At 54.6% G+C, this 115,343-nt stretch carries 104 protein-coding genes (2 of these 104 only partly in view); 66 read left to right on the top strand and 38 right to left on the bottom strand.

All coding sequences use genetic code 11. From position 1 onward, the window contains the following. A protein-coding gene (locus YERSI8AC_RS22340) for a DUF4347 domain-containing protein (protein WP_201524294.1) crosses the window boundary here: on the top strand, positions 1 to 2,704 show its 3' portion. 3,869 nt of this gene lie to the left of the window's left edge; only the last 2,704 of its 6,573 coding nucleotides appear in the window; the start codon falls outside the window, past its left edge; its stop codon occupies positions 2,702 to 2,704. A 306-nt stretch (positions 2,705 to 3,010) separates the two neighbouring features. On the opposite strand, the gene YERSI8AC_RS22335 is transcribed toward YERSI8AC_RS22340, so the two are convergent. Then, positions 3,011 to 3,865, bottom strand: coding sequence for a sensor domain-containing diguanylate cyclase (locus YERSI8AC_RS22335; RefSeq protein ID WP_039857504.1), 855 nt, complete (start codon positions 3,863 to 3,865; stop codon positions 3,011 to 3,013). A 240-nt stretch (positions 3,866 to 4,105) separates the two neighbouring features. Between YERSI8AC_RS22335 and YERSI8AC_RS22330 the strand changes: the two genes are divergently transcribed. From YERSI8AC_RS22330 to YERSI8AC_RS22290, 9 genes are all read left to right on the top strand, one after another. Next, the gene (locus YERSI8AC_RS22330) at positions 4,106 to 5,020 is read left to right on the top strand and encodes a cation diffusion facilitator family transporter (RefSeq protein ID WP_159177613.1); all 915 of its coding nucleotides are present in this window, start codon (positions 4,106 to 4,108) and stop codon (positions 5,018 to 5,020) included. A 101-nt stretch (positions 5,021 to 5,121) separates the two neighbouring features. Next, positions 5,122 to 5,799: a DsbA family protein gene (locus YERSI8AC_RS22325; RefSeq protein ID WP_159177612.1), complete on the top strand. Its 678-nt coding sequence runs from the start codon at positions 5,122 to 5,124 to the stop codon at positions 5,797 to 5,799. Positions 5,800 to 6,119: 320 nt separating this feature from the next. Further along, entirely contained in the window at positions 6,120 to 6,287 is a 168-nt protein-coding gene (locus tag YERSI8AC_RS22320; RefSeq protein ID WP_201304258.1) for a hypothetical protein, read from the top strand. 170 nt (positions 6,288 to 6,457) lie between these two features. Beyond that, on the top strand, positions 6,458 to 7,414 hold the full coding sequence (locus YERSI8AC_RS22315) for a SctD/MshK family protein (RefSeq protein ID WP_159177611.1): 957 nt from the start codon (positions 6,458 to 6,460) through the stop codon (positions 7,412 to 7,414). A 16-nt stretch (positions 7,415 to 7,430) separates the two neighbouring features. After that, positions 7,431 to 7,844 carry a hypothetical protein gene (locus YERSI8AC_RS22310; protein ID WP_159177610.1) on the top strand — a complete coding sequence of 138 codons (414 nt, stop codon included), beginning with the start codon at positions 7,431 to 7,433 and terminating at the stop codon, positions 7,842 to 7,844. After that, on the top strand, positions 7,841 to 8,203 hold the full coding sequence (locus tag YERSI8AC_RS22305) for a tetratricopeptide repeat protein (RefSeq protein ID WP_159177609.1): 363 nt from the start codon (positions 7,841 to 7,843) through the stop codon (positions 8,201 to 8,203). Before YERSI8AC_RS22310 ends, YERSI8AC_RS22305 begins: the two co-directional genes overlap by 4 nt. Beyond that, the gene (gene sctV / locus YERSI8AC_RS22300; protein WP_159177608.1) at positions 8,200 to 10,365 is read left to right on the top strand and encodes a type III secretion system export apparatus subunit SctV; all 2,166 of its coding nucleotides are present in this window, start codon (positions 8,200 to 8,202) and stop codon (positions 10,363 to 10,365) included. Before YERSI8AC_RS22305 ends, sctV begins: the two co-directional genes overlap by 4 nt. Before the next feature lie 79 nt (positions 10,366 to 10,444). Further along, positions 10,445 to 11,740 carry a type II and III secretion system protein family protein gene (locus YERSI8AC_RS22295; protein ID WP_159177607.1) on the top strand — a complete coding sequence of 432 codons (1,296 nt, stop codon included), beginning with the start codon at positions 10,445 to 10,447 and terminating at the stop codon, positions 11,738 to 11,740. A gap of 17 nt (positions 11,741 to 11,757) precedes the next feature. Further along, the gene (locus YERSI8AC_RS22290) at positions 11,758 to 12,198 is read left to right on the top strand and encodes a hypothetical protein (protein WP_051051799.1); all 441 of its coding nucleotides are present in this window, start codon (positions 11,758 to 11,760) and stop codon (positions 12,196 to 12,198) included. 5 nt (positions 12,199 to 12,203) lie between these two features. Here YERSI8AC_RS22290 and YERSI8AC_RS22285 read toward each other — a convergent pair whose 3' ends face one another. Then, positions 12,204 to 13,019 carry a tetratricopeptide repeat protein gene (locus YERSI8AC_RS22285; protein WP_159177606.1) on the bottom strand — a complete coding sequence of 272 codons (816 nt, stop codon included), beginning with the start codon at positions 13,017 to 13,019 and terminating at the stop codon, positions 12,204 to 12,206. 166 nt (positions 13,020 to 13,185) lie between these two features. On the opposite strand from YERSI8AC_RS22285, the gene YERSI8AC_RS22280 reads away from it, so the two are divergent. The 19 genes from YERSI8AC_RS22280 (at position 13,186) to YERSI8AC_RS22190 (ending at position 31,488) form a co-directional block, all read left to right on the top strand. Further along, positions 13,186 to 13,776 (top strand): type III secretion protein, encoded by a 591-nt coding sequence (locus YERSI8AC_RS22280; protein WP_159177605.1) that lies wholly within the window; start codon positions 13,186 to 13,188, stop codon positions 13,774 to 13,776. A gap of 34 nt (positions 13,777 to 13,810) precedes the next feature. Next, positions 13,811 to 14,002, top strand: coding sequence for a hypothetical protein (locus YERSI8AC_RS22275; RefSeq protein ID WP_035537911.1), 192 nt, complete (start codon positions 13,811 to 13,813; stop codon positions 14,000 to 14,002). Positions 14,003 to 14,079: 77 nt separating this feature from the next. Further along, complete coding sequence (locus tag YERSI8AC_RS22270) at positions 14,080 to 14,514, top strand: hypothetical protein (protein WP_035537909.1); 435 nt, start codon at positions 14,080 to 14,082, stop codon at positions 14,512 to 14,514. Between the two features lie 3 nt (positions 14,515 to 14,517). Then, positions 14,518 to 15,342, top strand: coding sequence for a type III secretion system inner membrane ring lipoprotein SctJ (gene sctJ, locus YERSI8AC_RS22265; RefSeq protein ID WP_081742567.1), 825 nt, complete (start codon positions 14,518 to 14,520; stop codon positions 15,340 to 15,342). A 9-nt stretch (positions 15,343 to 15,351) separates the two neighbouring features. Further along, positions 15,352 to 16,035, top strand: a complete 684-nt coding sequence (locus YERSI8AC_RS22260) for a hypothetical protein (RefSeq protein ID WP_159177604.1) — start codon at positions 15,352 to 15,354, stop codon at positions 16,033 to 16,035. Beyond that, a complete protein-coding gene (gene sctL, locus YERSI8AC_RS22255; RefSeq protein ID WP_138800714.1) occupies positions 16,032 to 16,619 on the top strand; it encodes a type III secretion system stator protein SctL in 588 nt (195 codons plus the stop codon). The genes YERSI8AC_RS22260 and sctL overlap by 4 nt, the downstream gene beginning before the upstream one ends. Beyond that, positions 16,616 to 17,953, top strand: coding sequence for a FliI/YscN family ATPase (locus YERSI8AC_RS22250; protein WP_159177603.1), 1,338 nt, complete (start codon positions 16,616 to 16,618; stop codon positions 17,951 to 17,953). Before sctL ends, YERSI8AC_RS22250 begins: the two co-directional genes overlap by 4 nt. Beyond that, a complete protein-coding gene (locus YERSI8AC_RS22245; protein ID WP_159177602.1) occupies positions 17,950 to 18,432 on the top strand; it encodes a hypothetical protein in 483 nt (160 codons plus the stop codon). The genes YERSI8AC_RS22250 and YERSI8AC_RS22245 overlap by 4 nt, the downstream gene beginning before the upstream one ends. Next, entirely contained in the window at positions 18,429 to 19,508 is a 1,080-nt protein-coding gene (gene sctQ / locus YERSI8AC_RS22240; RefSeq protein WP_027958375.1) for a type III secretion system cytoplasmic ring protein SctQ, read from the top strand. The genes YERSI8AC_RS22245 and sctQ overlap by 4 nt, the downstream gene beginning before the upstream one ends. Next, on the top strand, positions 19,501 to 20,160 hold the full coding sequence (gene sctR / locus YERSI8AC_RS22235; protein WP_041159087.1) for a type III secretion system export apparatus subunit SctR: 660 nt from the start codon (positions 19,501 to 19,503) through the stop codon (positions 20,158 to 20,160). Before sctQ ends, sctR begins: the two co-directional genes overlap by 8 nt. A 1-nt stretch (position 20,161) precedes the next feature. Beyond that, on the top strand, positions 20,162 to 20,431 hold the full coding sequence (locus YERSI8AC_RS22230; protein ID WP_027958373.1) for an EscS/YscS/HrcS family type III secretion system export apparatus protein: 270 nt from the start codon (positions 20,162 to 20,164) through the stop codon (positions 20,429 to 20,431). An 18-nt stretch (positions 20,432 to 20,449) separates the two neighbouring features. Next, a complete protein-coding gene (gene sctT / locus YERSI8AC_RS22225; protein WP_159177601.1) occupies positions 20,450 to 21,277 on the top strand; it encodes a type III secretion system export apparatus subunit SctT in 828 nt (275 codons plus the stop codon). 162 nt (positions 21,278 to 21,439) lie between these two features. Next, positions 21,440 to 25,009: a hypothetical protein gene (locus YERSI8AC_RS22220; protein WP_159177600.1), complete on the top strand. Its 3,570-nt coding sequence runs from the start codon at positions 21,440 to 21,442 to the stop codon at positions 25,007 to 25,009. Positions 25,010 to 25,024: 15 nt separating this feature from the next. Beyond that, the gene (locus tag YERSI8AC_RS22215) at positions 25,025 to 26,074 is read left to right on the top strand and encodes an EscU/YscU/HrcU family type III secretion system export apparatus switch protein (RefSeq protein ID WP_159177599.1); all 1,050 of its coding nucleotides are present in this window, start codon (positions 25,025 to 25,027) and stop codon (positions 26,072 to 26,074) included. A 137-nt stretch (positions 26,075 to 26,211) separates the two neighbouring features. Further along, the gene (locus YERSI8AC_RS22210; protein ID WP_159177598.1) at positions 26,212 to 26,676 is read left to right on the top strand and encodes a hypothetical protein; all 465 of its coding nucleotides are present in this window, start codon (positions 26,212 to 26,214) and stop codon (positions 26,674 to 26,676) included. A gap of 194 nt (positions 26,677 to 26,870) precedes the next feature. Continuing rightward, positions 26,871 to 27,782 carry a LysR family transcriptional regulator gene (locus YERSI8AC_RS22205; protein WP_159177597.1) on the top strand — a complete coding sequence of 304 codons (912 nt, stop codon included), beginning with the start codon at positions 26,871 to 26,873 and terminating at the stop codon, positions 27,780 to 27,782. A 2-nt stretch (positions 27,783 to 27,784) separates the two neighbouring features. Continuing rightward, the gene (locus tag YERSI8AC_RS22200) at positions 27,785 to 28,693 is read left to right on the top strand and encodes a LysR family transcriptional regulator (protein ID WP_159177596.1); all 909 of its coding nucleotides are present in this window, start codon (positions 27,785 to 27,787) and stop codon (positions 28,691 to 28,693) included. 134 nt (positions 28,694 to 28,827) lie between these two features. Further along, positions 28,828 to 29,451, top strand: a complete 624-nt coding sequence (locus YERSI8AC_RS22195) for a glutathione S-transferase family protein (RefSeq protein ID WP_022521395.1) — start codon at positions 28,828 to 28,830, stop codon at positions 29,449 to 29,451. A 57-nt stretch (positions 29,452 to 29,508) separates the two neighbouring features. Then, complete coding sequence (locus YERSI8AC_RS22190) at positions 29,509 to 31,488, top strand: 2Fe-2S iron-sulfur cluster-binding protein (RefSeq protein WP_159177595.1); 1,980 nt, start codon at positions 29,509 to 29,511, stop codon at positions 31,486 to 31,488. Positions 31,489 to 31,503: 15 nt separating this feature from the next. Here YERSI8AC_RS22190 and YERSI8AC_RS22185 read toward each other — a convergent pair whose 3' ends face one another. The 6 genes from YERSI8AC_RS22185 to YERSI8AC_RS22160 form a co-directional block, all read right to left on the bottom strand. Further along, a complete protein-coding gene (locus YERSI8AC_RS22185) occupies positions 31,504 to 32,292 on the bottom strand; it encodes an SDR family oxidoreductase (protein ID WP_159177594.1) in 789 nt (262 codons plus the stop codon). Between the two features lie 32 nt (positions 32,293 to 32,324). After that, positions 32,325 to 33,023 (bottom strand): SDR family NAD(P)-dependent oxidoreductase, encoded by a 699-nt coding sequence (locus YERSI8AC_RS22180; RefSeq protein WP_138800701.1) that lies wholly within the window; start codon positions 33,021 to 33,023, stop codon positions 32,325 to 32,327. Positions 33,024 to 33,074: 51 nt separating this feature from the next. Further along, positions 33,075 to 34,580 carry a tripartite tricarboxylate transporter permease gene (locus tag YERSI8AC_RS22175; RefSeq protein ID WP_138800700.1) on the bottom strand — a complete coding sequence of 502 codons (1,506 nt, stop codon included), beginning with the start codon at positions 34,578 to 34,580 and terminating at the stop codon, positions 33,075 to 33,077. Beyond that, complete coding sequence (locus tag YERSI8AC_RS22170; protein ID WP_022521400.1) at positions 34,580 to 35,050, bottom strand: tripartite tricarboxylate transporter TctB family protein; 471 nt, start codon at positions 35,048 to 35,050, stop codon at positions 34,580 to 34,582. Before YERSI8AC_RS22170 ends, YERSI8AC_RS22175 begins: the two co-directional genes overlap by 1 nt. A 4-nt stretch (positions 35,051 to 35,054) precedes the next feature. Continuing rightward, entirely contained in the window at positions 35,055 to 36,029 is a 975-nt protein-coding gene (locus tag YERSI8AC_RS22165; RefSeq protein WP_022521401.1) for a Bug family tripartite tricarboxylate transporter substrate binding protein, read from the bottom strand. A 79-nt stretch (positions 36,030 to 36,108) separates the two neighbouring features. Then, a complete protein-coding gene (locus YERSI8AC_RS22160; protein WP_138800699.1) occupies positions 36,109 to 36,633 on the bottom strand; it encodes a 2,4'-dihydroxyacetophenone dioxygenase family protein in 525 nt (174 codons plus the stop codon). Positions 36,634 to 36,770: 137 nt separating this feature from the next. Here YERSI8AC_RS22160 and YERSI8AC_RS22155 point away from each other — a divergent pair, with 137 nt between their 5' ends. Continuing rightward, positions 36,771 to 37,553 (top strand): IclR family transcriptional regulator, encoded by a 783-nt coding sequence (locus tag YERSI8AC_RS22155; protein ID WP_022521403.1) that lies wholly within the window; start codon positions 36,771 to 36,773, stop codon positions 37,551 to 37,553. A gap of 260 nt (positions 37,554 to 37,813) precedes the next feature. Continuing rightward, a complete protein-coding gene (locus YERSI8AC_RS22150) occupies positions 37,814 to 38,710 on the top strand; it encodes a LysR family transcriptional regulator (RefSeq protein WP_138800698.1) in 897 nt (298 codons plus the stop codon). A gap of 12 nt (positions 38,711 to 38,722) precedes the next feature. On the opposite strand, the gene YERSI8AC_RS22145 is transcribed toward YERSI8AC_RS22150, so the two are convergent. Both YERSI8AC_RS22145 and YERSI8AC_RS22140 read right to left on the bottom strand, forming a co-directional pair. Further along, positions 38,723 to 40,231 (bottom strand): AbgT family transporter, encoded by a 1,509-nt coding sequence (locus YERSI8AC_RS22145; RefSeq protein WP_236557396.1) that lies wholly within the window; start codon positions 40,229 to 40,231, stop codon positions 38,723 to 38,725. A gap of 70 nt (positions 40,232 to 40,301) precedes the next feature. After that, positions 40,302 to 41,471, bottom strand: a complete 1,170-nt coding sequence (locus tag YERSI8AC_RS22140) for a M20 metallopeptidase family protein (protein WP_159177593.1) — start codon at positions 41,469 to 41,471, stop codon at positions 40,302 to 40,304. A gap of 793 nt (positions 41,472 to 42,264) precedes the next feature. Here YERSI8AC_RS22140 and YERSI8AC_RS22135 point away from each other — a divergent pair. From YERSI8AC_RS22135 to YERSI8AC_RS22100, 8 genes are all read left to right on the top strand, one after another. Further along, positions 42,265 to 42,819, top strand: coding sequence for a TRAP transporter small permease (locus YERSI8AC_RS22135; RefSeq protein ID WP_082116840.1), 555 nt, complete (start codon positions 42,265 to 42,267; stop codon positions 42,817 to 42,819). Further along, complete coding sequence (locus YERSI8AC_RS22130; RefSeq protein ID WP_041159080.1) at positions 42,819 to 44,105, top strand: TRAP transporter large permease; 1,287 nt, start codon at positions 42,819 to 42,821, stop codon at positions 44,103 to 44,105. Before YERSI8AC_RS22135 ends, YERSI8AC_RS22130 begins: the two co-directional genes overlap by 1 nt. A gap of 219 nt (positions 44,106 to 44,324) precedes the next feature. Beyond that, positions 44,325 to 45,341 (top strand): TRAP transporter substrate-binding protein DctP, encoded by a 1,017-nt coding sequence (gene dctP, locus YERSI8AC_RS22125; protein ID WP_022521409.1) that lies wholly within the window; start codon positions 44,325 to 44,327, stop codon positions 45,339 to 45,341. 90 nt (positions 45,342 to 45,431) lie between these two features. Further along, complete coding sequence (locus YERSI8AC_RS22120) at positions 45,432 to 46,361, top strand: SMP-30/gluconolactonase/LRE family protein (protein ID WP_159177592.1); 930 nt, start codon at positions 45,432 to 45,434, stop codon at positions 46,359 to 46,361. A 459-nt stretch (positions 46,362 to 46,820) separates the two neighbouring features. Further along, positions 46,821 to 47,699 carry an NAD(P)-dependent oxidoreductase gene (locus YERSI8AC_RS22115; protein WP_201304256.1) on the top strand — a complete coding sequence of 293 codons (879 nt, stop codon included), beginning with the start codon at positions 46,821 to 46,823 and terminating at the stop codon, positions 47,697 to 47,699. A 50-nt stretch (positions 47,700 to 47,749) separates the two neighbouring features. Beyond that, positions 47,750 to 48,718 (top strand): TAXI family TRAP transporter solute-binding subunit, encoded by a 969-nt coding sequence (locus YERSI8AC_RS22110; RefSeq protein WP_051430490.1) that lies wholly within the window; start codon positions 47,750 to 47,752, stop codon positions 48,716 to 48,718. A gap of 160 nt (positions 48,719 to 48,878) precedes the next feature. Next, the gene (locus YERSI8AC_RS22105) at positions 48,879 to 50,744 is read left to right on the top strand and encodes a TRAP transporter permease (RefSeq protein ID WP_159177591.1); all 1,866 of its coding nucleotides are present in this window, start codon (positions 48,879 to 48,881) and stop codon (positions 50,742 to 50,744) included. Positions 50,745 to 50,774: 30 nt separating this feature from the next. Further along, positions 50,775 to 52,259: an aldehyde dehydrogenase gene (locus tag YERSI8AC_RS22100; RefSeq protein ID WP_201304255.1), complete on the top strand. Its 1,485-nt coding sequence runs from the start codon at positions 50,775 to 50,777 to the stop codon at positions 52,257 to 52,259. 1 nt (position 52,260) lies between these two features. Here YERSI8AC_RS22100 and YERSI8AC_RS22095 read toward each other — a convergent pair whose 3' ends face one another. Then, positions 52,261 to 53,016, bottom strand: coding sequence for a GntR family transcriptional regulator (locus YERSI8AC_RS22095; RefSeq protein ID WP_201304254.1), 756 nt, complete (start codon positions 53,014 to 53,016; stop codon positions 52,261 to 52,263). Between the two features lie 95 nt (positions 53,017 to 53,111). Here YERSI8AC_RS22095 and tcuA point away from each other — a divergent pair, with 95 nt between their 5' ends. Together tcuA and tcuB are read left to right on the top strand one after the other, a co-directional pair. Continuing rightward, positions 53,112 to 54,536 (top strand): FAD-dependent tricarballylate dehydrogenase TcuA, encoded by a 1,425-nt coding sequence (gene tcuA, locus YERSI8AC_RS22090; protein ID WP_159177590.1) that lies wholly within the window; start codon positions 53,112 to 53,114, stop codon positions 54,534 to 54,536. Beyond that, complete coding sequence (gene tcuB, locus YERSI8AC_RS22085) at positions 54,523 to 55,632, top strand: tricarballylate utilization 4Fe-4S protein TcuB (protein ID WP_027958358.1); 1,110 nt, start codon at positions 54,523 to 54,525, stop codon at positions 55,630 to 55,632. The genes tcuA and tcuB overlap by 14 nt, the downstream gene beginning before the upstream one ends. A gap of 342 nt (positions 55,633 to 55,974) precedes the next feature. On the opposite strand, the gene YERSI8AC_RS22080 is transcribed toward tcuB, so the two are convergent. Then, positions 55,975 to 56,655 (bottom strand): IclR family transcriptional regulator, encoded by a 681-nt coding sequence (locus tag YERSI8AC_RS22080; protein WP_159177589.1) that lies wholly within the window; start codon positions 56,653 to 56,655, stop codon positions 55,975 to 55,977. 201 nt (positions 56,656 to 56,856) lie between these two features. Between YERSI8AC_RS22080 and YERSI8AC_RS22075 the strand changes: the two genes are divergently transcribed. Continuing rightward, positions 56,857 to 59,208 (top strand): cytochrome P450/oxidoreductase, encoded by a 2,352-nt coding sequence (locus YERSI8AC_RS22075; protein ID WP_201304253.1) that lies wholly within the window; start codon positions 56,857 to 56,859, stop codon positions 59,206 to 59,208. A 77-nt stretch (positions 59,209 to 59,285) separates the two neighbouring features. After that, positions 59,286 to 60,353, top strand: coding sequence for a TRAP transporter substrate-binding protein (locus YERSI8AC_RS22070; protein ID WP_159177588.1), 1,068 nt, complete (start codon positions 59,286 to 59,288; stop codon positions 60,351 to 60,353). 282 nt (positions 60,354 to 60,635) lie between these two features. Here the strand turns inward: YERSI8AC_RS22070 and YERSI8AC_RS22065 are convergent, their stop codons facing one another. Both YERSI8AC_RS22065 and hppD read right to left on the bottom strand, forming a co-directional pair. Then, the gene (locus tag YERSI8AC_RS22065) at positions 60,636 to 61,013 is read right to left on the bottom strand and encodes a Rieske (2Fe-2S) protein (protein ID WP_138800689.1); all 378 of its coding nucleotides are present in this window, start codon (positions 61,011 to 61,013) and stop codon (positions 60,636 to 60,638) included. A gap of 14 nt (positions 61,014 to 61,027) precedes the next feature. Beyond that, complete coding sequence (gene hppD, locus YERSI8AC_RS22060) at positions 61,028 to 62,134, bottom strand: 4-hydroxyphenylpyruvate dioxygenase (RefSeq protein ID WP_022521422.1); 1,107 nt, start codon at positions 62,132 to 62,134, stop codon at positions 61,028 to 61,030. 128 nt (positions 62,135 to 62,262) lie between these two features. On the opposite strand from hppD, the gene YERSI8AC_RS22055 reads away from it, so the two are divergent. From YERSI8AC_RS22055 to YERSI8AC_RS22045, 3 genes are all read left to right on the top strand, one after another. Next, on the top strand, positions 62,263 to 62,739 hold the full coding sequence (locus YERSI8AC_RS22055; protein ID WP_022521423.1) for an Lrp/AsnC family transcriptional regulator: 477 nt from the start codon (positions 62,263 to 62,265) through the stop codon (positions 62,737 to 62,739). A gap of 33 nt (positions 62,740 to 62,772) precedes the next feature. Then, on the top strand, positions 62,773 to 64,335 hold the full coding sequence (locus tag YERSI8AC_RS22050; protein WP_159177587.1) for a sigma-54-dependent transcriptional regulator: 1,563 nt from the start codon (positions 62,773 to 62,775) through the stop codon (positions 64,333 to 64,335). A gap of 331 nt (positions 64,336 to 64,666) precedes the next feature. Continuing rightward, complete coding sequence (locus YERSI8AC_RS22045) at positions 64,667 to 66,127, top strand: sodium-dependent transporter (protein ID WP_141440464.1); 1,461 nt, start codon at positions 64,667 to 64,669, stop codon at positions 66,125 to 66,127. 184 nt (positions 66,128 to 66,311) lie between these two features. Here the strand turns inward: YERSI8AC_RS22045 and YERSI8AC_RS22040 are convergent, their stop codons facing one another. After that, positions 66,312 to 66,794: an Lrp/AsnC family transcriptional regulator gene (locus YERSI8AC_RS22040; RefSeq protein WP_022521426.1), complete on the bottom strand. Its 483-nt coding sequence runs from the start codon at positions 66,792 to 66,794 to the stop codon at positions 66,312 to 66,314. Positions 66,795 to 66,971: 177 nt separating this feature from the next. Between YERSI8AC_RS22040 and YERSI8AC_RS22035 the strand changes: the two genes are divergently transcribed. Further along, positions 66,972 to 70,502: an indolepyruvate ferredoxin oxidoreductase family protein gene (locus YERSI8AC_RS22035; RefSeq protein WP_159177586.1), complete on the top strand. Its 3,531-nt coding sequence runs from the start codon at positions 66,972 to 66,974 to the stop codon at positions 70,500 to 70,502. A 69-nt stretch (positions 70,503 to 70,571) separates the two neighbouring features. On the opposite strand, the gene YERSI8AC_RS22030 is transcribed toward YERSI8AC_RS22035, so the two are convergent. The 7 genes from YERSI8AC_RS22030 to YERSI8AC_RS22000 all read right to left on the bottom strand — a co-directional run bounded on the left by YERSI8AC_RS22030 (position 70,572) and on the right by YERSI8AC_RS22000 (position 77,933). Next, entirely contained in the window at positions 70,572 to 71,762 is a 1,191-nt protein-coding gene (locus YERSI8AC_RS22030; RefSeq protein WP_022521428.1) for a multidrug effflux MFS transporter, read from the bottom strand. A gap of 106 nt (positions 71,763 to 71,868) precedes the next feature. Then, positions 71,869 to 72,513: a maleylacetoacetate isomerase gene (maiA, locus tag YERSI8AC_RS22025; RefSeq protein ID WP_159177585.1), complete on the bottom strand. Its 645-nt coding sequence runs from the start codon at positions 72,511 to 72,513 to the stop codon at positions 71,869 to 71,871. An 11-nt stretch (positions 72,514 to 72,524) separates the two neighbouring features. After that, positions 72,525 to 73,544, bottom strand: a complete 1,020-nt coding sequence (locus YERSI8AC_RS22020) for a fumarylacetoacetate hydrolase family protein (protein ID WP_159177584.1) — start codon at positions 73,542 to 73,544, stop codon at positions 72,525 to 72,527. A gap of 36 nt (positions 73,545 to 73,580) precedes the next feature. After that, positions 73,581 to 74,888, bottom strand: a complete 1,308-nt coding sequence (gene hmgA, locus YERSI8AC_RS22015) for a homogentisate 1,2-dioxygenase (RefSeq protein WP_159177583.1) — start codon at positions 74,886 to 74,888, stop codon at positions 73,581 to 73,583. A gap of 83 nt (positions 74,889 to 74,971) precedes the next feature. Next, on the bottom strand, positions 74,972 to 75,172 hold the full coding sequence (locus YERSI8AC_RS22010) for a DUF2783 domain-containing protein (RefSeq protein ID WP_159177582.1): 201 nt from the start codon (positions 75,170 to 75,172) through the stop codon (positions 74,972 to 74,974). Continuing rightward, positions 75,159 to 76,889 carry an FAD-dependent oxidoreductase gene (locus YERSI8AC_RS22005; RefSeq protein WP_159177581.1) on the bottom strand — a complete coding sequence of 577 codons (1,731 nt, stop codon included), beginning with the start codon at positions 76,887 to 76,889 and terminating at the stop codon, positions 75,159 to 75,161. Before YERSI8AC_RS22005 ends, YERSI8AC_RS22010 begins: the two co-directional genes overlap by 14 nt. Before the next feature lie 75 nt (positions 76,890 to 76,964). Further along, positions 76,965 to 77,933: an MBL fold metallo-hydrolase gene (locus tag YERSI8AC_RS22000; RefSeq protein WP_159177580.1), complete on the bottom strand. Its 969-nt coding sequence runs from the start codon at positions 77,931 to 77,933 to the stop codon at positions 76,965 to 76,967. Between the two features lie 333 nt (positions 77,934 to 78,266). On the opposite strand from YERSI8AC_RS22000, the gene YERSI8AC_RS21995 reads away from it, so the two are divergent. The 4 genes from YERSI8AC_RS21995 to YERSI8AC_RS21980 all read left to right on the top strand — a co-directional run bounded on the left by YERSI8AC_RS21995 (position 78,267) and on the right by YERSI8AC_RS21980 (position 82,093). Next, on the top strand, positions 78,267 to 78,755 hold the full coding sequence (locus tag YERSI8AC_RS21995) for a MarR family winged helix-turn-helix transcriptional regulator (RefSeq protein ID WP_022521435.1): 489 nt from the start codon (positions 78,267 to 78,269) through the stop codon (positions 78,753 to 78,755). 430 nt (positions 78,756 to 79,185) lie between these two features. Continuing rightward, positions 79,186 to 80,235: a TRAP transporter substrate-binding protein gene (locus YERSI8AC_RS21990; protein ID WP_159177579.1), complete on the top strand. Its 1,050-nt coding sequence runs from the start codon at positions 79,186 to 79,188 to the stop codon at positions 80,233 to 80,235. Between the two features lie 27 nt (positions 80,236 to 80,262). After that, positions 80,263 to 80,805, top strand: coding sequence for a TRAP transporter small permease (locus tag YERSI8AC_RS21985; protein ID WP_022521436.1), 543 nt, complete (start codon positions 80,263 to 80,265; stop codon positions 80,803 to 80,805). Then, positions 80,798 to 82,093 carry a TRAP transporter large permease gene (locus YERSI8AC_RS21980; protein WP_022521437.1) on the top strand — a complete coding sequence of 432 codons (1,296 nt, stop codon included), beginning with the start codon at positions 80,798 to 80,800 and terminating at the stop codon, positions 82,091 to 82,093. The genes YERSI8AC_RS21985 and YERSI8AC_RS21980 overlap by 8 nt, the downstream gene beginning before the upstream one ends. A gap of 117 nt (positions 82,094 to 82,210) precedes the next feature. On the opposite strand, the gene paaZ is transcribed toward YERSI8AC_RS21980, so the two are convergent. The 6 genes from paaZ to paaA all read right to left on the bottom strand — a co-directional run bounded on the left by paaZ (position 82,211) and on the right by paaA (position 88,247). Next, positions 82,211 to 84,253 (bottom strand): phenylacetic acid degradation bifunctional protein PaaZ, encoded by a 2,043-nt coding sequence (gene paaZ / locus YERSI8AC_RS21975; protein ID WP_159177578.1) that lies wholly within the window; start codon positions 84,251 to 84,253, stop codon positions 82,211 to 82,213. A gap of 69 nt (positions 84,254 to 84,322) precedes the next feature. Then, complete coding sequence (paaE, locus tag YERSI8AC_RS21970; protein ID WP_159177577.1) at positions 84,323 to 85,405, bottom strand: 1,2-phenylacetyl-CoA epoxidase subunit PaaE; 1,083 nt, start codon at positions 85,403 to 85,405, stop codon at positions 84,323 to 84,325. A 19-nt stretch (positions 85,406 to 85,424) separates the two neighbouring features. Then, the gene (gene paaD / locus YERSI8AC_RS21965; RefSeq protein WP_236557395.1) at positions 85,425 to 86,009 is read right to left on the bottom strand and encodes a 1,2-phenylacetyl-CoA epoxidase subunit PaaD; all 585 of its coding nucleotides are present in this window, start codon (positions 86,007 to 86,009) and stop codon (positions 85,425 to 85,427) included. Further along, the gene (gene paaC, locus YERSI8AC_RS21960; RefSeq protein ID WP_159177576.1) at positions 85,993 to 86,832 is read right to left on the bottom strand and encodes a 1,2-phenylacetyl-CoA epoxidase subunit PaaC; all 840 of its coding nucleotides are present in this window, start codon (positions 86,830 to 86,832) and stop codon (positions 85,993 to 85,995) included. Before paaC ends, paaD begins: the two co-directional genes overlap by 17 nt. 11 nt (positions 86,833 to 86,843) lie before the next feature. Next, positions 86,844 to 87,125, bottom strand: a complete 282-nt coding sequence (gene paaB, locus YERSI8AC_RS21955) for a 1,2-phenylacetyl-CoA epoxidase subunit PaaB (RefSeq protein WP_022521442.1) — start codon at positions 87,123 to 87,125, stop codon at positions 86,844 to 86,846. 135 nt (positions 87,126 to 87,260) lie between these two features. Further along, positions 87,261 to 88,247, bottom strand: coding sequence for a 1,2-phenylacetyl-CoA epoxidase subunit PaaA (gene paaA, locus YERSI8AC_RS21950; protein ID WP_159177575.1), 987 nt, complete (start codon positions 88,245 to 88,247; stop codon positions 87,261 to 87,263). A gap of 553 nt (positions 88,248 to 88,800) precedes the next feature. Between paaA and YERSI8AC_RS21945 the strand changes: the two genes are divergently transcribed. The 6 genes from YERSI8AC_RS21945 (at position 88,801) to YERSI8AC_RS21920 (ending at position 94,964) form a co-directional block, all read left to right on the top strand. Then, the gene (locus YERSI8AC_RS21945; RefSeq protein WP_022521444.1) at positions 88,801 to 89,757 is read left to right on the top strand and encodes a LysR family transcriptional regulator; all 957 of its coding nucleotides are present in this window, start codon (positions 88,801 to 88,803) and stop codon (positions 89,755 to 89,757) included. A 147-nt stretch (positions 89,758 to 89,904) separates the two neighbouring features. Next, complete coding sequence (locus YERSI8AC_RS21940) at positions 89,905 to 91,188, top strand: TRAP transporter large permease (RefSeq protein ID WP_159177574.1); 1,284 nt, start codon at positions 89,905 to 89,907, stop codon at positions 91,186 to 91,188. 49 nt (positions 91,189 to 91,237) lie between these two features. Next, positions 91,238 to 92,221: a TRAP transporter substrate-binding protein gene (locus YERSI8AC_RS21935; protein WP_159177573.1), complete on the top strand. Its 984-nt coding sequence runs from the start codon at positions 91,238 to 91,240 to the stop codon at positions 92,219 to 92,221. Between the two features lie 90 nt (positions 92,222 to 92,311). Further along, positions 92,312 to 92,839: a TRAP transporter small permease gene (locus tag YERSI8AC_RS21930; protein WP_022521447.1), complete on the top strand. Its 528-nt coding sequence runs from the start codon at positions 92,312 to 92,314 to the stop codon at positions 92,837 to 92,839. 248 nt (positions 92,840 to 93,087) lie between these two features. Then, a complete protein-coding gene (locus tag YERSI8AC_RS21925; RefSeq protein ID WP_159177572.1) occupies positions 93,088 to 94,578 on the top strand; it encodes an amidase in 1,491 nt (496 codons plus the stop codon). Positions 94,579 to 94,610: 32 nt separating this feature from the next. Continuing rightward, the gene (locus YERSI8AC_RS21920) at positions 94,611 to 94,964 is read left to right on the top strand and encodes a RidA family protein (RefSeq protein ID WP_022521449.1); all 354 of its coding nucleotides are present in this window, start codon (positions 94,611 to 94,613) and stop codon (positions 94,962 to 94,964) included. A 69-nt stretch (positions 94,965 to 95,033) separates the two neighbouring features. Here the strand turns inward: YERSI8AC_RS21920 and paaK are convergent, their stop codons facing one another. The 4 genes from paaK to paaG all read right to left on the bottom strand — a co-directional run bounded on the left by paaK (position 95,034) and on the right by paaG (position 97,878). Continuing rightward, positions 95,034 to 96,347, bottom strand: a complete 1,314-nt coding sequence (gene paaK / locus YERSI8AC_RS21915; protein ID WP_159177571.1) for a phenylacetate--CoA ligase PaaK — start codon at positions 96,345 to 96,347, stop codon at positions 95,034 to 95,036. A 110-nt stretch (positions 96,348 to 96,457) separates the two neighbouring features. After that, positions 96,458 to 96,925, bottom strand: a complete 468-nt coding sequence (gene paaI / locus YERSI8AC_RS21910) for a hydroxyphenylacetyl-CoA thioesterase PaaI (protein WP_138800668.1) — start codon at positions 96,923 to 96,925, stop codon at positions 96,458 to 96,460. Beyond that, positions 96,918 to 97,085 carry a 3-hydroxyacyl-CoA dehydrogenase NAD-binding domain-containing protein gene (locus tag YERSI8AC_RS21905; protein ID WP_230804431.1) on the bottom strand — a complete coding sequence of 56 codons (168 nt, stop codon included), beginning with the start codon at positions 97,083 to 97,085 and terminating at the stop codon, positions 96,918 to 96,920. The genes paaI and YERSI8AC_RS21905 overlap by 8 nt, the downstream gene beginning before the upstream one ends. 1 nt (position 97,086) lies before the next feature. After that, entirely contained in the window at positions 97,087 to 97,878 is a 792-nt protein-coding gene (gene paaG / locus YERSI8AC_RS21900) for a 2-(1,2-epoxy-1,2-dihydrophenyl)acetyl-CoA isomerase PaaG (protein ID WP_138800667.1), read from the bottom strand. Between the two features lie 586 nt (positions 97,879 to 98,464). On the opposite strand from paaG, the gene paaY reads away from it, so the two are divergent. Continuing rightward, positions 98,465 to 99,079 carry a phenylacetic acid degradation protein PaaY gene (gene paaY, locus YERSI8AC_RS21895; RefSeq protein ID WP_022521454.1) on the top strand — a complete coding sequence of 205 codons (615 nt, stop codon included), beginning with the start codon at positions 98,465 to 98,467 and terminating at the stop codon, positions 99,077 to 99,079. Between the two features lie 49 nt (positions 99,080 to 99,128). On the opposite strand, the gene paaX is transcribed toward paaY, so the two are convergent. The 4 genes from paaX to YERSI8AC_RS21875 form a co-directional block, all read right to left on the bottom strand. Next, positions 99,129 to 100,055, bottom strand: a complete 927-nt coding sequence (gene paaX / locus YERSI8AC_RS21890) for a phenylacetic acid degradation operon negative regulatory protein PaaX (RefSeq protein WP_022521455.1) — start codon at positions 100,053 to 100,055, stop codon at positions 99,129 to 99,131. A gap of 435 nt (positions 100,056 to 100,490) precedes the next feature. Beyond that, entirely contained in the window at positions 100,491 to 100,904 is a 414-nt protein-coding gene (gene rnk / locus YERSI8AC_RS21885; RefSeq protein ID WP_022521456.1) for a nucleoside diphosphate kinase regulator, read from the bottom strand. Positions 100,905 to 101,016: 112 nt separating this feature from the next. Beyond that, entirely contained in the window at positions 101,017 to 102,369 is a 1,353-nt protein-coding gene (gene gdhA, locus YERSI8AC_RS21880; protein ID WP_022521457.1) for an NADP-specific glutamate dehydrogenase, read from the bottom strand. Between the two features lie 334 nt (positions 102,370 to 102,703). Continuing rightward, positions 102,704 to 103,180, bottom strand: coding sequence for a LabA-like NYN domain-containing protein (locus YERSI8AC_RS21875; RefSeq protein WP_138800665.1), 477 nt, complete (start codon positions 103,178 to 103,180; stop codon positions 102,704 to 102,706). Positions 103,181 to 103,469: 289 nt separating this feature from the next. Between YERSI8AC_RS21875 and YERSI8AC_RS21870 the strand changes: the two genes are divergently transcribed. From YERSI8AC_RS21870 to YERSI8AC_RS21860, 3 genes are read left to right on the top strand one after another with little or no spacing between them, the layout of a single operon-like run. Beyond that, complete coding sequence (locus tag YERSI8AC_RS21870) at positions 103,470 to 104,267, top strand: IclR family transcriptional regulator (protein ID WP_022521459.1); 798 nt, start codon at positions 103,470 to 103,472, stop codon at positions 104,265 to 104,267. 6 nt (positions 104,268 to 104,273) lie between these two features. Continuing rightward, positions 104,274 to 105,563, top strand: coding sequence for an NAD(P)/FAD-dependent oxidoreductase (locus YERSI8AC_RS21865; protein ID WP_138800664.1), 1,290 nt, complete (start codon positions 104,274 to 104,276; stop codon positions 105,561 to 105,563). A 34-nt stretch (positions 105,564 to 105,597) separates the two neighbouring features. Continuing rightward, positions 105,598 to 107,004, top strand: coding sequence for a Na+/H+ antiporter NhaC family protein (locus YERSI8AC_RS21860; protein ID WP_022521461.1), 1,407 nt, complete (start codon positions 105,598 to 105,600; stop codon positions 107,002 to 107,004). Between the two features lie 258 nt (positions 107,005 to 107,262). Here the strand turns inward: YERSI8AC_RS21860 and YERSI8AC_RS21855 are convergent, their stop codons facing one another. Together YERSI8AC_RS21855 and YERSI8AC_RS21850 are read right to left on the bottom strand one after the other, a co-directional pair. Next, positions 107,263 to 107,826 carry a flavin reductase family protein gene (locus YERSI8AC_RS21855; RefSeq protein ID WP_138800663.1) on the bottom strand — a complete coding sequence of 188 codons (564 nt, stop codon included), beginning with the start codon at positions 107,824 to 107,826 and terminating at the stop codon, positions 107,263 to 107,265. A 22-nt stretch (positions 107,827 to 107,848) separates the two neighbouring features. Next, complete coding sequence (locus tag YERSI8AC_RS21850) at positions 107,849 to 108,469, bottom strand: LysE family translocator (RefSeq protein WP_022521463.1); 621 nt, start codon at positions 108,467 to 108,469, stop codon at positions 107,849 to 107,851. A gap of 330 nt (positions 108,470 to 108,799) precedes the next feature. On the opposite strand from YERSI8AC_RS21850, the gene YERSI8AC_RS21845 reads away from it, so the two are divergent. The 5 genes from YERSI8AC_RS21845 to dgcA form a co-directional block, all read left to right on the top strand. After that, complete coding sequence (locus tag YERSI8AC_RS21845; RefSeq protein ID WP_138800661.1) at positions 108,800 to 110,083, top strand: MFS transporter; 1,284 nt, start codon at positions 108,800 to 108,802, stop codon at positions 110,081 to 110,083. Positions 110,084 to 110,379: 296 nt separating this feature from the next. Next, positions 110,380 to 111,525 (top strand): GlxA family transcriptional regulator, encoded by a 1,146-nt coding sequence (locus YERSI8AC_RS21840; protein ID WP_022521465.1) that lies wholly within the window; start codon positions 110,380 to 110,382, stop codon positions 111,523 to 111,525. Between the two features lie 248 nt (positions 111,526 to 111,773). Continuing rightward, entirely contained in the window at positions 111,774 to 112,751 is a 978-nt protein-coding gene (locus tag YERSI8AC_RS21835; protein ID WP_009286052.1) for a dipeptidase, read from the top strand. A 179-nt stretch (positions 112,752 to 112,930) separates the two neighbouring features. Then, entirely contained in the window at positions 112,931 to 113,476 is a 546-nt protein-coding gene (locus tag YERSI8AC_RS21830; RefSeq protein ID WP_159177570.1) for a DUF5943 domain-containing protein, read from the top strand. Between the two features lie 24 nt (positions 113,477 to 113,500). Further along, on the top strand, positions 113,501 to 115,343 hold the 5' portion of the coding sequence (gene dgcA / locus YERSI8AC_RS21825) for a dimethylglycine demethylation protein DgcA (RefSeq protein WP_159177569.1). It continues 230 nt past the right edge of the window; only the first 1,843 of its 2,073 coding nucleotides appear in the window; it begins with the start codon at positions 113,501 to 113,503; its stop codon lies beyond the right edge, outside the window.

Raw genomic sequence — 115,343 nt, 5'->3', positions numbered from 1 at the left:
GGTCAACGACGCGCCGGTATTGGATGCCAGCAAAGCACCTGAACTAGTGAGTGTGCTGCAAAACCAGGGCGCGCCGGAGGCGGGTTCCTTGGATGGCTCAACGTTGCTCAGCAATATTATTAATTCAACCGGTATCGGCAACTACAGCGATGCTGAAGGTGATGCACCCGGCCTGGCCATTACCGGCGTTAATGAAAACGGGGCGCTTTATTACACGACTGACGGTGGGCAAACGTGGGCTGAACTCACCGGAGCGGTTTCTGACGCTTCCGCACTGCTCTTGGCTGCTAACGACGATACTCGCCTGTATTTCAAACCCGATGCCAGTTACAGCGGTACGCTTAATGGTGCTATCAGCTTTAGAGCCTGGGATGGAACCGGGGGGCACAGCAATGGTGATGCTGGCGTGGCCACCATCGATGCCGGAAATGTGGAGGCTGCCTTTTCCACCGCTAGTGATAGCGTAAGCATCACGATAACAGAACCCAATAAAGCGCCTACCGGCAGTGTCACTATCAGTGGCTCCGCCGAGGAAGGTCAAACACTTACCGCGAGCAGTACCCTGGCCGATCAAGATGGTTTGGGCATTATCAGCTACCAATGGCTGCGTGATGGCAAGGCTATTGATGGTGTAACGGGGGAGACTTATACCCTGTCCCAGGAGGATGTGGGGGCGAAGGTCAGTGTGCAGGCGTCGTATACTGATCAGCGTGGGAAGGAGGAGTCAGTGACCTCTAGCGTCACAAATGTTGTGACGAATGTGAACGATGCACCTACCGGCAGCGTAATGATTGCTGGCACCGTCGAGGAAAACCAGACGTTGACTGCAAGTAGTACCCTAGCCGATGAAGATGGCCTGAGCACGATCAGCTACCAATGGCTACGTGATGGCAGTGTTATTGATAATGCTGTTAGCAACACCTACACCCTGACCCAAGCCGATGTAGGTAGCAAGATTAGCGTGCGGGCTAGCTATACCGATCAGCAGGGCACCGCAGAAGCGGTCGTCTCTTCAGCTACGGCGGCCGTGGCCAATGTCAACGGCGTTCCCACCGGCAGTGTCACCATCAGCGGCGATGCTGCTGAAGACCAGACCCTTACAGCCAGCCATACCTTGGCCGATGAAGATGGCCTGGGCGCGATCAGCTACCAGTGGCTGCGCGATGGCACTGAGATCCTCGGTGCTACTGACGAAACCTATACCCTTACCCAAGAGGATGTTGGTAGCGAAATCAGCGTGCGTGCCAGCTACACTGATCAGCAGGGCACCGAAGAGTTTATAGCGTCGGCAACGACTTCACCTATTAGCGCTAAACTCGAGCAAGATGAAGACGGTGTTCCAGATGCGGATGAAGCGCGCGTACCTTCGCTGGACGGCAATAGCACTGGTGATGGCAATGGCGATGGCATTCCTGATGTTGAGCAAAGCAACATTAGTTCTGTACCGTTTTTATCCACGTCTACGGCTGTTTCCAACCCTGGCGATGCAGCTGAGGCTTTTATTACGCTATCGTCAAATGGCAGCGGAACCTCTGGGAGCGGTGCCGGTACGCTAGCGCTGCGTAATGTTCGCCAGCTTGATGCGCCAGATGACCGACCGGACGACCTCAATATGCCGTTTGGTTTAATCGCGTTTGAATCCGATGTGGAAACGGTTGGCGGGTCGAGTGTGTTTTCCTTGTTTGTTGGTGGTGATCTCGATGTCAACGGCTATTGGAAGCAGGATGCCGATGGAGATTGGGTGAATCTGGCCAGCGCTGACTTTGGTGGTAGCCTGACAAGAGAAGGTAATAAAATACGCTTTGATTTTGTGATTGAAGATGGCGGCGAGTTTGATTCAGATGGTGTCGCTAACGGAATTATTGTTGACCCTGGTGCCATTGGCTTCCGCGCACCGGAAACCTCTGAGGAACCAGTGCCGACGCCCGAACCGCAGCCCGAGCCAACGCCCGATATCGATCCGGACGAATTGCCTGATGAGGAGTTGAACCGTGCACCTGTTGCGAATAACGACGAGTTCTCAGAGCGTTTCGGCTGGTTACTAAGTGGCAACCTGTTTGAGGATAACGGAAATGGTATCGATAAAGATGCTGACAACGACGTTATTTCAATTACGGGCATTGGCGGGCAGGCGGTTGTTTTCGATACTGCCATGGTGCTGACATCTGGCGCTACCGTGACCGTGCAGGAAAACGGTGATTTCCTTTATGATCAGCGAGCAGCATTTGAACCTTCTGACGATAAGGAGCGTTTCAGAGATATCTTTGAATACTCGATTGAAGATACCCATGGTGCCGCAAACACAGCGACAGTCTCTGTTGAGCTAGCCGAGATCCATGATACGGTTGAAATATCGATTCTTCATGCGTTGTATGAAGTGGCATTTGATCGAAAGGCAGATGCCTCAGGACTTGATTACTGGTTCGATGTACGCAAGGAAGGGGTGAGTGTGTTCGATATTGCCGAATTCTTCCTTGAGTCGGAAGAGTTTGTCAGCAACCACGGCAATAGCCTCAGTGATGACGATTACCTCACGATGCTATACGCGAATGCCTTTGATAGAGCCCCGGATGCCGATGGTTTTGAGTACTGGTCGGATATGCTTGAAGAATCAACGGTAGATCATGGCGATGTCATGACCCACTTTGCTTTCTCTGATGAAATGCAGATAAAACACTTGGCAGAAGGCTTTATTTTTGCCTGATATTTGAAAGATGATGGGCGGCCCCCTTTATCCTTGCGAAAGGGGGCCGTTTTTTTATGTCGGGATACATAAAGTACATGACTGAGTAGAAGAACGCGCTAGCGTGTTCGTCACCGTAAGGTGGCGCAGCAAGCCTTTGTAGGAAAGCGTGTCAGTATTCGGCTTTCCTGTTGGTTATTATTAAGTGTCAGTAAGAGATGCTACCGATACCAAGCAAAGCTTTGCTACAAGAACGATAAGATCACTGATTGGTTGATCAAGCTAACGCATACCAAAGAAACTGGACGGTCTGAGGCTCATCACCCGCTAACGGCTGCGCCTTTTGATCTGATACATATGGCTGTCAGCACGGCTCAGCAGGGTATCGGCGTCTTCCCCGTCGGCGGGGTAGCAGGCCACGCCGATGCTGCAGGATGGCATTCTGACCTCGCCGAATTCAGCGCCTAGTGGCTCGTTCATGACCGTGAGAATCTGTTCCACCTTTTCTGTCACAGCGTGCGCTGACTTGATGTCCGTTAACAGCACCGTGAATTCATCACCGCCCATGCGGGCCACCGTGTCCGTCTCGCGTACACAGCCTTCCAACCGTCTTGCTACCGTGCAGAGCACCCGGTCACCCGCCGCATGTCCATGAATATCGTTGATGCCTTTGAAGTCGTTAATATCCAGAAATAGCAATGCCAGGTTGTTCTGATAGCGATGGGCCGTGCTCAGGCCCAAGGTAAGGCGGTCATAGAAGAGCGCTCGGTTGGTCAACTTTGTCAGTGGATCATGGTGGGCAAGGTAGCGTAACTCTTCCTCGGCCTGCATAAGCGCTGTGACGTTGCGCGCGACACCGACCCGCACTTCCTCTGCTTCGTACCAGCGGGCAGACCACAGGATATGCACGATACCGCCGTCTTTGCGGATATAGCGGTTGCGGTAATCAATATGGGGCTTACCGCTCATCACACGAACAATGGAGTCCCGCGTTGCGGCTAAATCGTCAGGGTGCATGTAGTTCGTGATTAGAGTGCCGATCAACTCTTGAGGAAGGTAACCGAGCAGCGACTCACAGGCATCACTCACGAAGACGATCTGGTTGTCTTTATCGACCACGAAGACGGTGTCCAGCATCAGGTGAATCAGTTTGGGGTAAAGGGCTTGCAGGTCAACGGTCATAGACAAGGGATAATCCGGTTAGCGTTCCTCGACTATAGAGCAATCGCGAAGTGGACGATAAAGAATTCTGGAAATTTTGGGGGGAAGGTCACTCCCGTAATGACAAGCGCGTATCGGCCATCGCCAGGGTAGGCTTTGCCCTCCCGGGGCGAGTGCCAACGGACGACATTCAGGGGTTGAAGCTTTAGTTACTAGAGGTTTTATAGTACCGGGAATGAAAAAACTTAACGAGGTTTATATATGGGACATCATCATGATCATCCCCACATTGATCCTGCCTCTGGCGACCGACGTGTCAGTATTTCCATTTGGGCAAATGGCTTATTAACCATCGCCCAGATCGTCGGCGGTATTATGGCGGGCAGCCTCTCGCTGATCGCTGATGCGCTGCATAATTTTTCTGATATGGCGGCGCTTGTTATTGCCTTTGCTGCGCGCAAGATCGCAAGACGGCCCGCCGATGCGCAAATGACCTTCGGCTATGGCCGAATCGAGATAGTGGCAGCACTGATTAACTACACCACGCTCATTCTCGTTGGCCTCTATCTGATTTACGAAGGTGCCATGCGCATGGTTGAACCGCCAGAGATCCAGGGTTGGTTGGTCGTTATCATCGGTGGCGTCGCTCTTGTTGTCGATGCCCTCACCGCCATGCTTACTTGGTCAATGCAAAAAGGTAGCGTCAATATTCGCGCCCTTTTTCTGCATAACCTGTCTGATGCGTTCGCCTCCATCGCTGTGATTATCGGCGGTTCATTAATTCTGCTCTACGACATGCGCTGGGTAGACCCTGCGATTACGATAGGTATTGCGCTGTATATCCTTTACCTCGCCTTTTCGGAGATTGGGGGGCCTATCCGCACACTGATGCTGGGCTCTCCCCCAGATATTAACGGTCAACTCGTCATTGAAGCCGTGCGTGGTGTCGAAAGTGTCCACGATATTCATCATGTGCACCTATGGCAGATGCAGGAAAACATGGCCGCCCTTGACTGCCACGTGGTCATTACGGAAGCAGGCTGGCAGCAGCTTGAGGCAATTAAGACAGAGATCAAAGAGCAGTTAAAAACGCGCTTCAACATTGTCCATTCCAGCTTAGAGTTTGAGCATATTGATCACGCACATCAGGATGCCAACCTCTATGGGCATGAGTAATACACGCTCACGCTGGTATACATAGGCAGTCATTTAGCTTGGTTTGTGCAATCAAATCTTGGCCTAATTTGCCAAATAATCACTGAAATCGAGAGAGAAAAATGTTCAAAAAAGCGACTTTAATGCTTGCGGGTACGTTGATGCTGACAGCTGCCATCGTGGTGATATTGAAACCTGCACTATTGGACATGCAAGCTGAGGCGGCGAGTGAGGATGCTGGACAGGCCGAGAGCTCCTTGGTGCGTTCACACTCACCGATCCTGGGGCCGCAAGAGGCACCTATAACCATTGTGGAATTTTTCGATCCGGCCTGCGAAGCCTGCCGTGCTTTCTATCCTCTCACCAAAAGTATTCTGGAAACCTATCCTGAGCAAGTGCAGCTAATCGTGCGCTACACCCCTTTCCACGGTGAGGTTTCTGATACAGCCATTCGCGTGCTGGAAGTCGCTCGACACCAGGACGTATTCGAACCGGTACTCGAAGCTCTGCTCTCTCGTCAGGATCAATGGGCATCTCATGGCCGTTTCGATGAATCAGCTATCTTGGAGATTGCCAGCCACGCCGGTCTTGACCGAGTTGCCGCTGAGGAGCAACTCAACTCAGCTGAGGTGCAAGCGGTGATTGACCAAGACATGGCAGACGTCAAAACGAATCAGATTCGCCAGACGCCAACCTTTTTTGTCAACGGTGAGCTGCTAGAACCCTTTGGTATGCAGGAGCTGATTGATGTCGTAAAGAGTGAAGTCGAGGAGATATCTGAAGAGGAAAAATCCCAATGAATCAGCGCTGGCTGCTGATGGGGCTTATGAGTTTAAGCCCCGCGCTGGTCGAGGGCGGTTGGCGAGAGCACCTATTTTTGGGGTAAGCGCGGCCAAATTGACTGCCCAATCGGCGTTGTATTCGCCACAAGACAATAAGGCAAATCATTCAACTTTCATTTTACTGACATCGCCTCGTCACTTAATACCCGCAATCTGCTTAATGTTGGATCGTCTTCCTCCTTATGAAACAGCGTCGAAAGAACGATCGAACGGCTTGAGCCTCGGTGCCAAAGGCGCATCATTCAAACGACATTTCTCTAGGATTAAGGAGCAGTAAAATGGCCGATACTCCCCCAGTCGACAATTCTGGCGGCGGTGCTGATTCTGCAATCGCCGACATGAAAGCAGTGTTCGATCAGGCGATCGAGAAGTCCGCAGAAATCACCAAAGTCACGACAGAGAAGAAAACCGAGCTCGACGCTACCAAGCAGCGTCCGCAAAACTGATGCTCGGAAGTCGCGGGCGGCGTCAGTCGCTCGCGGCCTTGTTGTCGTTTCCTGTCCACGCATTCCTGGACGGTAGAGATTTCAAAACCTCGCCCGGATGAATGCCCCTGTATCGAGACATTCGACGGAAGAGCCCCTCCAAGCTTCGTACGACACGGCGAGTTAAGTATATGACTTTATTCACCTCAGCTTCAGCGTCGGTACGCGAAGCCGTTACGACGCTCAAGGTTATCGCAGGCTTGCATCGTGGTGCCTCCATTACGCTCACTGAGCCGGTCTGCTGTATCGGTAGCGACGATTCTACTGATGTCATGCTCGGCGATCCGGGCACTGCACCACACCATATTGTGTTGAGATTCTATGGTCGTTATATCGCTATCGAGGCGCTTGGTGGCGACATCACCATTAATGGCCGTAGTGTCAGCCAGGGCACTGGTTTGCGCTGTGAATTGCCAGCGAAGCTTCATTTCAACGACGTGGCACTTGAGCTTTCACGCCCCCCAACGCCTGCCATATTCCCTGGGCTGCCGACAGTTCCTGTGCGTTGGCGTAAGTGGCTAAATCGCAGTGCCACGCTTGCCGCACTGGTCGTAACGCTGGGAGTACTGGCTTTCTATGAGTTCATCGATGTCAATCAAGCCGACGCCAACATTGGCTATCATCCAGTCACGGCAACGCTTGATGAGCAGCCCCTGGTGAACACTGGCCAGAACGCATCCCAATTGATGGCCGATGCTCGCCCAGGCCCGGTTCAAGCACTGCGTCAGCAACTGGCGGATGCCGGGCTCGCATCGCTTGAGGTCACCGACAGTGGTGACTATATCAGCGTCTCCGGTCAATACGATCCCGACCAGGTGGGTGCTTGGAATGCCACACAGCGTTGGTTCGACCAACATTACGGCAGCCACAATGTGTTGCTGAATGAAGTCAAACAGCGCGAGGCCCCGGTTCGACCCGACCTGCAGTTGCAGGCCGTATGGTTAGGCAAGAACCCGTACGTGATCGACGCTCGTGGACAGCGCCTCTATCCAGGCGCGTCGCTGTCGTCTGGCTGGGTTATTTCCGCTATCGAAACGGATCGAGTGCTGTTGAGCCGTGGCGATGACCAGTTCGCCCTGACACTATAATCCGGCGTATATCGCTATGAAGATCACTGATCGTCTTGTTCCAAGGGATCGTTATCACGTCGCTGGCATTGATCCCGTCAAGCCTAGCGTCGTTGAGAAACCGCCGCAGCGGGACGATACGTTCACGCACGCTGCCAGCGAAGCCCGGCAACGTGGCTCAAACCGCCCGGCGTGGGCTGAGCGCCTCGAAGCACTCGCACGCCCGGAGGCCATTGATCCTGCCAGCTACGCTAACCTTCGCAGCATTGAGCTGCTCCAACACGTAGCTGACAACGTTCTACCTTCGCTGGACGCTGATGATGACATCATGGCGCTGGCGAAGGAGGTGATCGGTGAAGAGATTGATTGGCGCCAGGCATGGGAAGGGCGGATGAGTGAAGCAAGCGCGCTGCCGCTGGACAACATCGTTGATCAGGAGAGCGTGCCATGAGCGATACCGCTGATCGCGATGCCGTCGACCTACTACATTTGATGGGACACCTCTATCTCAAAAGTGGTCAGGTACAGCGCGGGTTGGTATTGCTGCTTATCGCGACACGCATGGCACCGAACCACACCGGCGTGCTGCAGGCGCTGTGCCAGGGGTTCCTTGCCAGCGGCAATGGTCAGCGTGCGCTCAATGTGCTCGACCGGCTCGAGGCCGCCGGTGAACAGGATGACACCATGCAACTCTTGCGTAGCCGCGCCCACTGGGTCAACGGCGAACGTGATACCGCTCGTCGCCTGTGGCGAGAACATCTTGAGCGGCGGCGTCACCCGGGATCCCGGCAGGGAGAGGCCGTAACATGAATAAGCTCCTCGGCCGTCTCAATACCCTGGCGCGTCAGGCGTCCCAGCGCAGTGACGTGATCATCGCCGTTTTCATGGTGCTTGCAGTAGTGATGATGATCATCCCGCTGCCGACGGCGATGGTCGACACGCTGATTGGTATCAATATCGGTTTCAGCCTGCTGATTCTAGTGGTGGCGTTCTATATCTCGCACCCGGTCGAATTCTCCTCACTGCCGCCAATCATTCTGCTTGCCACACTGTTCCGGTTGGCGCTGTCAATCTCCACTACTCGACTGATTCTGCTAGAGGGTGACGCCGGCCAGATCGTTTCCGCCTTCGGCAATTTCGTTATCGCCGGCGAAGTGGTCATCGGCATGGTGGTTTTCCTGATCATTACGGTGGCCCAGTTCCTGGTGATTACCAAGGGCTCGGAGCGCGTAGCGGAAGTGGCGGCGCGTTTTACACTCGATGCCATGCCCGGCAAGCAGATGAGCATCGACAACGACATGCGAAACGGCGACATCGAACCCGCTGAAGCCCGTCGCAGACGCTCGCTGCTGGAGAGCGAGAGCCAGCTCTACGGTGCCATGGATGGGGCGATGAAGTTTGTTAAGGGCGATGCCATTGCTGGCTTGGTGATTCTGTTCGTCAATCTTATCGGTGGGCTGTCGATCGGCATGCTAAAGCACGACATGCCCTTCGGCACGGCGGTGGAAACCTACTCGCTGTTGACCGTCGGCGACGGCCTGATCGCACTGATCCCTGCATTACTGATTTCGGTTGGCGCGGGTACCGTGGTGACCCGCGTTAGCTCCGATAACGCCAGCGATTTGGGCAGTGAGATTGTCGGCCAGCTTGGCAGCAATGCCAAGGCAATGGGTTTGACGTCGGCGGTGCTGTTCTGCGCGGCCTTCGTGCCGGGCTTCCCATCGACCGTCTTTCTGACGTTGTCAGCACTGCTGGGCTTAGCTGCCTTTTTCCTGCATCGCCGTCGCCAGACGGCCGATGCTGAGACGGAGCAAGCAGCGCAGTCCGAAGTCATCTCAGCGCCCCCAGCCGCGGAGATCAACGCCGTGAATGAGGCGATGAACGAAGCACCACCGCCCAATGCCGCCGACGATCCACGCCAGTACCGCGTGATGCTCTGCCTGGCTGCAGGGCTTGTCGATAAGTTATCACTCGACTTACTACGTGAAAGCGTTCAGGCCACCCGCGAAGGTGTTGAACGCGATCTGGGAATTGCCATTCCTCAGGTCGGACTACGCCTGGAACCCGCCCTCAGCGACCAGCGCTTCGCCATTGAGCTGGATGAAGTGCCGGTGCTCAACGGTGAACTACCAGACTCTTCAGTACTGCTCGACGACGATGCCGATGTTTTGGAATTGCTTGAGTTGACCGCCTTCACGCAACCAGCGCTCGTTGGCCGCGGCAGTTGGCAATGGCTTCCTGATGAGGCGACTTCAGAGCTGACGGAAGCCGGGATTCGCTATCGCACGCTGGATCAGGTGCTGGAGCGCTGTCTTGAGCGCACGCTAACGCGTTACGCCGGCGAGTTCGTTGGGATTCAAGAGGCGCGTGCCCTGCTTTACAAGCTGGAAACACACTATGCCGAGCTGGTGACCGAGGCCGTTCGCGTGGTATCGCTACAGAAAATTGCCGATATTTTACGTCGCCTGGTCAGTGAGGGCGTTCCGGTACGCGCAATGCGCACTATTCTCGAAGCCATAGTGACCTGGGGGCCGCAAGAGTCGAGCAGCGCTCGGCTGAGCGACCGGATACGCATTGCCATGGCGCGGCAGATCAGTCACCGCCATGCCCGCAGCGACCGGGTTCTGCCTGCCTGGATCGCGACCCGGCCATTGGAAGAGGCCCTGCGTACCGCCCAGCGAAATAGTGAGAACCAGCCCGTCCGTAGCGGCATGCCGGCACCGCTTTCGCGGGCCTTGAACGGCTGGTTCCAGCAGCAGCTTGAGGTGCTCGATAGCGACCTTCAGCCAGTGGTAGTAGCGGCAAGCGACGTGCGTGCCGCGCTGCAGCAGTGGCTAAAGCAGCACGATATCGATCTTCCGGTCATGGCCTGGCAGGAGATCGCACCGGAATTCAGCCTGCAAGCAATTGCTCAGATACGCCTGCCCAAACCGGTTCCACGCCGGGAAACGGAAACAACCGCCAAGTTGTAACACGCTTGCGAAACAATGGCGCCGTGCGTCGATGATTCAGCACCCATGCAAATCGCTACAACAGGGATGAAGAACAACCGTGATCAGCATAAAACCCGCCGATAGAAACCCTCCCCAGGCTGTCCGGAATTCGACGCTTTGGGTATGGGCGTTACTGCTGTGGTTCGCGGTAATTACTGCCAGCGCTGATGTTTCCGTGGACGCTTCCGGAGGTGCGATGACGCTGGAGACCGGGCAGGGGCGTATCCTGCGCTTCGACCAGGACGTTGCGTCGGTGTTCGTCGCTAACCCTGAAGTTGCCGATGTGCAGGTGGTTTCTTCCGGCGTCATCTATCTCTTCGGCAAACAGGCCGGTGACACCAACCTTATCGCGCTGGGGGCCGACGAGCAGAGCCAAGCCTCGTTGCGGCTGCAGATTCGCGACGATAGTGCGTTGGCTTCTCAGGCGCTACGGGATATCGACGGTGACAGCCAGATCCACTTGCGTATGGCGGGCAACCAACTGGTGGCCGAGGGCAGCAGCCCCACGGTCGAGAGCGCCATGGCCACGCAATCGACCCTTGATGCCCAGGCGCCGGCCGGCGGTAGCATCAATCGCTCGACTTACGACGGCGCCACTCAGATCAACATTCGGGTGCGCTTCGCCGAAGTCGCCCGGGATGAACTGCTCAGCTATGGAGTCAGTTGGAATACGCTGATCAACAACGGCTCGTTCTCTTTCGGTGTGCTCACCAGCAATATCGCCCCCAGTCCCATCGGTGGGGGTACCGATAGCATCGACGGTTTACTCCAGGCGCTACAGCAGAACAATCTGCTGCAGATCCTCGCCGAACCCAACATCACCACCGTCTCAGGGCAGACGGCGAGCTTCCTTGCTGGCGGCGAGATTCCTATACCGGTACCGGTTAACAGCGAACTGGTGGGTATCGAGTACAAACAGTTCGGTGTCTCGCTGCTGAGCACGCCAACGCTACTGCCTAACGGCCGCATCTCGATGGAAGTCCGCCCCGAAGTCAGCAGCATTGCCAGCGATAGTGTCCGTATTGGTGGCTATGACGTTCCGTCGCTTCAAGTTCGGCGCGCCGATACCGTAGTCGAGGTGGGTAGCGGGCAGACCTTTGCTATCGCCGGCCTGTTTCAACGCCAGGCGAGCAACCAGATCGAACGAATCCCGCTCCTCGGTGATATGCCGATTCTGGGCAATCTATTTCGATCACGACGTTTTCAGCGTAACGAGACCGAGCTGGTCATCCTGATCACCCCCTATCTGGTGGCGCCATCCTCCGCGCCGGTACCCAGAATGCCGCTGGATCGGGCACAGGTCAGCCGTAATCCCCAACTCGAAGATGACCCATTCGGATTCTATCTGCAATGAGTAGAGGCAACGTTTGCATGTCGCAGCTATTTACCTATTGGACGCGTACGGCTTCACGCCTTGGGCTCTGTTTGGTGGCGTTGCTGCTGGCCGGCTGCCAGTCCTCGATGGGGCCGATGGGCTGGGATACCGGGTACCGTCAAGTGACGACTGCCGCGGCGACTAACGCCCCCCATGAAGCAACGATCATGCCGCGTCTCTGCCAGGCTGGGCCTGACGATGCAGAGCGAGTCGGGCTGCCACCCGGCTGCGCCAACGACTTCAATCTGCAGCAGATGATCGTTGAGCCACAAGATTTGGTAAGGGGAAGAGCAATGGGGCCCGCCATGGGCGCGCCGGTAGCAGATGCCGCGAATGAGTATCTAAACGGCCGCGAACGTGCCAACCAGCGTCGTTCGCTATTGGAGCAGGAAGCGCGCAATGCCATGGGCACCAACGCCACTACCAGTGATCTGTGACGGTATTAGTTAGAGGCTGATGCCAACCCGAGTGCCCGGGCGCGAGCGGCGGCATCGGGCAGCGTTGCTATGTGCTCGGCACTGGCTATCAGGGAAAGTCGGTTGGCCGCTGATAGGTCGGGGATATCGACTTGCTGTGCCTCATCGCTACGCCCGGCCAGTACCAGCACAAGAATCAGGTTGCGGAAATGGCGTTCCTCTGCCAGCGGGGAGTCCGTAATGCGCTGCATGTTCGCGATGGCCTGGGTATTTTCGCCGGCTAACGCTTCAGCTAGCGCCAGGTTGGCCTGAGCGTCGAGATCACGCGGCTCGAGCGCTACGGCGTTAGCAAACGCACTGGCCGCTCGGGCGGGCTGACCGGCCAGCGCTTGGGCGGCGCCAAGACGGCTCCAGGCTGCCACGCTGTCCAATTCGGGCGCCGCCAGGGAAAGGTTGCGCAGGGCGCTTTCCGGTTGACCTAGGCGCAGTTGGGCCGTCCCGAGGCCGAGTAATGCTGGCGCGAAGTGGATGTCTTCGGCAAGCGCGGCACGAAACGCCTCAGCGGCTGCCTGGGGCTCGCCACTGGCAAGCAGTGCATTGCCCAGGCGAACCTGAATATCTGCGGAGGGGCCGTTCTGCTCCAGGGCGCGCTCGTACATCGCGGCGGCGGTCGCATGGTCGCCTTGCTGATCGACATCTTTGGCCAAGTTTAGCAGGCGACCTTCATCGATCTCGACAGGCGTCGCAGCGCAGGCTGACAGTAGCAGGCTCAGTATCAGGCTTGGCCCGGCGACGAACGCAGGTCGGCTCATGCTGGGCAAAAACGTACAAAATTCCTTCATCCGTGACTCAGTCCAGAGGGTTAGGAAATGAAAATCAGTGTACCGGAGAAACCAGGCTTGGGGCAGCAGGGATATGGATGAAGCGTGATGCGTGTTTACCCCAGAAGGGCAAAAACTCAAAAAGACAGATTGCCCGTCACTCAACTGTCATCGGGGGGTGGGTAGGATGATGGCAGATAGGTGGAAGCACCCCTGGCTGGGCCATCTTGTGATGCTGGTGCTCGGTTGTTGTTTGCCAGACAGCCCCACGCTGGCCGCCGAGGCGCCTTGGGCGGATCGTGAATATCGCTACATTGTGATTGAACAAAGCGTGCGTGATGTGTTGCAGGAGTTTGGTCGCAACCTGTCCCTGCCCGTTGAGGTCAGCGACGTAGTGGATGGTGAGGTGCGTGGTGATATTCGCGCCAGCACCGCTGGCGAGTTCCTCGCACAGGTTTGTGAATCCAACGGTCTGGGGTGGTTTTTCGATGGCTATGTGCTGCATGTCGCCGCCCGCCAGGAGCTGAGTCGTCGGACGTTTGATCTAACCGATGTCGATATACCCCGCCTGCGCGCAGAAATGACCCAGGCACAGATCGGCAATCCGTTGAGCGCACTGATTCGTGCAGAGCACGACAGTCTTGAAGTGATGGGCCCGCCCGCCTGGATAGCGGACATAGCCCAACGGGTCGAAGCGTTGCGCCAGCCGAGTGCGCCGTCGATCCCCGCTGAAGTTAAGGTCTTTCGAGGCAGTGTGGCCCAGCCGCCTGGCTCGTGAGTGAGCACGCGATGAAACCCACAGGAGGCAGTCCATGGCTATCGATCCCGTAAGCAGTAGTAACCCGGCAACAGAGTCGCTCCCCGATTCCCAGGCTTTCGACGACGCCGTCGATAACGCGAAGCTGCAGGAAACAATGGTAGAGGGAATGGTCAAGGTCGGTGGGCAGATGATTCTGATGCCGATGATGAACAATATTCTCAAGGAAGCACAGTCCGACGAGTAATGACGAGGGCGCGACCCCAACCGCGGTGTTCGCGCCTTTCTCATACTATGCGACGGGCTATTCCGACGAGGTGAATGATGACTCCCGTGACACCACCGGGCAGCGGTGCGCTAACTCCGACACCCATGCCAGAGGTTAGCGCCGATACGTTGGCATCACAGAATATTTTCGAACATATGACACAGCAAGCCGGTTCATCTTTATCGGGGGCCAGCCCCAGTGAGCTGGGGTCAAGTCTGCTCAACAACCTTGATGGCTTTATTGACCGAGTCAATAACTTCGCTCAGCAGGCTAAGACTCCCGATGTGCAAACACCTGATCGTTTAGCTCAGGTGATGCCCCAGAGCGTGCCCGACGCTGGCGACACGCCACCCGCCTTGGGGGATGACAAGCTGGCGCAAGTCGTCGAATCGCTGGGGCGTGTTTTTGATCACTCCATCGAAACCACCATGATCGTTCGCGGCGCCACTCAGGTTTCGGGGTCGGCGAATACCTTGCTAAAAGGCCAATGACACTTGCACTTTAATAAACAATTCGACGGCAAGCAGCAAGTGTCACAACGCAGGTGGCGTAACGCCCTGCGGGGCATGGTGTTTCTGGTAATGGCGCTGCTGCTTCAGGCCTGCGACACCGATCTCTACACTAACCTCGACGAGCGCGAGGCGAATATCATCGTGGCAACGCTGGCCCGCAACGGCATACCTGCCGCACGTCAGGCACAGGACGAAGGCCAAATGACCGTCACGGTCAGTGAGGAGCGCTTCGCCGAGGCGGTAGAGATACTCGATCGTGCTGGGCTGCCGGAACAGAAATTCGCCAACATGGGGGATATCTTTCAGGGCAATGGGCTGGTGTCGTCTCCCGTGCAGGAACGCGCTCAGATGATCTTTGCGTTGAGTCAGGAGCTCTCGCACACCGTGTCTCAGATCGACGGCGTACTCTCGGCGCGGGTTCATGTTGTGCTGCCGGACAATGATTTGCTACAGCAGAACAGTACGCCGTCTTCGGCTTCGGTCTTCGTTCGCTACATTCCATCGCTTGAGATCGCCCCACTGATTCCACAGATCAAGACGCTGGTAGCCAATGGTATTGCTGGCCTCTCCTACGACAAGGTCTCGGTGGTGCCTGTTGTCTCTGCTATTCCCGAGGAAATGGACACGCTGCCGCAGCCGATGATGGGCTCATTTCTGGGTGTCGCGATGCCAGCGTCCAGCGTTTCCCGTATCGGCTGGATCATCGGTCTGCTGAGCGTTGCGGTGATCGGGCTTGCCGGTGCGGTGTGTTGGTTGGTCTGGCGTCAGCGTCGCCAGCGTCCCTATTCATTGACGACAGCGCCATGAGACAGCGCCATGAATAGTGCCTCTAAACGCGCTAGCGAATCGACCGCACCGGTCTCTGGTATCGAGACGGATATCGAGCCTGCTATCGAACCACCGGTACGAGTTGCTCTCGACCACTGGGTTGACTGCCTGGACGGCATTGCCGCCGACGCGATGCTGCGCCGTTGGTGCACTCAGCCGCGCTTTCGCCAGCGCTTGCTTGCCCGCCTGCAGCGCCGTCATCAACTCACCTCTATCGCGGAACAGCCGCTAATGGATGCCGCCGACCAGGCGCTATGTCAGCTGGACAGCGATGATTTTACCGCCTGCGCCCGTGCCGCTGGAGTGATCATTCACGCCAATGCCTTTGTGCGCGAAATTCATGCGCCGCGAGTTGCGGCACTCAAACAGTGTTTCGGCTCTGAGCTCTATTCCCTGGCGCTTACCCATCGTGACCACGCCAGTACCGAAGCCTGCGCTGAGGATGATCTCGACGCGCTGGAGGCCGCTGTCGAGCACGATGGTCGACGCTGCTTGGAGCGATGGTGGCAAGCGCAAACGGTGGCGTTGCGTGCCTGGCTACGGCTGGGGTGGGCTGGCCAGTTTGAGGAGCCTGAAACGATCGCAGCAGATACCGCAGCTGTTGATATTGCCCGCTTGGCCGCTACACACGGCCTCTTCCAAGCCGACGATAAAGAGCGAGCAGGGATATGAATTCACTGCCACCACGCCCCGGGAAGATCATCCTGCGCGCAGAGGAGGCCAACGCTTGGGTCGATGGCTACGCTTTTCTCGAGCGGGCGCGTCAGCGAGCCGATGATAAAGAGGCCTTCATTCGTCGCGCCCGCGAAGAGGGCCATGCCGAAGGCTTTGAAGCCGGTCGCCGCGATGGTGAAGCCCGCGCCGCTGAGCTACTGGCCAGCACCCAGCGTGACGTCAAACGTTATCTCGACGGGCTCGGCCCCGAGCTGGCCGAACTGTCGCTGACTCTGATACGGCGTATTCTCGGCGAGTTCGACGATGTAGAACTCATCACTCGCTGCGTACGCCATGCCCTGAGCGAGTGGCGCCATGAACACCTTATCCGTATTCGTGTTGCACCGCCGCTAGAGGCGCGAGTCGCCGAGTCTCTCGCCGCGTATTCGCCTGCGACGGCCGACTATCAGGTCGAGGCCGACGCTCAATTGGCGCCAGGTCAGTGTTTGCTGGTGAGCCCCATCGCGGTTATGGACATCGGCCTGGAAGCGCAGCTCGAGGCACTGCGGCGTGCCTTGCGGGATGATTGGGAGGGTGCATGAGCGCGAATGCGTTCGGGGATCTGCTGCCGCGGCTCGGCGAACGTTTTGCCCTAGCCCAAACTCGCCCCGTCAATGGCCGGGTACGCCGCATTCGCGGTTTGTTGGTTTACGCTAGCCTCGAAGGTGCTGGCATTGGCGAGCTTTGCTACCTGCGCGATCCCGTCAGCGGTCGCCGTGTCGCCGCGGAGGTGATCGGCTTCGAAGAGGAGAACGTCGTGCTCTCGCCGATTGGCGAGCTCCAGGGACTGTCGACCCGCAGTGAAGTAATTGCCACTGGCGGTGCCCAGGGTGTGGCCGTGGGCGATGCTCTGCTCGGTCGCGTCATCAGCCCGCTCGGCGACTGGCTTGATGGTCGCACTGCACCAGCGCCCGGCTCGCTGCGCCATTACCCTGTTCATGCCGAGCCCCCCGCGCCGCTGTCCCGCCAGTTGATCGAGCAACCGCTGGCACTCGGGGTGCGTGCTATCGATGGCCTCAATACCGTTGCCCGCGGCCAGCGCGTCGGGTTATTTGGCGAAGCCGGCGTCGGTAAGTCATCGCTACTTTCGGCCATCGTCCGTGGCAGTAGTGCAGAGATCGTGGTACTGGGGCTGGTGGGCGAGCGCGGCCGGGAAGTCCGCGAGTTGCTTGATGTGCAGCTGGGTGCCGACGCGCGCCAGCGCACGGTATGCGTCGTGTCCACGTCTGATCGACCGGCGATCGAGCGCGCCCGTGCTGCCATGGTGGCGACCAGCGTGGCGGAGTATTTCCGTGATCAGGGGCGCGATGTGCTGTTGTTGGTCGACAGTCTTACCCGCTTCGCCCGCGCCCAGCGCGAGATCGGACTGGCTGCCGGTGAACCGCCGACGCGTCGTGGTTACCCGCCTTCACTGTTTGCGGCGCTGCCCCGTTTACTCGAACGCGCCGGGCCCGGTGGCGCGTCGGGAGGCACCATTACGGCAATCTATACGGTATTGACCGAGGGCGATGGCATGCTGGATCCGGTGGCCGAGGAGGCCCGGGCCATTCTTGACGGTCACATCGTTCTTAGCGCCGATCTCGCCCGCCGTGACCACTTTCCAGCCATTGATATCCTCGCCAGCCGCAGCCGCTTGATGGAAAACGTTGCCAATGCTGAGCATCGCCGTGATGCCGGCAAAATGCGTGAGTTGATGGCGCGTTATCGCGATGTCGAGCTGCTACTGCAAGTGGGCGAGTACCGGGAAGGTAGCGACGCCGCCACGGATGAGGCGATTCATAAACGTGCTGAGGTTGAGGCGTTCCTACGCCAATCCCGTGACGACCACAGCGCCTTTGAAGACACCTTGAAACAGTTAAGGGAGGTCGTCCAATGACGTCGCAACGTCAGCTTGACCGGCTGATGCAGCTTCGGCGCCAGCGTACGCGTCTCGCCGAGGAAGCCCTGGCGGCAGAGCAACGCAACTGTCGGGAGTTCGAGGCTCACTGCCAGACACTCGGGCAGGCCCTGGAGCACCACCAATACCAAGCAGTTCAGCGCGAGCAGGCGCTGTTCGAACAGGGTGAACAACGACCGCTGAACGCCGAGGATCTGGCCGGTTGGCAGCAAACACTTGTCGACGATGCCGCCCACCATGCGGTATTGCTTGAGCAGCATGAAAGCAGCACCCAGTCCCTTCGGGCCGCTGAGCGAGAGCGCGAATACCGTGCTACGGAATGGGCGCACCGGTTACGCGCCCAGCGTGCGCTGGAGCAACTCCAGACTTGTCAGGGGCAGGAGCGGGCGGTCAAGGCCGAGCATCTGGCCGAACTGGAGATGGAAGAGAGCCGGATCGGCCGGGCAGGTGAAGTATGACTGCCTTCAGCTCAACCGTTCGCGCGGAAGTGACGCCAGTGCCGCTAACCCTGACGCACTATGATGCCGAAACGCTAACCCTGCATAACGCGCTGCATCGTTCTCGACAGCCGCTGACTTTCGGTTGGCATGGGCGTTCTGCCAGCTTGTACCTGATGCCGGAAGCGGCGGAGGTCACCGCTGACATGACCGTCGCGGTATGCCTCGGCAACGAGCAACTGGCCTTGAGCGCCAGTTGGCGGACATTCGACCATCTCAGTGAGCACCCTGATCGCAGGCGCTCTATGGAGGACGTCGATGCGGAGCTGGCCGCGATGTGGCTGGAGGCGGTGTGGTTGGCGTGGCTTGAACCGCTGGAGGCGACACTGGGTGTCGATATCCGTGTGCAGCCCGCCGACCTGCATGGTCGAACGGCAAACCCGATCCACATCACTCTGGCCTTCGAGCTCGACGGCGATGTTCATCCGCTGCGTGTGGGGCTCTCGGCCGCTACTGCCAAACACTTGCTGCCCCTGTTTGATCGCTATTTCCCCACGCAGCCCGCGATGGCGAGCAGCGTAATGGTGATGTTGAGCCTAATGGCCGGAGCCCAGACATTGACCCTGGGGGAGTGGCGCAGCCTTCGCCCAGGCGATGTGGTTATGCTCGAGTCATTCGCCACTAGCGACGATCCCAATGGCGCAACGTTGAACGTTGGCGACCGGTTTAGCGTCGGCGTCAGCTTAAGCGCCGATAGCGTGTGCCTTAAAGGCCCGCTGACCTCTCTTACCTCTTCCCAAGCGTCGAACCCACCATTCGAGAACCTTATGAGCGAACCCCCCGTGGATAACCCAAACCTGGATGATCTGCCCGTCCGCCTGACTTGTGAAATGGGCAAACTGGAGATGTCGCTCGGCGAGCTGCGCGCGTTGGGCGAAGGCAGCGTACTGCCGATGCAGCGTCGACCTGAGCAGGCGGTTGACCTAATCGTCAACGGCCGCTGCATGGGGCATGGCCGCCTGGTGATGATCGGTGACAGCATCGGGGTGCAGATCGAGAGGCTCGCGCTCGATGAAGGGCACGCCGGGGATGAGTGAATTTCAGCCTAACTTGATCGCCATCATCATTGTCGTTGCGACCATCGGCCTGGTGCCATTGGCGGTGGTGACCATGACGGGCTTTCTCAAAATTGCCGTGGTGCTGTTCTTGATCCGTAACGCCCTCGGCGTGCAGCAGACGCCGCCTAACCTGGTGCTCTATGGCATTGCCTTGATTCTTACCGTCTACATCACCACGCCGCTGGTCGGCGATATGCTTCATCAGTTCGAGCAGCGACCCGCAGGGATGGGCAGTGTCGAGGAGATCAAACAAACCGGCGAGGCGCTGCGTGGGCCCTTGCAGGATTACCTTTCTCGCTATGCCAGCGAACGCGAGCGGGCTTTTTTCATTGATGCGACCCGTACGCTATGGTCGGAGGAAGCCCGCAGCGACCTTCAGGACGACGACTTAGTGGTGCTTATTCCTGCCTTCGTGAGCTCGGAGTTGACCCGTGCTTTCGAGATCGGTTTTTTGCTCTATATCCCGTTTCTGGTGATCGACTTGATCGTCTCCAATGTGCTGATGGCAATGGGCATGATGATGGTCTCACCCACGTTAATATCAACTCCTCTCAAGATATTTCTGTTCGTTGCCGTGGACGGCTGGTCACGGCTAATGCACGGCTTGATTCTTAGCTATGGTGGAGGCTGAGATGAACGACGATATCTTTCTCTCACTGATGCAGAACGCGCTGTGGACGGCGCTACTGGTGTCGGCGCCGGCGCTACTGGTGGCGATTATGGTCGGGTTCGGGGTCGGTCTACTGCAGGCGTTGACGCAGATTCAGGATCAGACGCTGCCGCAAGCCGTCAAGCTGGTTGCCGTACTGCTGGTGCTGATCATCGCCGGGCCGCTACTGGCCGGGCCCGTCGTCAACATCACCGATCAGGTGTTGAACAACTTTCCAGCCTGGTCTCGTTGAGCCGGGCCGGCGTCGCTTATGCATTACGACGACTTCGCCCGCTTCCTAACCGATTTCGCCTATCCAATGATCGCGGCGGCAGCGGTCGGCGTGGCACGGGCGCTAGGCATGGTGCTGGTCACCCCAGCGTTTAATCGCCTGGGGCTGACCGGCATGATCCGTTCGGCAGTGGCGGTGACGATCTCGATTCCGCTGATGGTGCCGTTATTCGATGCCATGGTGAATGCCGAACAGCTATCAAGCTTCACCCTTACCGGCATGGTCATCAAGGAGTTGCTGATTGGCGTTGTCATCGGGCTGGTCTTTGGTGTTCCGTTCTGGGCCGCGGAAGTGGCTGGCGAACTCATCGACCTGCAGCGCGGCTCAACCATGGCGCAGATACTCGATCCCATGGGCTCAACGGAGTCCGGCGTTACCGCGACGCTGTTGACCGTGACGTTGTTGGCGCTGTTCTTCCTTACCGGCGGCTTTATGCTGCTGCTCGGCGGCTTTTATCGCAGCTATTCGTTGTGGCCAGCGGTGAATTTCACACCGCTGATGACCGAAGCGTCGGCGCTGGCGCTACTTGGCCTGCTCGACCAGGTGATGCAGATTGGTGTGTTGATGATAGCGCCGCTGGTCATCGCGCTTCTGGTCGCAGATTTGATGCTCGCCTACCTCGCGCGTATGGCGCCCAACCTGCACGTCTTTGACCTGTCACTCCCTATCAAGAACCTGTTGTTTGCATTCTTGATGCTGGTCTACGTCATTTTTCTGATCCCCTTTATGCTGGAGCACCTTGATGCCGCCAATCTCTATATGGAACGCCTAGAAGCCATATTGGGCACTATGGGGGGAACGCGGTGACAACAGGGGGGCGCGGGGTACTTTGAAAAGAGGGTATCAAAGCAGCATCACAAAGTTGCCATTAGAGTGTCACGCAGTCTCTTCAGACTGGTTTTCCGTCAGTGAAATTGGGCTTCTCGTTGCCTGCCCCATCAGCTTGCGCTAACCGTGGAGGAGTATTCGATGCGTGTCGACCCAAAAACCAACCCCAAAGCAACACCGTTGACCAGCGCCTTTGGAAATTTTGGCTTTGTCCTCGACCTGGCAAAAAAGGCGGAAGCGGGCAAAGATACTGTGGAAGCGGGCAAAACGCCGTTGATGCCGGGCAGCCAGGATTATGAGGACACGCTGAATTCACTGGCAGTGGATATGGCGGATGGCATCGATATCGACAACCGCAAGGTGTCCGCCCTGAAGGGAGACGCTGCGGATAAGTTCGAGGCGCTGGTCACCGCCGAGCTCAATGCGCAGCGCGCCGATGGCAAAAGCGCTGATCTGTCCAAGGCGATCGACAGTGCCAAGGACGCGCTGTTTGACCGCATCGGGCATGCCCTGGACAACGCAGATCGAAACGCCGACAAGGGCCTCGATGTCTTCGAGGGTTACTGGAAGCGCCATGGTGGTGAAGAGGCTGCGATCAACGCGGGCTATGACGCCTATGATGACTTTCTGGCCGATACCACGCTGACCGACAACCCTAGCTACGAAGATAACCTCAACGCTCTCGCTTCCGGGTTGGCTGGCGGCACGCTGACCGATCAGCGCAAGATACTGCACCTTGACTCCTCCGATACACTGTCCCAGCTCTATAAGAATCTGATCAAGAGCAAGCTGGACGAAGGCGCCACTACTGAGGAAGCGTTGAGTCAGGTCAATGATGAGCTGCGCGACCGTCTCGAAAACGCTGGTGGCAAGAGTGTGGTCAACGTCTTCGATGGCTACTTCAAACGTCACGGCGGGGAAGAGGATACTGAAGAGTTGGCCGAAGAGACTTACCTGGCCAATCGCGACGAAGACGACATCGCCTACGACGATACTCTAAATTCGCTCGCCAGCGATATGGCTGAAGGCATTGACATCGACAACCGCAAGGTGCGACCGCTGACAGGAGACGCCAGCGATCAGTTCAGCCAACTGGTGGAGTACCAGCTTAACCAGCAGCATGAGCGCGGCGATGCCCCGGATCTACAGGCAGCCATCGACGATGCCAAGGATGCCCTCTTTGACCGTACCGGCAACGCGCTGACCGATGCTGATAAGGACAGCAAGGACGGGCTCGATGTGCTCAATGGTTACTGGGAGCGTCATGGTGGCAAGGATGCTGCCACCTCCGCTGGCTTCGAGGCCTACGACGACTTTCTCGCCGACACCACCTTGACGGATAACCCGAGTTATGAGGATAACCTCAACGCACTGGCCTCTGGCTTGGCGGGCAGCACGCTGACGGGGTCGCGCCAGATTCTGCATATCGAAAGCTCCGAAACGTTGTCGCAGCTCTATCAGAACCTGATCGACAGCAAGATGAGCGACGGTGCCTCCCTCGAGGACGCCACTGCCCAGGTTAACGATGACCTGCGCGAGCGGATCAGGCACGCTGCCGGAGACGACGGCAAGGCGGTTCAGAATATCTTCGACGGTTATTGGTCGAGGCACGGTGGGGAGACCAACACCCAGCGTCTCGCCGACAATGCGGAGCTGGACACAGCCCGGCGCGATCACGATCTACCGGCCTTCAGCGATGTCGATATTCAGTCGATGGAAACCAGCGAGACCGATCCGGACGACAGCTCACGCAAGCTGACCGTCAGCGAGCTGACCTGGCAGAACCTGATCGAAGAGTGGAAGACGGGGATTGAGGACGGCAGTATCGATAAAAACGATGAGCGCGCCCAGTTCTACCGTGCGCTGCGAGCCCAGGGCGCGCTTGAAAACGGCCTGGATCTGGTCGGTCTCGATATGTCGGAAGGCTTGAGTCTTGACAACGTCACCGGCGAGGATCTCTCATCCATCATCGACGGCGAGAAGCTCGATGAAAGCCTCGGCGAGCTATTCGCCTCCGAGGCGGTGCAGGAGGATTACCAGGCGACCCAGGCAGACGCGATCGACAAAGTCGCCAATAAGGACGCGATCGCTTCGCAACTGGAGGAGACCGCCTTCAGCGAGGAGTACATCAACTACATCAACGACCTGCGCGAGAGCGGTCAGGGGGAACTCGCCGAGCAGGATATCTCGCGAACCTACAATGCACTTTCGGCGATGTTCCCGGCAACGGAAGAGAGTGACAAGGCAGCCGAGTTCGCCCAGAGCCTGCAGCTCGACTCGATGATCACCGATCTTGATGATCTGATTGCCAATCCTGATCAAATCAATGATGCCAACACCGCGACGGCCACGCAGGATGTGGTCAAGATGGTATTGACCGCGCTCAAGCGTGCCGGTGTCGATATTCCGCGGCGCACGGCGGAGACGATCGACAAGTTTGTTAACGAGTTTCTTGACGATAAGCAAACTGCTAAGAACTTCGGTAAGGCGCTGCAGGAGCTCGGGGATCGCTTCCAGAAAAATGGTTCGATCACCCAGTCGGACATCGATGGCCTGCTGAAGAACGGTGTCTACAAGGCGCTCAACGAACAGACCAACGGCGGCATGATGGCGCTGATTGGCACGCTCAACAGCAACGGCGCGTTGGGCACGACCGGCGGGCTGATCTCGCTCGCCTCGGGCATCTATCAGCTCGCAGGCGGCGCCAGCAAGCTGGCGGACAGCCACGAGGCGCGAATGGCCGTGGCCAAGGAGTTCATCAGCTTTCTGGGTGCCAGTCAGCACTTCGTCAACCTCGGCAGCAACATCTGGGACAAGGCCAAGGGCACCAACGTCAATACCATGCTGGGGCTCGACAAGACGCTGCCGCAGATATGGGCCGACGACAAGGTCAAGGGCAAGGCGCCCGCTCCTGATGCCCACACCTGGGAGCGTTTCAGCGAGAACTTCCAGCAGATCATCGACGATGCCCCGGTAGGTGATCAGAAGGCACTGGCCAAGAAGCTGGATATTTCCTATGAAGACGCTAAGAAGATAGTCGAGGGCGCCCAGAACGGATACGCCAAGAATCCGGCTCTGCCCGATGCCACGACGACGACCCGCACCGTCAGCTCTTTCCTGCGTGTGCTGGATGGCGCTGCCAACTCCGCCACTGGTGCGCTGGACATTGCCCTCGGCGGGCTGATGATCAAGCGCGGCGTGGATAGTGGCGACGGCGCTACCATCGGTCAGGGCGCCGTCACCGTCGCGGCGGGTGCCTTCGGCCTTGCCGGTGGAGCGTCATCGCTGGCGGCGCTCAAGGGCATTGCCGTCGCCCGTGCCGTCACCGGGCCGCTGTTCTGGATATCCGCCGGTCTGACTGTGGCGACGCTGCCATTCACTATTGTCCAGGATATCAAGCGCACCAACGCGCTGGAGGGGCATAAGGCTGACCTCAAGGAGCTTTTCTCGTCGCTCGATGAGGATGGCCTACTGACCGAAGACGGCCTGACCCGTTATGAGTTTCTCGAAGCGTACGTCCGGAGCTACGGTCAGCGCGATGCGCCGGACGACGAGAGCATTTTCGACTACCGCAGCGACGAGTATGAGTTCTACGTAGAGGAGGGCCATCTACCTAACTCGACCTGGGACGATTTCGAGCACGAAGATTATGCAGGTGATGGCAACAATCTCGATACGCAAATGGATAAAGGCTCGACAGTAGGTTCATAGGGTCACAGCAGCGCCATGAGCCAACAGCCCTCTGAAGAGAAATCGCTGCCGCCATCGTCGAAAAAACTTCGCGATGCGCGCAAGAAAGGCCAGGTCGCCAAGAGTGCTGATCTGGTCACCGCGATGGTGATGTTGGCCTGCACGCTTTATATCGCTATCAGCGTGAATGACATCATTGCCCGTGTGCAGGGGTTGATCGACTCGACCGCGCGACTCTATACCGAGCCGTTCGATACGCTGTGGCCACAGTTGATGACCCAGGCAGGCGAAGTACTGCTGCTGTCGGTGCTGCCGCTGGTCGGTCTAACGCTGTTGGTGATCGTGCTGACCAACATTGTGGTATTGCAGGGTTTTGTATTCTCCACCGAACCGGTTCAGCCTAAGCCGGAGAATATTGATCCGGTTCAGGGGTTCAAGCGCATCTTTTCGGTACGCGGGCTGGTCGAGTTTCTTAAGTCACTGTTCAAGATGGTGGCATTGGCCGTCGCGCTGGTGATTGTCTATCGCCTGGGCCTACAGTCGCTGATGGAGTCCTCACGCTGCGGCTACCCCTGCGTTCAAGGTACTTTTCTCGCCTTACTCCAGCCGCTGGTCATCACTGCACTGATTGCCTTCTTACTGGTTGGTGCTTTCGATGTGCTGCTCCAACGCTGGCTATTCGAGCGCGACCAGCGCATGACAAAGACCGAACAGAAGCGTGAGCGCAAGGATCAGGAAGGCGATCCGACAATGAATCAGGCGCGCCGCAAACAGCGGCGCGAAATGCATGAGCTGAACGCCAAGATCGGTGTTCAGTATAGCTCGCTGATGATCGGCACCGCAGACGGTTGGCTGGTCGGCATTCGCTACATTCGCGGCGAAACGCCAGTGCCGTTGGTGACCTGCAAGGCCTCACCCGATCAGGCCGCTAGCTTGTTGGCAAGTGCTGCGCCTCGTCGAATCCCGCGGGTTGCCGATCCGAAGCTGGCCGAGCTCATCGCCAAACGCGCGGGCAATGGCGATCCGGTGCCTGATGGTACCTTTCAGGCGGTCGCCGATATGCTGGTAGCGGCCAAGTTGATTTAGTCCTCATTCGGCTGCACTCGTTTGCTATGTCTGCCGAAGAGTAAGAATGGCTGGGTCAGAATGATTCATACGAATGACATGAAATCGAGCAACAATAAGCTGGCTGTCCAAACAAACCTCTGCTTGGGAGATATCCGATGTCTACTTTAGTGTCACCTACAAGCGTAAACGTCCCCACTCAAAAAACCGCCACCTCATCCTTCGACGACCAGTTGAATATTGCCAAATCCAGCCAGGTCCTAGTGGACTATTTGAAGCAGCAGGGCAAGTCGGCGATCAATGCCGATGAGCTCGCTCAGCTTGCCAATAATTCGTCAGGCAGTGTCCCGGCTGAAGTTTCGGCGGCTGCCTCCTACATGACGCGCCACACCAGTGTTTTTACGGCGATCGAAACCCATGATGTCCAGGGTAAAGATGGCCTTTCGGGTGTCTGGAACTTTGAGTGGGCGGCAGAGGGTGGCCTTGACGGTACATCGGTAGAGGCAATGGCGAACATGCAGGATGTCTTTGACCGTGCAATCACTAAATCTGCCGAAATTACCAAGTTGACCACCGAAAGCAAAACCGGACTGGATGCTACCAAACAGCGTCCGAGTAACTGAGTTTGCTTGCACGGTGAATAACTAAAAGCATTAAAACATTTGTCGAGTGCTGGATAATAAAGGCCTAGGCCTAATAAATCATCGGTGACGTAGCTGCATAAAAAAGCTCTGGTGGGTATACAGTCCTGGTAGGTATAAACCTAGTGGGTAGATAGAGTACCGTTAGTGATGCTTACCCTGTTCCTGGAGCTGTCTTGGATAGATTCGAAGAGATGCGCGTGTTCGCGGCGGTGGCGCAACTGGAGAGCTTTGCGGACGCCGCACGGCAGCTTGCACTGTCGCCGCCTCGGGTTACCCGGGCGGTGGCGGCGCTTGAGGCGCGTTTGGGCGTTGCGTTGTTACAGCGCACCACGCGACAGGTGCGCGTGACAGAGGCGGGGCGCCGTTACCTGGAGGATGCCCAGCAAGTGCTTGCGCAGCTTGCGGAGGCGGAAGCCGCTGCAACCGGCAGTTACCTCACTCCACGTGGCCTGTTACACATGACCGCGCCGGTGCTGTTCGGCGAGTACTTCGTTACCCCGCAGGTCGTCGATTATCTGGAACAGTACCCTGACGTGCAGGTGCGTGCTGAACTGATTGATCGGCCGGTCAACCTGCAGGAGGAGGGCATTGATGTGGCGGTGCGCATCGGCCATGTGCCGCAGGATTGCCAGCACTTGACCGTGCCAGTCGGCGAGGTGCGGCAGGTAGTTTGCGCAAGCCCTGCGTGGCTGGCCGAACACGGTGAGCCAGCGCACCCGCAAGAACTGGAGGCATTGCCTACGGTAGTGGCCGAAGGCGGCAATTTGAGCGGTCACTGGTGGTTCGAGGAGGAGGGCAAGCGCATCGAGGTAACGCCCTCGCCACGGCTGCGCATCACCGCTATTCATGCGGCGTTAACGGCGGTCGAGGCAGGTGCCGGGCTTACTCGGCTGCTGTCTTACCAGGTGGCTGCCAGTGAAGCCGAAGGTCGAGTACGGCGCGTGTTAACGCGTTTCGAACCAGTGGCCATTCCCATCAATATCTGGGTGACAGCGGGCCGTGGGCGTGCCGCCAGTGTGCGTACCTTCGTTGATTTTCTTGCCGAGCGGCTACGTGCCGACCCGGCGCTCGCCTACCGCAGTTAACCATGGCACTCTCCCCTGAATCACCGCTACGCTTTGAGGCCTTAAAGGCGCTTTCCGCCGTTGCCAGGCACGGCAGCGTGCAAGCCGCGGCTGAAGCGCGCAGCCAGCCGGCGGCGAAGCTCCACCGTTTGCTGCGCGCTCAGGAGCAGCGTCTGGGGGTCGCTTTGGTCACTACCTCTGCCAGGGGTAGTACGTTGACGGCGGCGGGCGAGCGATTGCGCGACTACGCCGATACGCTGATCCACGCAGTCACCGATGCCGACACCAGTGCGCGCCAGGAGCACCGCGAGCTCAACGGCACGCTACGTGTGCAGGCGCCCCAGGCGTTGATGGAGCCACTGCTGTTGCCGTTAGTATTGCGGCTGCAAGAGCAGCATTCTGCGCTGAAGATCTACCTGCTGGCTGATGAATACCCTGCCCATATAGAAAGTGACGCACCGGCGCACCTACGCCTGATGCGTGGGCCGCTACCTGCCTCCGCTTATGCCAGGCCCCTGGGGGATTTGCGCGTTGGTCTGTTTGCTAGCCCCCGCTACTTGGACATGGCTGGGCGCCCCGGTAGTCTGCAAAGCTTGGCCCGTCATGCGCTTATTCACTGCGCCAGTGAAGGACAGGCGCCTGTCTGGCGCTTGGCTGAAGATTATCCTTTGCGTTTTGAACCCAGGCTTGCCATCAGCACCAGTGCTGCAGCGCTGCGGGCTGCCATGGAAGGTGCGGGAGTCGTGTGTTGCTATCAATTGGAGGCGCGTCGCGCCTGCGAGCGGGGGCTGCTTGAACCCGTTGCTGAACCTCTCTGGCCTGCGGGGCAGCCACTGGCGCTCACCTATAGCCTTGGCATCCGGGCGCCCGCCAGCGTTATGGTCTTCCTGGAGCTGGCAACCCCCTGGTTGAGAACGCAGTTGGCCGGCTGATTATTTCATTCAGCGCAATTTTGTATTGTTCAGTATCGCTATTCTTGCACTCCTTGATTTAGCGCAGGATGGATAACGTCGCTTAACACCTGTGACGCTCATCTATCGAGGCGCTCACTCAAGGAGATAATCACATGTCACATGCTATCAAGGTTTACCGCCACGCTCTTTCCGGCCACTGCCACCGCATCGAGCTGATGCTTTCGCTACTTGGCTTGCCCGCCACCTTTATTGATGTGGATCTCGCCGCGGGTGAGCACAAGGCATCGCCTTTTCTTGATATGAACGCCTTCGCACAGGTGCCGGTGATCGATGACCAGGGGGTTATCCTGGCGGATTCCAATGCCATTCTGGTCTATCTGGAACGTCGCTATGGTTCTGGTCGCTGGTTACCGGACGATCCGTTGCTTCAAGCCCAGGTACAACGCTGGCTGTCCGTGGCGGCAGGGCCTTTGGCGAACTCCGCGATGAAGGCCCGGCTGGTGACGGTCTTTAATGCCCCTTTCGACCCTGAACCGCTGATTGCTGATGCCCATGAGCTGTTCGCGATTGTCGATGCCCACTTGGCGCATCAGCCCTTCCTGGCGAGTGAGCACGCCACGCTGGCGGAGATTTCGCTCTACAGCTACATCGCCCATGCGCCCGAAGGGAATGTCTCGCTGGAACCCTACCCGCATATCCGTGCTTGGCTGCAGCGTATCGAGGCGCTGGAAGGGTTTGTACCCATGAAGGTGACCAAGGTGGGGCTGGTGCGCTAGGCCAGCCGATATAGCATTTCAAATCGGTGCGGGCGGACTGCTCGCGAGGAGTCTAGGGTGAATAACGACGTCACCAGCAGCCCATGGCATGAAGGCGAGCTTGCCTTGCAGCGCGTGGTCGGCGTGGAAAAACAGATGGCGGAGGTGGGCCGCAAGGTGATGCGTCCCTTTCTAACGCCGCAGCTGCGGCACTTCTTTCCCCAGTTGCCCTTTGTGGCGGCAGCAGCGGTGGATCATGACGGCTGGCCTTGGGTCACGCTGTTGGAGGGCGCGCCGGGCTTTGTTCATGCGCCGGATGAGTCACGGCTCGATCTAACATTAACGCCGTCTGCGGATGATCCCGTTACGCCGCTGATTACCAGCGGCGCTAACCTGGGGCTGCTGGGAATTGAGCTACCCACGCGCCGCCGCAATCGGGTCAATGGGGTGTTGCGGGGCTCAGCAGGCCGATGGCAGCTAGAAGTCGTTCACGCCTTCGGTAATTGCCCCCAGTACATTCACGACTGGTCGACGATGAGGTCGGTGCAGCCCCAGCCGGGCACCGTGCTAACCACGCGCGAGGCGACCCTCGATCAGTTGCCAGAGCCGGTGCTGGCGCTGGCGCATATCGACCGGGCGATCACGGCCTTCGTGGGTAGTTACGCGCATACCGACCAGGGCGTTCAGGTGGATGCCTCCCATCGCGGTGGGCAACCGGGGTTTATTCGCCGCCAGGGATCTGATCTGATCCTGCCCGATTTTGCGGGTAACCAGTTCTTCAACACGCTGGGTAACGTGCTGACCAGTGGTCGCGCTGCTTTGGTGATACCGGATTTTGTAAGTGGAGATGTGCTGCATCTGACCGGCGAAGCGCGGCTTGTGGACGAGGAGACCGCTGGAGCGCGTTATCCTGGCGCTGAACGCTACTGGTGCCTGACGCCACGACATATTGTTTGGCGGCCGGGGGCCTTGCGCTGGCGTAGCAAAGCAAACGCAGTGGCCAATGAGGCGGCGCCCCATGGGCCCTGGCAGCCACTTGCGCTTGCTAAACGGCAGCGTGTTCAAGTGGCCGCGGTGGTGCAGGAGACACCTGAGATCCGCTCTTTCTATTTGAAGAGTGCCCGACAAGACAAGGTGCTGGCGCCCTTCAACGCGGGCCAGTTTATTACGTTACACGTGCCGCGCCTGGATGGCACGGCGTTGGTACGCAGCTATACGCTTTCGGGTGACAGCCAGCAGGCCGGTTATCGTATCAGTGTGAAGGCCGAGGGTGAAGGCTCGCACTACGTGCACAGTGCGCTTCAGGTGGGTATAGAACTAGCTGTGAGTATGCCAACGGGATCATTCACTGCAGAGGCTAGTGGCTCCGAGCGTGCTCACTGGGTATTGCTGGGTGGCGGTATCGGTATTACACCGCTGGTGAGCCTGGCCCATGAGTTGACCGGCGCAGGACGGGGACCGGTCACCCTAATTCAGAGCGTGCGCGAGGCTGCCGAGGCCCCTTTCAGTGATGAACTACGTGACCTGGAAGCTCAAGGGCTACGTTTACAACGCCATGTGACGGGCGCAAAAGCAGTACCCAACGACTGGCGGGCTGGTCGGGTGTCGCTGGCAGAGGCGCTTACCGGAGAGGCGCTGGAGGAGGTACTCCTTTATCTTTGCGGCCCTGCCGCCTTTGTAGAGCGCTATCATCAAGAAGCGCTGGAGCTCGGACTCATGCCCGCGCAGATACACACAGAAGCGTTTGGCCCCTCGGCGCTGGCGCAAATATATACGGTCCCCACCGCTGAACAGCCGGTAGAAGTCAGCTTTGCCAGCCCCAGCGCGGTGACCCACTGGCAGCCGGGTGAAAGCTTGCTGGAAACCGCTGAAAAAGCGGGGCTTCAACCTGCCTATGGGTGTCGTAGCGGTAGCTGTGGCGAGTGCGCTTGCATGCTGGTGCAAGGGGAGGTTACCTACCCAGATGGCATCTCAGCGCCAGATGGGGAAATACTGCTGTGCAGCGCCCGCCCAGCAGCGCACTCGGGGGAGATAGCCATCACGCTGTCTAACGGTTAACTGTGCCGCAATCGATTAAAAGGTTCCTGGATAGGCGCCGCCGTCTAGCAGGATATTCTGTCCTGTTAGATAACCTGCATGCTCGCTGCACATAAAGGCGCAGAAGGCGCCAAACTCCTCGGCGGTGCCGAATCGCCGCGCAGGAACCCCTTGGGCTCGCTGCTCGCGTACCTGTTCGGTAGTTTGCTGACTCTTCTCGGCGACATTTTTGAAGTTGCCGCGCAGGCGGTCGGTATCAAAGGAGCCGGGCAGTAGGTTGTTGATCGTGACGTTGTGCGAGGCGAGTTGCGGCTGGCGTGCAAGCCCCGCGACGAAGCCGGTTAGCCCGCTGCGCGCGCCGTTGGATAGCCCAAGAATATCGATGGGGGCTTTTACCGCGCCCGAGGTGATATTGACCACGCGGCCAAAGCCGTTGGCGGCCATATGGTCTACAGTGGCCTTGATCAGCTCAATAGGCGTGATCATGTTGGCATCCACGGCCTGTATCCACGCCTCCCGATCCCAGTCGCGAAAATCACCCGGCGGCGGCCCGCCATTATTGTTGATCAGAATATCGACCTGCGGACAGGCGGCCAGTAGCGCCTCGCGTACCTCCTCGCGCCCGATATCCCCAGCCACAGGGCGAACTTCGATGGCTGGATTAAGGGCCCGCAACGCGTCGGAGGTCTTTTCGAGCACCTCGGCATTGCGTGAATTAATGGCTAGGTTGACGCCCTCTTTGGCCAGCGCTTCGGCGCAGCCTCGCCCCAACCCTTTGCTCGCTGCGCATACCACGGCCCAGCGTCCCGCGATTCCAAGATCCATACCATGTACTCCTGTGTGTTCGATATTTGCGCTCAACGTGACGAATAGCCACCGTCTACCGGTAATAGTACGCCCGTTATAAAGTTTGCGCCCGGTGAAGCCAAGAACAGCGCTGGCCCAGCGAGGTCGTCGGGTTTGCCCCAGCGGCCCATGGGCGTGCGTCCGACGAGTTCCGCCGAGCGTTCGCTGTTCTGGGTGAGTGCTGCCGTCAAGTCGGTGGCAATCCAACCTGGCGCAAGGGCATTGACGCGAATACCATCGCTGGCCCAGGCGATCGCCAACGACCGTGTGAGTTGGGCCACGCCGCCCTTGGAAGCAGAGTAGGCCGGGGCATGGCCGCTGCCAAAAAACGACAGCATAGAGGCGGTGTTGATAATGCAGCCACCCGCTGCCTTGAGAGCTGCATGCGCGGCATGGCAACAGCGCTGTGTACCGTTTAGGTTGATGTCGATGACCTCAGCAAAGCCTTTGGGTGTGAACTCCTTGCCGTCACGCTGGATGACGCCAGCGCAGTTCACCAGCACATCCAATGTTGGGAACGCCGCGAAGAAGCGCTCAACCTGGGCCGGGTCACGCACATCGAGTTGGTGTCGGTCGGTTACGTCTTCGGCTTGCTGTTCGCTCTTAGGCTCGATGCCGGTGACGTGGACTTCGTCACCCTGGGCGGCAAACGCCAGCGCGATCGCCCGACCAATGCCGGTAGTCCCGCCAATAACGATAACAGTGTTCATATCGCTCCTTTTTAGAACGTGAAAAGGGGGTTAGGTCGCAAAATGGGTCGGTTAAGCTGAGGTAGCTGACGCACGTGTCTGCCAGGCCGAGCGAACGCTGGAGACGATAATGGCCAGCCACACCAGCAATGCGAGCCCACCCAACATGGCGGCGATGGGGCGTTCGAAGAGCACTAGCAGTTCGCCATTGGCTTTGATCATTGAGCGCATAAAGTTGCTCTCCACTACCGGGCCGAGAATCACTGCCAGGATCATGGGGCCGATAGGGAAGTCGTTCTCCACCAGAAAATAGGCCAGCAGGCCCAGCCCAAGCATCAGCCAGACATCCAGCAGGCTGTTGTTGGCAGCGAAGGCGCCTACGATACAAAACAGCAAAATCAGCGGGTAAAGCACGCTGGAGGGCACCGCAAGGATATGGCGCGCGCCGCGTATAGCGAGCAGGCCAAGAGGTAACAACAGCAGGTTAGCCAGGATAAACACGATGAAAATGGCGTTGACCAAGGTGGCGCTGGAAGTGAAAACGTCTGGCCCTGGCGTAATGCCTTTCATCATCAGTACACCGATAATAATGGCGGTGATAGTGTCGCCTGGGATGCCGAACACCAGGGCGGGAATGTAGGCACCCGAGAGTGCTGCATTATTCGCCGAGCTGGCCGCGACCAGCCCTTCGGGATGCCCGGTGCCATACTTCTCGGGCGTGCGCGAGAGCTTGCGCGACAAGGCGTAGCTGATCCACGAAGCGATATCGGCACCCGCACCGGGCAGTGCGCCGATCAGCGTGCCGAGTACGCCACTGCGTGCGATCCCTGCCTTGTATTGCCACATCAGGCCGCCCACACCGCTAAAAGGCTTCTCCACTGGTGGGGGCGGTGGAAAGTGGGTGTGGCCAATTTCGGGCATGCGCCGCAGTAGCTCGGCGACGGCAAACAGGCCTATCAATACTGGTAGAATTGAGATGCCGCTGAGCAGATCAGAGATACCGAAGGTAAAACGGATCTGGCCTGAAACTGAGTCCATGCCCACCATGGCGATTAACAGGCCGATGAGCATTGAAATTGCACCTTTAAGCGGGTCCGCGCCGGATACCAGTACGGCGCAGGAAAGCCCGAGCAGTGCCAGCCAGAAGTACTCGTCGCTGGTAAAGCGAAGAGCGAAGTCGGCGACCAGTGGAGCGAAAAACGCCAGAATTGCCACCCCGATGAGCCCGCCAACGACCGAACACGCCAAGTTGACGCCGAGCGCCTGGCCGATCTTGCCCTGACGGCCCATCAGGTAGGCTTCTTCGGTATAAGCCGCCGAGGCGGGGGTGCCGGGGATGCGTAGTAAGGCACCGGGGATGTCGCCGGCTACGATGGCCATCGCCGTGGCGGCCACGATAGCGCTGATCGCCGGGAGCGGCTCCATGAAAAAGGTTACCGGGACGAGTAAGGCGGTGGCCATGGTCGCAGTCAGGCCAGGAATGGCGCCGATCAGCAGGCCGAATAGCGAAGCGCCGAGGATCACCGCGAGGACATCCCAGGCGAACACCATGCCTAACGCTGCTTGTAGTTCCGCCATTAGTAGATCACCTCTTCGAGAATGCCCAGATCAAGCGGCACGTGCAGCAACAGGGCGAAAACACTCCATACCACCGCACTTGCCACAATGGCGACGATAACGGCCATCCCCCAGCGGCCGTCAGACAACCAGCCAATCAATAATGCGAGCATTAAGGGCGCTACCAGCGGGAAGCCGAGCAGCGGTGTTAGCAACACGTAACCAGCAACGGCGGCGATAACAGCGAGCAGGCATGTCAAGGTGCGCGACAGCGTCACCTGCCCCTGCCAAATGAACAGTGCTCCACGCTGCTGCCAGCCACGCAGAGACAGTAGCAGGCCAAGCCCAACCAGAAAGGTGCCGATGATGGTGGGAAAAGTGCCGGCCCCGTAGGGCTGGCGCGCTAACGGCGGGAAATCCTTGGAGGCCCATATAGTAACGGCGCCAAGCAGCGCCATTACCAGCCCCAGCAAGAGGTCGTTGATGCGCATGGTGTTATTCTGCCAGGCCCAACTTATTGATTATCTCGCCGTTGTTTTCGTCGGCTTCAGCCATGAAGTTGCGAAAGCCTTCCGGACCTTCCCACTGCATGCCGAAGCCCTGATTGGTCATGAACTCCTGGAATTGGTCAGATTCATAGACGGCTTCTGCGGCCTCGGCCAGAGTATCGACCACATCATCGGGCAGTCCTGCGGGGCCGATCAAGCCACGCCAAGTACCTGCCGCCCACTCATCGCCAGTGACTTCTTCAGCAGTGGGGATGTCAGGGAAAGCATCAAGACGCTCGTTGGCGAACACAGCAAGCGTTCTCACGCGCTTCGCGTCGCGCATGGATTCAGCCTCAGGCAGCGAGGAGAACACGAAATCCACGCCACCGGCGGCGAGTTCCTGGAGGCCCGGGGCAGCGCCTTCGCTCGGGACGAGTGAAACGGTGTTGGGATCAATACCCTGCTGGTTCAGAAAACCCGCGAATGCTAGGTGATAGGCGGCACCTGGCGCAGAGCCTGAGACAGTGTATTCGTTGGGATTGGCTTCAATGTCTTGAAGGGCACTGTCTAGATCTTCCCAGTCTGATTCGGCGCTGACGTTAAATGCCGCGGCGTCGAGATTGATCAACGCAATCGGCGACAGATCCTCATACGAGATTTGAGAGCTGCCAATGTGTCGATAGGTGGTGATCTCGGCGGTCACCAGGCCAAGGGTATAGCCATCCGGCTCGGCGTTGGCCATGACCGTGTGACCCACCACGCCGGCGCCGCCGGTGCGGTTGACCACATTGACCGTTTGACCAAGCTCTTCCTGCAACCCGTTGGCCAATTGGCGGGCCACTGCATCGGTGCCGCCGCCCGCTGACCAGGGGACGATCAGTTCAATCGGTTTTTCGGGGTAGTCGGCTTGGGCAGTGCCGATGGATAAGGCGAAGGCGGCCAGGCTGATGGTTACGGCTAGCGGGGTTTTGTTGAATATCATGAGGATGCTCCTGTCGTGTTTTTGTTGTTGGCGTTAGGGCCTTAATTCATGCGTTGGGTTTTTAAGGGAACATCTCGCTTTAGCGAATGAACCGGTCGACATAGTCACGGCCAAGCCCGCAGCTTTCATAGTGCTTGCGGCACATGTCGACCTTGGTGAAGACATCTTCGAACCCGAGGTGCTTGCCCCATGGGTCAACGTAATACATGACACCGTTGACCTGAAAGAGCGTGATCATTTCCTCGACATCCTCGTCGACGACCAGGGTGTGGGTCTCACCTGGAGGCTCGTAGACATAGCTACCCTCGGTAGCCACCCAGTCATGTTCGAGATACCGCCATTTGCCTTTGAGCACCATGCCATGCACCGGGTTGGGGTGACGGTGGCGGCTGAGCACTCCAGACTTGCGGACACGCAGTAGGTTGACCCAGTAGCCCTGGGACACGTTCAGACACAGCGGACGGAAATCAACGTTTTCCGCTTGCGGCACCCAGATACGTTCATCCTGGGGAAGGGCGTGCGGCTCGACAATTTCTAGAGCGGCCTCAGCGGGTTGCGGATATTGGTAAGGCATCCGCTGATGATCATCAGCTTGAACCGGCATATTCCCTCCGTCCACAATGTGGACATAAAGATCATAATATGGACAATATGTTCTCAAGGTAAGAGCCAGGGCGAGATGCGTCAATTGACCGTGACGGATTACTGGTTAGACATTCGTATTATTTGAAGAGGCGATTAATGACGGCTGACGACGAAGAGCGAGTGCCGCGGCCCAACGTCCAGGGTGCCGCCGCGGTGACCAAAGGACTGCGCCTGCTGCAAGTGATAGCTGAGCTTGGCGTTGACGCGACCATCCGTAACATCCAGGCACGCCTGGGAATGCCCCGGCCTACGGTCTACCGGTTGCTGAACACGCTCGAACAGGAGCGGTTTGTCGAACGTAACCCTTTAGGTGGAGAGTACGTACTGGGTCGCGAGTTGCTGCGTCTCACTCATCAATCGCTGGCGCGGAGCAGCTTGCAGGAACGCGCTCGGGCCACTTTACGCGCCATTGGTAAGCAGACCGGTGAAACGGTGCACTTGGGCGTACCATTTGGCTGCCATATGACTTTCGTTGATAAGGTGGAATCGCCCGAAGCGGTGCGCATGGCTTCGTATATCGGCATGCCAGTGCCAATGCATTCTACTTCGGTAGGTAAGGCTTATCTCGCCGCCCTCGACGAGGCAACCCGTGAGCAGTATCTGGCTCAATTGACCTTAGAGCCTGTCACACATCGCACCTGCACGACGCTTGAGGCGTTACGCAATGAACTCACGCTGACGCGAGAACGTGGTTACGCAATCGATGACCAGGAAAATGAACTAGGCATTATCTGCTTCGGTCAGGCAGTTCGCGGCGCCGATGGTCGCGTTGAAGGGGCTATCAGCGTCAGCGTGCCACGCTATCGACTGCCTGATGATGGGCATCAACGTATATTGGAGTGTATCCATTCGCTATGCAGTGACGCTGGCTTGGTGTAGTGCCTTGGCTTAAGGCGTAATGAGCATTAATTAAATAGAGTGTAGTGCTGTAGGCAAGTCGTGATTAGCTAATATTATTGCGAAATGCCTAAGTCTCTTCGGTAATGGCACTCGCGTAAGCAGTGCCCTCCCAGCGGCGCACTCGGGGAGGTTAAATATCATGATTGTGTAGTCGGTAGCTATGGGGGTAAAAAATTCGATTAGCTTGCTAACATCAGTCTATCATGCTGATTCAATTTTGCGATCCTTACGGCTAGCTCATGGATATACTGGATAAACGTGCTTTCTATTTGTTGGAGGTGAACAGCTGTGGCGGTATTCGCGCAGCGGCAGAGCATCTGCATATCAACCCTTCCGTGGTGAGCCGCCAAGTACGAGGCCTCGAACGAGACTTGGGTATGGCGCTGCTAGAACGGCAGGGGCGTCATGTCATGCTGACGGAAGCGGGCCAATTGGTGGTGGATAGTTTTCTAGCTCAGCGGCGGTTGAACTCAGAGCTGGGGGATACGCTGTCTCGTCTGCGTAACATGCAGGCGGGGAAAGTGGTGGTATCTGTGGGTGATGGCTTTGTGGATAGCTTCATCAATTACGTGATGCGACGGGTTTCGAAGCAGTATCCAGATGTACTGATCGAGATAAAAACAGGTATTTACTATCCACGAGAACCCCATGAAATGGTGGCTAACGACGAGGTTGATATTGCTATTACCTATGGTCCAGTTTCTGATCCGAGGCTCATTGTGCACTCTTTTGAGCGAGGGCCGCTGTGTGCTCTGGTTGCAGTGTTTCATCCCCTCGCCAGTCAGGAAAGTGTTTCGGTGGCGGAGCTATTAAAACATAAGCTAATTTTTCTACCGGATGTGTCGGGGTCGCAGCAATTCGTCAATGCTCTGTTTAGCGCCGCTGGGCAACCGGCAACGCCTAGCTATCGCTGCAATTTGCACTCCGTATCCCGACGCATGGCGAGTGCTGGCATTGGAGTGTCATTTATGACAGCGGCGGCTGCGCGCAATGAAATAGAGTCTGGGTTACTTAAAGCGGTTCCCATTCAGCATCCTATGGCTGCCAGCAGTCAGGGCAACCTAGTGCGCCGAGTCGGCAGAAGGCTGTCGCCTGCTGCCGACTATCTGTGGAAACTTATGCTGACAATGCAGTGATGCTTAGCGGCATCAGTTAGCCATCATGTAAACGCCGGGGCCAATCGGCCATCCCATGGCTAGCCAGAACATCAGAAACGCAGACCAGGCGATCAAGAAGCTCAAGGCAAGTGGAAGCATGGTGGCGATGAGCGTGCCTAATCCCATATCAGGCTTGTAGCGCTGCATATACACCAGGGCGACCGAGAAGTAGGGGCTCATTGGGGAAATGATGTTGGTACTAGAATCACCGATGCGGAACATCGCCAATACAAAGGCGGGATCAAAGTCGATCATCATTAGCATGGGTACGAAGACCGGCGCCATTAATGCCCACTGTGCCGAGCCACTGGTCATAAAGACGTTAAGTACCGCGCTCATCGCAATAAACGCACCTACTAGCGGAAGCCCAGTAAACCCGGTGCTTTGTAGAATGTTTGAGCCTTCAATGGCAATGTACTGACCAAGCTCCGACCAACGGAAGTAGGCAATAAATTGCGAAATGGCAAAGAACAGCACGAGGGTGGGTGCCAGATCGCTAGCTGACTCGGCCATGTGTTTGGGCACGTCACGGCTACTGGTGATCTTGCTGGTAGTGATGCCATAAACCAGCCCAATAGTGACGAAGTAGATAAACATAAGCGGCACCAGCGAGCGTAGGAACGGTGATGGAATCAGGCCGCCCTCTTCATTACGCAGTGGCGATGCCTCCGGTACCACGGCTATTAGCACCAGCGCGAGATAAAGCAAAGTGGCAATGCCGACACGCTTGAGGCCTCGCTTTTCTGCCTCAGTCAATTCTGGTTTGACGATATCAGTTTTAAAGTCCTTGCCCATCGGCAGGGTACGTTGAAGTCTGGGCTCCACTATTTTATCGACAATCAAGGTGCCCATAGTCGCAAGTACAAATACTGAGCAGGCCACGAAATAGTAGTTGTCGATCGGTGACACATAGGCTTCAGGGTTGACTAAACGCGCAGCGTCAGTGGTAATGCCGGCAAACAGTGCGTCCCCTACGGTAATGAAGAGGCTAGCATCAAACCCCGCTCCAGCGGCAGCGTAGGCAGCTGCTGCACCGGCAATCGGATGTCGCCCAACCGAGTAGTACACCATAGCCGCTAAGGGAATTAAGATTAGGTAGTTGGCGTCTGATGCGATGCTGCCGCAAATGCCGGCCATAAATACACAGAAGGTAAGCAGAGAGGGTGGCGCTTTCGCCACACTGACCTGCATCAACGTTGACATCAGGCCGACTTTATCCGCCAAGCCAATGCCAAACATGACGACTAGAATCAGTCCCAGTGGGGGGAAGTTGACAAAGTTACTGACCACACTGGTCAACATGAACTCGATCCCATCCGATGAGAGCAGGCTGCGAACGTAAACCTCTGCATCGGTTTGGGGATTAATCGCAGAAACACCCAAGGTAGCGAGTATGGTGGAAATCATCACGACAATAGCCGCTAGAATGGTAAACAAAATAAAGGGGTGGGGCAGCTTATTGCCCACTCGTTCTATAGAAGAGAGTACGCCTTGCATCATTTTGACCCTTATTTTTAAACGTTATTTTTAAACCTGATGGCTTGGTAAAGGACTATTAGTAAGTGGGTTTTTAGTGCTTGGTTAGCAGTTCTTTGGCTAGGGCTACGAACATTCCGCCTGCCACTGGTAGGATTTGATCATTGAAGTCATAACGCTCGTTGTGCAGGTAAGCACCTTCGCCGTTGCCGACAAAAAAGAAGCAGCCAGGTACTTCCTGGAGATAAAAAGCAAAGTCCTCCGCGCCCATGGTGGGCATATAGTCCAACTGCTGAATATCATTGCTCACGGTGTGCTTGGTGGCTATAGACAGCACTCGTTCCGACCAGGCTTGATCATTGACTAGCGGGGGGACTTGGTGCAGGTGCTCCATATGGTAATAAGCACCATGCGCTGCACAAACACCTTGGGTCACTTGCTCAAGTTTTCCCGCCAATGCTTCTCGGGAAGAGGGTCGGTCGCTACGAATATTAACCAGTAGCTCGGCGTGGCCGGGAATAACGTTGGCAGCATCGCCAGCATGGAAGGAAGCTACTGTAATAACGCCCGCTTCCAGTGGCGATTTATGACGCCCTACCAGCCCCTGCAACTGTTGCACCAGCGATGAACCTATATAAATAGGATCTACCGCCAGGTGCGGCATGGCTGCGTGGCCAGAGACGCCTTCTATAGTGACTTTATAAGTGTCGTTTCCTCCCATTGCCGGGCCAGGTTTAACGAACAGCTGACCGGCAGGAAAGCCTGGGCGGTTATGGTAGCCAAACACGGCGTCCACTTGTGGGTTTTGTAGCACGCCCGCTTTAACCATTAAATCGGCACCGTTTCCACCTTCTTCGCCCGGCTGAAACAGCAGTTTGATATGGCCGCACAGCTCGTCCCGCATTGCCATCATAGTTTCTGCGGCAAGCAGCAGTGTGGCGGTATGTCCATCGTGGCCGCAGGCGTGCATTAGACCTTCTCGCTGGGAACGGTGGGCAAAGGCGTTGGTTTCATTAATCGGCAGTGCGTCCATATCGGCACGAAAAGCAAGCACGGGCCCTTCCCGACCTGTATCCAGTTCCGCCATGACGCCAGTGGTGGCGATGCCTTCCGTTACTTGATAACCAAGTTCGTTAAGCCGCTTGGCAACGAGCCTCGCAGTATCGTTTTCTTGGAATTTAAGCTCTGGATTCTGGTGAAGCTTATGCCGCAGTTCGGTGGCTTCATGCAGTTGCTGTTTTGAAAATACTTGCTCTGAAAACATGTCCTGTCCTTGCCGTTATCGATGTATTTTTTTGGCGCTTTAACGTTAAGCGACTTGGCAGGCAGAAAAGAGGCAGTTGAGTAACGAGTTTGTTGCTTTGAAAGCAACATTGGTGGGGGGAAGTGTCCCCTTGCATAGTTGCACAAGCTATAGCGCAGTGTTCAGGGAGATGAGAATTAGCGACGAACCTATCGTCAAACGTTGAACGACCAAACGACAAGCCGCGGTGATGATGGATATTTTAAAGGCACAACCACGGCCGTAGGGTGGCTCGTGAGTATTCGCTCAGTGTCTCCGAAGTCGATGGTGGGGTCGAAGAGAACCAGCGCAACATAGCGAATGGTTTCCGAGCATGCCCGAAGGATTTCCGTAAACAGTAGGAATCCGAGCGGCGGGAGCCAGGGAGACTCGAGGCCCTGCATACCGGAGCACGAAGCGTTCCATGCTCTTGTCGAAGTGGTTGACATGGATGCCTTCTTAGAGCCCATTATTACTACCAAAGTATACCGTGATGATTGAGGCCCTATGAGCTATCGTGTGCATTGTGGTATGCAGAAGTATTCAAAAGTATTCTTTTGCAGGTGTTAGCTTGATTAGCACTCTTAGTTTGTTTGGCCTGAGGACGACGGATGACCTCATGTGTAAAAACGTGGCCGAAGGGGCTGGTAAGAAGGTATTGGCGTGTGAACTACCTGCTGATGAGGTGACGTTTGCCGATGCGCCCGTAGTGATTATTAGACAGCCAAAACACGGCCTTTGAGTCGTTATTAACACTGGCGCACTGAGGTTTATCATGGCGACATTACAGGAACACAGAACCATGACAGGTCATATTGAACAACCCGGCCTGATAAGAGCGTTGGATAAGGTTTGTAGATGCCTGGAAAACGCTCTTATTTTTGTTGCCGGATCTATGATTATTTGCGCCATGGCAATTACGTTTGTCGATGTCGTAATGCGTTATATTTTCAACTCACCACTTAATTGGTTTTTTAACCTAATCACCATGTACCTTCTTCCAGGGTCTTATTTTCTGGCGTTCTCTTATGCGTTGAGAACGGGAAGCCACCTGAAGGTTGATTATTTCAAAAGCAAGCTGCCTTTAAAATTCACCAGCTTTTGCCTTTTGGTCTTCGGCCTCATCGCCACATTGATGTTTAGCTATATTGCTTATACCTATTCTTTAAGGGCATACAGTGCCTGGCAAGAGAACGAGATCGTTTATGGCGTTGTGAGCTGGGTTGTTTGGCCGTCTGAATTTATTATCGCTATCGGCTCCTTTGTTTTCTCGTTCAGGTTGTTAATAACAACAATAAATAACTATGTTTCTAAAGGGGGCGAGCTGTGATGGTCATTGCTTTATCTTTTCTCTTTCTGTTTTTTCTTTTGATAATAGGCATTCCGGTTGCAATCAGTCTTGCGATATCCGGTGCTTTGGGCATTTTTCTAACCAATGGGATAGATGTCCTGCTGGGGATCCTATCGGCTTCGCCAGGCTCTGCTCTGACGACCTACGAGCTGCTCACCATTCCGATGTTTATCCTCATGTCGGAATTTATGGGGGTCAGCGGTATCACCGGCTCCCTGTTTAGCGCCATTGCCAAGTGGACAGACAAGATACAGGGTGGCGTGGGGATTGCTGCTGTTGTCACAGGTGCTGCTTTTGGTGCAATTTCTGGTTCCAGTACAGCGGCTGCAGCCACGCTGGGGAAAATCAGCACGCCCGCCATGCAGGCTGAGGGGTATTCTCCGAAAATGGCTGGCAGTATTGCCGCTATTTCGGGCACTATTGCTATGCTGATTCCTCCCAGTGTCGCACTGATTTTCTATGGGCTGCTCAGCGGGGTTAGCATCAGTGACCTTCTGATTGCTGGCATAGTGCCTGGCATATTGGTGACGCTCACTATCGCCATTACCATCAAGATTCTGATCATCCGAAATCCAGTAGCCTCTAATAATAAGACCTATAGCTTCCGCGAAAAGCTGACAGCACTGAAGGTAGCTACCCCCTTTCTGATGCTGTTCAGTGTTGTTACGGGATTAATCTACACTGGCATTGCCACACCCGTTGAGTCCTCGGCTTTGGGTGCACTAGGCGCACTTTTGCTTGCTTTGAAATCAGGCAATCTCAATGCTGAAGCATTCAAAAATGCCGTTATAAATACGTGCTGCATTTCTGCCATGATCGGCCTTATTGTTGTTTGTGCACATGTTTTCGGTTACTTCATAACCATGACCGGCATCACCCGAAACTTAGTCAACTATGTGGGGCTGCTGGATGTTTCGCCATACCTTATCTTGTTCTTTTTGGTGATCCTCTATCTGGTTCTGGGGTTGTTTCTAGACCTGATCTCCATTTTGATTCTCACTATTCCTGTGGTTCTTCCGGTTGTTGTTTCGCTCGGATTCGACCCGATCTGGTTCGGTGTGATCGTCATTTTGTTGGCTGAGATAGGTATCGTCACGCCACCGGTCGGCATGAACGTCTTTGTGGTGGCGAAAGTGGCCAATGTGCCTGTCGAGGAGCTTTTCTCAGGCGTCATACCCTACATCGTCATGCTGCTTGGTTTGATCGCTTTGTTAATAGCATTTCCACAGATTGTGCTGTGGCTTCCATCAACGGCTATGTACTGACGCGTAATGTTGGTAACTAGTCTTCGCCAATTTGTAGGAGTTTGGGTCAACGATAGATAGGGTTCATCTATATAAAGGTGGGTTAAGGTTTAAGCTTGTTGTAAAAACGTTATACCTATCATCAATGCACCATGCATTATTGGAAGATTTTGTTTATCCCGCTGTATTGATTAATGACTGGCACAAAAACTGAAGAGCGATAAAAAAGGGAGTACCATCATGAATAACTATAAAAAGCACCTTCCACTGCTGTTGACGGGTGTTTTGGCATGCGGTTCAGTCTCCGCGGCAGAGGTTGAACCAGTGACATTGAAGTTTGCCGAATGGCTGCCCACCACTTCTTTTGCCATAGAGTATGGGGCCAACCCGTTTATGGAAAAGGTGGCGGAGCTCTCCGACGGACAGATACAGTTCGACTTTTATCCGGCAGAACAACTTGGGCGTGGTTCTGAATCTCTGACCTTGTTGCAGACAGGTGTGGCGGATATTGCCAACGTATCTCCGGCTTATATACCGGAAAAGCTCCCTTTGTCTGGCGTTGTTGAGCTACCGGAAATCGTAAAAAACTCCTGTAGCGCGGCGGATAGCTTCTATGAGATGGCCCAGCCAGGTGGGGCTATTTATGAAGCGGAGTTCAAGCGGCATCACATCCGCCCTCTTTGGGTGGGCAATATGGGGCGCTATCGAATACTGACCAACAACAGCGATATTTCGTCGCTCGATGACTTGAATGGTCTGCGAATGCGTACTGCCGGTGGACCTATGACACTCACCGCTGATGCTCTGGGTTCAAGCCCTGTCACAATGCAGGCTTCAGACGTACTAACATCACTCTCTCGCGGTACGCTGGATGGTGTGTATTACCCGCTTCGAGGCATCCTGGACTATGGCCTTGCACCAGCACTGGATCAATTAATTCCGAACTTCTCCGTCGCTAGCTTTGGTCTCACCTACTCGATTAGTGACCGAGTGTGGGAGCGCCTGTCACAGCAGCAACAGGATATTCTGGTAGAGGCAGGAAGGTACGCTATGCAAACCTACTGTGATTACGTGGATAACTCTGAACCCGAAATCATCCAGACACTTGAGGAGGAGTACGGTATTGCCCAAGTGCCCCTATCTGATAGCGATCTTGAACAAGCACACGCCAACCTTGAAGGCGTCTATGACCGCTGGGCAGAACCCTTGAAAGCGCGCGGCCTGCCAACTCAAGAGGTAATTGAAGGCATGCAGTAAGTGGTGTCGCCGGGCTCAGCAAATGGCCCGGCAGTTTTAGGCGGGTGTGCAGGGCTGCGGGAAAAGCAGGCAGTTCACAGGAGAGATGACATGAGCAGAACAAAATTGCAGGGCAAGGTGCTAGCCAGTGGACTGGCGTTTCCTGAAGGGCCGATTGCCATGGAAGATGGCAGCATATTAGTCGTGGAGATTCAAAGAGGCCGCTTGACGCGTGTCCTACCTGACGGCGAGCTACAGACCGTGGCGGAGGTGGGTGGGGGGCCAAATGGGGCGGCTCTCGGGCCGGATGGGCACTGTTATATCTGCAACAATGGTGGATTCAGTTGGCGTACTGACGATGGCTACAGCCGACCTATCGGCGCTGCATCCGATTATGACGGCGGTTCGATTCAAAGAGTCAACCTTGTCACCGGCTCTGTTGAGACGCTTTACACCCACTGCCAGGGCGTTCCGCTGCATGGCCCTAACGATATCGTTTTTGACGATCAGGGTGGTTTCTGGTTTACCGATTTTGGCAAGAAATTTGATGACCGCATCATGCTGGGTTACCTCTACTATGCCCGATGCGACGGTAGCTCGATTCGCCGCGCGGCAAAGCATCTGCTGACGCCCAATGGGGTTGGCCTGTCGCCAGATGGGCGTATGTTGTACGTCTCTGAAACCGAAACCAGTCGGCTTTGGCGTTATCCGATCACCGCGCCCGGTGAGCTGGGTCAGGAGCCTTGGCCATCTCCCAATGGCGGCAAGTTGGTTCACGGCCTGCCGGGCTATCAGCGCCTTGACTCTATGGCTTTGGAAGAGAGTGGTAACATTTGTGTCGCCACCCTGGTGGATGGGGGGATCAGTGTTTTTTCTCCGCAGGGGGATTTGCTGGAGTTTCATGAAGCCTCTGAAGGGTATTGCACTAATATCTGCTTTGGTGGATCGAACTTGCAGACTGCTTACATCACGCTATCAGGTTATGGTCAGCTGTTAGCTGTTCCTTGGCCGCGCTCTGGTTTGCGTTTACATCACCAATAACTTAATCAGAGAGATATGCGCTTGGAAGGTATTTAACTGAATGGATTTAGGAGGATATAAAAGAGATTAATAATTAGCCATGCTGTTTTTGGTTCTCCTGAGAGCTGCGTTAAAGAAATATTTAAATATATAACAATTATTATTGAAGGACAGCCAACCCTTGATCCCTACAGGGCTATTAGTGCTCAAAAAAGTGCCGCACACCTTGGCGGCTCACTTCTCATTGTCATTGCCACCAGAACATACACTCGGCCAGTAAATTGCGCCCGAGGGATAACTTTTTGTTCTGGTGCTGTTATGGCGCTCAGATAGTTCCCCCACAATTTGTGCAGCGGTTCGCTATCGGTTTTCATCATACATTGCGACCAAAGTATGTCGTGATAATTGCAGCTCTATGAGCTAGTTTGTGTATTATAGTATCCAACGGTATTCAAAAGTATTCTTATTGGAGGTGTTGGTTTGATTAGTACTATTGGTTTTATTGGCCTGGGGGCAATGGGTGAGCCCATGTGTAAAAACCTGGCCAAAGGGTCTGGTAAGAAGGTGTTGGCCTATGACCTTGCCTCTGAGCCGCTGGAGAGACTGGTTGCTGAGGGTGTGCAGAAGGGCGCAGACGCTCTGCAAGTCGCTCGCGAGAGTGATGTCCTCTTCCTGTCTTTGCCAAGTGGCAAGCATGTAAAAGACCTGATGCTAGGTGAGGACGGCATCGCTAGAGAGCTCAAACAAGGTGCTACCGTCGTCGATCTGAGCACAACCTCTGTCGAGGATGCTAGGTGGTTGGAGTGTGAGCTGCAGGCTTATAAGGTGAAATTTGCCGATGCGCCTGTAGCGCGTACCCGACAGGCTGCTGTCGATGGCAACTTGTGCGTCATGGTGGGTTGCTCCGAAACCATTTACGGAAATATTCAAGAGCTGCTGCAGAACATTGCATCAGACATCATCCATTGTGGGGATGTTGGGGCCGGCCAACTGGCCAAGATTCTGAATAATATGGTGCTCTTCGATACGGTGGCCAGCCTTTCCGAGGCATTGGTGATTTGTGAGAAAAGTGGCGCCGACCCTAAAAAGATTTTTGAAGCTATGTCGTTAGGATCCGCAGATAGCTTTGCCCTGCGCAACCATTGCATGAAATTCATGCTCGAAAATGATTTCCCAGAAAAAAAATTCCCTACCTCATATGCATTAAAAGACCTCAGCTATGCGCTGGAACTGGCAGAGAATTACGGCTTGACGTTGGGAATGGCAGAAAATACGAAGTCCCTATTTCAGAAAGCTATAAAGGAAGGATACGGAGAGCAGTACTTTCCGGTCATCGTCAATAGTATGCGCAATGACTGAGTTTAGTCTTTAACGGAAATTTAAATATATAACAATTACGAGAGGTGACTATGGCTTATACGAAGCAAGCATCCGTGCTGGCGGTGGTAATTTCCTTATGTGCAGCAGGCGTTGCCCATGCCGATACTCGATTGACGATTGGTTCTACATCCTCTTCGTCATCACATTATGGTTATTTCGTCGCCGTTTCGCAGATCATTAACGAGAATGTCGATGGTGTGCGCTCTTCCGTCATGGAGACGGGGGCAACCATTGATAACTTGAGAAGGATCAAACGTAATCAGGCCGATATGGGGTTAGTGACCACCAATGTTGCCTATGATGCCTATCACGGCGAGGGGGCGTTCGAGGGTAATGAAGTCCCCACTAATGTGCTATGGGTGTATGGCCCTTCGGCTCAGAATGTCGTAGTGAGAGCGGATGCTGGCCTGAACACTATTAGTGATCTGGAAGGTGTCAAATTCAACCCGGGTATTGTTGGATCGGGCACGGAAGCGACTGCCGAAGCGGTGTTTGATGTGATCGGTGTAACGCCTGACTATGTGCGTGGTTCCACAACCGACATGGTTAACCAGATCAAGGATAATCGTGTCAAAGGTTATGTGAAGAGCGGCAATGGCCGAATGCTGGATGCCTCCAGTATCGATATCGCCACTATGACCCCAGTTAATATTCTTGGCTTGAGCGATGAGCAGGCAGATGCCATTCGCCAGGAACTGCCTAGCTTGGGCATCATGAATATTGAAGAGAATGAGGCTGGTGATGGCTATCCGGCATATACCACCTGGGCGTATGGCAACACGGTAAGTTCAAGAGCTGACTTGGATGAAGAGGTTGCCTACAACATCGTTAAAGCTATCGTCGAGCATCAGGATGCTCAGGCGGCCGCTTTCTCAGTTTTAAAAGATGCAGATATCCCAGAGATGACAATTGAGCTTGCAACGACGCCTCTTCATCCCGGCGCTATTCGCTATTTTGAAGAGCAGGGATATGAAGTTCCTGAGCATCTTAAACCCTAAGTTGTGAAATAAAGAGTGGTCGTTTTTATGAAATAGAGCTGACTTGAGTGTTAGCTCTATTGCCTTCTGGCGTGAAGTTATCTTCATGGTGAGACTTATGTTAGAAGCTGTTGAATCGGAATCACAGCCTATAGAAAGCACATCATCCAGGCTTCCTGAGGTGATAAAAAAGCTGGTTGCATTCTCACTTGGCATGATGATCCTTTATACGGGGATCGCTGGTGCTTTTGATTCTCTTGTGCAGCGTTCGGTGATGCTGGCAAGTGTGATTTTATTGGCATTCATGGTGTATCCGCCAAGTATAAAAGGACGTTTTCTTTTCCTGGGGCGAGCCATTGATGGCTTGCTGTGCGTTTTTGCCATTGCCGCGTGCCTTTATGTGGCCTGGAATCAAAACCGCATCCTCACGCAGTTGCCCATCGCTGGGGTGGTGGATATCACCTTATGTGTGCTGCTGGTGATCACGGTACTGGAAATATGCCGACGCTCCGTCGGGATCGCGTTTCCATTGATGGTGTTGCTGTCACTGGCTTACGTCTTCTTTGGCGATCGATTGTCGGGTGATTTTGGACATCGTGGATATGGCGTTGAGTTAGTGGTCGAAACCCTTTTCCTGTCGGATTTGGGGTTATGGGGCATGCTGACGGGGATTGGCGCAACGGTCATTGCCTCTTTTGTGCTGTTTGGCGCTGTACTTATCCGTACTGGCGGCAGTCAGGTGTTTATGGATCTTGCCATGATCTTTGCGGCCAACCGGGTGGGCGGGGCCGCCAAGATGGCCACGGTAGCCTCGGCTGCCTTTGGCTCCGTCAATGGCAGCGCGGTCGCCAATGTCGCCACGACGGGCGCCATGACCATTCCGTTGATGAAGAAAATGGGCTACCCAGCAGCGCTGGCGGGGGCTGTAGAGGCGGTGGCTTCCACGGGAGGGCAACTGACACCGCCGATTCTTGGTGCAGCGGCCTTCATCATGGCTGAGACGTTGGGCATCAGCTATTTGTCGGTAGCGTTGGCGGCCCTGATTCCCGCGTTGATGTTTTATTCCAGCGTCTTTATGACCATTCACTTAATCGCCTTGAGAAAGGGGATCGGTGGGCTGCAGGGAGAGAGCGATGTGCCCAAACTGAGGGAAGCCATTAAGCTTTCCAAATCCGCACCGCTGCTAGTTGGGCTTGGGGTGTTGGTGGTGATGGTGTTAAGCGGTCGCTCGGTCGCTTTTTCCGCCTCCTTATCCATCGTGGGCATGCTGATCACCTATGCGTTGGCCGTCCTTGTCCGCGGGGAAGGTATCAAGCCGATCCTCGACACCTTCGTTGACTCGTGCGTGGATGCGGGTTACGGAATATTGATCATTATCACGATGCTGGTCAGCGCGCAGATCGTCGTCGCCATGATCAACATGACCGGCGTGGGCGTGACCATATCGTCCTTGGCCGTGGGGCTGGGTGGTGGCTACCTGTTTGGTGTCGCCTTTATCGTCGCACTGGCCTGCTTACTGTTGGGCATGGGCATTCCGACAACCGCCGCTTACGTACTGGTCGCGGCGGTCATGGCTCCCGCCCTGGTGTCCGCCGGCGTGGAGCCGATTGCCGCGCATATGTTCGTCTTCTATTTTGCGACCATTTCGGTGATTACCCCCCCGTTGTGTGTTGCCGTGTTCGTTGCTTCCTCGATTGCCGATACCCGCTGGGAAAGAACTGCGCTGCAGGCTGTACGCTTAGCAGCCGTCACCTACGTGATTCCGTTTCTGTTTATTACCTACCCAGGCGTTCTCTTTAACGGAGATGTGTCCCAGATATTGGAAGCGGTGCTGTCTGGCGCAGTGCTAGTGGTATCAGCGTCGATCGTACTCTCTGATATTTTTGAAAAAGACATGAAGAGGAAAATAGGCGCACTGCTGTGCATTGTATCAGCGGCTATGGCCATTATCCCTTCCCTTTATGCCCTGTTCGCGGGAGCGGTTGTACTGCTGTTTGTTCTAGCGTTCGTGAAGCCATTCTCCAGAAATGCTGCAACGTTAAACTAATACATATAACTAAATTGAAGGAATGATGTAATGGGTGAGATGAAGCGCTATCAACTTCGTATTGGCGATCAATGGTGTGATGCGGCAGATGGAAAAGTGCTGGAATCGATCAATCCGCTTAACCAGCAGGCATGGGCATTGATCCCTCAGGCAACTGCTTCTGATGTTGACGCCGCGGTGCAAGCTGCACGACATGCCTTTGAAACCGAATGGCGGTCTACAAATGGCCTACAACGCGCTGCGCTAATGCACGAATTGGCTAATCTGCTCGAATCCGACACCGAGCGCATGGCCCAACTTGAGACCACCGACAACGGCAAGGTAATCCGCGAGACACGGGTGCAGATGCGTTTTGCGGCTCGCAACTACCGCTACTTTGCTGGCTGGGCGGACAAGCTCCAAGGCGAGAGCATTCCGCTAGACTGCCCTGAGCTGGTTGATTTCACTACTCGCGAGCCGCGCGGCGTGGCAGCCTTGATCACCTCTTGGAACTCGCCGATAGCGATCCTCGCCAACAAGCTTGCACCGGCCTTGGCGGCGGGTTGCACCGTTGTAATTAAGCCCTCAGAGATGGCGAGCGTGACCACCCTGGCTTTCGCTGAGCTGTGCGAAAGAGCTGGCTTTCCTCCTGGCGTGATTAACGTGGTGACCGGTGACGGTAGCGTCGGTGCGGCACTCACCGGGCACCCTGATGTCGACCTGATCAGTTTCACCGGCGGTACCGCTACAGGCAAGGCGATTTCTCGGGCCGCCGCCGAACATCTAACACCGGTGACCCTTGAACTGGGAGGTAAGTCGGCCAACATTGTATTTGCCGATGCTGATCTTGAGCAGGCTGTGACCGGAGCCGTGGCGGGGATCTTTGCCGCCGCCGGTCAGACCTGTATTGCTGGCTCGCGACTGCTGGTGCAGCGGGACATCTACGATCAGGTGGTGGCGCAGGTTTGTGAACGCGCCCGGGCGATTCGTATTGGTGACCCTCGCGATGAGAACACTGAGATGGGCCCGATGGCGACCCAGGGGCAGCATCAACGAGTACTTGACTTCATCGAACGTGCCCGCACTCAGGGTGCTAAGTTGGCGGCGGGCGGTAGGGTGCCGCAGGGCGACGTATATGGTCGCGGCTATTTCGTCGAGCCGACGGTATTCTCTGATGTGGCGCCGGACTCCGAACTGGCTCAAGAAGAAGTGTTTGGGCCAGTGTTAGCGATTATTCCCTTTGATACGGAGGAGCAGGCTATCGCCATCGCTAACGGCACCGCTTACGGGTTAGTCGCCGGGCTATGGACGCAAAATTTGGCAAGAGCGCATCGCGTTGCCAGACAACTTCAGGTTGGTGGGGTATGGGTCAATACCTATCGCACAAATGCTGCACAAGCACCATTCGGCGGGGTCAAGGCCAGTGGTAGTGGCCGTGAGCGCGGAATGCACGCTTTAGATGAGTACCTTGAGATTAAAAACCTGATGATCGACTTATCTAACGAAGCCCGCGATCCTTTTGCGATTCGTACTTGATTCAGTCGCCATCACTCTCAAAAAAGGCCTCTAGGCGGATCTTGTAAGCCTCGCGGATATGGCTCCGTGCCACTTTTTCTGCGGCTTCTGGATCACGTGCTTCAAGCGCGTTAATGATGGCTTCGTGCTCACTACGCGCGGCTTTTGCACGGCTTGGTTTAGCTAACGTGCTAGGCCCGAGCAACATCATTGCTTCGTGTAGTGAGTTCAGCATTTTAAGCAGATAGCGGTTGTGAGCGCAGCGGTAGAGGGTGCTATGAAACAGTTTATTGTTCTTAACTAGATCATGAGTCTCCTTTAGCCGTGCGTCGCGATCGCTAATTTCGCGCAGAAAAGCGATTTCAACCTCTGAAGCGTGCTGTGCGGCAAAGCCCGCAGCCGTTCCCTCTAGCATCTCGCGCATAGCATATAGCTCGCTAATCATGCTGTGGTCGAGTTCGGTGATGATGGTGCCGCGGATCGGGTCATTAGCGACCAACCCTTCAAGCTGTAAACGATTAAGCGCTTCGCGTACAGGCGTACGACTTAAGCCTATGCGCTCAGATAAGTCGACTTCACGAATCCTTGTTCCTGGGGGCAGGGTGCCTTCCTTAATAGCGTCGATGATGTAGCTGTAGGCCTGTTCACTGCGCGGTTCGCCGCGCTGATTGGCTGCCTGGTTGGCGTGCTTGCGTGGTTTGGATTCAGTCATGGCGACCAGCCTCAAGTTGCGGGTTAGACGAATGGCCATGATATGACAATGAACAATACTTGTCATTTTGAACACTGTTGGATACATTTGTATTTATTAGAATTTGGTGAGAGTTTTTACCGTCACCATCTCTTCTTGTTAGTCATCATGAGGGAGTTCCAATGTTGTCATCGACTGGAGAGCGGCTCAGTGAGGCCGATCTGACTGGCCATGACGTGCTGGTGATTGGTGGAGGTAATGCTGCGTTGTGTGCCGCTTTATCGGCGCGTGAGCAGGGTGCCAGCGTGCTATTACTGGAGAGTGCTCCACGTCAATGGCGCGGTGGAAACAGTATTCACACCCGTAACTTGCGTTGCATGCATCGTGAGCCCACCGATGTGCTGAGTGACGCCTACCTTGAGGATGAGTTCTTCGATGACGTTTGGCGTGTTACCGGCGGCATCACCAACGAAGTGTTGACGAAGCATGTGATTCGAGCCTCAGAAACCTGCACCGATTGGATGAAAAGCTACGGTGTGCGCTTTCAACCATCGCTGGGTGGCACTCTGCACCTGGGGCGAACCAACGCCTTTTTCCTGGGGGGCGGCAAAGCACTCGTCAATACCTACTACCAGGCAGCTGAGCGACTTGGGGTGACAATCCTCTATGAGGCTGAAGCTGAACAGTTGGTCTTTGATGACAACCGCTTTGACCATGCGTTGGTGACTTACAATGGCTCACCACGCAAGGTGAGTGCTAAGTCAGTGGTGATTGCCTCGGGCGGCTTCGAGTCCAACCAAGCGTGGTTGGAGGAAGCATGGGGAGAGGTCTCCCGTAACTTCCTGATCCGTGGTACTCGCTTCAACCAGGGTAAGATGCTGCGCAGCCTGATTGATAACAGCGCCATGGTGATTGGGGATCCAACGCAAGGTCACGCGGTAGCTATCGATGCACGCGCGCCCAAGTACGATGGCGGTATCGTCACCCGTGTCGACTGTGTATCCCTGGGGATTGTGGTTAACCGCGATGGCAAGCGCTTCTATGACGAAGGCGAAGACTTCTGGCCCAAGCGTTATGCCATCTGGGGACGGCTGATCGCCAAACAGCCGGGGCAGGTGGGTTATTCGATTACCGACTCCAAGGCGCAGGGGCGCTTTATGCCTTCAGTTTTTCCCCCTGAGCAGGCCGATACGCTTGAGGAGTTGGCACTTAAGCTCGATCTGCCGGTTGACGCCGTACTCAAAACTATCGATGAATTCAATGCTGGCGTACAGCCTGGCAACTTCGATCACAGTGTGCTCGACGATTGCCATACACAGGGTGTTACACCCGAAAAGACCCATTGGGCGCAGCGTATCGACGAGCCTCCGTTCTACGGCTACCCACTTCGTACCGGCATTACCTTCACCTACTTAGGCGCTAAAGTCGATGAAAAAGCGCGTATGTACATGGCTAACGGCGAGTTGGCGGACAATGTTTTCCTAGCCGGTGAGATCATGGCCGGTAATATTTTAGGCCAGGGCTATGTTGCTGGCTTTGGTATGACCATCGGCACCGTATTTGGTCGCATCGCAGGCACAGAGGCAGGCAATTATGCAAAAGATTGATGCACTAATCGAAGAAACCCGCAACAACATGACGATCTGCAATGCCTGTCGGTATTGTGAAGGGTTCTGCCCGGTATTTCCGGCCATGGAGCGGCGTCGTACGTTCACTCCCGAGGATCTTAAGTATCTGGCCAACCTATGTCACAACTGCGGTGAGTGCTACTACGCTTGCCAGTACGCTCCGCCCCATGAGTTTGCCGTTAACGTACCGCAGTCAATGGCCAAGCTTCGTGTCGAGTCTTATCGACAGTATGCTTGGCCACAGCCATTGGCCCGTCTGTTTGACCGCAGTGGCTTGCTTGCCGCCTTGGCACTGGCGGTAGGGTTGACGCTCATCCTGTTGATTGCCATTGCGCTAAATGGTGATCTGTCGGCACTGGTCACCACACAGCATAGTGGCGACTTCTACGCGCTATTGCCACATAACACCATGGCGGTGACCTTTGGCTCGGTGTCGTTGTTTGTGCTACTAGCGTTGATCATGGGGATGGTGCGCTTTTGGCGCGAAAGCGGCGAGGGCGTAACTGGGCTTGGCGATGCCGAAAGCTGGCGGCAGGCACTTAAAGAGACTTTTTCACTCCAGCATCTGCACGGTCAGGAAGAGGCTGGCTGCACTTACCCAGATGCCTATCATTCGCACTGGCGGCGGCGCTTCCACCATTTTACCTTTTACGGGTTCATGCTTAGCTTCGCAGCGACCGTGACCGGCACCATCTATCACTATGTGTTTGGCTGGCAGGCTCCCTACGATTTTATCAGTCTTCCCAAACTGTTCGGTACCTTGGGCGGCATCGGCCTTTTGATAGGTCCGGCGGGGCTTTTGTACCTCAAGCTGGTGCGTGATCAGGACACTGCTGATGTGCGCCAGATGGGAATGGATGTGGCTTTCATAGTGCTGCTGTGGCTGACCGGCTTAACAGGCCTGTCCCTAATGCTGCTACGTGAGACCTCAGCCATGGGGGTTATGCTGGTGGTCCATTTAGGCGTGGTTATGGCACTTTTCATTACCATGCCCTATGGCAAGTTCGTGCACGGTTTCTATCGCTTATTGGCGGTCTATCGTAACGCCCTGGAGCGCAATCGCCTTGACCAATAAGCTTCTCTCCAGAGGCAGCACCCGCACGCCAGCCGACATAATATTGTCTGTAGGCCTCTACCAGGTGTCACCTTACCGATTATCAAGCGGCCGTGAATCAACTTATGACTAAATTAGCCATGAGAGGTTGCCCTCTCATGGTTGTTACGACGAAGACGCTGAGCGGCACGGAAAGCGTCAATGAGGAATTGTAGCCCTAGCGCGGCGAAGCCGATCGGTAGGAGTACTGACGTTAAGCTTGCTGGCTACGCTTGTTTCACGAAGGTATTCGTTTGCCTGGTAATGGCCATTTAGAATCAGCTGGAGTCCTGAGAGGCACCTCAAAGGTCTTATTAATCCAGGTTATCGAGCGATCAGTTCGGCAATTCGCTGGGCAGCTGCTTTTACTTCCGTGATAGCGGTCTCTTTATCTAGATCCTCCATGGCCACCACGCCCACACAGGCCTCAATGGTAGGGCGAAACGATGTGGGCGAGATAGCGCTGGCCACGCCTACTGCCCCGCGTTGTAGCTGCCCATGAGTCAGGCTGTAGCCGTCGAGTCGTGCCTGCTTTATCGCCTCACCTTCTTCCGGGTGAGAGGGCCGTTCGGCAAGGATGGCAATACCGGCAGCGCCCAACGTCAACGGATGGCGGCTACCCACTCGGTAGCCGATTTGCAGAGGCATTTCTCCTGACTCTGCCACCATTAACACAACGCATTCCTCCCCCTGAGCGACAGAGATGAAAGCGGTGGCGCGGGTGGCTCTGGCTAGTGCTTGCAAGAGTGGCTGGGCAATAGCGCGTAGATGAGGTTCAAAGCGAGACGCAAGCAGTGCCGTACCAGCACCCAGGCGAATGGGGCCTTCGGGGGTGCGCGTAATCAGCCCATGGCTGGCCAGAGTGGTCACGATGCGGTAGGCAATGGCTCGATGAATATCGAGGCGTTCAGCTAGATCGGCAATGGAAATGCCATCGCTATGCTCGGAGACAATTTCCAGTGCCTTGAGTCCGCGATCAAGCGTTTGCAACGTGTTGTTAGCCATAGAAAGCACCTCGGTATTAGGGTTCGGTAAGTGGGCGCGATAACAGGACTCAATAGTTAGCCAAGCGATACAGACTAACGCAGCTACGCTGAGGAGTTGACTCGCCGACAGAAACTGCCTACCTTCATTGTGCATTAAAAGAAACTAAGTGTTCGATAAAAGTAAAACAAATACGAGCCACTTAATTTTACGGAGCCCTTCATGGCATCAGTGTCTCACCGTTCTGGTAGTGCATCAGGCGAGTGCCCTTTTCAACCATCACAGGCGTCCGTGGCATTATCGCCTACCGGTTGCCCAGTCTCCCCTGAAGCGGCCGAATTCGATCCCTTCGATGCGCCTTATCAGCTTGACCCCGCTGAGGCGCTGCGTTGGTTCCGCGAACAGGAGCCGGTGTTCTACAGTCCCAAACTCGACTACTGGGTCGTGAGCCGCTATGAAGATGTAAAGGCGGTTTTCCGTGACAACGTCACCTTCTCGCCCTCTATCGCGTTGGAGAAACTAACCCCCGCACCGCCCGAGGCGACGAAAATTCTCGAGGGCTACGGTTTCGCAATGCGTCGTACCATGGTCAACGAGGATGAACCGGATCACATGGAACGCCGCCGCCTCCTGATGGATGCCTTCCTGCCCGAGAACCTTGAGAAGCACGAAGCGTGGGTACGTGAGTTGGTGCGTGACTATATGGATCGCTTCATCGACAAGGGGCATGCAGATCTGGTGGGCGAGATGTTTCGGGAAATTCCCATGACCGTCGCACTGCGCTTCCTGGGTGTTCCCAATGAAGATGCCAAGGAGCTTCGCAAGTTCTCGGTTGCCCACACGCTGAATACCTGGGGCCGCCCATCCCCGGAGCAGCAACTGCAGATTGCCGAGGATGTGGGCCAGTTCTGGCAAACCGCACAAACTATCCTCGACCGCATGTGTGCCGATCCCAGCGGCGAGGGGTGGATGTACGACTCTATCCGCATGCACAACAGGCATCCTGACATTGTGCCGGAGAGCTATTTGCGCTCGATGATGATGGCCATTCTGGTGGCTGCCCATGAGACCACCGCGTTCGCCACCACCAATGCCTTTCGTACTCTGCTATCGAACCGGGAGTCATGGAACGACATCTGCGAGAACCCTGCTTTGATCCCCAGCGCCATCGAGGAGTGCCTGCGCGCCGCCGGTTCGGTCGTGGCCTGGCGACGTATCGCGACCGAAGACACCCAGTTAAGGGGCAAGACGATTCCGAAGGGGGGTAAGCTGTTAATCGTGCAGGCGTCGGCCAACCGCGATCCGAGACACTTTGAAAATCCTGACGAGTTTGATATCTACCGCCATAACTCAGCGGAGCACTTCACTTTCGGCTACGGTGCGCACCAGTGCATGGGGAAGAACATCGCCCGCATGGAGATGCGCATCATCCTTGATGAATTTGTCCGTCGGTTACCCCATATAGAGCTGGTCGAGGACCAATCGTTTGAGTATCTGCCCAACACCTCTTTCCGTGGGCCCACGTCGCTATGGGTGGAGTGGGAGCCTGCGCAGAATCCTGAACGGCGACACCACGATGTGTTGGAGAACCCTACGCTTTTCCATATTGGCGCACCTATCAAGGAGGATATCGTGCGTCGGGTCGTGGTCGCCGAGGTGAAACGTGAAGCTGAGGCGGTGATCTGTGTTGGTTTGGTGGATCCCCATGGGCGTGAGTTACCCGACTGGACCCCCGGTTCGCATATAGAGCTGGTATCGGGAGAGTGGCGCCGCTACTACTCACTGTGCGGGACACGCGATGACCGTAACCGTCTTTCCATCGCCATCCTACGAGAACCCGAGGGGCGCGGCGGCTCGGTGCACTTCCACGACACGGTCAAGCCGGGGGATGTACTGCATATCGCTGGTCCCAAGAACCATTTCCACCTGGACGAGACGGCAACGCGCTATACCCTGATAGCCGGTGGTATTGGCATCACGCCGATTATTGCCATGGCGGATCGACTCAAGGCTCTCGGCAAGCCCTATGTACTCCACTACTGCGGTGCCGGACGGCGAACCATGGCCTTTTTGGAGAGAGTCGAACGTGACCATAGCGCCGCGCTAACCCTCCATGCCGGTGATGAAGGGTGTCGCCTTAATCTACCGAGTGCACTTAGCAGCCTAGCCGAAGGTGAACAGGTCTACGCCTGCGGCCCTGAGCGCCTGCTGGAGGCGCTTGGGTCGCTGGCGGAGAAGTGGCCCGAGGGTACCTTGCACGTTGAGCACTTCACCGCTCGCTCCAACATCCTCGATCCTGAGAACGAGCACGCCTTCGAAGTAGTGCTGGCGGACTCCGACCTGACGCTGCAGGTCGGTAACCACCAGACCCTGCTTGAGGCGCTAACCTCGGCGGGGGTGGATGTACCGAGCGACTGCTGCGAAGGCCTGTGTGGTACCTGCGAAGTGGCTGTGATCGAGGGGCATATCGATCACCGAGACCTAGTGCTCAGCCGTACTGAGCGCGACGCCAATGATCGCATGATGGCCTGCTGCTCGCGGGCAGCGGGCAAGCGCCTGACTCTGGCGCTCTAAACGCTAACACCCTTAAAAGAACCTCTGTTTTACACTGGCACCATCGGGTACATGAACCATCAAAAAGGATAATCACAATGAAAAAAATGGCGACTTTGACCACCTTTTCAGCCCTGATGCTCTTGAGCTCTTTTCAAGGCGCGGCAGCGGCCGATACCGTGCTTCAAGTGAGTACCTGGGCGGGCCCTAACCACGGCGTTAATACCATCGTCTGGCCCACATGGGGGAAATGGGTTGAAGAGGCGACCGATGGTCGCGTCAGTGTCAATGTGACCCACGACCTTGGGCCGCCTAACGCGCAAATGGAGTTGGTGGCAGACGGTGTCGCCGATGTCACCTGGCTCTTCCACGGTTTAATGCCAGGGCGCTTTGAGCTGACCAAACTACCGGAATTCCCCACCTTTGAAGACTTTTCATCAGAAAATGCCTCCGTGGCTTACTGGCGTACTCACCAAGAATACCTAAGCGATGCCGGAGAGCATCGCGGCGTAGAAGTCCTGGGGTTGGGAGTGCATGGCCCTGGGGCGCTCTTCCTGGCTGAACCGATCGAAAGCCTTGACGATTTGCAAGGTAGACGGGCGCGCATAGGGGGCGGCGTGATGGCGGATATTTCCAATGCGCTAAGCCTCACTGGGGTCGCACTGCCGCCAGGTGGAACATACGAGGCCGCCACGCAAGGGGTGATCGACGGTGCAATGCTAACCCTTGAGGGACTTAAGAGCTTTCGATTAGCCGAGGTATTGCCCTACACGGTACAAATGCCGGGCGGCTTCTATCGTGGCAGCTTTTCCCTGGTCATCAATCCTGATACCTGGCAGTCGCTTTCCGAGCAAGACCGTAACGCCATTATGGATGTCTCAGGCGAAAAGCTGTCCCGTCTGTTTGGTTTCATGATGGATACCGTCGATGTGCGTGGCGTTGAGTTTGCCAAGGAGGAGGGCAACACCTTTATCGAGTTGCCTGCTGAAGAGGTCGAAAACTTTATGCAATTGGCGGCTAACCTTCCCAGCGACTGGTTTGAAGTGGCAGCTGCGAAAGATGTTGATGGAGAGGCTGCCCGCGCATTCTTTCTCGAACAATTGCAGGTTGTCGCAGGCGACGATGAAGGCCTGAGCGCTGACGATGTGGTTGATCCTGACGCCTAAACTACGTGTTTTTAATGTGCTAACTCGTATTCAGTCAATGCTGCCTCGCTTAGAGAAAGAGATATTGGCAAAAACTTATCGGAATGAGGGAATCTTGATCTAGGCAGTAATAGGCTTTTGGTGCGTATAGCGTTTCTGAGGAGCTGTATTGCTCATAAGCGAACTCGTTGAGTTCGCTTATTATGCGGCTGAATAGTTGTGGAGTTTTATTCGACTCAATCACTATTGTCAGATGTTTAACTAGAGATGTGGGAATAAGTTATAACTTGTTGGTGAGTTTTTTTAAGGCTTTCTGTGTGCGATGCATAAGTTGCCTGCTAGGTCTTCAGATACAGGTATGGCGTCAAGTTTGTCACAGTCGCCTGTTAAGCAGTCTCCCGTTTTAATGTCAAACGCCGCCCCATGCGCACTGCATAGAAAACGGTGGCCATCTGATGAAATGATACTGTCCGACCGATAGTTTAAAGGTAAATATTGGTGGGGGCAGGCATTAACGTAGCAATAAATCGTGCCATTTATGCGTGTTGCAATGACCGGGAAAGATCCATTGCTGCTCATTACTTCCACGCAGCGTGCTTTGCCTTCTGGTATAGCGCTAGAAGGGCAAATAACAGCCCCCTCTTGGGGGGCATTTTCATAGTTACGCCAAGCGTCATGCACGGTGTGCCCTTTTACTATTCAGCGGTACTTTGCAACACGCCGCGGTTAATCTGATCCTCTTCGATGGACTCGAAAAGTGCTTTAAAATTGCCCTCTCCAAAACCATCATCGCCTTTACGCTGGATGAACTCGAAAAAGATGGGGCCAATCACCGTTTTGGAGAAAATTTGTAGCAAAATTCGGGTTTCGCCGCCGCCCACGACACCTTCGCCGTCAATCAAAATGCCACGGCTGCGCAGTTTATCGAGAGGCTCCTGGTGGTCTTTAACACGCTCTAGCGACTTTTCGTAGTAGATGCTCGGCGGGCCAGGCATAAATTCGAGACCTGCATCAGCGATTAAGTCAGTACCGGAGTAGATGTCGTTTGTGGCAATGGCGATATGCTGAATGCCTTCGCCGTTATATTCGCGCAAGTACTCTTCAATCTGACTGTGATCGTCGGCACTTTCGTTAATGGGTATGCGAATTTTACCATCTGGAGAAGTCAATGCACGGCTGGTAAGACCTGTCATTTTACCGGTGATATCAAAGTAGCGTATTTCGCGGAAGTTAAAGGTGTCATGGTAAAACTTATACCATGTGTCCATATTGCCGCGAATAACGTTATGAGTGAGGTGATCAAGATAGTAAAAACCAAACCCCTTAGGATTAGGATCTACCTCATCGAACCACTCAAATTCGTTTGAATAACAGCTGCCTTTTTCGCCATACGTATCAATAAAGTAAAGCAGCGAACCGCCTATGCCAATAACCGCAGGCGCATCGATGGACTTATTACCTGTGAACTCTTCTGCACCCAAGTCGACGGCACGTTTTAGCGCATGCTGAGCATCAACGACGCGCCAAGCCATTGCTGGAGCACAGGGGCCGTGCGCCTCAATAAATGCTGACGCATGCGAGTTAGGCTCACTGTTAAGCAGGTAGTTGATATCGCCTTGACGATAAACGGTGATCGACTTGTCACGATGTTTTGCAACGGGAACGAAACCCATTTGCCGAAATAAACTATCTAGTTTTTCCGGCTCGGGGTGTGCAAATTCAACAAACTCGAAGCCATCTGTGCCCGCTGGGTTTGCATCATTTATGGTTGCTTTGGGTGCGTCATGAGGGAAGGGGCCCATCGTTGTCTCTCCTTTATTGTCTTGTTGGGTGACAAGTTCAGTATAGGGAAGAGCCGGTACAATTAGGTTGCAAACTAACCTAAGATGCAGCCAAATAGTGCATAGAGTGTGCGCAAAAGGAGTGCTGTATGCACGGAATTTCATTGGATCGTTATGATCTTGCAATTTTGTCAGCATTGCAAAAGAACTCAGCCCTCACCAATTCAGAGCTGGGTGAGCGAGTCAGCCTGTCTCCCTCTCAGTGCTCCCGACGCAAAGCGCGGCTAGAAGCCGAAGGTGTGATTAAGGGCTATTCGGCTAGGCTTGATGCTACTAGCCTAGGGTTTGGGCTGCGCGCTATCACCAGGGTTAATCTCAAAGCTCATGGTGAAAGCATGGATGATGATTTTGTGACATTACTGACGAAGCACGCCATGGTTCGTGAGGCCTATTCTGTGTCGGGAGACGCAGACTATGTGTTACATATCATCGCCAAGGATCTAACAGCGTTTTCGGACTTTATTCATCATCATTTATTACCTCATCCTAATGTCACCCAGGTTCGCTCTGAAATAATACTGCGTAGTATGAAAGAGGAGCAGGGGTTGCCGGTGGAAGGTGGCTAAGTAACTGCGTTTGTTTTGTGCTGTGAGGGTTCTATGCGTCTTAAATTTCACTGTCAGAATCGAATCGGCATTCTTCGCGATATTGTAGCCCAATTTGCTGACTACAGAATTAATGTCGCGCGAGGTGAAGTGGGGGGCGATCACGGCAGTACCATCTATCTACATGTCCCACAATTACTTAATGCTCAGTTGAGTACGCTTAAACCAGTATTGGAAGGCATTCCCGGTGTGTTTGGTGTTAAGCGCGCTAGCTTGATGCCCAGCGAACGGCGCCATTTGGAGTTGGATGCGCTGCTATCCTCGCTTTCTGACCCAGTGATGTCGATAGATATGCAGGGTCGGATTGTGGCGGCCAACCGTATTGCTGTCCAGGTATTGGGGGTGCGTGTTCAAGAAGTACCAGGGCTCTCGCTGGATCGTTACCTTGATGAGGTAGACCTTCCCGATTTAATTCGCCGTAACAACTCACGCATCAATGGGCTGCGGATCAAGCTGAAAGGCGATACCTATCTTGCTGATATCGCTCCCCTGCACACCGAAGACACGAATGTAGATTCATTAGCCGGAGCGGTTGTGACGTTACATCGTGCTGACCGCATCGGTGCCCGTATTTATCAAGTACAGCGCCAAGAGCTGCGTGGCTTTGAAGCCATCTTTCAATCGAGTTCGCGATTGGAGGCCGTGATCAACGAGGCGCGTCGCATGGCGCCATTAGACGCACCGCTACTGATTATGGGTGAAACGGGAACTGGGAAAGAGCTAGTGGCCAGAGCCTGTCATTTGGCCAGCCCCCGTGGGCAAGCGCCGTTCGTGGTGCTTAATTGTGCTGGGCTTCCTGAATCAATGGCCGAAACAGAGCTTTTCGGTTACGCACCCGGTGCCTTCGAGGGCGCTCGCCCGGAAGGAAAGCTTGGCCTTCTGGAGCTTAATGCAGGCGGTACGGTCTTTCTTGATGAAGTCGGTGAAATGAGCCCTCGGCTGCAGACGAAACTGTTACGCTTCCTTCAGGATGGCGGATTCCGTCGAGTTGGGAGCGACGAAGAAACCTTTCTTGATGTGCGGGTGATCTGCGCCACTCAGCAAAACCTACCTCAGCTATGTAGTGAAGGTCTGTTTCGGCTAGATCTTTATCACCGTCTCAATGTGCTCTCTCTACAGGTGCCCCCTTTGCGCGAATGCCTGGACGGCATCGAAGACTTGGCGGCCTATGTGCTTGATCGTGCGGCGCGTCAGATAGGCTGTCCTTTACCGGAGCTTTCGACTGCTGCGTTGGAAAAGATAACCGGCTACGACTGGCCGGGTAATGTGCGTCAGTTGGAAAATGTGCTGTTTCAGGCGGTGTCATTATGCGAAGAGACGGCCATTCAGCCAGCGCATTTGCGCCTTCCACAGAGCGAAGTGTCGCCTGCGCTTACTGGCATTCCCTTAGAGGGAAGCTTGAGCGACATGTTAGGGGAGGTGGAAAGAAATATCTTAAGTACGTTGTATCAACAGCATCCTTCCAGCCGCCAGTTAGGAAAGCGGTTGGGCGTTTCGCACACCACTATTGCCAATAAGCTCAAGCGTTACGGCATTGGTGCTCAAGAAGATTCTTAAAAAGTCCCATGGCAGGTGAATTAACTGTCACGATTTGTTTACGGGGTGTCAGAAAAACGCAACGGCAAGACCCCAGCCCTCGGCATATCCTCTTACGCGTAACGATTAGTTTACAGTTGAGACTCGCTTATGTGGGTAGCATCGCGCTCAATGTGATGTGACCCCATTCCTGCCCTATCGCTATCCCCATAGACTCTTTATAGATTGCTCTTTATGACTGGTTGATCACAGTTGGTTGGCTTTTATAAGTAGCTAATCGCTCTTAAGTAGCTGTTCTAGCTGCTCATAAATAAATAGCCTAAAAAACAATATCAATTTATAAGGTTTCCCAATGACAACGACAAATACGCCTCCCAATACGCTGTGGCTGGGCCGCTGGGGATTTGTACTGGCAGCGACTGGTTCTGCAGTGGGACTAGGTAATATCTGGAAGTTTCCTTACATCACTGGCGAGTTCGGGGGTGGTGCTTTCGTACTGGTCTACCTGGCCTGCATATTAGCGGTAGGCGTCCCCATCATGATGGCTGAAATCAGCTTCGGCCGCCGTGGAAGGGGAAGCCCGATCGATGCTATCCGTCGGGTGGTGCATGAATCGGGTCATGGTAGCTTCTGGTCGATCTTCGGCTGGATGGCCATGCTCTGTGGCTTCATGATTTTGTCTTTCTATGTGGTGGTCGCTGGCTGGTCATTCTCCTACCTGTGGAAAATGCTGAGCGGCGGACTGGCAGGCAATAGCGTCGATGACATGGCGGCAATTTTCGCCGCTAATAATGCCAACCCTTTCACGCTAGGTGCTTGGAGCACGCTAGTGACGGTGCTGACCATGTTCATCGTCGGCAAAGGCGTGCAGGCTGGCATTGAAAAGAGTGTCAGTTGGATGATGCCAGGTATGGTGATCATGCTGGGTATATTGATCGGCTACGGTGCTTTTTCCGGTGGCTTTGCTGAAGCATGGTCTTTCCTGTTCTCTTTCAATACCGAAGGGTTAAGCAGTGAAGGATTATTAGCAGCGCTGGGGCATGCCTTCTTTACCTTGTCGCTCGCATCGGGTGCGATTCTTACCTACGGCTCTTACCTGCCAGAAGGGCACTCCATCGCGCGCACGACATTCAGCGTGGCCATTGCCGATACCGTTGTCGCACTAATGGCAGGCTTGGCTATTTTCCCGATTATTTTCGCAAACGGAATGAATCCCGGCCAAGGGCCAGGATTGATCTTCATGAGCTTGCCATTGGCCTTCCAAGCGATGCCGTTTGGTACGCTGTTTGGCGTTCTGTTCTTTGTCATGCTGTCGATGGCTGCGCTTACGTCGTCGATTTCGATGATTGAGGCGACAGTCGCCTGGCTTGTTGCAAGCAAAGGGCTGACGCGTAAACGAGCATCGTGGGGTGTGGGTATCGTGCTGTGGTTGGTGAGTACCTTGGCAATGCTGTCATTCAACATGGGCGCGGATTGGACGTTTGCAGGTCGCACTTTCTTCGATTGGCTGGACTACCTGACCTCCCGCTGGATGATGCCGTTAGGCGGTTTGGGTATGGCGCTAATGGCAGGTTTCCTGCTGCGTACTGAAATATTCAGGGAGGAGCTAGGGCTCTCCCGTACCCAGCATGCACTGTGGCTATTTATGGTGCGTTACGTCAGCCCATTAGGCATCGTGTTAATTTTCATTGATACGCTGGGCCTAGCGACACTCCAGATAGGTACTCAGTGGCCGTGGTTGCTAGCACTGCTGGTGCTGATCACCGTGGTAGGAGAGTTCGCTAGCCCGCGATTACGTCAACCGGCTTCCTGAAGCTTTTCAGGAACAAGTGCTCAATAGATCTGAATAGAGAGATTGAAGCGCTCCCATCCACAGATGGGGGCGCTTTACGTTAGAGGGATACAATGAGCCGGTTTGCCTGCTGCCAGTTGCCCTGCCACTTCCTGTTTTAAGTTGTGGGCTAACGTTGCGGTTGACGTTACATAGCAGCGTTTTGTTAGCGAATCGGAATAGCGGTCTCTTCTTTGATATTACGTAGCACGAAATTGGAATTGACCTGGGAAATGCCATCCAAGGTGAAGAGTTTCTCATTCAGAAAGCGGTCATAAGCCGCCATGTCTTCGATAACCACTCGCAGCACGAAATCCGCGTTGCCGGTAGTGGCATAGCACTGCAGCACTTCTGGGTATTGCAGGATGCGGTTTTCGAACTCGACGGTGTTGTCGATGTGGTGGCGAACCAACGTCACCATCACCAATGCCGACAGTGGCTGGCCCACCAGGCTGGGTTCCACCAACGCCGCAAAGCGGCGGATCACGCCACTATCTTCCAAAGCCTTTACACGTCGCCAGCAGGCGGCGGGGGATAGCCCGATCTGTTCGGCGAGCTCATTGTTGGTAATGCGCCCCTGTTGCTGAAGCAGGGTAAGAATGCGCTGATCATGCCTGTCTAAGGTGATTAGTTTGGTCGCTTCTTTCATAGTGCCATTTCATTTGTTTGTGGTTTGTTGAATATCATTGCGTTAAATCTCAAAAAATGAAAGTAATGATCAATAACCAGGCTTTTGAAGAGTGAATTAGCAAGCACCTTTAGTGCGCTCTTGGCTAGACTCAAGCGTATTACAACCATAACTCTTCAACCGTACTGGTGAACTCCCATGACAACCCCCTCGATCGCTGAGCAGGCGGGTTCTATTGCCCAGCCTCTCGATATTGCACTCGATGACAATCTTCTCGATGACTATGCGCTGGCCGATCGCTATACCCGCGGAGAAGGCCGTGTCTTTCTCACCGGCACCCAGGCATTGGTGCGTATCTCCTTACGCCAAGCCGAGCTTGATTGCCACAATGGCCGCCATACGGCAGGACTCATCAGCGGCTATCGAGGCTCGCCCTTAGGCGGTGTAGACCAAGAGATCTGGCGGGCGAAAGCCGCCATGGAAGAGCACCACATCGATTTTGTCCCTGCTATAAACGAAGACCTTGCCGCCACCATGATGCTGGGTTGCCAGCAAGTCGAGACAGACCCCGATAAGCAAGTAGATGGCGTGTTTGGCATGTGGTACGGCAAGGGGCCTGGCGTTGATCGCGCGGGCGATGCCTTAAAGCACGGTAATGCCTACGGTAGCTCGCCGACTGGCGGTGTGCTGGTGGTCGCCGGGGATGACCATGGGTGTGTGTCGTCCTCCATGCCACACCAGTCTGATGTCGCCTTTATGGCGTGGTTCATGCCGGTAGTGAGCCCTGCATCATTGGCGGAATATGAACGCTTTGGGCTTTGGGGCTATGCACTTTCACGCTTCTCGGGTTGCTGGGTGGGTTTCAAAGCCGTTTCTGAAACCGTAGAGAGTGGCGCGTCGGTGGACGTGCCTCCCTTGCCAGAATATGTAACGCCCGATTTCGATATGCCGGAAGGCGGGCTGCACTACCGCTGGCCCGATCTGCCGGGGCCACAGCTTGAGACTCGCCTTGAGCACAAGCTGGCTGCCGTTCAGGCGTTTGCCACGGCCAATCCGATTGATCAGTATCTATTTCGCCAGGAACAGGCGACTTTTGGGCTAGTCACCACAGGCAAGGGCCATCTGGATTTACTTGAAGCGCTGCGTTTGTTGGGGCTGGATGAAGCCAAACTGCGTGATCTAGGGATTGAGATATATAAGGTCGGGATGGTGTGGCCGCTTCATCGCCCCGGCATCCTTGAGTTTATTCATGGCAAGCGCGAGGTGCTGGTCATTGAAGAAAAGCGCGGCATTATCGAAAGCCAGCTGAAGGAGTACATGTCGGAACCCGATCATCCAGGCGAGGTCATCGTGACCGGCAAGCAAGATGAAACCGGCAAGCCCTTGATTCCCTTTGTTGGAGAGCTGAGCCCTCGTCTCTTGGCAGGCTTCGTGGCAGAGCGTTTGGAGCGCTTTTTCAAGATCGATTTTAGCGACAAGCTGGCAACCGTTGATGCTTGCCAAGCCGGCGTTAAGGAGCTCGGCGGTGTACGCCGCATGCCCTATTTCTGCTCCGGCTGCCCGCATAATAGCTCGACTAAGGTACCCGAAGGCAGCAAGGCGCTGGCGGGTATCGGATGCCATTTTATGGCCTCGTGGATGGATCGCAGCACTGAATCGTTAATTCAGATGGGTGGCGAAGGTGTTAACTGGGTGGGCAAGAGCCGCTTTACCGGCAATGGCCATATTTTCCAGAACTTAGGCGAAGGCACCTGGTTTCACTCGGGCTCAATGGCCGTGCGCCAGGCAGTGGCTGCCAACGTCAATATTACCTATAAAATTCTGTTCAACGACGCGGTTGCCATGACGGGCGGCCAACCTGTAGATGGGCAAATCAACGTGCCCATGATTGCCCGGCAATCGCTGGATGAGGGCGTTCGCCGAGTCATGGTGGTCAGTGACGAACCGGAGAAGTACCGGGGGCATGAAAAGGAATTCCCTAAAGAGGTTACCTTCCATAGCCGCGAAGAGATGGATACGCTGCAGCGTGAGCTGCGCGAAATTCCAGGCTGTACGGTGTTGATTTATGATCAGGCATGCGCGGCTGAGAAACGTCGTCGGCGCAAGCGCGGTCAGTTGGAAGACCCTGCCCGCCGGGTGTTTATCAACCACCATGTTTGCGAAGGCTGTGGTGATTGTTCCGTACAGTCCAACTGTTTATCGGTGGTGCCTCGCGAGACCGAGCTAGGTCGCAAGCGCAAAATCGACCAGTCCTCCTGTAACAAGGACATGTCCTGCGTCAGTGGTTTTTGTCCCAGCTTTGTCACTGTAGAAGGTGGCGGGCTGCGTAAAGGCCAGGGCGTTGCGGCAGATAATGCCTTTTGGAAACGTATAGCGCATTTGCCTAGTCCTGCTATCGCCCCTTTGAATGCTCCTTATGACCTGCTGGTAGGGGGCGTTGGTGGCACGGGGGTGGTGACCGTCGGGCAACTGATCACCATGGCGGCACACCTGGAAGGCAAGGGCTCCAGCGTGCTCGACTTTATGGGGTTTGCGCAAAAAGGTGGGGCAGTACTGAGCTATGTGCGCTTGGCATCTCAGCCCAGTGAGCTTAATCAGGTACGTATCGAAGCGGGGCAGGCCGATGCGATGATCGCTTGCGATATGGTGGTGGCGAGTTCTCAGAAAGCGCTGAATGTGCTGCAGCCGACCACGCGTATTGTGGCGAATCTGGCCGAGCTAGCCACAGCGGATTATGTGCTTTATCGCGATGCGGATATGCAGCCCAGCAAGCGTCTTAACATGTTGCGTGAAGCGGTAGGAGATGAACGCTTTGCTTCTCTAGATGCCAATCGCCTAGCTGAGCAGCTGCTAGGGGATACCGTATTCTCCAATATGATGATGCTCGGGTTTGCCTGGCAGCAAGGGCTGGTGCCGCTTTCTGAGCCTGCGCTGCAGCGTGCTCTAGAACTCAATGGCGTCGCAGTGGAAAAGAACCGCCAAGCATTTGCCTGGGGGCGCTTGGCAGCGGTGGAACCTGATTACCTCCAGCAGCACCTGGATAAGATGCCACTGTCCGCGAATGCCACACTGGACGAAGTGGTAGCGCGTAATCGTCGCCACCTGGAGCGCTATCAGAACCGAGCCTGGGCTGAACGTTACGTGACCCAGGTGACTAAAGTGCGTGAAGCAGAAACAGCGCTAAAATGTGGCCAATCACTGAGTGAGGCCGTCGCTCATCAGCTCTATCGTTTGATGGCGTATAAAGATGAGTATGAAGTGGCGCGACTTTACACCCAGAGCGATTTTCTGGATGAGATCAAAGCAACGTTTTCTGGTGATTACCAGTTAACCTTCCACTTGGCGCCGCCGCTTATAGGTGGTCGTAAGGATGCTCAGGGGCGTCCAGTGAAGCGCCGCTTCGGCCCCTGGATGCTGAAGGCAATGGGCGCGTTGGCAAAGATGCGCGGTTTGCGCAACACGGCTCTCGATCCTTTCCGCTTCAGCGCCGACCGCAAGCTCGACCGCGCCTTATTGGCTGATTACGAGCAGTTGATTGATGAGTTAGTGGCACGTCTTGATGGCACGAATCACGCCACGGCATTAGCGCTTGCTAAGCTGCCGGAAGAGATTCGTGGTTTCGGACCCGTTCGCGAAACTGCCGCTGAGAAAGCTAACGAGCGTCGTGAGACGTTGCTGAAGGAGCTACGTGAAGGTCGCTCGAAGACCATCGCTGTCGAAGCTGCTTGAGGCGATCCATATAGGTATGAAAGGCCACGCAATGCGTGGCCTTTTGCTATGCATCTATACAACGACCCACTAAGCCTCTTTTCGGCGGCATACCAGCAGCCAGTGGCTTAGCAAGGCGAGTAGCCCCATCAGCCCGATCGTCAAGGCCATGGTGCGCGAGCTGCCGTCGTGGAATTGCCCGACTAATCCACCTACCACAGCGGCAATTGTCATTTGCAGAAAACCAAACAAGGAAGATGCCGCGCCTGCACATTGAGGGTTGGGCGCCAGTGCACCGGCCATTGTTTGTGGCATCAAAATGCCCACCCCCAGCATAAACACTATATGGGGGCCCACCACCGCCCAGGGGTGATGGACGCCAACGGCAGCCAAGCCCGCCATGACGAGGCCCCCAGTTGCGCAGATTACGGTGCCCAGGGTAATGAGGCGATCACGACCCAAGCGGTGGCTATATCGGCCGCTGACCAGCGTCCCGACGAAGAAGCCCGCGACAATCAGCGTGAACAGCACGCCATAAAGGGTAGGGGCGACGCCCATGTACTCGATGAGCACAAAAGATGAGCCAGAAAGGTACGCGAATAACCCGGAGAACGCGGCAGCATTCACCAAGGTGTAGCCAATAAAGGCACGCTGAGTCAGTAGTAAGCGAAAGTTAGCCAGTACGGATTTCGGGTGGATCGATTGCCGCCGCTCCTTCGCCAACGGCTCGGGCAGCATAAGTATCAGCACCGCCAGCATCACTGCCGCGTAGAGCGCCAGCACCACGAACACCGATTCCCAGCCAAAAAACAGCAGTAACCCCGCGCCTACCACAGGGGCCAGAGCAGGGGCGAGCGCCATGGTACTTGCCATATAGGCGAGGATACGTCCGGCCTCGATGGGGCCATGAATATCACGTACCGCTGCCCGTGCTAATACCGGTCCAGCAGCACCGCCGAAGGCCTGCAAAAAGCGGCCTGCCAGTAACCACTCGACGCTAGGCGCCCAGGCACACAGTAGGCTCGCAGCGAGAAACAGCGATAACCCTGCGATCATCACCGGGCGGCGGCCAAAGCGATCAGAGATTGGCCCGCACAATAGTTGGGCCAGAGCGAATCCAGCCATATAGAGGCTAAGGGTCAGCTGTATTCGGTCTGGGCCAGTATTCAGCGCTTCTGCCATGGCGGGCATGGCTGGCAAGTACATATCCGTCGCCAGCGGGCCGAGCGCAGTCACTGCAGCCAGGGCCACGACGGTGGCGGTAGAGGGCAGCTTTAGCACCCCTTAACTCCTTATGGTTGGACGTGATGCCCCTTCGGACACGAGGCGGGCGCCTTCCCGAATGGAAAGACGCCCGCTTATGTTAGCCTGCTTAGTATAGCTTGACTTAGCTGGCGTCAGGCTGCACCTCTGGTGCTGCCTTTTCGAAGGCTGGCAGCGCACGACAATTGGCAGCGATGCGCTGGATTGTCGGATAGGCTGACAAATCACACTCGAAACGTTCCGCGTTGTACACCTGGGGAATCAGGCATATATCCGCAAGCGTAGGGGTGTCGCCATGGCAAAAATCTCCACTGCTGGGGGCATTGGAGAGCGTTGCTTCCAGAGCGGTGAAACCCTCGGCAATCCAGTGGTGGTACCAGGCTAGCTTAGCCGCTTCATCCGCTCCCATTTCTCTCACTAAATACTTGAGTACCCTCAGGTTGTTGAGTGGGTGAATCTCGCAGGCCACCGACTGAGCGAGCGCACGAACCTGAGCCCGCTCTAACGCGTTAACCGGCAGCAGGGCGGGCTCTGGGCGTACCTCATCGAGATACTCACAGATCGCCAGTGACTGGTTAACCACCGTGCTATCGTCCAACACCAGGCTAGGCACCAGCCCCTGAGGGTTGCGCATCAGGTGGTCGTCACCCCGTTGCTCACCTTTCACCAGGTTGACCGGGATCTGGTCATAATCCAGTCCCTTAAGGTTTAAGGCAATACGCACCCGGTAAGCAGCCGACGAGCGGAAATAGCCGTAAAGCGTCGTCATGTTGCCTTCCTTTATTTGGGCTGGTACTGCACTACTTGCTGATCGATCGTACCAAATATGTTGTTGCCATCGCGGTCGAACATCTCGATACGAACCCGGTCGCCAAAACGCATAAAAGGGGTTTTTACTTGGCCGTACAGTATCTGCTCCACCATGCGCACTTCGGCTAGACAGCTATAGCCAACGCCACCGTCAGCCACCGGCTTTCCAGGGCCGCCGTCGGGGTCTGGGTTGGAAACGGTGCCTGAACCAATGACAGCGCCGGCACCGAGATAGCGGGTCTTAGCCGCATGGGCCACCAGCTGTGGAAAGTTAAAAATCATATCTGGCCCGGCTTCAGGCTCGCCAAACTTCTCGCCATTCAAGTGCACGGTCAGTGGCAGGTTCACTTTACCATCCTGCCAGGCATCGCCCAGTTCATCTGGGGTCACCGCAATGGGCGAGAACGAAGAGGCGGGCTTTGCTTGGAAAAAGCCGAAGCCCTTTGCGAGTTCACCTGGAATGAGACCACGCAGACTCACGTCGTTGACCAGCATCACTAGCTTAATGTGCTTGGCGGCTTCCACGGGGGATACTGCCATCGGTACGTCACCCGTAATGACCGCGATCTCGCCTTCAAAGTCGATGCCATGCTCTTCACTAACCGCCTCAATATCGTCGGTGGGTGCCAAGAAGCAGTCGCTACCGCCCTGATACATGAGCGGGTCTGTCCAGAAGGTGTCAGGCATCTCGGCATTGCGCGCCTGGCGTACCAGCTGGACATGGTTCAGATAGGCGGAGCCGTCAGCCCACTGATAGGCACGCGGTAAAGGGGAGTGCAGCGCACTCTGATCAAGCTTAAACGCGTTTTCAGCACCACCTTTATTAAGCTGAGCATAGCGCTCTTCAAGCTGAAGGCTAACCGCTTCCCAGTTCTCAAGGGCAGCCTGAAGTGTGGGAGCAATATCCACAGCGCTCACAGCGCGGGAGAGGTCACGCGAGACGATGATGAGTTCTCCGTCGCGGCCCTGCTTAAGTGTTGCCAGTTTCATAGTGATTCAATCCTTGTCGTCAGGGGGGTATAGGGTTCAGGGCTGGCTTGGGTTGAAGTGGGAGCGCAGCGTCGACCAAACATCCACATAATCACGTTGACGGAAGTCAGCATTCAGTGCCGCAGGGGTCGGGTGAAAGAAGTAGCGGCTTTCAAACATGAAGGCCAGTGTATCGCCTATGAAGTGGGGCTTAAGCTCAGCGTTGGAGGCCTTTTCAAAGGTCTCAGCATCGGGGCCGTGGGGCGACATTGAGTTATGTAGACTGGCGCCGCCAGGGGTGAAGCCTTCAGCTTTTGCATCGTACTCGCCATGAATAAGCCCCATAAACTCGCTCATTAGATTGCGATGGAACCAGGGCGGTCTAAAGGTGTTCTCGGCAACCATCCAGCGTGGCGGAAAAATCACAAAATCAATATTAGCCATTCCCGGTGTATCGGAGGGTGACGTCAATACGGTGAAGATTGACGGGTCCGGATGATCGAAGCTAACCGTATTGATGGTGTTAAAGTTGGCAAGATTATATTTATAAGGCGCGCAGTTGCCGTGCCACGCCACCACATCTAACGGCGAGTGGTTTAGTTTTGTCTCCCAGAAACGACCAGAGAACTTAGCCACTAAGCGGTAGTCGCCTTCGAGGTCTTCGTAGGCTGCCACAGGGCTTTGGAAGTCACGTGGGTTGGCTAAACCGTTAGCCCCGATAGGGCCGAGGCCGGGCAGCTCTAAAGGACTACCGTAGTTCTCGCAAATATACCCCCGTGCAGCCTCAACACCCTGAGCTTTACGCACTTGGAATTTCACACCGCGAGGAATGACGGCAATTTCACCGTTATCGATCTCAATGTCACCAAATTCGGTACGTAGACGAATGGCCCCCATTTGCGGAACGAAAAGCAGTTCTCCATCGGCGTTGTAAAAAAACCGCTCGGTCATGTCCTTATTAAAGGTGTAGACATGCACGCCCACGCCCGCTTGAGTACCCGCATCGCCGTTCACCGCAATGGTAAACAAGCCATCGATAAAATCAGTCGGTTCATTAGGTAATAAAACGGGATCCCAGCGCATCTGGTTAGGATCCGCCGCTGGCTTGTCTAACGGGGCCGTGTGTACGTTGTTATTTTCTAGTGGCTGGTAAGCGCTCTGAACGACAGAAGGGCGAATGCGGTAAAGCCAACTGCGAAAGTTTTGATGACGTGGCGCTGTGAATGCGGAACCGGTTAGTTGTTCAGCGTACAAGCCATAAGCACAGCGTTGAGGTGAGTTTTGCCCAATCGGCAGTGCACCCGGCAGCGCTTCGGTTGAAAAGTGATTATGAAATCCATTTTGATATTTCAATTGTTCATTCATTGTTAAGACCTGCTTTATTGGAACGTTATTTTGATAAAGCTATATTTTTATAAAACTGTATGTTGATAAACCAAGGGGCGCGGCTATTGATCGCTATCACCAACCGCATGGGAAATCGCTTCTTCAAGCACGGTTTGATCGCCGATGTGATTAGCAAGTAAGAGAATCAGGCGTGCATTGATGCGCTCGCTCTCTGTTTCGCTGCGGTCGCGATGTAGCGCCGTGAGCGCAGCGTAAAAGGCGTCTGGATCAGTGAAGTTCGAATTCAGCTCAAGCCTTGGCATGGCAGCTTTCCTGGAAGGTAGTGTCAGCGGCACCCGCAAGATAAACGCCCAGCGCGCGGTCTAATGCGTCTTCAACCCTGCGGGCCATGATGGCGTGCCAGCGGGCAGCAACGTGTTGATCAGGGCGAATAAGGTACCCGCCACCTGCTTTCAGGCCATATCGTTGTGTCACTAGCCCCTCGGAATCGTCTACGATGGTTGTGCGCGGTAGAGCGCTAAGCTCATCCGGTGCTGGGCCAACGACCACCAGGCTTAAATCAGTGCGACGGCCTAACAGCTCTTTCAACGGCGCGGCAAGCGTGTCGGTGTGCCCATCCTCAAAGCGGCCGTCGAGTAACAACACAAAGCCATCGCCAAATTGATTGAGTAGCCAGGCGTTCTCTTCTCTCAATCGAATGGGAGCGTCCTTGGCCGGGCTGCCGGGGCGCAGTTCTCTCGGGCCACCATTAACATCGGGTGTATTGAGCGGTGAGGTGTCATAGCGGCAGGGCATGGAAAGGCGACCGCTGTTGACCAGGCTACGTGCGAAGGCATGTTTCTCAGCCAGCTCCAGCGTCACATCTCGGAACACTTGGCTGATATGGCTCTTCGGGGTAATAAAATCAGTGGCGCGGGTCGAGTTAAGGATGTTCTCTGCCGCGCCATGCTGGCGCTCAGTGTTGTAGGTGGACAAAAGCGTTTTTGGCGCCTGCTGTTTGAGAACGCGGGCTAGTTTCCACACTAAATTATCCACACCCTGTAGGGCACCATTGGCGCCCCTGGCGCCAAAGGGGGATACCTGATGAGCCGCGTCACCTATGAATATCACGCTATGGTGAATGAAATTATCCATCTTACGGCAGCGGAAGGTGTAGACACTGGCCCACTCAAGCTCGAACTCCACGTCTTGGCCAAGCATTGCCTGAACTCGTGGGCGAATGTTCTCTTCTTTCTTTTCTTCTTCCGGGTCAGCATCACATCCTAATTGAAAGTCGATACGCCACACATTGTCCGGTTCTTTGTGCAGCAGGACTGACTGATTGGGATGAAAGGGCGGGTCAAACCAAAACCAGCGTTCTGTAGGGAAGTCGGCCTTCATCACCACATCAGCAATCAGGAATCTGTCCTGAAATACTTGGCCTTTGCACTCAAGGCCCAGTATGTCTCGGATTCGGCTGTTAGCTCCATCCGAGACGAGGAGGTAGTCACAAGTCAGCTGGTAATCACCGTCTTGGGTAGAGACCTTGATGGCGGAGCACTCAGGCTGAGCATCGACATCAATGACTTTATGTTTCCAACGAAGGTCAATTTGCTCTGGAAAGTCGTGAGTGCGGTTGACCAGAAACTCTTCAAAGTAATACTGCTGTAAGTTAATAAAGGCGGGCATACGGTGGCCGTCTTCTGGCAGCAGGTTGAAGTCATAGACCTCGCGATCCTGGAAGAAGACGCGACCGTGCTGCCAGGTGACGCCTTTTGCAAGCATCGGCTCGACGCAACCCAGGCGGTCTACAATTTCCAGCGAACGTTTAGCAAAACACAGGGCCCGCGACCCCACGCTAACGGTGTTGTTATCGTCCAGAACAATCGAATTAACGCCTTGGTGAGCCAAGTCGATGGCGGCGGCGAGGCCGCTAGGTCCCGCTCCGACAATCACTACCGGATAGTGGCGAACTTCTTGAATATCGAGTTCAGGCGGGCGCCGATAAGGATAGACAGGATTTTTATAGGTTGTTGGCATCTATTTGCTCCCGTTCAGCGTCGGGTGCGTGACACCCGACTGCTGGGCATGATCAGTGGGTGTCACTGGTGGCACTTACTGATTTTCGACGGCGTCCTGTAGCGAGTGCCACATAGCGGTATCGCGTTCAGCCGTCCAGATGCGGGGATCCGGGTACTCGCCGCCTGCTTCGTCGTAGCAGCGAGTGATATCGAAAGGCACACAGTGATCGAAGATGACCCAGTGACCATACTTCAGCTTAAGTACCGCGTAGGTCTCGGCGTAACACTCGGAGAGAGACTTGCCCGCCGCCTTGCCCGCTTTAACACTTCCATACATATCATTTAGGAAATCGCGGGTGCCCTGAATGGCTTCCTGGCACTGTTCGACCGTTTTCAGTGCATCACCGCGGCCGGGCACCAGCTTTTGGGGCTGCATGGATTGCAGGCGATCAAGCGTGGCAGGCCAGTCCTCGTGGTAAGCGTCACCGGTGTAAGGGGTGGCGCCATACTCAACGAGGTCACCGGAAAACATTACTTTTTCCTTCGGCAGCCAGACGACGGTATCGCCCTTGGTATGTCCGCGGCCAAGGTGGATGATCTGTACCTCACGCTCACCCATGTAAACCGTCAGCTTCTCTTGAAAAACTATGTTTGGCCAGGTTAAGCCAGGCACAGAGTCCACACCCTTAAACAGGCGAGGGAAACGACCGACTTCTGACTCATAGTCTTGCTGACCACGCTCGTTGATCAGGTCATAAGTGTTCTGGCTAGCGTAGATATTCTCTGCATCGTACGCGGAAGCGCCGAGAACACGCACGGCATGGTAATGGGTCATTACCACATGCTTAATCGGTAGGTCAGTCACTTCGCGGATACGGCGGATGACATCCTGAGCCATGACGGGCGTTGCCTGGGTGTCGATAACCATCACGCTGTCATCGCCAATCACGATGCCCGTATTGGGGTCACCTTCAGCAGTGTAAGCATAGAGCCCTTCTGCCAGCTTGGTGAAGCTGATCTTCTTCTCTTCGGTATCGGCATGGGACGCGAATTTCTTGCTCATGATATCTCCGGTGCTATCAGGGTGATTCAGGTATTCATTGAATTGTTGTGTGCTTGAAGGATAGTTTCCAATGAAACTAAATGTCCAATGTTTCATGGACGAATCACTCTGTCTTTTGCATCGTATTGACGATAATTCTTGATAAATCAGGTGATTATTGCAAATTAATACTTAAGGATAATAAATAAAATCGTGAAATTGGTTGCAAGGGAGAGTATCTGTCGGCACTGTTCCACCTTATGATAGGTGCATTGCTGGAGCCTACATTCCCAGCTATCGTGCGGATTTTGGTCATCACCACTTCTGATAAACGGTGGCTTTAGGAGAAACAAAATGACGATGGATAAAGCAGACGGCGATGTGTCACTGGAATCTTCAGCCAGGGTAGAGCTGGATCTCAACCAATTTTTACCCTATCAGCTTAACCGTTTAGCTGACCGCATCAGCCAGGCGTTAGAGAAGCTTTATGCCGAGTCTTATGAACTCAATATTGCCCAGTGGCGTGTGCTTGCCTGGCTTAGCCACTGTGATGATTTAACCGCTAAGAAGGTCTGCGCTTACACCAATATGGATAAGGCTCGCGTGTCTCGCGCTATTCAGTCACTGGAAGACCGTGGACTGATAAGCCGCACGCCCTCACAGCAGGATCAGCGACTACATGACTTGCAACTGACGGACGCCGGACAAGCGCTACTCAATAAGTTAGTGCCCGAAGCCCAGGCGTGGGAGGCCGGCCTGGTGTCGACCCTGAGCGTTGGTGAATATCGTGATCTGCTTAATACAATGCGCAAGCTTGAACGGCAACTGGAGAGAATTGGCTAGAGGCTTGATGCTGGGAAGTCGAGCCCAGGTGATAAATCGCATTTTTGCCGGTGGTGTGTCGTTAGTGTATCGATAGATAAGATTTGTGTAACAAAAGAATGGGCGAAAAATAACCCCATATAGCCATTGATAGTCACTCGAAGAAACAATGTTTTTGGTGTAAGTGGTTGTAGTTTAAGTTAATAATGTAAATTAATACTTAAGTGTTAGAATCTATTAGTTGATGGATCGTTGCATGATCCACGTATCTAAAGGCATTGTGCTAAATAACGTGATTCGTATAATTTCTATATTTTAATAATAAAGTATCACGTTAGGCGCAATGAGTGATTAACTAGCAATCTCACCCACCGCACGCATGGCTTATCAACATCATTCAACAAAAACGATGAGCGCTTTACCCAGTTCGTGACGACCAGAGGAAAGAGAAGTGAATAAAACAACAAACCTGATGATCGGCGCTATTGCCGCCGCAACGCTGAGCACCTCCGCCTTTGCACAAACGACAATCACCGTGAGTACCTGGGCTGGTCCCAATCACGGCATCAACACCATGGTATGGCCAACGTGGAAAGCGTGGATTGAAGAAGCCACTGACGGGCGCGTGACCGTTGACGTTGTGCACGACCTCGGACCTCCCGCCTCCCAGATGGAGATGGTCGCCGACGGCATTGCTGATGCTACTTGGGTATTCCATGGCTATAACGCAGGGCGTTTTCTGGCCACTCAGTTACCCGAATTTCCTACCTTTGAAGACTTCTCCTCGGAGAACGCCTCTGCTGCTTATTGGCATACGCATCAGGAGTACTTAGCCCAAGCTGATGAGCATCGCGGCGTTGATGTGGTGGCTGCGGGGGTACATGGCCCGGGTTGGATCTTTAGTCGTGAGCAGTACCAAACTCTTGCTGATTTAGAGAACGAGCGCATTCGCGTCGGCGGCGGGGTCATGGGAGATCTCTCTAATGCCCTTAATCTGACCGGCGTGGCTTTGCCGCCAACCGGGGTCTATGAAGCTGGCTCTCAGGGCGTTATTGATGGCGCTATGCTGGTGCCGGAAGGCCTTAGAAGCTTTCGGGTAGCCGAGGTATTTCCCTATACCTTGACGGTGGATGGGGGCTTTTATCGAGGCAGCTTCACCATTGTAGTGAATCCGAGTATCTGGGATGAGATGTCTGCAGAAGATCGTGCCGCTGTGGAAGACGTCTCGGGTGAGCGGTTATCGCGACTGTTTGGCTACATGATGGATGTATCCGATGAGCGGGGCGTCGAGTTCGCCGAAGAGCAGGGCCATACCTTTACAGCCCTCGGCGACGAAGATCTTGAGACGCTGCGCGGTATCAGTAATGACCTGGTTGACACCTGGTCCGAGAACGTAAGTGAACGGGGTGTCGATGCGCAGGCGGCGCTCGATTACTTCCACCAACAGCTTGAAGAAGCTGCTACACAAGAGAGCGTGGCATCCTTAGTGCCACAATCATAATTACCCTTCGCCAAGTGGAGGGCGACTATGCAGATCCTGACGTCTCGCTGGTCAAATGTCGGTAGGGTCATGCAGCTGGCGCTGGAGGGGGTGGCGGGTGCCACCCTCTTTGCCTTGATGCTGCTGACGACTGCTGATGTAGTAGGCCGTTATTTCTTTAATTTACCTATCCTTGGAACCGTCGAGTTGACCCAGCAGATGCTGGCCGCTGTGGTGTTCTTGTCACTGCCAGTAGCATGCTGGCGTGAAGAGCACGTTAGCGTGGATCTCTTGGATGCCATATTCCCTGTGCGCTGGATATGGCTGCGCCAGATGATCGTCAACTTAATTATCGCCGTGGCTTTATGGGTGATCGCTACACGGGTTTGGGCACTGGGCGTGCGTGCTTTCGAGTGGGGCGATGTCACTGAGTTTCTACGCATTCCCGATGGTTACCTTATTTACCTGATTGCCATCATGCTGTTTCTTTCCGCTCTACTCACCCTCGGTCGAGCGGTGAGTTACCTCCTAGAAGGCGTGGGTGTGATTAAGTGCGGTGGCCCAGTCAGCCAGGGAGATAAGCATGATTGAAGCACTTTATGGGTTTGCAGCGCTGTTGATATTGGTATTCCTGCGCATGCCTCTGGCTTTTGCCATGGGGATCGTGGGTTTTGTGGGCTTCTACTACCTGACCGGTAACTGGAACGCGGCTGAAGCCATGGCGTCGCGCCGGGTAGTCGACACCGCTAGGGACTACGGTCTATCGGTGATACCACTGTTTATCTTGATGGGTAACTTGGTGTCCCATGCTGGGCTCTCTGATGCGCTATTCCGGGCCTCCAATGGTTTTCTTGGACACCGTAAGGGCGGTCAGGCGATGGCCACCATCGTGGCTTGTGGTGGTTTTAGTGCTATTTGTGGGTCGAGTCTTGCGACCTGCGCCACTATGGGGCGTGTTGCCATGCCCCAGATGCGCAAGTACGGCTACAAGGACTCGCTGGCGGCAGCCTCCATTGCAGCGGGCGGAACCCTTGGGATACTGATTCCTCCCAGCGTGATGCTGGTGATCTACGGCATCATTACTGAGACCAGTATCCGTGAACTGTTTGCAGCGGGCTTTATTCCCGGCATATTGGGCATTGTGATGTATCTCGGCGCGGTTAAGTGGGTTCTGTGGCGTGATCCCAGCGCTGGGCCAGCGGCCGAAAAAGTACCCTGGAACGAGCGCCTTGCGGCCCTAAAAAATGTGGGGAGTACCCTGGCGCTGTTCGTATTGGTTATCGGCGGCATCTATTTGGGTATATTCACCCCAACGGAAGCGGCGGGTATTGGCGCAATGGGCGCCTTTGTGATTGCGCTGCTCAAGCGTGCTTTGACGCCGACTATACTCATGAATGTCCTGATGGACACTGTGCGAACAACAGCGATGCTGTTTGCGGTGGTGTTGACGGCGCTAATCTTTGCTAATTTCATTAACCGCGCGGGGCTTCCCAATGACCTCCTGGCGTTGGTCACCGGGCTGAACGTGGCCCCCTTCGTGGTAATTCTCGTTATCTTGGCCATTTACGTACTGTTAGGCTGTGTATTCGAAAGCATGTCGATGATGCTGCTGACCGTGCCGGTCTTCTTCCCGGTCGTGGCGGGGCTTGGCTATGATTTGGTGTGGTTCGGCATACTGGTGGTTATCGTCATTGAGATTAGTTTGATAACGCCCCCTGTCGGTATGAATGTGTTCGTATTGCGGGCTGTATTACCGGACGTATCGACAGGCACTATCTTCCGCGGCGTCACCCCTTTCTGGGTCGCCGGTACCATACGCGCACTACTGGTGCTTATATTCCCAGCGATCGTGCTTTTTCTGCCGCAGTTACTGTATTAAAGCTACGCTATTAATACGGTGCTATTAACGTCCTTGCTAAACAAACGGCTGACAGGGTAAGCGCCCTGTCAGCCGTTTTTTGTATTACTTTTTTGTCTGGCTGTATCGGCTGAGGCGTTACTGCCGCTTGGCCACCAGCGTTAGAATGTCGTAGCTGGCGACCAGTTCATCGTTTTGATTGGTCACCGCTACGTCCCACATCACCACGCCTTGTGGGTGCCCATCGGGAGAAGTTCGGCCCTGATCAATCTTGCGCTTGCAGGTTAGGCGGGCGCGGATAGTGTCGCCGACCAACACAGGTGTAATAAAGCGCAGTGTATCCAGGCCGTAGTTAGCCAGTACGGGGCCTTCGCCTGGGTAAACGAATAGACCCGCAGCGGCAGACAGCACAAAGTAGCCGTGGGCAATGCGCTGGCCGAACTGGGTCTCTTTGGCGGCAATGTCGTCGAAGTGCATATAGAAGTGGTCGCCGGAAAGGCAGCCAAAATTGACGATGTCGGCTTCAGTGACGGTGCGGCGGTGGGTTAACAGTGACTCCCCAACCTGCAGGTCGTCGAAATAGCGGCGGAACGGGTGGACGTCAGTCTCGATCACCTTGGCGCCACGCACATATTCCTTTGTGACTGCCGCGAGCATGCTCGGAGAGCCCTGGATGGCGGTGCGCTGTAGATAGTGGTGAACCGCACGAATGCCGCCGAGTTCCTCGCCACCGCCTGCGCGGCCGGGCCCGCCATGCTTGAGCATCGGTAGCGGAGAGCCGTGGCCAGTGGATTCCTTTGACGCCTGAGCATCCAGAATCTGCAGGCGGCCGTGCTGTGCGGCCAGAATGGGGATCATTTCAGCCGCAATGGCAGGGTCTTTCGTGGTCAGCGTGGTCACTAAGCTGCCCTTGCCCTTGGCGGCGATGGTCAGGGCTTCGTCGATGCCGCTGTAGGGCATTAGCGTCGCGACGGGGCCAAAGGCTTCAATGTCGTGAGCGCCGCCGTCGTTCAACGGGTTACGATTGATCAGCAAGTGGGGAGTAATGAAGGCGCCGTTTTCAACACCCTGGCCGACAGGCTTGAAGCTGCCGTCTCTGCCGAAGACGCACTCACTAGTCTCTAGCAGTTGTTCAATTGCGTGGTTAACGTCTCTCAATTGGTCACGGGAAGAGAGCGCGCCCATGCGTACGCCTTCTTCATGAGGATCACCGACCATAATGTTGGCAAGCCGCGACTTAAGTGTGTTCGCCAATGCATCCAGATGCTCGGTAGGCACTAAAATTCGACGGATCGCGGTACATTTCTGACCTGCCTTGGCGGTCATCTCCTTGACCACTTCTTTGGCAAAGATTTCGAACTCTTCGTCTTCCGGGCTAACATCCGGGGCCATGATGGCGCTGTTGAGCGAGTCCGCCTCGGCGTTGAACGGGATGCTCTTCGCCATGATGTTAGGGTGGCTTTTCAGCTTCAGGGCGGTGCTTGCCGAGCCGGTGAAGGTGACAAAGTCCTGCTCTTCCAGATGATCCAGTAAGTCACCGGCTCCGCCGATAACCAGTTGCAGCGCTCCTTCCGGCAGCAGGCCTGAGTCGTTGATGACGCGCACGGCTGCTTCGGTCAAGTAGCTAGTGGCGGTTGCCGGTTTGAAGATACACGGCATGCCTGCCAAAAAGGCGGGTGCGAACTTCTCCAGCATGCCCCATATGGGAAAGTTAAACGCATTGATGTGTACAGAGACGCCGCGGCGGGGCACCAGTATATGGGTGCCATTGAAGTGGTTCTCTTTGCCTAGCTGAGTCACCGGGCCTTCATGGGCCACATTGCCGGAGGGCAGTTCCTTGCGGCCAGTGGAGGCGTAGGTAAACAGGGTGCCAAAACCACCGTTGATGTCGATCCAGGAATCGGCCTTGGTGCAGCCAGTGTGGTGAGAGATGGCATAGAGCTCACGCTTACGCTCTTGGATATAGGCGGCCAGCGCTTTAAGGATGGCGGCCCGTTGCTGGAAATCCAGTGCCAGCATATTTTTCACACCGGTGTTGCGGGCATACGCCACCGCTTCACGGAAGTTGATCTCTTCTTGGTGGGTATGCGCAACGGTTGTGCCGTTAATGGCGCTAATAAGCGCTTTGGATTCGGCCTTTCCGAACCACTGGCCTGCGATGTAACTCTGTAAAACTGACATTGCGTACTCTCCCGCAAAACATAGACGAAGCCGACGCGTTCGCTGGCTTGGAAGTGGGTGGGTTAGGGTTTATACCTCGTCATAGTCAAGTACCACCCTGTCGCTGATCGGGTAGCACTGGCAGGACAGCACGTAGCCGGCATCGATTTCGTAATCTTCCAGGGCGTAATTGGCGTCCATTTCCACCTCGCCTTCGATGACTTTTGACTTGCAGGTGGAGCACACCCCAGCCTTGCATGAGAAAGGAATATCCGCGCCATGCTCGTTACCTGCGTCCAGAATGCTCTGGGTATTACGGGGCAGGTCGTACTCAATGGTGCGGCCGTCGATGATCACTTTGATGTGTGAGGTTTCTGCTTTCAGCTGAGCCGCTTTCGTCGCCTGGCAGCGTTTGGCGCCTGCCGTCGGTAGCCCGGTAGTGAACAGCTCGAAGTGCACTTTTTCCTTCGGCATTCCATGTTGGCTCAGAACACCACGCACGATTTCGGTCATTTCGTGCGGGCCACAGATAAACGCGGCGTCGAGCTTGGGTATGTCTACCCAGCGGTCAAACAGGGCGTTGCATTTGTCGGCGTCGATCCGGCCGTTGTAAAGATCGATTTCCTGTTGTTCGCGGCTGAACACATAAATGATGTTGAGGCGTTCCAGGTAGCGATCCTTGAGATCCTGAAGGCGTTCGCGAAACAGCGTACCCGTGGTGGAACGATTGCCATAGATGACGGTAAAGCGGCTCTTTGGCTCGCTTTCCAGCGTGGTGGAAACAATCGACATAATGGGCGTGACGCCACTGCCAGCGGTTACCGCCAAATAGTGTCCTTCACGGCTGGGGTCGAGCGGCACGAAGAACTTGCCCTGGGGTGGCATCACTTCCAGGCGGTCACCGGGCTGCAAGTGCTGGTTGGCAAAGGTGGAAAAGCTGCCGCCGGGCACCAGCTTGACGGCGACTCTCAGCTCATGTTCGTGGACACCGGTGCAAATCGAGTAGGAACGACGGACATCCTCACCTTCGAGGTCGCGGCGTAGAGTCAGGTACTGCCCTTGGGTAAAGCGAAAGGCGTCCAGCAGGTCATCGGGAACGTCGAAGGCAATGGAAACGGCATCATGGGTTTCCTTGCGCACATCCTTGACGGTTAGGGCGTGAAATCGGCTCATGGGAAATGGTCTCGTCGTTTTACATACACTTGAAATAATCGAAAGGCTCCAGGCAATCGCGGCAGCGGTAGAGCGCCTTGCAGGCCGTAGAGCCGAATTCGCTGACGCGTTCGGTCGCGTTGCTGCCACATAAAGGGCAGGGCACTACCGGGTCAGACTGGCCGGTTAGGCTACGTTTGCTAGCACTTCCTACCGGTGGTGCGATGCCGTAGGCGCGCAATTTTTCGCGCCCGGCTTCGGTTAACCAATCGGTGGTCCAGGCGGGGGACAGGCGGCGCTGAATTAGCGGGTCTGAGTAGCCAGCGGCCACCAGCGCTTCATGGATATGCTGTTCGATGACTTCCGTAGCCGGGCAGCCGGAGTAAGTTGGCGTTACGTTGACCGCCAACCGACCGTCCACCCAATCGATATCCCGCACAATTCCCAGCTCAACCACGCTGACCACCGGTACTTCCGGGTCAGGCACTTCCTGCAAAATGGCCAGCACGGCTTCAACATCGCCTTCGTCACCGGCTGGCGGCAGGCCGCTGCGGTCGCTACCGATTAAGTCACTGGAGGGCCAGTCATCGGTAAGCGTCGGTGGGTGGTTACCAGACGGTCGCATCGGGATAGGCCCTCGGCAGGTATTGCATTTCCGCTAATAGAAAGCCCAGATGCTCGGTGTGATGCCCGACTTTACCGCCGGTATACATCCAAGCTTCGTAGGAAGGGCGCTCCAGCGTGGCTTCTTCAAACACCTCTTCCACGGTGGCTTTCCAGCGGGTGGCCAGCGTCTCTGGGGCTGGCGCAATACCGGCTTCCAGCATGGCCTGATCAACCTCGTCGCCCTGCAGTAGCTCACCGGTGAACTGCCAGAGGTTGTCGAGCGCTCGCTGCATGCGGGTGTGGCTCTCTTCCGTGCCATCGCCCAGGCGAATCACCCATTCAGAGGAGCGGCGTAGGTGGTACGTTGCTTCCTTAAGCGACTTGGCCGCCACTTCAGCAATGCGTGGGTCGCTGGAGTGAGACAGCCCATCAAGCAGGTGTACGTGCCAGGCATCGAACAGGAACTGGCGCCCCATGATGTCGGCGAAGTCACCGTTGGGCTGTTCGACGAGCAACAGGTTACGGAAGTCCTGAGCGTCGCGGCGAAAGGCCAGGTGGTCGGCATCGATCTTGTCAGCCACTAGTTCAGATGCCATCAGTTCAGCAGCCAGCAGTTCAGACACATAGCCCAGCCAGTTGCGTGCCTGACCGAAGAGGTCGAGACCCACGTTCATTAAGGCCAGTTCCTCTTCCAGCGCGGGTGCCTTGCCGCACAGTTGTGCGTGGCGCTGGCCGAGTACCAAGTCGTTATCGCCAAGGCGTAGCAGGTAATCGATCAACGGGGTTTGTGTTTTTTGAGCTGTGTTTTTCTGAGCCGCGCTTTGATGAGATATGTTTTGCATTGCTGCCTCCCTTACATGTGGCCGACTTCTTTCGGCAGTTTGTAGAAGGATGCGTGGCGATAGACCTTGTCGTTAGACGGGTCGAACAGCGGCTCTTTCTCGTCGGGAGAAGAGGCAGTGATTTCGCTGGCCGGAACCACCCAGATGCTCACCCCTTCATTGCGACGGGTGTACAGCTCACGGGCGTTTTCGATTGCCATGCGGCGGTCGGCTGCATGCACACTGCCGACGTGCTTGTGGTTAAGACCGTGCTTGCTGCGTATAAAAACTTCAAAGAGGGGCCAGTCAGCCATGAGAAAAGCCTCAGTGGTCAGAGGAGTCTCGTCTCGCAAGACTCCATGTTGTTTTAAAAGATAGCGTTTTAAAAAATAGGGTTCTAAAAAAGTGAGTTATTGCTTTTCGTTGGTGCCCAAGCAGGTGTCGCCAGTTCAGGCTGCTCGGTGTTGACGCTTGGCGGCGTGGGCCACGGCGGCTTCACGCACCCAGGCACCGTTATCAATGGCGTTACGGCGTGCCTCGACACGCTCGCGGTTGCAGGGGCCGTTGCCCTTGACCACGTCGAAGAACTCTTGCCAATCGATTTCACCGAACTCGTAGTGGCCGGTCTCTTGGTTATATTTGAGATCCGGGTCAGGAGCGGTGCAGCCCAGCAGCTCTAGCTGCGGTACGGTTTGGTCGAGGAAGCGCTGGCGCAGCTCATCGTTGCTGTGGCGCTTGATCTTCCAGGCCATCGACTGAGCGCTGTTGGGAGAATTTTCGTCGGACGGGCCGAACATCATTAGCGAGGGCCACCAGAAGCGGTTAATGGAGTCCTGCACCATGGCTTTCTGGTCGTCGGTACCCTCTTGCATCATGGTCAACAGAATCTGATACCCCTGGCGCTGATGGAAGCTCTCTTCCTTGCACACGCGAATCATGGCGCGGGCATAGGGGCCGTAAGAGGTGCGCTGTAGCGGTACCTGATTGACAATGGCAGCGCCATCAACCAGCCAGCCGATGGTGCCCATATCAGCCCAATTGAGCGTTGGGTAATTGAAGATGCTGGAGTACTTGGCGCGGCCGTCGTGAAGCTTGTCGATCTCTTCGTCGCGGTCGGCACCCAGGGTTTCCATAGCGCTATAGAGGTACATGCCGTGACCTGCCTCATCCTGAATTTTGGCCATTAGCTGCAGCTTGCGCTTGAGGGTTGGTGCCCGTGTCAGCCAGTTGCCTTCCGGCAGCATGCCGACGATTTCTGAGTGGGCGTGTTGCGAGATCTGGCGGATCAAGGTCTTGCGGTAGGCGTCCGGCATCCAGTTCTTGGGTTCTATTTTAATTTCATCATTGATGCGCTCCTGGAACTGGCGTTCCTCAGGGCTCATCTCATCGAGCGTTTTGAGTTTGTTAGAACCGGTTTCAACGAGCTGCGCGTACATAGAGACCTCCGCGGCGTCGATATATCAGGGAGTGTGGCTTATTTTTCCTAAAGTATAGTGATACGAAATATTTTATCAATAGGTATTTTTGTGTGTCACTTTAATACTTTGTGATAACAGATGTAGATAGGGGTTAGCCTTAAAAGGAAAAAAATAGCTAAAACAAGTGATTCAAAAATGCCTTCAGAGGGAAAAATTATTTACGCTAATATGCAGAACCTCTTTTGTGGACGCTAGGTGCGGCCTGAACAGTCGGATCGAAAGTAAGGCTCTAACAAGGGCTGGCGCTGCCGTTACTTGTGGCGCTAAATTTCAGTGGAATACTTGTCTGGCTGCTTTGAATTTCCAGCCCTTTAACGTGGGGGACGGCGTAGACTCGTGATCAATTCACGGCGGTGGGAGCCTGGTATCGTCAGGTCTATAGTGGTTGCCAGGATGTTGCATGCTGTGTCACTTCTGTTGGTAAAACAGAAAGTGAGTCAGCGCTGCTAACCTGTTGTGAAATGCTCTTCGCCGATGCGGGTCATTGCAATGAGAAAAACAAGGTAGCTGTATGCTCGAAACACAACAAGATATTAAGAAATTCTTTAAACATGATTTGAAGCTCAGACACCTCCGGATCATTGCCATGCTTGCCCAGTTGGGGCAGGTCAGTCATGTGGCGAAAGCAATGAACGTGACTCAACCGGCGATTTCTAAGCAAATCGGTGAGATTGAGCGTTCCCTGAACAGCCCAATCATTCAAAGGCAAGGTAACCGCGTTGTTTTCACCCCTATCGGCGAAAGGTTGGCAGCCCATGCGACTGAAATCGTACAATTAATTGAAAGGGCTGAATTTGATGTCGATGCTGTCCACCGGGGGTTAGGAGGCCACGTTGTAGTGGGTGTGGTCGCCTCACTTGCGCCGACACTGTTGCCAGAGGCCATTAAGCGGCTCAAGGTAATTGCTCCTTCTGCAGTCGTTTCTATCACTGAAGGCCACTTTAATCAGCTATTACCTCTGCTGGAAAATGGCAATCTAGATATCTTGATAGCTCGGGCATGGGAGCCTTTCTTTCGCGAGGGTATCAGTAAAACCTCGATATTAAAGGAACCTATCCTGGTGGTAGCCGGCTCTCAGCACCCGCTTGCGGTGCGAGCAACAATCGAATGGAAAGACGTTGTAGCTTGGCCATGGATTAGCCCCGCAGAAGGGTCATTAGCGAGGCAGGCCGTTGACACATGCCTTGCCAAAGCCGGTTTAGCATTCCCTTCCAGTTATATCGAATCTACATCACTACTGCTCAACTTTGAGCTGATGCGGATCGCTCCGTTCATTAGCCTCATGCCTGAGTGGTTGGCCAGACATCATGCGGGAAAGGGAGATCTAAGTATCCTGCCGTTGCAATTTGATGAAATTCTTTCGGAAGCCTACTGCTATTGGAGAAGCAATTCATCTAATGCAACTAGCAAGCTATTTCAAGAATGCCTGGAGCAGGCAAGCCACCAGTCTCGTTTTACTTCCCATTGAGTCAGAATAAAGTGAAGCGCTCTCTTCGTATTACTGTTTGGTTATGCGAAGAGAGTAATTTGTCATTTGTCTGCCTTCACATCACTGAGTATTCTCAAATAAAGACAAGTATAAGTTCTGTTAGTAGCAACGCCTTCGGAGCCTTGTATGGCCTATGCTATCGTAGCTTTTTGTGTATTCCTGTTTTCGGGTACAGCATTCGCTTATCTAGTAGGTGCCACTGCGGTCATCGCATTTTTGACGACTGGCTATCCGCAATACATAGCGATACTTCCTCAACGTATCTTTGCTCAGTTAGATGTCTTTGCTTTTATGGCTATGCCCTTGTTCATACTCACCGGAGAGCTGATGAATCGTGCTGGTGTGATGGGGTCTCTGATCGATTTTGCTATGGCTCTGCTTGGTCGTTTCAAAGGTGGTCTGGGGCATGTCAATATTATGACGAGCCTATTCTTTTCTGGTATATCAGGTTCCGCGGTGGCCGATTCAGCAGCTGTATCCAACTCTTTGATTCCAGCTATGCGCGAACGTGGTTATCCACCATATTATGCAGGAGCACTAACCGCCGCTTCATCAATGATTGGGCCGATTATTCCGCCTAGCATCATTATGATCATTTACGGAGGGCTAACAGGCACCTCCGTAGCAGCGCTTTTTGTGGCTGGCATTTTGCCTGGTTTGCTACTGGCCTGTTTGCTCTTCGCATTTAATGCCTGGATAGCACATCGAGACGATCATCCCGGTGGTAGCACTATTGATATTCCTCCACTGTTCGCTAGCTTTAAAAGAGCGTGGCCTGCTTTATCTATACCCGTCATTATCCTTGGCAGTATCGTCTTTGGGCTTACAACTCCAACTGAAGGCGCAGCACTTGCTGTTATTGCGGCTATATTAGTAGGTTGGTCGATGGGAGGGATGTCTTGGAAAGTGCTCTATTCAGCCGTGGAGGCGACAGCACGTTTAACAGGCTCTATCTTTATTATCATTTGCTCTATCGCAGTACTTAGTTATCTTGCAGGACTGCTGGGTTGGCCTCAATTATTGGCAGGCTGGATAGCCTCAATGGGGCTTGCCGGAAATAATTACCTTTTGTTACTTATTTTTGTGCTTCTTGTTGCCGGTATGTTCATGGACACACCTGTGGCACTCACATTACTCGTACCATTGCTTGTGCCTACAGCGCTGTTACAAGGTTTCAATCCGGTACATCTAGGTATTATGGTTTGCTTCAACCTTTGTATTGGATTGATAACACCTCCTTTTGGGAAATGTTTAATCGTGGTTTCGGGGATTGCGAAAATAAATTACTGGAACCTTGCTAAAGCAACACTACCCTTTATTGGAATACAGTTAGTAATATTGTTGATAATTGCCTTTTTTCCGAATATTAGTCTCTTGCTTCCACGGATATTCGGGTTCAACGTGCTCTAGATTAAAAAATCACAACTTCTATCGATAACAAGCATAATGGAGACACTGTATGAAATTGCTAAAGATTCTCGCAATGGCGTCAGCCCTAATTGCATTTCCTATGTCGGTTCTTGGTAGCGAAATCAAGGTTGCTCTGGATAGTCCAACGGACTTAGAAAGGTCAGGCTCCTATGTTTGGGCACATAATTTTACTGAAGCTCTCAAAGAGCGCGGCTTAAATGCTCGAGAAATACCTCGAGATGCTATGGGGGGAGAGGCAGAAAAACTCGACCAACTTTCAATGGGCCTGCTAGAAGTATCTTTGTCGGACGTAAATTCAGTCGCACGCATCGATCCGTTTATTTTCGGCGTACGTTTGCCTTATCTTTTTGATGGAGTGAGCCACATGGATCGAGCTCTCACTGAAGGTGATGTTCTGTCACGCATCAATGAAAATATTAAGCATGCTGGGGTTCGTTTATTGACGCTCGCACCGCTTGGTCCTCCCTCCGGTATTATCACAACACGCAAGGCTGTCACTCAGCCTGAAGACATGGCCGACCTGCGGATGCGTGCCATCGACGATGTACAAAACGCGCTCTATAGAGCTTGGGGCGGAAGCGGAACAATTGTTGCTTGGGGAGAGGTGGCGGCAGCAATGCAGACAGGTATTGTCGATGGCTATATTAATACTTCACTTGTCCCAATTATGTTTGGACAAACGGACATCATAAGCTATTACACTGATACTAATGTTATGAACGCTTTACGTGCGGTTCTGGTTTCTGACGACTGGTACCAGGGTCTGAGTGAGCAGGAAAGAAGTATTGTAGATGAATCCGTTGGTATTGCTAATCAGGCCAACCGGGCATGGCTTCAAGATATTACACCCAAGGTTTTAAACGAGCTTAGGGAAAAAGGTGTGGAAGTAACAACATTGTCGGCAGAATCGCGTGGTAGATTTCGTGAGTTATCTCGCTCGGTTTACGATCAGACGGAGCTGACACCCGCACAAGTCGAGACGTGGACTGATCTTGCCGAAAAGACGCGCTAAATCCAGTTGTTATTTGCCCTATCCAGTTATATTAACCTGGGTGCAGGGGGGCTTTTCTAGTGATTATGCTGAGCGTAAGGTGTATACAATATGTGCCGTTCAATAGTTATCCTCAGTGATTGTCTAGATTGGCTTGCTCGCCGAGTATCAGTATTGTGCTTAGTGTTGATGCTGCTATTCGTAGCAATCCAAGTGGTGGCTCGATACGCTTTTAACGCACCGCCATCATGGACAGAAGAAATGGCTCGTTACATGATGGTGTGGGGCGGGCTGCTCGGAGCTACGCTTTCTTTTAAGTCGAAAGATGACCCTGCGCTTTTTCAGGGGGCCATGCACTTTAAGAGCTTTCCATTGAGGCTGTTTTCGGCACTGTTGCGCGGTGTGGCAGTGCTCATCTTTTTTGTTCCTATTATCTATTTCAGTATCTTGGGGTCTGGAATGGATCCGTCACGTGGTTTTATCGCACGTCAGTCACAGATTAGTGCAGATACGTTGGGATTTCCGATGTCATGGGTGGTGTTATCTGTGCCAATTTGTGCAGCTATTATTTTGGTGCATCTGCTTGCTCGTGCTTGTGAATCGAAAATTAGCAAGGAAGGATCTACTTTCTATCATTAATGATTTTCTATTAATTGTTAAGTGGAATTGTGGTTTTTTTAACTTTCTTACCCATGTTTTAAATGATCGTTGAGATAGTATTTTGATGTCAGTCATGCTGAAAAAGATAAAAGTGACGTTCTATTGGTGATTGTTTTATGTATCGTAAAGATTTTTGTCATTGTTAATGATGGTGACTATTGTTTTTAATAAAAACCTGGTTATATCGGGTATTTCTTTTAATAAGTTACATAAAGGAAGATGTTTGAATGATACCTTGTGATTTGAGTGCTACTCAGGCTCGTCGCCTGCTTTCTTCAAAACAGCTCTCTGTTGTCGAGCTTGCTGAGAGCTGTATCGCCCGAGCGGAAGCTGTGAACCCGGCAGTAAATGCTTTAGTTAGCTATAATCACGACTTAATGCTTACTCAAGCTCGCGATGCTCAAAGGGAAATCGACCAAGGTAAGCCTCTTGGTGTACTGCACGGTCTGCCATTGTGTGTAAAGGATATGGTCGATGTAGTTGGTTTTCCTACAACTTATGGTAGTGAGTTATATGCCGATAATATAGCTACGTCAGATGACCCGATGATCACCCAGCTACGCCAAGCAGGTGTCGTCATTATGGGTAAGACAAATAACCCTGAGTGGAGTGCTGGAGGAAATACTCGAAATGCGGTGTATGGCGTCACTGCGAATCCCTTTGATTTATCTCGTTCTGCAGGTGGTTCATCGGGAGGCTCGGCCGTGGCTGTTGCCTGCGGCATGGCACCTTTGGCGACTGGTTCGGATACCGGCGGTAGCCTGCGAAGCCCAGCGGCATTCAATGGTGTTGTTGGCTTTCGTCCCTCGCCTGGCGTAGTTCCTGGATCGCAGCGTTCATTAGCACTGCTTCCTTTATCTACCAGCGGGCCAATGGCACGGACTGTAGCTGACACCGCACTCATGCTATCAGCCATGATTAGACCTGACCGAAGAGATCCATGGGTATCGGTAGTTGAGGAAAAAAGCCACCATAAACCTGACTCTTACACGCATTTACCCTCTTCTGATCTGAGTAGTGCTAGAGTTGCGGTTACCCATGATTTTGGTTTTGCGATAACAGAGTCGCTTATTGCTGAAACCTTCCTTGATAAATTACATCGGTTCGGTCATGTATTTGCTTCCTTAGAGCACACCCACCCGGATTGCCATGGTGCAGATAGGGCTTTTTCAGTTTTAAGAGGATTGTTGTTTTCCGGCCATCATCGTGAGTTGGTTAGAAACCATCCAAGTAAAGTGGGCCCGAATATCAAGGCCAATGTTAAAGAGGGGGCTTCATTCTCTGCGTTAGATGTCGTGGAGGCCATGAATTTGCAGACCCAAATATACCGGCGCTGGCAAACATTTTTCGAACGGCATGATTTTATTATTGCGCCGACTACGACTATTAGTCCACGAAACTGGCATGAGCTTTACCCCAGTGAGATAGACGGAAAACCGATGGAAAGCTATTACCATTGGCTTTCAATGGCTTATGCGTCGACGTTGGTTGGCCACCCATCTATTACGTTACCTGCCGGACGGGATCTAAATGGTCTTCCTTTTGGTTTGCAGATCATTGGCCGCCGTGGCGAAGACCTGGCTACGCTTGCTTTTGCTCAGGAACTAGAAGCCTTGTTCAATACTATTCCAGAGCTCTCACGTCCTCAGGTCGATACTAAATCGCTTTGCAATGCCCAGCCACTGAGCTTCTCTGAAGGCTTCCTCGGCTTCGGTTAATTGATTTTCAATAAGTATCAGGAGAATACGCTATGAACATGCCATTTTCTAAGTTTCGCGAAGTTAATGATCTGGTCATGCTTTCCGGAGAAGTTCCTTTAGATGAAGAAGGAAGAATTCCGGAGGGAATTGTTGCGCAAACTGATCTAGTAATGAAGCGCATTTCTTCAACACTGGCCCAGAGTGGTCTGGGGTTAAGTGAGATTGTATCAGTCACTGCCTATCTCACTGATAAAAGTGATTTTGAGCTTTTCAACAGTACTTATAAGAACTATTTTTCTGCGCCTCTGCCGGTTCGTACTACTGTATGTTGTGAGCTTTTTATCGATGCTAAGGTAGAGCTAACAGTGGTGGCCGCTCGTTCACTTTCAGCTTCACAAGCCTAAAGCTTAAAAGCCATGAATAATAAGTATTCGGGGGCTGATATCATTGCCCTAGGCTCTGTCTGAAAAGAGTTAACGCACGTCTTTGACCCGCTTGGCCTTACCCATCGAACGCATAACACTTTCTACCGGGCACACCTCGACCTTGGTGCTGATACCAATGTGCGTCTTGATGGCATGCTGGAGCTGTTTCGCGGCTTCTTCACAAGCCACGGGGTCGCGGGCGATGTCATGATGATTCGCCTCTACACGAACAAGCACCATGTCCATATTGCCTTGGCGGCTGACTTCGATCTCGTAGTGGGGAGAAAGCGACGCGATTTTGAGCAGTTGTTCTTCGATCTGGGTGGGGAACACATTCACCCCGCGAATGATCAGCATGTCGTCGCTGCGGCCAGTGATCTTGTGGATGCGTCGCATGGGGCGCGCGGTGCCCGGTAGTAGGCGGGTCAGGTCACGGGTGCGGTAGCGAATCACCGGTAGGCCTTCTTTGGTTAAGGTGGTGAACACCAGCTCGCCGTATTCGCCGTCTGGCAGGACGTCACCACTGACCGGGTCGATGATCTCGGGGTAGAAATGATCTTCCCAGATGGTCGGGCCATCTTTGGTCTCCAGGCACTCCATGCCTACGCCCGGGCCCATTACCTCAGAGAGACCGTAAATATCGAGGGCGTCGATGCCCAGGCGCTGCTCTAAGGCTGTGCGCATGCTGTCGGTCCAAGGTTCGGCGCCGAAGATGCCAGTACGCAAGGGCAGCGTATGCGGGTCGATGCCTTGGCGCTCCATTTCGTCCGCGATGTTGAGCATATACGAGGGGGTGACCATGATGATGTCCGGCTCGAAATCACGGATCAACTGAACCTGTTTCTCGGTCTGGCCGCCCGACATGGGAATCACCGCGCAACCCAGGCGTTCAGCACCATAATGCGCGCCCAGCCCACCGGTGAACAGACCATAGCCATACGCCACATGCACCTTGTCGTTGCGGCTGCCGCCGGCGGCGCGGATCGAGCGCGCCATCACATCAGACCACACATCAATATCGTTCTGGGTGTAGCCGACCACCGTCGGTTGCCCGGTGGTGCCGCTGGAGGCATGGATGCGAACGATCTCGCTCATCGGTGTGGCCAACATGCCGAACGGGTAGTTGTCGCGCAAATCGGCCTTGGTGGTAAAAGGTAGTTTGGCGAGATCCGCCAGCGTCTGGATATCGTCGGGATGCGCCCCAGCCTTGTCGAAGGAGTGGCGGTAGAAGGGCACATTGTCGTAGGCGTGCTTCAGGCTCCACTTCAGGCGCTTGACCTGAGTGGCGCGCAGCTCGTCGACGCTGGCGGTTTCCAAGGGGTCGAGAGTCGCGGTGTTGATACGCGTTGCGGGCTGATTCATCAGGGGTCTCCGATCAAGCTAGTTGTTATTGGACTAGTTTCTAAATGCACCATGGTCTATGGAATGGCTTTAGTAATGGGCTTATAAGCGCTCAATGATCAACGCGCCTTTCATTGGCTATCTCCAGCAGCGGTGTCTTCCAGGCGGAGTACGCTGCCGCGAATTTTGTAGGAACGCCCGCGGAACAAGGCAACGGTATCTCCGTGCTGATTGCGCAACGTAATGTCGTAAATGCCGGTACGCCCGCGGCGGCTGCGCTCTTCGGCGGTGGCGGTGATCTCGTCGCCCAGCTGGCCGGGGCCGAGGTAGTCGATACTGCAGCCAGCGGCCACGGTGGCTTCATCGTAGCTGTTGCAGGCAAACGCAAAGGCGGAATCGGCGAGGGCAAACAGAAACCCGCCATGGCAGTTGCCGTGCCCCTGCACCATGTCCTGGCGCACGGTCATGGTCAGTTCGGCGAAGCCGGGGGCCACGCGAGTAATACGCATGCCCAGCCCTTGGCTGGCGTGGTCACGGGAAAACATTGCCTCGGCGCAGGCTTCCGCCAGTTGCTGCGGGTTCAGTTGGGAATCACGCATGAAAGCTTTCCTCGTATAGGGCTTCGAGCCGAGCAAACACCTGACGCTTGGCCTCAAGGTTCTCGACGATAGCCTCGATAACCAAACGGCTATCGGTCAAGGCATTAATGGCGCCTGTGCTGATGATGCTAATAGTGGCGGTAGAGAGAAGGGTTGGCATATCACTCTCCCTTGAAGGTGGGGCGACGTTTTTCCATAAAAGCACTGACGCCTTCGCGGTAATCTTCGCTGCGCCCAGCAAGGCGTTGCAGGTCGCGTTCCAGGTCGAGCTGCTCGTTGAAGCTGTTATCGCTGCTGGCATGTAGGGCGCGTTTAATCAGCGCTAGGCCATGAGTGGGTTGAGTGGCCAGGTGGCGAGCCATGCTCATGGCTTCTTCTTGAAGCGCCTCATCGTCGACGCAGCGCCAGATCATGCCCCACTGTTCGGCGGTCTCGGCGGGCAGCTTGTCGCCCAGCATCGCCAGGCCCTTGGCGCGGGCCATGCCCACTAAGTTAGGCAATGTCCAGGTGCCGCCGGAGTCTGGAATCAAGCCGATCTTACAGAAGGCCTGAATAAAGCTTGCCGAGCGCGCGGCCAATACGATGTCGCAGGCCAGGGCGATGTTGGCACCGGCACCTGCGGCCACGCCGTTCACCGCACAAATGGTGGGGAACGGCATGTCTTTAAGGGCGCGCAGCATGGGGTTGTAACGTTTCTCAAGCGACTCGCCGAGGTCGGGGGCTTCTGCGTCGGGCGCGACGCTACGGTCGGAAAGATCCTGGCCGGCGCAGAAACCTCGACCGCTGCCGGTCAGCAGCAAAGCGCGAACGCTTGAATCCTGGCGCACGGCTTTTAGCACCTTGCGCATCTCGGCATGCATTTCGGTATTGAAGCTGTTCAAGCTTTCGGGGCGGTTCAGCGTGATGCAGGCGACGCCGTCTTCCACGCTGTAAAGCAGGGGCGCTTGGCTCATGGGTAATGTCCTTGTGTCAGTGCCCTTGAAAAGTGGCAGGTCGTTTTTATTGGAAGGCGCATGCCCTTTTCGCGGTCGGCGGTGCCCGCCAGTGACCGTTCGGCCTGTGATCCACAGGATGAATCTCTGCCGAGTATAGATTTATTTTGATACACATCAATATTATATGGGTGATTATAATGTGTCGCTTGTTGGTGTTGTTGGTAGTTTGTTATTTATTAACAATAACTTGTGTGACTTTTTTGCGAATATAAGATAATTGTTAGACGATGGTATAAAAAAACCAAGGTCGTCTAAAAAACTGACTTACAGCAGGGTGCGTCGAGTTTTTAGATAGCGGTGTGCCCATTCTTCAGTAGACGGCGACAGGTAAAGTGTTTGATGTTTTGTTACGCAAAATATAGTCTTTGTTTATATGGTGTATCAAAAAAGAGTGAGTGGAGGAGCGCCCCATGACGCAATCAGTGCAGCAAAGGCGCGATAACTCTAGGTGGCTACACAACTAATAAAGCAGTGGCCGAGCAGTTCGAAGAACTGGCGGTGGGGGCAACACCCCACACGGCCAATCAAGCTAACGGAGAGTGTTATGCCTTACTATCGACTTGAAGGGGTGACGCCGGTGGTACACCCGACGGCTTATGTCCACCCAACGGCAGTGTTGATCGGGGATGTGATCGTGGGCCCCAACTGTTATGTAGGCCCTGGCGCGGTGATGCGCGGCGATTTCGGCCGTCTTGTGCTGGAAGAGGGATCCAACCTTCAGGATACCTGTGTTATGCACGGCTTTCCTGGCTGCGTCACCAAAGTTGAGAAGGATGGCCATATCGGCCATGGCGCGGTACTGCATGGGTGCGTGATTGGGCGTGATGCCATGGTGGGTATGAACGCCGTGGTGATGGATGGCGCCAACATTGCTGAGAGGTCTATCGTTGCGGCAGCAGCGTTCGTTAAGGCGGGCTTCGAGTGTGAGCCCCAGTCGCTGGTGATGGGGGCACCCGCAAAGGTTAAGCGCGCGCTGAGTGATGAAGAGTTCGCCTGGAAACAGCAGGGTACCCAGGAGTATCAGCGCTTAGTGGGCCGTTGTCGGGACAGCCTGGAGCCCTGTGAGCCGCTGGCAGAACTCGATGCTGATCGTCCAACCTTGCTGGCTGGTGATACTCAACCCAAGCAGCAGACGCTGGATCAGTCGCCACAGCCATAAGGTGCGTTATGCCCGATGTGACGGCTGATTAAGCAGTCTCGTTAGGCGTTCAATCCAGCCCGCCGAAGCGCTGGTAGAAGCTGGGGCCAGGGGCGGGTAGTGGGCCCTCGGCGGTTTCCAAATGTTGATCCAACCAGCGTTCTGCACGTTCGTAGAGCAAACGATAAAGGTTGCGGCAGAGCTGATGGGCGTAGCGTCCTTCCCACGCCGTGGGGAGTAGTTCTTCAGGCAGGAGGGGGTCGCGTAATTGAACCTTGCGATACTCGTGAATAAGCAAAGTTCGGGCAATGAAGCACTCTTCTTGGCCTAAATGGTTCTCTGTGTTGAGCGCGTTCCAAAGGGGGCGAAACTTAACCAGAAAACGTTGGTAGAGCTCGGCTAATTCGTCGAGGTTCCAGCTCTCTCTGACCTGGAGACGCAGCGGCTTACTGGTCATGGGCTCCATGGTCTGCGTTTGCATTACAATCGTATCGTCTGCTGCATCTAGTTCTTGCAAAGCCGCCATGGTCTCTGCACATGACAGCGTGGGATGCGCCAGCACACCCTGAGCAAAACTACCAAAGCCTAGCCATTCGAGCTCGTCACGAATCTGCTGGCGCCGGTCTGGGGGAAGCTGTGTCAGCAATACCAATGTCCACTGTCCCGACCAAGCTGGCTGGGTGCCGTGATAGACACGCTTGAAGGCTTGTTCGAAACGACGCCGACCAGGGCCACTCAACCGATAGTAGCTGCGACGACCAATCTTCTCTCCCCGTAGCCAGGTTTCATTGGTCAGCCGGTAAACCGATGTACGCACCAGCCGCTCATTGATACCGATGGGCTCCACCAGTTTCGATAGACTGCCTAACCACACAGTGCCGCCCCGCGGAACGATAGAGTCGCCATAGACGGTAATAATCAATGAACCGGCGCGAATTGGCCGACGCTTCTGGAAGTCATCAATAAGCGTAGCGACGCAGTCTTTAGCTGACGACATGGTGAAAGTTGATTCCCTTTGCGGTGAGGTTGTCGCTAAAAACGACAGAAAATATGACGAATACAAAAGATTATCGTATCACGTTTTTTTTGTCGTTTGGCCTGAGACGATCCTCTCTTGATAGGAAGTCGCTGCGTCCACTTCCTGGCGTAATGGCGTCTATGAGCGCTGTAATGCTTTGCCAATTCAGGTTTTAAGGTAACCGTCCAATGTGTACATTATCACTGGAAGAATTGTGAAAAGTACCATGGCTATGACTAATAGCAGGGACGGTGTGTTTAATGCGATAAAGAGCCGCTTAGTTATAGTCTTCCGAAGGGGGTATGTGAAAGCTGAGGGCGCCCTGAATAGACCCTCTTTATGTGGATTAAGTGGGCGAAGAAAATAGCTGACTTAATCATGAGCTAGCGGAGCCAGCTCACTCTTTATCGCGTCTTATCGGTGGAATTGCTTTTCGCGTTCGGGCTGCCAATAAATAGCATCGATGCGGAGTCGTGCCTCGGTATTATTGGGTAACGGCCATTCGATGATGTCGCCCACTTTGAGGCCGATCAATGCAGCACCAATAGGTGCCATGACCGAAATGCCGTCCGCTACGCTTTCCAGGGAGTGCGGATAGACGAGGGTACGAATCATCTTAAGCCCTCGGGTAAGGTCGGTGAAGCGAACCTGGCTATTCATGCTGACCACGTCATCCGGAATATCCTCGGGATCGCAGACTTCACCTCGTGCTAGCTCTTCCTCAAGTAGCTGAGCCACGGCCATGTCTTTCTCGGATGCATTGTCGATCAAGCGCTGGAGGCGTTCGGCATCAAGACGGTTAATAATAATAGCAGGACGTTGTCCCATGATTACTCTCCTTAGAAAGCAATAAGTTTAAACCAATAAAAAACAGCCCTTCCCCAATAAAGGAAGGACTGCGTGCTTTTTATAGTATAAGCGATTTATAAAATAAAGACGATCAGGTGACCCCTTGTTCAATCATAGCATCAGCCACCTTTCTGAAACCTGCAATATTGGCGCCTAGTACCAAATTGGTTTTATCACCAAACTCTTCGGCTGTATCGGCGCACTGGCGGTGAATATTGGCCATAATCTGTTTTAATTTTTGGTCGACTTTCTCCAGTGGCCACTGCTCCATGCTGCTATTTTGTGCCATTTCTAACTGACTGGTAGCAACGCCACCTGCATTGGCCGCCTTGCCGGGCCCATAGGCAATTTTAGCGTCTAGAAAAAGGTCGACGGCCTCTTTGGTAGAAGGCATGTTGGCCCCTTCACTGATACACGTTATGCCATTAGCGAGCAGAATTTCCGCATCGCTTTCGGTCAGCTCATTCTGCGTCGCGCAGGGGAACGCAACATCGGCTTGAATACGCCATACGGCATTCCCGCCCTGAGGATAGTCACGGGCAGAAATGTAGTGCGCGTCAGGGTGCTCATGTAAGTAGGCTTCTAAAGAGGTGCGCTGCACTTCTTTGAGCTGTTTGAGTAAGCCTAAATCAATACCGTTTTCATCGTGAATGGTGCCACGTGAATCGCTGCAGGTGACTGGTTTAGCACCCAGTTCGTATAGCTTCTCAATGGTATAGATGGCTACATTGCCAGCGCCGGAAACTAGGCAGGTCTTATCGCGCAGTTCTTCTCCCCGGGCAGCCAGCATGTTTTGTGCAAAGTACACCGCACCGTAGCCGGTGGCCTCTTTACGGCCTAGCGAGCCTCCCCAATTTAGCCCCTTACCTGTTAGCACGCCCTCATAGTGGCCAGTGAGTCGTTTGTACTGGCCAAAGAGATAGCCAATTTCACGCGTGCCGACACCGATATCGCCTGCAGGTACATCGCAGTGAGGACCAATATGGCGGTAGAGCTCGCTCATAAACGCCTGACAAAAGCGCATGATCTCGTTATCTGATTTTCCTTTGGGGTCAAAATCGGCGCCGCCTTTACCGCCGCCGATTGGCAAACCGGTTAACGCATTTTTGAAAATTTGCTCAAAGCCGAGAAATTTGATGGTGCCCGAGGTAACGCTGGGATGGAATCGTAAGCCACCCTTGTAAGGGCCAAGGGCAGAGTTGAACTGAACGCGATAGCCTTTGTTGACCCGCACTTTCCCAGCATCATCTACCCAGCTTATCCGGAACATGATTTGTCGTTCGGGCTCGACTATTCGCTCAATAATGCTGTGGTGATGATAGTAATCACTTTGCTCAAGTAGCGGGCGCAGGCATTCGAGCACTTCTTCAGTGGCTTGATAAAATTCTGACTGTGCAGGGCTGCTTTTATTAAGGCGTGTCAGCGTATCGTGAACGTAGGGCATCGGAGCATATCATCATAGTTATTCAACAGAGTATTGGCTGGCCAGAGCGTTAGAATATTTAACTGGCAGCATGCTTCTGTGCATAGCCTATGCCGGTTCGGTATGGGCAAATATGATGGGGGGTTTAGACTAAAGTATGCGTTTGAAAGGTTCGCCTCGCTTATTTTCCACAATCTAATAAACGATGGATAAACGTTTTGAATTGGTTGAGGTTTTTGTATAGCGTCTAGATAGATGTGCTACCGGCCGGAAACTTGGTCAATCCCCATTTCTTCGCTGCAGCCTTCTATCGAAATAGCTATCAACAGCAGTGTAGACTCTTTTCGAGCTATAATTAATTTAATAGAAGCGCTTTATCTATTGCTATAAACCCACTGGCCGCATTTATTAGCGACGCTGCCGTCAGTTGGGGAACGCCATAAACTTCGACTTTTTTGCCATGCTTAGCACGGATTTTTTGGACTAGTAGATCAAAGTCGCCATCGCCGGATACCAGCACGATTACATCTGCCTGTTCTGCGTACTCCATGGCGTCAAGCGCGATGCCTACATCCCAATCGCCTTTTGCGGAACCGTCTGACCGCTGAATAAAAGGCTTTAATTTCACCTCAAAACCAATCGCTCTGAGTATGTTTTGAAACTCTCGCTGCTTTTGGTCACCTCGATCGATGGCATAGCAAACAGCTTTAATAACCTCTCTGTTAGCGGTTACTCGTGCCCAGAATTTGTTGTAATCAAAGTTTTTGCCATATGCTTCGCGCACGGTGTAATAGACGTTTTGAATATCAACAAATACGGCAACGGTGGTCATCAATTCGCCTTTTCAGGAACATATTAGAAGAAGCCGGGTTAGCTAACACCAGTCTAACACTCAGCCGGTTGTCGCCCTTCATCCGTTGGGCGCAAGGCTATAGAAGATCATTTTTGTACAATTATCGGTAGCTTTTGTATGAATTTTTGATTTTGAATGTCGTCATATGTTGACCTATGCCAACCTCTACCTCGTATGCGCTAATGCGGCTTTGTCTCATTTAGTGAGATGAACTCGTGAATTTGTCTTGTTATGTTTTAGCTCACATAGACAAATAACGATAAACATAATGCCGGTAAATGAAAGCATCACCTCATCAGGCCCTACCACTCTCGTTCATGCCATGCAGATATTGCAGGTTACTGCACGTGGCGGCCACCGGGGTGCAAGTGTAGACGATTATCTGAATGAATTGAGTTTCAGCCGTCCTACTCTCTATCGGTTGTTAAAAGGTCTCAAGCAGCAGGGATTTTTACGATCTTCTCCCATTCGTGGGCGTTACCTGCTGGGTTATGAGCTGCTGGTGCTTGGCGCCCAAGCGGGAAATGGTGCTGGGTTGCGTGATTTGGCCCGGCCAAGGTTGCTGACACTCGCGCAGCGCTGGGGAGACAGCTTCTATCTGTTCGCTCGCGATGGCGTCAATGCCGTTTGCCTGGAAGTGCAGAACGGCGCTTATCCCGTGGGCAGCTTCGTTAGGGCGACGGGTGGACGTTTGCCGCTAGGCGTTGGCCAAGCGTCGATTGCCTTACTTGCCTACCTGGGGGCTGATGAGCGAAGCGAAATACTCAACCATAACGCTGAGCGTCTGATAGACGAATACTCGATTGCCATCGCTGACATCGAAGCCGAAATTGCCCATCAACTGAAACATGGTTACGCCCGTGGAGTAGAAGGTTCTTTACTTCCGGAATACAGCGGCCTGGCCATTCCTATCCTCGATCATAGCGGCCACCCCCTGGGTGCCATGAGTTGTTCGATGCTCAAATCGCGTATGACGAAGCGCCATAAGCTGGACGTACTCCAAGGCATGCAGGAAGAAGTGGCTGCCATGGTCAATCAGGCCCATGGCCTGCTGTATCTGGATTAACTCTCTATGCCACACACTACGCACCCAAGCCATCAACGCCCTTGCGGCTGGAACGCTTGGCTAACCGAGCGCCAGCCGCGCCCCGCCTTAAGTGGTCAATCTGAGGCAGATGTCGTCATCATCGGGGCTGGTTATACCGGTTTTGCGGCAGCCTCGGCCTGGCAGCAGGCGCGCCCTGAAGACCGCATCAAAATCCTCGAAGCTGACCAGGTAGGTGAAGGGAGTCCAGGGCGTAACTCCGGCTTTATGCTGGAAATTGCTCTAGCCAACGATGCTCGCCCCGAAGAGCTTGAGCGCATGGAGAAGCTGAACGCGTTAAGCCGACAAACCATGGCGTTACTGCGCGAGCGTGTCGAACGCCTAGGCATTGACTGCCAACTCGAGCGTAGCGGCACCTATCGCGCTGCCCGTAGCACGATAGGCCAACGTGCCTTGAGCCAGTATGAGGAGTTTCTGAAAGCTGCCGGTCTGTCTTGCCAGACCTTGAACGGCAGCCAACTCGCTGAGCGAATCGGTACGCGCTACTACACACAGGGTATTTATTCACCGGACTGCTATCTCGTCCAGCCTGCAGCATTGATTGTTGGCTTAGCGGATTCATTGGAAGCCGGCATCGAGCTGCATGAACACTCGCCCGCGACTCAAATAGTGCCAGATGGCAAGAAGTGGCGCGTTACGACACCCGAAGGTGAAGTGACGGCTGGTCAGGTGATTCTGGCCAATAACGCTTTCTCTAGGGCTTTGGGTGCAGACAGTTCGCGGCTAACCGCTATTTATACCTATGCCGCTATTACCGATCCTTTACCGCAGCCCGAGCGCCAACGCATCGCCGAGACGACGTGGGGGCTGCTACCTGCACACCGCTTAGGTTGTACGCTGCGCACCACCGCTGACGGACGTTTGATGATCCGCTCGCGTTACAGCTATGAGCGCGAAGCGGATAACGCCCGTATCGAGGCCGAACTGAAAGCGAGCCTTGAGGCCCGCTACCCCGAACTTACCCCAGTGCGCTTCGACAAGGTTTGGGGAGGTACCACCGGGCTGACTTATAACGGCGCTCCGCTCTGGGGCGAGATCCAGCCCGGATTATATGTATCAGCGGGGTGCAATGGCGGCGGTATCGTCAAGGGTACCTTTCTGGGTGATGCTTTGGCTCGCCACGCGCTCGGCCAACCGGTTGAGGATATTGCGTCTTTATTCGGCAAAGCGAGCTGGATGCCGCCCGATCCCGTACGTCGGTTGGGTTTCTACCTGACCAGTGAAATGGAGCGCCGTAAGGCAAAAAACGAAACCTGACTCCACCCACCACTATAAAAAAAGAGAGATGACAATGGATCCTCAAGATCATATCGGGCTGCTGTCCGTCATGCCGGCGGCATTGGCCATCGTGCTGGCATTTGTCACCCGTAATACGGTTTTCTCGCTGGCTGTTGCTTGTTTCGTTGGGGTGATTACCCTGGGCAATGGATTGATGGGGTTTCCGACGCTGCTCAAGGAAACCCTGGGCACCACCAGCTTCTCCTGGATACTGCTGTTGGAGCTATTCATTGGCACGGTGATCGCTTTTTTCCAGCGCACCGGGGCGATTCAGAACTTTACCGCCTGGGTGGAACGCCGTGCCTTATCGCGGGTGCGGGTTCAATTGGTTGCCTGGGTGATGGGCATGTTCGTTTTTTTCAGCGACTACTTCAGCCCTCTGTTTGTCGGCAGTACTATGCGTGGACTGACGGATCGTTACCGGGTCTCGCGGGAAAAGCTGGCGTATATCGCTGACTCCACCTCGGCTCCGGTGAGTGTAATGGTGCCTATCACTGGCTGGGCAGTGTTTATCTCCGGTTTGTTGATCGGCATGGGCCCCATCGAAAATGCTGCCCAGGCGATGGGGGTATTTCTGCATGCCATACCTTTCAATCTCTATGCATGGCTATCGGTGTTGGTGGTCGGGCTGGTGATCGTGGGCGTCATTCCGCTCTTCGGGCCGATGCGTGAAGCTGAGCGTCGGGCTCAGGAAGAGGGCAAAGTGCTACGCGATGGGGCAGAACCGCTGGTGGGTGAGGAACTGACGGAAATTCCGCCTTATGAAGGAGCACGTACCAGCCTGTTTTGGAATTTTTTCGCCCCGGTGCTGGTAGTGATCGGCGTTGCGGTGGGCACCTTTATCGTGATGGACTCGGCCAAGACCATGGAGGCATTTCTGGCGGCTTCCGTGTTTCTCGGTATCGTTATGCGCCTTCAGGGCATCCCCTTCAACGACATTATGAAAACCTCGATGGCAGGGATGAAGGGAGTAATGCCAGCCATTATCATTCTGGCGTTAGCCTACTCGTTGAATCAACTTTCCAAAGACATGGGCACGGCCAACTATATCGTCGAAGCCACAGCTGGCTGGCTAACACCTGCTTTGCTTCCGGCCATGACGTTCCTTATTGCCGCCGTTATCGCTTTTTCCACCGGCACTTCATGGGGCACTTTCGCTATCATGATGCCACTCGCCGTGCCGCTCGCCTTTAACTTTAGCGGCGATATGGTTACACCGCTGGTGTATGCCACAGTGGCCGCTGTGGCAGGAGGCGGTGTCTTCGGGGATCACTGCTCACCCTTGTCGGATACCTCTGTGCTCGCTTCGACCGGGGCCGCCTCTGATCATATCGACCATATCAAAACGCAAATTCCCTTTGCGCTAGCCGTCGCCTTGCTTTCCCTGGCCATGTATCTGTTGCTCGGCCTTACCCTGTAACCCTCTCCGCCCTGCGATAACAGAGAGGGCGTTGTCGTAGGGCTAACATCATTTGATACTACCCGGCTGGGCGGCATATCAAGTTCATCAATATTCTTTCTGCTGCGTCTTACGCATCAATGCTATCTTGATCGCTATCCGAACTCATGGGTCAGTCTATGAGTCCGCAACTGAACGCTATTGCAGCAAGTTAATGAGCTGGCCTTTCTGGCTAAATCAATAGAAAGGGAGTGGCGAAAGCCTCGATGGCAGTTCTACTCAAATAAGCATTGATGGCTTAAACAGTTCCGTACGGTCGATGGATTGACCCGACAGCATGAACTCTCCCATACCCCGGTAGTGCAGCGATTCTTCCTCATCTGCCGAAGGCGCTGCGTGGGCTTTAACGACCTCAAAAATAAACAGGTTGTAGCGTTCAATCATGGCGTCATCGTGCAAGCGGCACTCGAAAGACGCATAGCACTCCTCTATCCGTGGCGCTCTGACCTTTTCTGACTTGCCTGGGGTTAGCTCAAACGCTTTGAACTTGTCGATCTCGCTTCCTGAACAGTTACCGATACCCACGACCTTATCGACAAGTGATGCCGAAGGAATATTGATCACGCATTCACCGCTGTTGCACACCAGCGCATGGGAGTGATTCCCGGCATCAATAACGCAGCCTAGGAGTGAGGGGGAGAACGCCATGACCATGTGCCACCCCATGGTCATGATGTTGGTTTGTTGTTGCCATTGTGATGACACCAGCACAATCGGGCCAGGTTCAAGAAAGTGCCTGACGTTGGAGACAGGAAAATCCTTCTTCGCTATCGGGTGTGGCATAAATAATCTCCGATTAGATCAGCTAGGCAGTCGGGCGGCGCATTAAGGTCATCAATACCCCAGCGCCAATCAAACTACCGGCGCCGCAGCGGTGTAAGAGGCGGCGAAACTTGGCGGTCATCAGCTGTCGGCTAGTGGTCGACAACAGTGTGTAGCCGAGATCTGAGATGACACCTATCACAAGAAACGTAGCAAACAGAATCGCCAGCTGGGGCGCCAGAGGTTGGGTTTGGTTAATAAACTGCGGCATGAATGCCATGAAGAATAGAATGCTTTTGGGGTTTAGCAGCGTCACCCAGAATGCTTTTGCGGTGCTTTGCTGAACGTTCACCCCAGAGGCTTCCAGGTCATTCAATTGGCCAGATTCACGCCACATCTTGATGCCTAGATAAAGCAGATAGAGAACCCCTAGCCATTTAACCATGGCGAATAGCTCCGCCGATGCCATCAGCAACGCGCCTACGCCGGCAAACGAAAGTGACATCGCCACCAGGTCACCCAAGAAAAAGCCAGGCAACATCGCCAGAGCAGCTTTGCGGCCTTGATTGATACCGGTCACTATCAGTAGAGCAACGGCGGGGCCGGGGGACGCGATGAACAAAAACGAAGCCAACACAAACGATAGCCAAAGCTCAATCGACATAGCGTTAATCTTCCTGTTGTTGAATTATTAACTTTATCTCGCCGTATAGTTGTAAGCCCTGGAACGCCGCGTGGCAATTATGTTCAGTGGTCATTCTCTCACCTATGTGAGTGAGGGAAGATATGGCTGGTAGTCCTTGGTGGAGGCTTCCGTAAGCCTGAAAGCGGACATTCAACAAAGGCTGCCTGCTTAACTCCACTTATCGTTCTGATGATCACTGGAGATTACCCGCTACCTGTTCAAAATCTGCATTGCTCATCGCGGAAGTTGCGAAGACAATGCTCATAGCGACCTTGTATACATGCAGCCAATGGCAGTGGAGGACTCCGCATGAAAGCGTTGTCGAACATGGGGTTTGCCCTATTTGGAGCCGCGCTGGTAGCGATCAGTTACGGGCTTGCACGTTTTGCCTTTGGTCTGTTTGTACCTTCTATCAGTGCCGAGCTTTCGCTGACGTCTTACTTGGTCGGCATTATCGGGGCGCTGCCGTTTATTAGCTTTGTGCTTTCCACACTGGTCGCGCCGCTTGCCGCTGATCGGCTCGGTGCGCGCAACTTAGCCATTCTCTCAGGGGCTTTCGGTGTTGGCGGTTTAGCATTGATCAGCCAGTCGTCAGACGCGCTATCGCTTGGTATTGGTGTGTTTATCTGCGGGATCTGCACTGGTTTAATGATGCCCGCGCTGACCGCTGCGATGCAGGCGCTGGTGAGCCGTGCAATGCATGGGCGCGTCAGCTCGATTATGAATGCCGGTACTAGCATCGGTATTATCGTGGCGGTACCGACCGTTGTGTTCTTGTCGGATGCATGGCGACTGACCTACACGATATTTGCTGCTCTTACCGCTATGGGGGTCGTGGCGGCATGGTACTTCATCCCTTCAGTGTCACGGGTCATTCCAGCTAATGCTGCACCACCACCGCCCATCACTAGGTCGCAATGGTCGCGCCTCATTCGGCTTACGATTTTTGCCTTCGCAATGGGCTTTGTATCTGCGCCGTACTGGCTTTTTGCTCCCGATCTGGCGGTTACCCTTGGCGCGCTCTCTCCAGGGCACACCGGATGGCTATGGTTCGCGGTAGGTATCGCCGGGCTCGGCGGTGCCGTGATAAGTGATTTGGCCGACCGTAATAATCCACCCATCACCCAGGCGTTGATGTTGATGATGCTGTCTTCAAGCTTGGCGTTGCTGGCCGCTAGCCCTGGTCAATTAGCGCTGGCGATATTTTCCGCGATGGTTTTCGGTCTCGCTTACATGAGCTTAACGGGGCTGTACCTGATGACCGGCATCCGACTGCTGCCTGGGCGGTTATCGATGGGGCCGGTATTACCCTTTATGGCCTGCGCGCTTGGGCAGGCGGTGGGCTCGCCGGTGATTGGTGTGCTGGTCGACAGGCTTGGGTATGCGGATGCGTTTTCGATCTTTTCTGTGGTCGGCATCCTGGTCGCGGTGCTATCACCGCTTTATCCGGGCCACATCGACTATTTGACAGAAGAAGAGCCGCAACCGACAGAGGTTGAAGATACTGGCCTTCAGGCCGCTTACGATCATCAACTGCTGGATGAAAACGGTGACCCCATCAAACCTGTTGCTGAAGATGCCGAGGCCCCTTAGCTGAGTAAGCTACTAGCCAGCTTAGGCGCTTGGCGAGAGGCTGCATTGCATTATCCTCCGTGACTTTACAAAGGTTTCGGAAACGACCTCCAGTGTTGCATTTGCGACGGAGAGCCAAGTTCGCGCAATCGTTTTGTCGCTATCCGCCCTATTCGTGCCAATATACGACCAAAGAGCAATGCCACCCCTGAACTAGTGAGTATTCACGCTAGTAAAGGGAAACTAAAAGACGCCAGCGACGCCTACATACTAATAAGAAAAAAAAAGATGATTAAAAGGTGACGGAGGGTAAAACCATGACATCAAATCTAGCAAAAGACCCGGCAGCAAATACCAATCGTGCGGGCGAACCGCAAACCCTTGGTTTTCTACTATTAGATAATTTCACACTGATTTCCCTGGCGTCGGCGATAGAACCTTTACGGATGGCCAATCAACTGGCCGGTCGTGAGTTGTATCGCTGGTTTACCCTGACCCAAGACGGTCTGCCCGTACGCGCCAGCGATGGGCTGCAGGTGACTCCTGATGCCTCTATGCAGACCCCGCTCTCGCTTGAGTGGGTGGTCGTTTGTGGCGGGGTAGGTCCGCAGCACAGCGTTACCCGTGACCACATACGCTGGCTTCAGTCGCAGTCACGCCAGTTAAAACGATTAGGCTCGGTATGTACGGGCAGTTGGGCGCTAGGGCAGGCCGGATTGCTGGATCACTATGAAACCAGTGTGCACTGGGAGTGTCTGGCCTCCATGCAGGAAGCGTTCCCCAACGTTATTCTGACCCCGCACCTTTTCTCTATTGATCGTGATCGATTCACCGCTTCAGGCGGCACAGCGCCGCTCGATATGATGCTCAACCTGATTGCTCACGACCATGGGCGCGAGCTTTCGGCAGGCATTTCCGAGATGTTTATCTATGAACGCGTGCGTAACGAGCAGGATCAGCAGCGGGTACCTCTTAAGCACGTGCTGGGCACCACTCAGCCTAAGTTGTTAGAAATTGTGGCGTTGATGGAATCCAACCTTGAAGAGCCCATCGAGCTCGACGAACTGGCAAGCTATGTGAATGTTTCACGGCGCCAGTTGGAGCGGTTGTTCCAGCGCTATTTGCTTTGTTCACCGTCTCGTTATTACCTCAAGCTGCGTTTAGTGCGCGCTCGTCAGTTGCTCAAGCAAACGCCTCTGTCGATTATCGAGATTGCTTCTGTTTGCGGTTTTGTGTCCACGCCCCATTTTTCCAAGTGTTATCGTGAATATTTTGGTGTGCCGCCGAGAAATGAGCGCTTGGGTGTGCACGACCGCCAAGGAAATAACCAAACTAAATCGCCATCGTTAATCAAACGATGGGGAGGCGAGCCTTATAAAAGCGAACCTCTTTCGAGTGCCCAGCAGGCGCTTGCCTATGCCCAGGGCGAGCCTACTTTTGCCAGCGTGCCGCTCTTGAACTGAGACTCACTGGGTAACCAACATTTGAAACGTGCTGCCCGCCTTCGGGGAGCGCGTTTTTTTATGAACACTACTCACTATTTTAATATTACTCCGCTGCAGTGCTTGCAGGAACATGTTTGCAGGAGCATGAGTAGTTGTCGTGTTCACGACACGATGACGCTTTTGGAATTTCCGCCGTCGTTTCCAAGAGCAGCTAAACCCAACGTCAGCGCTATGCTCGCTACATTAACCAATGTTGGAGCTTAGCTATGACCCCCTCTGAACTGCACAATGACGCCATCGTCATTGATGGCCTGATCATCGCCAAATGGAATCGTGAGCTACTTGAGGACATGCGTCGCGGCGGTCTTACCGCTGCCAACTGCACAGTCTCAGTGTGGGAAGGTTTTCAGGCCACGGTCGATAATATCGTCAAGTCCAACCAGTTGATGGCGGAGTGTAGTGACCTGGTGCGCCCTGTTCGCACCACCGCTGACATTACTCGCGCGAAAGAAGAGGGCAAGACCGGCATCATCTTCGGCTTCCAGAATGCCCACGCCTTTGAAGACCAAATTGGCTATGTAGAGATCTTCAAGCAGTTGGGCGTGGGCATCGTGCAGATGTGCTACAACACCCAGAATCTGGTGGGTACCGGCTGCTACGAGCGTGACGGCGGCCTGTCTGGTTTTGGCCGCGAAATCGTTGCCGAGATGAACCGGGTCGGCATTATGTGCGACCTCTCTCACGTCGGTGCCAAGACCTCCGAAGAGGTCATTCTTGAGTCCAAAAAGCCAGTCTGCTACTCACACTGCCTGCCCTCCGGCCTCAAAGAGCATCCGCGCAACAAATCTGATCAAGAGCTGAAGTTCATTGCCGACCACGGCGGTTTTGTTGGTGTCACCATGTTTGCGCCGTTCCTCAAGAAGGGCATTGACTCCACCATCGAAGACTACTGCGAGGCGATCGAGTACGTCATGAATATCGTCGGTGAGGACGCTATCGGCATCGGTACCGATTTCACCCAAGGGCATGGTCAAGAGTTTTTCGAGTGGTTGACCCATGACAAGGGCTACGCCCGTCGCCTCACTGACTTTGGCAAGATCATCAATCCCAAAGGGATCCGCACCATTGGGGAGTTCCCCAATCTCACCGAGGCACTTCTTAAGCGTGGCTTAAGTGAGACTCAGGTGCGCAAGATCATGGGCGAGAACTGGGTGCGCGTGCTCAAGGACGTGTGGGGCGCCTGACTAAGCGCAGGCGGCTGTCTCCGAAGTGAGGGGCGCCGGGAGCATGCCGTAGAGGAGGTCCGACGCCAGGGATGGCGTCGGTAGCGTCCAAGGATGGATTCATAGCGCCTCCTCGTAGGCATGCTCCCGGGGTAGCCCCGCCGATAACCTGACATAACAACGATCCGAGGAATACAACCGTGACCAAACTGGCCCCCGCACTGCCCATCGAAGTGGATAGCGAAACAGGCGTCTGGACGACCGATGCGCTGCCTATGCTCTATGTGCCACGGCACTTCTTTATCAATAATCACGTAGCCGTAGAAGAGGCGCTAGGTGCTGAGAAGTATGCCGAAATTCTTTATCACGCAGGTTACAAGAGCGCCTGGCACTGGTGTGAGAAAGAGGCTGAGCTACACGACATTAGTGGAGAGGCGGTATTTGAGCACTACATGACCCGCCTTTCCCAGCGTGGTTGGGGGCTATTCATTACTGAACAGATTGATCTCGACTCGGGCACTGCTCAAGTACGACTTGAGCACAGCGCTTTTGTTTACCAGCTTGGCAAAACCGGGAACAAGGAAGAGTACATGTTCACCGGTTGGTTCGCCGGTGCCATGGATCAAATCCTCGCTGCCCGCGGAAGTTCACTGCGTACCGTTGCTGAGCAGACTCAGAGTGCCGCCGAGGAAGGCTGCGATGTAGGCATTTTCACCGTCAAGCCGCTAACCGACGAGCTCCGCTAGCCTGGGGAATGAGGAGAGATCATCATGGCATTCGAGGCAATTTTCGAGCCGATCGAGATCGGCAAGCTGACCATCCGCAACCGTGTGGTCAGTACCGCTCACGCTGAGGTGCATGCCACCGACGGCGGTATGACCACTGAGCGTTACGTCAGGTACTATGAGGAGAAGGCCAAAGGCGGTTGTGGCCTGTGTATTTGCGGTGGCTCATCGGTGGTTTCCATCGATAGCCCCCAGGGCTGGTGGAGCTCGGTAAACCTGTCCACTGATCGCATTATTCCGCACTTTCAGAATTTGGCCGATGCTGTGCATAAGCATGGCGGCAAGATCATGATCCAGATTACCCATATGGGGCGCCGCTCCCGCTGGGACGGTTTCGACTGGTCGACCCTAGTATCACCCTCTGGTATCCGTGAGCCGGTGCACCGCTCTACCTGCAAGACCATTGAGGAAGAAGAGATCTGGCGTATCGTTGGCGACTTTGCTCAGGCCGCGCGCCGAGCCAAGGAAGGGGGCCTCGACGGCGTTGAACTCTCCGCCGTGCACCAGCATTTGATTGATCAGTTCTGGAGCCCACGAGTTAATAAGCGTGAGGACGAGTGGGGCGGTAGCTTCGAGAATCGTATGCGCTTCGGTATGGAAGTGCTTAAAGCCGTACGCGCTGAAGTGGGTAACGACTTCTGCGTCGGCATGCGCATTTGCGGCGACGAGTTCCATCCGGATGGTCTTTCTCACGACGATATGAAGCAGATCGCCGCCTACTACGATGCCACCGATATGGTGGATTTCTTCGGTGTTATCGGTTCTGGCTGCGACACTCACAACACCCTGGCTAACGTTATTCCTAATATGTCCTACCCGCCGGAGCCGTTCTTACATCTGGCGGCGGGAATCAAGGAAGTGGTGAACGTGCCTGTGATCCACGCCCAGAACATTAAAGACCCCAATCAAGCCCAGCGTATCCTCGAAGGGGGCTACGTAGACCTGGTGGGCATGACCCGGGCACATATTGCCGACCCTCACCTGATCGCCAAGATCAAGATGGGCCAGATCGATCAGATCAAGCAGTGCGTGGGCGCTAACTACTGCATCGACCGACAGTACCAGGGCCTTGACGTACTGTGTATTCAAAACGCCGCTACATCCCGTGAATACATGGGGTTGCCCCACATCATTGAGAAAACTGAGGGCGTCAAACGCAAAGTCGTCGTGGTGGGCGGTGGCCCCGGCGGTATGGAGGCAGCGCGGGTAGCCGCTGAGCGCGGTCACGATGTCACTCTGTTTGAGGCCGCTGACGCCTTGGGTGGGCAGATCACGATTGCCGCCCAGGCGCCCCAGCGCGATCAGATCGCCGGTATCACCCGCTGGTTTCAGCTGGAGCTGGCGCGGCTAAAAGTCGACCTGCGTCTGGGCACCCGCGCCGATGAGGCGACGCTGCTCGACCTAAGCCCGGATATCGTGGTGCTTGCCACCGGTGGCCAGCCGTTCCTTAGCCAGCACCCCGAGTGGGGTTACTCGGAGAATGCCGAGGAGAGCTTGGTAGTCAGCACTTGGGATATTCTCTCAGGCAAAGTGGCGCCAGGTAAAAACGTGCTGATTTATGACGCCATCTGCGAATTCTCCGGCGTCTCGGCGGCGGATTTTCTCGCCGACAAGGGTGCCAAGGTGGAGATCGTCACCGACGATATCAAGCCCGGCGCAGCGGTGGGCGGCACCACCTTCCCCACCTACTACCGCAGCCTCTACGAGAAGGAGGTGATCATGTCCTCCGACCTGATGCTGCATAAGGTTTACCGCGAGGGCGATGGCTTGGTGGCGGTGCTCGAAAACGAGTACACCGGGGCTCTGGAAGAGCGCGTGGTGGATCAGG

The sequence above is a fragment of the Halomonas sp. 113 genome (assembly GCF_904067645.1).
In the GTDB taxonomy this organism is placed as follows: Bacteria; Pseudomonadota; Gammaproteobacteria; order Pseudomonadales; family Halomonadaceae; genus Vreelandella; species Vreelandella titanicae.
This window is presented reverse-complemented; position numbering and strand designations above follow the sequence as displayed.

Coding starts and splice junctions, on each gene's coding strand:
- YERSI8AC_RS22070 (WP_159177588.1), top strand. CDS start 59,286: ATGAAAAAAATGGCGACTTTGACCACCTTTTCAGCCCTGATGCTCTTG.
- paaX (WP_022521455.1), bottom strand. CDS start 100,055: ATGTCGTCAGCTAAAGACTGCGTCGCTACGCTTATTGATGACTTCCAG.
- YERSI8AC_RS22045 (WP_141440464.1), top strand. CDS start 64,667: ATGACAACGACAAATACGCCTCCCAATACGCTGTGGCTGGGCCGCTGG.
- YERSI8AC_RS22095 (WP_201304254.1), bottom strand. CDS start 53,016: ATGACAAGTATTGTTCATTGTCATATCATGGCCATTCGTCTAACCCGC.
- YERSI8AC_RS22145 (WP_236557396.1), bottom strand. CDS start 40,231: ATGATGCAAGGCGTACTCTCTTCTATAGAACGAGTGGGCAATAAGCTG.
- YERSI8AC_RS22055 (WP_022521423.1), top strand. CDS start 62,263: ATGCACGGAATTTCATTGGATCGTTATGATCTTGCAATTTTGTCAGCA.
- paaI (WP_138800668.1), bottom strand. CDS start 96,925: ATGCGTGATTCCCAACTGAACCCGCAGCAACTGGCGGAAGCCTGCGCC.
- YERSI8AC_RS22280 (WP_159177605.1), top strand. CDS start 13,186: ATGATGGCAGATAGGTGGAAGCACCCCTGGCTGGGCCATCTTGTGATG.
- YERSI8AC_RS21930 (WP_022521447.1), top strand. CDS start 92,312: ATGTGCCGTTCAATAGTTATCCTCAGTGATTGTCTAGATTGGCTTGCT.
- YERSI8AC_RS22100 (WP_201304255.1), top strand. CDS start 50,775: ATGGGTGAGATGAAGCGCTATCAACTTCGTATTGGCGATCAATGGTGT.
- YERSI8AC_RS21920 (WP_022521449.1), top strand. CDS start 94,611: ATGAACATGCCATTTTCTAAGTTTCGCGAAGTTAATGATCTGGTCATG.
- YERSI8AC_RS22330 (WP_159177613.1), top strand. CDS start 4,106: ATGGGACATCATCATGATCATCCCCACATTGATCCTGCCTCTGGCGAC.
- YERSI8AC_RS22080 (WP_159177589.1), bottom strand. CDS start 56,655: ATGGCTAACAACACGTTGCAAACGCTTGATCGCGGACTCAAGGCACTG.
- YERSI8AC_RS22220 (WP_159177600.1), top strand. CDS start 21,440: ATGCGTGTCGACCCAAAAACCAACCCCAAAGCAACACCGTTGACCAGC.
- YERSI8AC_RS22040 (WP_022521426.1), bottom strand. CDS start 66,794: ATGAAAGAAGCGACCAAACTAATCACCTTAGACAGGCATGATCAGCGC.
- YERSI8AC_RS22050 (WP_159177587.1), top strand. CDS start 62,773: ATGCGTCTTAAATTTCACTGTCAGAATCGAATCGGCATTCTTCGCGAT.
- paaK (WP_159177571.1), bottom strand. CDS start 96,347: ATGAATCAGCCCGCAACGCGTATCAACACCGCGACTCTCGACCCCTTG.
- sctR (WP_041159087.1), top strand. CDS start 19,501: ATGAGTGAATTTCAGCCTAACTTGATCGCCATCATCATTGTCGTTGCG.
- YERSI8AC_RS22135 (WP_082116840.1), top strand. CDS start 42,265: ATGGCGACATTACAGGAACACAGAACCATGACAGGTCATATTGAACAA.
- YERSI8AC_RS22010 (WP_159177582.1), bottom strand. CDS start 75,172: ATGCCAAGGCTTGAGCTGAATTCGAACTTCACTGATCCAGACGCCTTT.
- YERSI8AC_RS22140 (WP_159177593.1), bottom strand. CDS start 41,471: ATGTTTTCAGAGCAAGTATTTTCAAAACAGCAACTGCATGAAGCCACC.
- paaB (WP_022521442.1), bottom strand. CDS start 87,125: ATGGCTGACTGGCCCCTCTTTGAAGTTTTTATACGCAGCAAGCACGGT.
- YERSI8AC_RS21980 (WP_022521437.1), top strand. CDS start 80,798: ATGATTGAAGCACTTTATGGGTTTGCAGCGCTGTTGATATTGGTATTC.
- paaE (WP_159177577.1), bottom strand. CDS start 85,405: ATGAGCCGATTTCACGCCCTAACCGTCAAGGATGTGCGCAAGGAAACC.
- hmgA (WP_159177583.1), bottom strand. CDS start 74,888: ATGAATGAACAATTGAAATATCAAAATGGATTTCATAATCACTTTTCA.
- dctP (WP_022521409.1), top strand. CDS start 44,325: ATGAATAACTATAAAAAGCACCTTCCACTGCTGTTGACGGGTGTTTTG.
- YERSI8AC_RS22290 (WP_051051799.1), top strand. CDS start 11,758: ATGTCGCAGCTATTTACCTATTGGACGCGTACGGCTTCACGCCTTGGG.
- YERSI8AC_RS21860 (WP_022521461.1), top strand. CDS start 105,598: ATGGATCCTCAAGATCATATCGGGCTGCTGTCCGTCATGCCGGCGGCA.
- YERSI8AC_RS22170 (WP_022521400.1), bottom strand. CDS start 35,050: ATGCGCATCAACGACCTCTTGCTGGGGCTGGTAATGGCGCTGCTTGGC.
- YERSI8AC_RS22260 (WP_159177604.1), top strand. CDS start 15,352: ATGAATAGTGCCTCTAAACGCGCTAGCGAATCGACCGCACCGGTCTCT.
- YERSI8AC_RS22315 (WP_159177611.1), top strand. CDS start 6,458: ATGACTTTATTCACCTCAGCTTCAGCGTCGGTACGCGAAGCCGTTACG.
- YERSI8AC_RS22150 (WP_138800698.1), top strand. CDS start 37,814: ATGGATATACTGGATAAACGTGCTTTCTATTTGTTGGAGGTGAACAGC.
- paaA (WP_159177575.1), bottom strand. CDS start 88,247: ATGTACGCGCAGCTCGTTGAAACCGGTTCTAACAAACTCAAAACGCTC.
- YERSI8AC_RS21875 (WP_138800665.1), bottom strand. CDS start 103,180: ATGACCACCGTTGCCGTATTTGTTGATATTCAAAACGTCTATTACACC.
- YERSI8AC_RS22335 (WP_039857504.1), bottom strand. CDS start 3,865: ATGACCGTTGACCTGCAAGCCCTTTACCCCAAACTGATTCACCTGATG.
- YERSI8AC_RS21835 (WP_009286052.1), top strand. CDS start 111,774: ATGACCCCCTCTGAACTGCACAATGACGCCATCGTCATTGATGGCCTG.
- YERSI8AC_RS22215 (WP_159177599.1), top strand. CDS start 25,025: ATGAGCCAACAGCCCTCTGAAGAGAAATCGCTGCCGCCATCGTCGAAA.
- YERSI8AC_RS21865 (WP_138800664.1), top strand. CDS start 104,274: ATGCCACACACTACGCACCCAAGCCATCAACGCCCTTGCGGCTGGAAC.
- YERSI8AC_RS21840 (WP_022521465.1), top strand. CDS start 110,380: ATGACATCAAATCTAGCAAAAGACCCGGCAGCAAATACCAATCGTGCG.
- YERSI8AC_RS22200 (WP_159177596.1), top strand. CDS start 27,785: ATGGCACTCTCCCCTGAATCACCGCTACGCTTTGAGGCCTTAAAGGCG.
- YERSI8AC_RS22035 (WP_159177586.1), top strand. CDS start 66,972: ATGACAACCCCCTCGATCGCTGAGCAGGCGGGTTCTATTGCCCAGCCT.
- YERSI8AC_RS22310 (WP_159177610.1), top strand. CDS start 7,431: ATGAAGATCACTGATCGTCTTGTTCCAAGGGATCGTTATCACGTCGCT.
- YERSI8AC_RS22210 (WP_159177598.1), top strand. CDS start 26,212: ATGTCTACTTTAGTGTCACCTACAAGCGTAAACGTCCCCACTCAAAAA.
- YERSI8AC_RS22245 (WP_159177602.1), top strand. CDS start 17,950: ATGACGTCGCAACGTCAGCTTGACCGGCTGATGCAGCTTCGGCGCCAG.
- YERSI8AC_RS22325 (WP_159177612.1), top strand. CDS start 5,122: ATGTTCAAAAAAGCGACTTTAATGCTTGCGGGTACGTTGATGCTGACA.
- YERSI8AC_RS22000 (WP_159177580.1), bottom strand. CDS start 77,933: ATGAGCAAGAAATTCGCGTCCCATGCCGATACCGAAGAGAAGAAGATC.
- YERSI8AC_RS21985 (WP_022521436.1), top strand. CDS start 80,263: ATGCAGATCCTGACGTCTCGCTGGTCAAATGTCGGTAGGGTCATGCAG.
- paaY (WP_022521454.1), top strand. CDS start 98,465: ATGCCTTACTATCGACTTGAAGGGGTGACGCCGGTGGTACACCCGACG.
- YERSI8AC_RS22165 (WP_022521401.1), bottom strand. CDS start 36,029: ATGATATTCAACAAAACCCCGCTAGCCGTAACCATCAGCCTGGCCGCC.
- YERSI8AC_RS21940 (WP_159177574.1), top strand. CDS start 89,905: ATGGCCTATGCTATCGTAGCTTTTTGTGTATTCCTGTTTTCGGGTACA.
- gdhA (WP_022521457.1), bottom strand. CDS start 102,369: ATGCCCTACGTTCACGATACGCTGACACGCCTTAATAAAAGCAGCCCT.
- YERSI8AC_RS21850 (WP_022521463.1), bottom strand. CDS start 108,469: ATGTCGATTGAGCTTTGGCTATCGTTTGTGTTGGCTTCGTTTTTGTTC.
- YERSI8AC_RS22155 (WP_022521403.1), top strand. CDS start 36,771: ATGACGGCTGACGACGAAGAGCGAGTGCCGCGGCCCAACGTCCAGGGT.
- YERSI8AC_RS22270 (WP_035537909.1), top strand. CDS start 14,080: ATGACTCCCGTGACACCACCGGGCAGCGGTGCGCTAACTCCGACACCC.
- YERSI8AC_RS22175 (WP_138800700.1), bottom strand. CDS start 34,580: ATGGCGGAACTACAAGCAGCGTTAGGCATGGTGTTCGCCTGGGATGTC.
- YERSI8AC_RS22250 (WP_159177603.1), top strand. CDS start 16,616: ATGAGCGCGAATGCGTTCGGGGATCTGCTGCCGCGGCTCGGCGAACGT.
- YERSI8AC_RS21945 (WP_022521444.1), top strand. CDS start 88,801: ATGCTCGAAACACAACAAGATATTAAGAAATTCTTTAAACATGATTTG.
- tcuA (WP_159177590.1), top strand. CDS start 53,112: ATGTTGTCATCGACTGGAGAGCGGCTCAGTGAGGCCGATCTGACTGGC.
- YERSI8AC_RS22120 (WP_159177592.1), top strand. CDS start 45,432: ATGAGCAGAACAAAATTGCAGGGCAAGGTGCTAGCCAGTGGACTGGCG.
- sctQ (WP_027958375.1), top strand. CDS start 18,429: ATGACTGCCTTCAGCTCAACCGTTCGCGCGGAAGTGACGCCAGTGCCG.
- YERSI8AC_RS22285 (WP_159177606.1), bottom strand. CDS start 13,019: ATGAAGGAATTTTGTACGTTTTTGCCCAGCATGAGCCGACCTGCGTTC.
- YERSI8AC_RS21870 (WP_022521459.1), top strand. CDS start 103,470: ATGCCGGTAAATGAAAGCATCACCTCATCAGGCCCTACCACTCTCGTT.
- YERSI8AC_RS22275 (WP_035537911.1), top strand. CDS start 13,811: ATGGCTATCGATCCCGTAAGCAGTAGTAACCCGGCAACAGAGTCGCTC.
- YERSI8AC_RS22130 (WP_041159080.1), top strand. CDS start 42,819: ATGGTCATTGCTTTATCTTTTCTCTTTCTGTTTTTTCTTTTGATAATA.
- paaD (WP_236557395.1), bottom strand. CDS start 86,009: ATGCGACCGTCTGGTAACCACCCACCGACGCTTACCGATGACTGGCCC.
- maiA (WP_159177585.1), bottom strand. CDS start 72,513: ATGACGACGCTTTACGGCTATTTCCGCTCGTCGGCTGCTTACCGGGTG.
- tcuB (WP_027958358.1), top strand. CDS start 54,523: ATGCAAAAGATTGATGCACTAATCGAAGAAACCCGCAACAACATGACG.
- YERSI8AC_RS21855 (WP_138800663.1), bottom strand. CDS start 107,826: ATGCCACACCCGATAGCGAAGAAGGATTTTCCTGTCTCCAACGTCAGG.
- sctT (WP_159177601.1), top strand. CDS start 20,450: ATGCATTACGACGACTTCGCCCGCTTCCTAACCGATTTCGCCTATCCA.
- YERSI8AC_RS22180 (WP_138800701.1), bottom strand. CDS start 33,023: ATGAACACTGTTATCGTTATTGGCGGGACTACCGGCATTGGTCGGGCG.
- sctV (WP_159177608.1), top strand. CDS start 8,200: ATGAATAAGCTCCTCGGCCGTCTCAATACCCTGGCGCGTCAGGCGTCC.
- YERSI8AC_RS21925 (WP_159177572.1), top strand. CDS start 93,088: ATGATACCTTGTGATTTGAGTGCTACTCAGGCTCGTCGCCTGCTTTCT.
- YERSI8AC_RS22320 (WP_201304258.1), top strand. CDS start 6,120: ATGGCCGATACTCCCCCAGTCGACAATTCTGGCGGCGGTGCTGATTCT.
- rnk (WP_022521456.1), bottom strand. CDS start 100,904: ATGGGACAACGTCCTGCTATTATTATTAACCGTCTTGATGCCGAACGC.
- paaZ (WP_159177578.1), bottom strand. CDS start 84,253: ATGTCAGTTTTACAGAGTTACATCGCAGGCCAGTGGTTCGGAAAGGCC.
- YERSI8AC_RS22160 (WP_138800699.1), bottom strand. CDS start 36,633: ATGCCGGTTCAAGCTGATGATCATCAGCGGATGCCTTACCAATATCCG.
- YERSI8AC_RS22185 (WP_159177594.1), bottom strand. CDS start 32,292: ATGGATCTTGGAATCGCGGGACGCTGGGCCGTGGTATGCGCAGCGAGC.
- YERSI8AC_RS22305 (WP_159177609.1), top strand. CDS start 7,841: ATGAGCGATACCGCTGATCGCGATGCCGTCGACCTACTACATTTGATG.
- paaG (WP_138800667.1), bottom strand. CDS start 97,878: ATGAGCCAAGCGCCCCTGCTTTACAGCGTGGAAGACGGCGTCGCCTGC.
- YERSI8AC_RS22075 (WP_201304253.1), top strand. CDS start 56,857: ATGGCATCAGTGTCTCACCGTTCTGGTAGTGCATCAGGCGAGTGCCCT.
- YERSI8AC_RS21935 (WP_159177573.1), top strand. CDS start 91,238: ATGAAATTGCTAAAGATTCTCGCAATGGCGTCAGCCCTAATTGCATTT.
- YERSI8AC_RS21995 (WP_022521435.1), top strand. CDS start 78,267: ATGACGATGGATAAAGCAGACGGCGATGTGTCACTGGAATCTTCAGCC.
- YERSI8AC_RS21905 (WP_230804431.1), bottom strand. CDS start 97,085: ATGCCAACCCTTCTCTCTACCGCCACTATTAGCATCATCAGCACAGGC.
- YERSI8AC_RS22230 (WP_027958373.1), top strand. CDS start 20,162: ATGAACGACGATATCTTTCTCTCACTGATGCAGAACGCGCTGTGGACG.
- YERSI8AC_RS22005 (WP_159177581.1), bottom strand. CDS start 76,889: ATGCCAACAACCTATAAAAATCCTGTCTATCCTTATCGGCGCCCGCCT.
- sctL (WP_138800714.1), top strand. CDS start 16,032: ATGAATTCACTGCCACCACGCCCCGGGAAGATCATCCTGCGCGCAGAG.
- paaC (WP_159177576.1), bottom strand. CDS start 86,832: ATGCAAAACATATCTCATCAAAGCGCGGCTCAGAAAAACACAGCTCAA.
- YERSI8AC_RS22195 (WP_022521395.1), top strand. CDS start 28,828: ATGTCACATGCTATCAAGGTTTACCGCCACGCTCTTTCCGGCCACTGC.
- hppD (WP_022521422.1), bottom strand. CDS start 62,134: ATGGGCCCCTTCCCTCATGACGCACCCAAAGCAACCATAAATGATGCA.
- YERSI8AC_RS22110 (WP_051430490.1), top strand. CDS start 47,750: ATGGCTTATACGAAGCAAGCATCCGTGCTGGCGGTGGTAATTTCCTTA.
- YERSI8AC_RS22020 (WP_159177584.1), bottom strand. CDS start 73,544: ATGAAACTGGCAACACTTAAGCAGGGCCGCGACGGAGAACTCATCATC.
- YERSI8AC_RS21845 (WP_138800661.1), top strand. CDS start 108,800: ATGAAAGCGTTGTCGAACATGGGGTTTGCCCTATTTGGAGCCGCGCTG.